Source organism: Pseudarthrobacter sp. NPDC058362 (assembly GCF_042723515.1).
In the GTDB taxonomy this organism is placed as follows: Bacteria; Actinomycetota; Actinomycetes; order Actinomycetales; family Micrococcaceae; genus Arthrobacter.
In genome coordinates this window covers 56,898-171,170 of the sequence record NZ_JBHXIW010000002.1, presented here as the reverse complement: position 1 = coordinate 171,170, position 114,273 = coordinate 56,898, and the positions used below count along the sequence as shown (strand labels likewise).

The 114,273-nt window shown below is 66.7% G+C and carries 104 protein-coding genes and 1 tRNA gene (2 of these 105 running past the window's edge); 47 read left to right on the top strand and 58 right to left on the bottom strand.

The genetic code is table 11. The features are described 5' to 3' along the window. From ACFWIX_RS05370 to ACFWIX_RS05315, 12 genes are all read left to right on the top strand, one after another. On the top strand, positions 1-126 hold the end of the coding sequence (locus tag ACFWIX_RS05370; RefSeq protein ID WP_377215081.1) for an aldolase. It extends 759 nt beyond the left edge of the window; the window shows 126 of its 885 coding nt (coding positions 760-885); the start codon falls outside the window, past its left edge; its stop codon occupies positions 124-126. Positions 127-228: 102 nt separating this feature from the next. Continuing rightward, positions 229-1,515, top strand: a complete 1,287-nt coding sequence (locus ACFWIX_RS05365; RefSeq protein WP_377215080.1) for an ABC transporter substrate-binding protein — start codon at positions 229-231, stop codon at positions 1,513-1,515. Between the two features lie 95 nt (positions 1,516-1,610). Then, a complete protein-coding gene (locus ACFWIX_RS05360) occupies positions 1,611-2,471 on the top strand; it encodes a carbohydrate ABC transporter permease (RefSeq protein WP_377215079.1) in 861 nt (286 codons plus the stop codon). A 4-nt stretch (positions 2,472-2,475) separates the two neighbouring features. Next, entirely contained in the window at positions 2,476-3,291 is an 816-nt protein-coding gene (locus ACFWIX_RS05355) for a carbohydrate ABC transporter permease (RefSeq protein WP_377215078.1), read from the top strand. A gap of 76 nt (positions 3,292-3,367) precedes the next feature. After that, complete coding sequence (locus tag ACFWIX_RS05350; RefSeq protein ID WP_377215077.1) at positions 3,368-4,807, top strand: NAD-dependent succinate-semialdehyde dehydrogenase; 1,440 nt, start codon at positions 3,368-3,370, stop codon at positions 4,805-4,807. After that, positions 4,808-5,551, top strand: coding sequence for a sulfite exporter TauE/SafE family protein (locus ACFWIX_RS05345; protein WP_377215076.1), 744 nt, complete (start codon positions 4,808-4,810; stop codon positions 5,549-5,551). Positions 5,552-5,608: 57 nt separating this feature from the next. Then, positions 5,609-6,868: an AGE family epimerase/isomerase gene (locus ACFWIX_RS05340; protein WP_377215075.1), complete on the top strand. Its 1,260-nt coding sequence runs from the start codon at positions 5,609-5,611 to the stop codon at positions 6,866-6,868. Between the two features lie 50 nt (positions 6,869-6,918). Beyond that, complete coding sequence (locus ACFWIX_RS05335) at positions 6,919-7,101, top strand: hypothetical protein (protein WP_377215074.1); 183 nt, start codon at positions 6,919-6,921, stop codon at positions 7,099-7,101. A 166-nt stretch (positions 7,102-7,267) separates the two neighbouring features. Then, positions 7,268-8,506 carry an MFS transporter gene (locus tag ACFWIX_RS05330; protein ID WP_377215073.1) on the top strand — a complete coding sequence of 413 codons (1,239 nt, stop codon included), beginning with the start codon at positions 7,268-7,270 and terminating at the stop codon, positions 8,504-8,506. Between the two features lie 120 nt (positions 8,507-8,626). Continuing rightward, complete coding sequence (locus ACFWIX_RS05325; protein WP_377215072.1) at positions 8,627-9,346, top strand: hypothetical protein; 720 nt, start codon at positions 8,627-8,629, stop codon at positions 9,344-9,346. Between the two features lie 109 nt (positions 9,347-9,455). After that, positions 9,456-10,004 (top strand): RNA polymerase sigma factor, encoded by a 549-nt coding sequence (locus tag ACFWIX_RS05320; RefSeq protein WP_377215071.1) that lies wholly within the window; start codon positions 9,456-9,458, stop codon positions 10,002-10,004. Next, complete coding sequence (locus ACFWIX_RS05315) at positions 10,001-10,882, top strand: hypothetical protein (protein ID WP_377215070.1); 882 nt, start codon at positions 10,001-10,003, stop codon at positions 10,880-10,882. The genes ACFWIX_RS05320 and ACFWIX_RS05315 overlap by 4 nt, the downstream gene beginning before the upstream one ends. Here the strand turns inward: ACFWIX_RS05315 and ACFWIX_RS05310 are convergent. Then, positions 10,857-11,192, bottom strand: a complete 336-nt coding sequence (locus ACFWIX_RS05310; protein WP_377215069.1) for a cupin domain-containing protein — start codon at positions 11,190-11,192, stop codon at positions 10,857-10,859. The genes ACFWIX_RS05315 and ACFWIX_RS05310 overlap by 26 nt on opposite strands. 149 nt (positions 11,193-11,341) lie before the next feature. Between ACFWIX_RS05310 and ACFWIX_RS05305 the strand changes: the two genes are divergently transcribed. From ACFWIX_RS05305 to ACFWIX_RS05295, 3 genes are all read left to right on the top strand, one after another. Beyond that, the gene (locus tag ACFWIX_RS05305) at positions 11,342-12,751 is read left to right on the top strand and encodes an FAD-binding oxidoreductase (protein ID WP_377215068.1); all 1,410 of its coding nucleotides are present in this window, start codon (positions 11,342-11,344) and stop codon (positions 12,749-12,751) included. 172 nt (positions 12,752-12,923) lie between these two features. Further along, on the top strand, positions 12,924-14,144 hold the full coding sequence (locus tag ACFWIX_RS05300; RefSeq protein WP_377215067.1) for a mechanosensitive ion channel family protein: 1,221 nt from the start codon (positions 12,924-12,926) through the stop codon (positions 14,142-14,144). Between the two features lie 72 nt (positions 14,145-14,216). Further along, positions 14,217-15,530 (top strand): hemolysin family protein, encoded by a 1,314-nt coding sequence (locus ACFWIX_RS05295; protein ID WP_377215066.1) that lies wholly within the window; start codon positions 14,217-14,219, stop codon positions 15,528-15,530. Positions 15,531-15,589: 59 nt separating this feature from the next. Here the strand turns inward: ACFWIX_RS05295 and ACFWIX_RS05290 are convergent, their stop codons facing one another. From ACFWIX_RS05290 to ACFWIX_RS05265, 6 genes are all read right to left on the bottom strand, one after another. After that, complete coding sequence (locus ACFWIX_RS05290) at positions 15,590-16,951, bottom strand: MFS transporter (RefSeq protein WP_377215065.1); 1,362 nt, start codon at positions 16,949-16,951, stop codon at positions 15,590-15,592. 174 nt (positions 16,952-17,125) lie between these two features. Next, positions 17,126-17,380 (bottom strand): hypothetical protein, encoded by a 255-nt coding sequence (locus ACFWIX_RS05285; RefSeq protein WP_377215064.1) that lies wholly within the window; start codon positions 17,378-17,380, stop codon positions 17,126-17,128. A 1-nt stretch (position 17,381) separates the two neighbouring features. Continuing rightward, positions 17,382-19,337, bottom strand: a complete 1,956-nt coding sequence (locus tag ACFWIX_RS05280; RefSeq protein ID WP_377215063.1) for a glycogen debranching N-terminal domain-containing protein — start codon at positions 19,335-19,337, stop codon at positions 17,382-17,384. Beyond that, positions 19,334-20,680 carry a hypothetical protein gene (locus ACFWIX_RS05275; protein WP_377215062.1) on the bottom strand — a complete coding sequence of 449 codons (1,347 nt, stop codon included), beginning with the start codon at positions 20,678-20,680 and terminating at the stop codon, positions 19,334-19,336. Before ACFWIX_RS05275 ends, ACFWIX_RS05280 begins: the two co-directional genes overlap by 4 nt. Further along, complete coding sequence (locus ACFWIX_RS05270; protein WP_377215061.1) at positions 20,677-21,474, bottom strand: sugar phosphate isomerase/epimerase family protein; 798 nt, start codon at positions 21,472-21,474, stop codon at positions 20,677-20,679. Before ACFWIX_RS05270 ends, ACFWIX_RS05275 begins: the two co-directional genes overlap by 4 nt. After that, on the bottom strand, positions 21,471-22,535 hold the full coding sequence (locus tag ACFWIX_RS05265) for a zinc-binding alcohol dehydrogenase (RefSeq protein ID WP_377215060.1): 1,065 nt from the start codon (positions 22,533-22,535) through the stop codon (positions 21,471-21,473). The genes ACFWIX_RS05270 and ACFWIX_RS05265 overlap by 4 nt, the downstream gene beginning before the upstream one ends. 121 nt (positions 22,536-22,656) lie before the next feature. Between ACFWIX_RS05265 and ACFWIX_RS05260 the strand changes: the two genes are divergently transcribed. Continuing rightward, on the top strand, positions 22,657-23,637 hold the full coding sequence (locus tag ACFWIX_RS05260; RefSeq protein ID WP_377215059.1) for a Gfo/Idh/MocA family protein: 981 nt from the start codon (positions 22,657-22,659) through the stop codon (positions 23,635-23,637). Here ACFWIX_RS05260 and ACFWIX_RS05255 read toward each other — a convergent pair. Beyond that, positions 23,634-24,668: a LacI family DNA-binding transcriptional regulator gene (locus ACFWIX_RS05255; protein WP_377215058.1), complete on the bottom strand. Its 1,035-nt coding sequence runs from the start codon at positions 24,666-24,668 to the stop codon at positions 23,634-23,636. The two genes, ACFWIX_RS05260 and ACFWIX_RS05255, sit on opposite strands and share 4 nt — an antisense overlap. 89 nt (positions 24,669-24,757) lie before the next feature. On the opposite strand from ACFWIX_RS05255, the gene ACFWIX_RS05250 reads away from it, so the two are divergent. Then, positions 24,758-25,693: an ROK family protein gene (locus ACFWIX_RS05250; RefSeq protein ID WP_377215057.1), complete on the top strand. Its 936-nt coding sequence runs from the start codon at positions 24,758-24,760 to the stop codon at positions 25,691-25,693. On the opposite strand, the gene ACFWIX_RS05245 is transcribed toward ACFWIX_RS05250, so the two are convergent. Next, entirely contained in the window at positions 25,660-27,435 is a 1,776-nt protein-coding gene (locus ACFWIX_RS05245) for a class I mannose-6-phosphate isomerase (RefSeq protein WP_377215056.1), read from the bottom strand. The genes ACFWIX_RS05250 and ACFWIX_RS05245 overlap by 34 nt on opposite strands. Positions 27,436-27,524: 89 nt before the next feature. On the opposite strand from ACFWIX_RS05245, the gene ACFWIX_RS05240 reads away from it, so the two are divergent. After that, entirely contained in the window at positions 27,525-28,097 is a 573-nt protein-coding gene (locus ACFWIX_RS05240) for an SGNH/GDSL hydrolase family protein (protein WP_377215055.1), read from the top strand. Here ACFWIX_RS05240 and ACFWIX_RS05235 read toward each other — a convergent pair. The 4 genes from ACFWIX_RS05235 to ACFWIX_RS05220 are packed head-to-tail and all read right to left on the bottom strand — an operon-like array spanning position 28,078 to position 32,610. Continuing rightward, positions 28,078-29,247, bottom strand: a complete 1,170-nt coding sequence (locus tag ACFWIX_RS05235) for a hypothetical protein (RefSeq protein ID WP_377215054.1) — start codon at positions 29,245-29,247, stop codon at positions 28,078-28,080. The genes ACFWIX_RS05240 and ACFWIX_RS05235 overlap by 20 nt on opposite strands. 23 nt (positions 29,248-29,270) lie before the next feature. Next, positions 29,271-30,194 (bottom strand): carbohydrate ABC transporter permease, encoded by a 924-nt coding sequence (locus ACFWIX_RS05230; RefSeq protein WP_377215053.1) that lies wholly within the window; start codon positions 30,192-30,194, stop codon positions 29,271-29,273. Then, a complete protein-coding gene (locus tag ACFWIX_RS05225; RefSeq protein WP_377215052.1) occupies positions 30,194-31,195 on the bottom strand; it encodes a carbohydrate ABC transporter permease in 1,002 nt (333 codons plus the stop codon). Before ACFWIX_RS05225 ends, ACFWIX_RS05230 begins: the two co-directional genes overlap by 1 nt. Then, the gene (locus tag ACFWIX_RS05220) at positions 31,192-32,610 is read right to left on the bottom strand and encodes an ABC transporter substrate-binding protein (protein ID WP_377215051.1); all 1,419 of its coding nucleotides are present in this window, start codon (positions 32,608-32,610) and stop codon (positions 31,192-31,194) included. The genes ACFWIX_RS05225 and ACFWIX_RS05220 overlap by 4 nt, the downstream gene beginning before the upstream one ends. A gap of 290 nt (positions 32,611-32,900) precedes the next feature. Between ACFWIX_RS05220 and ACFWIX_RS05215 the strand changes: the two genes are divergently transcribed. Both ACFWIX_RS05215 and ACFWIX_RS05210 read left to right on the top strand, forming a co-directional pair. Further along, positions 32,901-34,049, top strand: coding sequence for an ROK family protein (locus tag ACFWIX_RS05215; protein WP_377215050.1), 1,149 nt, complete (start codon positions 32,901-32,903; stop codon positions 34,047-34,049). Between the two features lie 118 nt (positions 34,050-34,167). Next, entirely contained in the window at positions 34,168-34,497 is a 330-nt protein-coding gene (locus ACFWIX_RS05210; RefSeq protein ID WP_377215049.1) for a DUF6457 domain-containing protein, read from the top strand. Between the two features lie 126 nt (positions 34,498-34,623). On the opposite strand, the gene ACFWIX_RS05205 is transcribed toward ACFWIX_RS05210, so the two are convergent. Then, positions 34,624-36,921 (bottom strand): FdhF/YdeP family oxidoreductase, encoded by a 2,298-nt coding sequence (locus ACFWIX_RS05205; protein WP_377215048.1) that lies wholly within the window; start codon positions 36,919-36,921, stop codon positions 34,624-34,626. A 220-nt stretch (positions 36,922-37,141) separates the two neighbouring features. Here ACFWIX_RS05205 and ACFWIX_RS05200 point away from each other — a divergent pair, with 220 nt between their 5' ends. The 3 genes from ACFWIX_RS05200 to ACFWIX_RS05190 all read left to right on the top strand — a co-directional run bounded on the left by ACFWIX_RS05200 (position 37,142) and on the right by ACFWIX_RS05190 (position 43,836). Further along, positions 37,142-38,803, top strand: a complete 1,662-nt coding sequence (locus ACFWIX_RS05200; protein ID WP_377215047.1) for a RecQ family ATP-dependent DNA helicase — start codon at positions 37,142-37,144, stop codon at positions 38,801-38,803. Between the two features lie 36 nt (positions 38,804-38,839). Beyond that, on the top strand, positions 38,840-40,039 hold the full coding sequence (locus ACFWIX_RS05195) for a TerC family protein (RefSeq protein WP_377215046.1): 1,200 nt from the start codon (positions 38,840-38,842) through the stop codon (positions 40,037-40,039). Between the two features lie 101 nt (positions 40,040-40,140). Continuing rightward, on the top strand, positions 40,141-43,836 hold the full coding sequence (locus ACFWIX_RS05190) for a TM0106 family RecB-like putative nuclease (protein WP_377215045.1): 3,696 nt from the start codon (positions 40,141-40,143) through the stop codon (positions 43,834-43,836). Here ACFWIX_RS05190 and ACFWIX_RS05185 read toward each other — a convergent pair. The 3 genes from ACFWIX_RS05185 to ACFWIX_RS05175 form a co-directional block, all read right to left on the bottom strand. Beyond that, the gene (locus tag ACFWIX_RS05185) at positions 43,823-44,122 is read right to left on the bottom strand and encodes an acylphosphatase (protein ID WP_377215044.1); all 300 of its coding nucleotides are present in this window, start codon (positions 44,120-44,122) and stop codon (positions 43,823-43,825) included. The genes ACFWIX_RS05190 and ACFWIX_RS05185 overlap by 14 nt on opposite strands. Before the next feature lie 45 nt (positions 44,123-44,167). After that, a complete protein-coding gene (locus ACFWIX_RS05180) occupies positions 44,168-45,112 on the bottom strand; it encodes a glycosidase (RefSeq protein ID WP_377215043.1) in 945 nt (314 codons plus the stop codon). A gap of 272 nt (positions 45,113-45,384) precedes the next feature. Next, a complete protein-coding gene (locus ACFWIX_RS05175) occupies positions 45,385-46,425 on the bottom strand; it encodes an adenosine deaminase (protein WP_377215042.1) in 1,041 nt (346 codons plus the stop codon). A 270-nt stretch (positions 46,426-46,695) separates the two neighbouring features. Here ACFWIX_RS05175 and ACFWIX_RS05170 point away from each other — a divergent pair, with 270 nt between their 5' ends. After that, positions 46,696-47,334: a transglycosylase family protein gene (locus ACFWIX_RS05170; RefSeq protein WP_377215041.1), complete on the top strand. Its 639-nt coding sequence runs from the start codon at positions 46,696-46,698 to the stop codon at positions 47,332-47,334. A gap of 194 nt (positions 47,335-47,528) precedes the next feature. Here ACFWIX_RS05170 and ACFWIX_RS05165 read toward each other — a convergent pair whose 3' ends face one another. Next, positions 47,529-48,113: a hypothetical protein gene (locus ACFWIX_RS05165; RefSeq protein ID WP_377215040.1), complete on the bottom strand. Its 585-nt coding sequence runs from the start codon at positions 48,111-48,113 to the stop codon at positions 47,529-47,531. A gap of 152 nt (positions 48,114-48,265) precedes the next feature. On the opposite strand from ACFWIX_RS05165, the gene ACFWIX_RS05160 reads away from it, so the two are divergent. Genes ACFWIX_RS05160 through ACFWIX_RS05150 form a run of 3 tightly spaced genes read left to right on the top strand, consistent with a single transcriptional unit; the run spans position 48,266 to position 51,017 of the window. After that, positions 48,266-49,168, top strand: coding sequence for an MSMEG_6728 family protein (locus tag ACFWIX_RS05160; protein WP_377215039.1), 903 nt, complete (start codon positions 48,266-48,268; stop codon positions 49,166-49,168). A gap of 4 nt (positions 49,169-49,172) precedes the next feature. After that, entirely contained in the window at positions 49,173-50,120 is a 948-nt protein-coding gene (locus tag ACFWIX_RS05155; RefSeq protein ID WP_377215038.1) for a nuclease-related domain-containing protein, read from the top strand. A gap of 36 nt (positions 50,121-50,156) precedes the next feature. Next, the gene (locus ACFWIX_RS05150; protein WP_377215037.1) at positions 50,157-51,017 is read left to right on the top strand and encodes an SDR family oxidoreductase; all 861 of its coding nucleotides are present in this window, start codon (positions 50,157-50,159) and stop codon (positions 51,015-51,017) included. Positions 51,018-51,167: 150 nt separating this feature from the next. Here the strand turns inward: ACFWIX_RS05150 and ACFWIX_RS05145 are convergent, their stop codons facing one another. Further along, complete coding sequence (locus ACFWIX_RS05145) at positions 51,168-51,503, bottom strand: hypothetical protein (RefSeq protein WP_377215036.1); 336 nt, start codon at positions 51,501-51,503, stop codon at positions 51,168-51,170. Between the two features lie 63 nt (positions 51,504-51,566). Here ACFWIX_RS05145 and ACFWIX_RS05140 point away from each other — a divergent pair, with 63 nt between their 5' ends. After that, a complete protein-coding gene (locus ACFWIX_RS05140) occupies positions 51,567-52,364 on the top strand; it encodes a ZIP family metal transporter (protein ID WP_377215035.1) in 798 nt (265 codons plus the stop codon). Positions 52,365-52,382: 18 nt separating this feature from the next. On the opposite strand, the gene ACFWIX_RS05135 is transcribed toward ACFWIX_RS05140, so the two are convergent. Continuing rightward, entirely contained in the window at positions 52,383-54,806 is a 2,424-nt protein-coding gene (locus ACFWIX_RS05135) for a Tex family protein (RefSeq protein WP_377215034.1), read from the bottom strand. Positions 54,807-54,925: 119 nt separating this feature from the next. On the opposite strand from ACFWIX_RS05135, the gene ACFWIX_RS05130 reads away from it, so the two are divergent. Then, positions 54,926-55,243, top strand: a complete 318-nt coding sequence (locus ACFWIX_RS05130; protein WP_377215504.1) for a hypothetical protein — start codon at positions 54,926-54,928, stop codon at positions 55,241-55,243. Positions 55,244-55,261: 18 nt separating this feature from the next. On the opposite strand, the gene ACFWIX_RS05125 is transcribed toward ACFWIX_RS05130, so the two are convergent. From ACFWIX_RS05125 to ACFWIX_RS05115, 3 genes are all read right to left on the bottom strand, one after another. Beyond that, positions 55,262-56,332: an alkene reductase gene (locus ACFWIX_RS05125; RefSeq protein WP_377215033.1), complete on the bottom strand. Its 1,071-nt coding sequence runs from the start codon at positions 56,330-56,332 to the stop codon at positions 55,262-55,264. A gap of 129 nt (positions 56,333-56,461) precedes the next feature. Next, positions 56,462-56,998 carry a hypothetical protein gene (locus ACFWIX_RS05120; RefSeq protein WP_377215032.1) on the bottom strand — a complete coding sequence of 179 codons (537 nt, stop codon included), beginning with the start codon at positions 56,996-56,998 and terminating at the stop codon, positions 56,462-56,464. 398 nt (positions 56,999-57,396) lie between these two features. Further along, the gene (locus tag ACFWIX_RS05115; protein WP_377215031.1) at positions 57,397-58,044 is read right to left on the bottom strand and encodes a DUF6318 family protein; all 648 of its coding nucleotides are present in this window, start codon (positions 58,042-58,044) and stop codon (positions 57,397-57,399) included. A 270-nt stretch (positions 58,045-58,314) separates the two neighbouring features. On the opposite strand from ACFWIX_RS05115, the gene bioB reads away from it, so the two are divergent. The 4 genes from bioB (at position 58,315) to ACFWIX_RS05095 (ending at position 61,141) form a co-directional block, all read left to right on the top strand. After that, positions 58,315-59,334 (top strand): biotin synthase BioB, encoded by a 1,020-nt coding sequence (gene bioB / locus ACFWIX_RS05110; protein WP_377215030.1) that lies wholly within the window; start codon positions 58,315-58,317, stop codon positions 59,332-59,334. A gap of 342 nt (positions 59,335-59,676) precedes the next feature. Beyond that, positions 59,677-60,111 carry a pyridoxamine 5'-phosphate oxidase family protein gene (locus ACFWIX_RS05105; protein ID WP_377215029.1) on the top strand — a complete coding sequence of 145 codons (435 nt, stop codon included), beginning with the start codon at positions 59,677-59,679 and terminating at the stop codon, positions 60,109-60,111. Between the two features lie 19 nt (positions 60,112-60,130). Beyond that, a complete protein-coding gene (locus tag ACFWIX_RS05100) occupies positions 60,131-60,643 on the top strand; it encodes a very short patch repair endonuclease (RefSeq protein WP_377215028.1) in 513 nt (170 codons plus the stop codon). A gap of 75 nt (positions 60,644-60,718) precedes the next feature. Further along, complete coding sequence (locus tag ACFWIX_RS05095) at positions 60,719-61,141, top strand: Hpt domain-containing protein (RefSeq protein WP_377215027.1); 423 nt, start codon at positions 60,719-60,721, stop codon at positions 61,139-61,141. On the opposite strand, the gene ACFWIX_RS05090 is transcribed toward ACFWIX_RS05095, so the two are convergent. From ACFWIX_RS05090 to speB, 7 genes are all read right to left on the bottom strand, one after another. Continuing rightward, positions 61,102-61,971: a response regulator transcription factor gene (locus ACFWIX_RS05090; protein WP_377215026.1), complete on the bottom strand. Its 870-nt coding sequence runs from the start codon at positions 61,969-61,971 to the stop codon at positions 61,102-61,104. The two genes, ACFWIX_RS05095 and ACFWIX_RS05090, sit on opposite strands and share 40 nt — an antisense overlap. A gap of 9 nt (positions 61,972-61,980) precedes the next feature. Continuing rightward, the gene (locus ACFWIX_RS05085) at positions 61,981-63,252 is read right to left on the bottom strand and encodes a restriction endonuclease (protein ID WP_377215025.1); all 1,272 of its coding nucleotides are present in this window, start codon (positions 63,250-63,252) and stop codon (positions 61,981-61,983) included. Then, positions 63,239-65,470 (bottom strand): McrB family protein, encoded by a 2,232-nt coding sequence (locus ACFWIX_RS05080; protein WP_377215024.1) that lies wholly within the window; start codon positions 65,468-65,470, stop codon positions 63,239-63,241. Before ACFWIX_RS05080 ends, ACFWIX_RS05085 begins: the two co-directional genes overlap by 14 nt. Before the next feature lie 66 nt (positions 65,471-65,536). Then, positions 65,537-65,770, bottom strand: a complete 234-nt coding sequence (locus tag ACFWIX_RS05075; protein WP_377215023.1) for a hypothetical protein — start codon at positions 65,768-65,770, stop codon at positions 65,537-65,539. 90 nt (positions 65,771-65,860) lie between these two features. Then, complete coding sequence (locus tag ACFWIX_RS05070; protein ID WP_377215503.1) at positions 65,861-66,277, bottom strand: acyl-CoA thioesterase; 417 nt, start codon at positions 66,275-66,277, stop codon at positions 65,861-65,863. Between the two features lie 233 nt (positions 66,278-66,510). Continuing rightward, a complete protein-coding gene (locus tag ACFWIX_RS05065; protein WP_377215022.1) occupies positions 66,511-68,217 on the bottom strand; it encodes a thiamine pyrophosphate-binding protein in 1,707 nt (568 codons plus the stop codon). A gap of 5 nt (positions 68,218-68,222) precedes the next feature. Continuing rightward, entirely contained in the window at positions 68,223-69,287 is a 1,065-nt protein-coding gene (speB, locus tag ACFWIX_RS05060) for an agmatinase (protein WP_377215021.1), read from the bottom strand. Positions 69,288-69,952: 665 nt separating this feature from the next. Between speB and ACFWIX_RS05055 the strand changes: the two genes are divergently transcribed. Continuing rightward, complete coding sequence (locus tag ACFWIX_RS05055) at positions 69,953-70,375, top strand: DUF559 domain-containing protein (RefSeq protein ID WP_377215020.1); 423 nt, start codon at positions 69,953-69,955, stop codon at positions 70,373-70,375. A gap of 124 nt (positions 70,376-70,499) precedes the next feature. On the opposite strand, the gene ACFWIX_RS05050 is transcribed toward ACFWIX_RS05055, so the two are convergent. Further along, positions 70,500-71,075 carry a helix-turn-helix domain-containing protein gene (locus tag ACFWIX_RS05050; RefSeq protein ID WP_377215019.1) on the bottom strand — a complete coding sequence of 192 codons (576 nt, stop codon included), beginning with the start codon at positions 71,073-71,075 and terminating at the stop codon, positions 70,500-70,502. A 185-nt stretch (positions 71,076-71,260) separates the two neighbouring features. After that, positions 71,261-71,485 (bottom strand): hypothetical protein, encoded by a 225-nt coding sequence (locus tag ACFWIX_RS05045; protein ID WP_377215018.1) that lies wholly within the window; start codon positions 71,483-71,485, stop codon positions 71,261-71,263. Between the two features lie 292 nt (positions 71,486-71,777). Between ACFWIX_RS05045 and ACFWIX_RS05040 the strand changes: the two genes are divergently transcribed. Both ACFWIX_RS05040 and ACFWIX_RS05035 read left to right on the top strand, forming a co-directional pair. Beyond that, positions 71,778-72,914, top strand: a complete 1,137-nt coding sequence (locus ACFWIX_RS05040) for a VIT1/CCC1 transporter family protein (RefSeq protein WP_377215502.1) — start codon at positions 71,778-71,780, stop codon at positions 72,912-72,914. 132 nt (positions 72,915-73,046) lie between these two features. Continuing rightward, positions 73,047-73,946, top strand: coding sequence for a matrixin family metalloprotease (locus tag ACFWIX_RS05035; protein WP_377215017.1), 900 nt, complete (start codon positions 73,047-73,049; stop codon positions 73,944-73,946). Between the two features lie 28 nt (positions 73,947-73,974). Here ACFWIX_RS05035 and ACFWIX_RS05030 read toward each other — a convergent pair whose 3' ends face one another. Both ACFWIX_RS05030 and ACFWIX_RS05025 read right to left on the bottom strand, forming a co-directional pair. Further along, the gene (locus ACFWIX_RS05030) at positions 73,975-75,108 is read right to left on the bottom strand and encodes an LOG family protein (RefSeq protein WP_377215016.1); all 1,134 of its coding nucleotides are present in this window, start codon (positions 75,106-75,108) and stop codon (positions 73,975-73,977) included. Positions 75,109-75,160: 52 nt separating this feature from the next. Continuing rightward, positions 75,161-76,630, bottom strand: coding sequence for a sugar porter family MFS transporter (locus ACFWIX_RS05025; RefSeq protein WP_377215015.1), 1,470 nt, complete (start codon positions 76,628-76,630; stop codon positions 75,161-75,163). 251 nt (positions 76,631-76,881) lie between these two features. On the opposite strand from ACFWIX_RS05025, the gene ACFWIX_RS05020 reads away from it, so the two are divergent. The 3 genes from ACFWIX_RS05020 to ACFWIX_RS05010 are packed head-to-tail and all read left to right on the top strand — an operon-like array spanning position 76,882 to position 79,590. Next, positions 76,882-77,622, top strand: a complete 741-nt coding sequence (locus ACFWIX_RS05020; protein ID WP_377215014.1) for a GntR family transcriptional regulator — start codon at positions 76,882-76,884, stop codon at positions 77,620-77,622. A 17-nt stretch (positions 77,623-77,639) separates the two neighbouring features. After that, complete coding sequence (gene iolB, locus ACFWIX_RS05015) at positions 77,640-78,533, top strand: 5-deoxy-glucuronate isomerase (RefSeq protein WP_377215013.1); 894 nt, start codon at positions 77,640-77,642, stop codon at positions 78,531-78,533. 37 nt (positions 78,534-78,570) lie between these two features. Further along, positions 78,571-79,590 carry a LacI family DNA-binding transcriptional regulator gene (locus tag ACFWIX_RS05010; RefSeq protein ID WP_377215012.1) on the top strand — a complete coding sequence of 340 codons (1,020 nt, stop codon included), beginning with the start codon at positions 78,571-78,573 and terminating at the stop codon, positions 79,588-79,590. Here the strand turns inward: ACFWIX_RS05010 and ACFWIX_RS05005 are convergent. From ACFWIX_RS05005 to ACFWIX_RS04930, 16 genes are all read right to left on the bottom strand, one after another. Next, the gene (locus ACFWIX_RS05005; RefSeq protein ID WP_377215011.1) at positions 79,559-80,602 is read right to left on the bottom strand and encodes a Gfo/Idh/MocA family oxidoreductase; all 1,044 of its coding nucleotides are present in this window, start codon (positions 80,600-80,602) and stop codon (positions 79,559-79,561) included. The genes ACFWIX_RS05010 and ACFWIX_RS05005 overlap by 32 nt on opposite strands. Next, on the bottom strand, positions 80,599-81,678 hold the full coding sequence (locus ACFWIX_RS05000) for a Gfo/Idh/MocA family protein (protein WP_377215010.1): 1,080 nt from the start codon (positions 81,676-81,678) through the stop codon (positions 80,599-80,601). Before ACFWIX_RS05000 ends, ACFWIX_RS05005 begins: the two co-directional genes overlap by 4 nt. Further along, the gene (locus ACFWIX_RS04995; protein WP_377215009.1) at positions 81,678-82,673 is read right to left on the bottom strand and encodes a Gfo/Idh/MocA family oxidoreductase; all 996 of its coding nucleotides are present in this window, start codon (positions 82,671-82,673) and stop codon (positions 81,678-81,680) included. The genes ACFWIX_RS05000 and ACFWIX_RS04995 overlap by 1 nt, the downstream gene beginning before the upstream one ends. 67 nt (positions 82,674-82,740) lie before the next feature. Further along, a complete protein-coding gene (locus ACFWIX_RS04990; protein ID WP_377215008.1) occupies positions 82,741-83,643 on the bottom strand; it encodes an ATP-binding cassette domain-containing protein in 903 nt (300 codons plus the stop codon). A 12-nt stretch (positions 83,644-83,655) separates the two neighbouring features. Beyond that, positions 83,656-84,705: an ABC transporter permease gene (locus ACFWIX_RS04985; RefSeq protein ID WP_377215007.1), complete on the bottom strand. Its 1,050-nt coding sequence runs from the start codon at positions 84,703-84,705 to the stop codon at positions 83,656-83,658. A gap of 55 nt (positions 84,706-84,760) precedes the next feature. Then, a complete protein-coding gene (locus ACFWIX_RS04980; RefSeq protein WP_377215006.1) occupies positions 84,761-85,753 on the bottom strand; it encodes a substrate-binding domain-containing protein in 993 nt (330 codons plus the stop codon). Between the two features lie 224 nt (positions 85,754-85,977). Continuing rightward, positions 85,978-86,853, bottom strand: coding sequence for a sugar phosphate isomerase/epimerase family protein (locus ACFWIX_RS04975; RefSeq protein WP_377215005.1), 876 nt, complete (start codon positions 86,851-86,853; stop codon positions 85,978-85,980). A 37-nt stretch (positions 86,854-86,890) separates the two neighbouring features. Next, on the bottom strand, positions 86,891-87,904 hold the full coding sequence (locus ACFWIX_RS04970) for a Gfo/Idh/MocA family protein (RefSeq protein ID WP_377215004.1): 1,014 nt from the start codon (positions 87,902-87,904) through the stop codon (positions 86,891-86,893). 43 nt (positions 87,905-87,947) lie between these two features. Beyond that, entirely contained in the window at positions 87,948-88,859 is a 912-nt protein-coding gene (locus ACFWIX_RS04965; protein ID WP_377215003.1) for a sugar phosphate isomerase/epimerase family protein, read from the bottom strand. A gap of 20 nt (positions 88,860-88,879) precedes the next feature. Then, a complete protein-coding gene (locus ACFWIX_RS04960) occupies positions 88,880-90,391 on the bottom strand; it encodes a CoA-acylating methylmalonate-semialdehyde dehydrogenase (protein ID WP_377215002.1) in 1,512 nt (503 codons plus the stop codon). Positions 90,392-90,422: 31 nt separating this feature from the next. Further along, positions 90,423-92,372, bottom strand: a complete 1,950-nt coding sequence (gene iolD, locus ACFWIX_RS04955) for a 3D-(3,5/4)-trihydroxycyclohexane-1,2-dione acylhydrolase (decyclizing) (RefSeq protein WP_377215501.1) — start codon at positions 92,370-92,372, stop codon at positions 90,423-90,425. Between the two features lie 38 nt (positions 92,373-92,410). Beyond that, the gene (locus ACFWIX_RS04950; protein ID WP_377215500.1) at positions 92,411-93,334 is read right to left on the bottom strand and encodes a deoxyribose-phosphate aldolase; all 924 of its coding nucleotides are present in this window, start codon (positions 93,332-93,334) and stop codon (positions 92,411-92,413) included. 47 nt (positions 93,335-93,381) lie between these two features. Beyond that, positions 93,382-94,383, bottom strand: coding sequence for a 5-dehydro-2-deoxygluconokinase (iolC, locus tag ACFWIX_RS04945; RefSeq protein ID WP_377215001.1), 1,002 nt, complete (start codon positions 94,381-94,383; stop codon positions 93,382-93,384). A gap of 182 nt (positions 94,384-94,565) precedes the next feature. Continuing rightward, complete coding sequence (locus tag ACFWIX_RS04940) at positions 94,566-94,970, bottom strand: tautomerase family protein (RefSeq protein ID WP_377215499.1); 405 nt, start codon at positions 94,968-94,970, stop codon at positions 94,566-94,568. Between the two features lie 169 nt (positions 94,971-95,139). Continuing rightward, positions 95,140-96,348 carry an alkaline phosphatase family protein gene (locus ACFWIX_RS04935; protein WP_377215000.1) on the bottom strand — a complete coding sequence of 403 codons (1,209 nt, stop codon included), beginning with the start codon at positions 96,346-96,348 and terminating at the stop codon, positions 95,140-95,142. A gap of 83 nt (positions 96,349-96,431) precedes the next feature. Further along, positions 96,432-98,081 carry an alkaline phosphatase D family protein gene (locus tag ACFWIX_RS04930; RefSeq protein ID WP_377214999.1) on the bottom strand — a complete coding sequence of 550 codons (1,650 nt, stop codon included), beginning with the start codon at positions 98,079-98,081 and terminating at the stop codon, positions 96,432-96,434. Between the two features lie 153 nt (positions 98,082-98,234). Between ACFWIX_RS04930 and ACFWIX_RS04925 the strand changes: the two genes are divergently transcribed. Then, complete coding sequence (locus tag ACFWIX_RS04925) at positions 98,235-98,600, top strand: ArsR/SmtB family transcription factor (protein WP_377214998.1); 366 nt, start codon at positions 98,235-98,237, stop codon at positions 98,598-98,600. Beyond that, complete coding sequence (locus tag ACFWIX_RS04920) at positions 98,600-99,073, top strand: SRPBCC family protein (RefSeq protein ID WP_377214997.1); 474 nt, start codon at positions 98,600-98,602, stop codon at positions 99,071-99,073. The genes ACFWIX_RS04925 and ACFWIX_RS04920 overlap by 1 nt, the downstream gene beginning before the upstream one ends. Positions 99,074-99,151: 78 nt before the next feature. Here ACFWIX_RS04920 and sucD read toward each other — a convergent pair whose 3' ends face one another. From sucD to ACFWIX_RS04900, 4 genes are all read right to left on the bottom strand, one after another. Further along, the gene (gene sucD, locus ACFWIX_RS04915) at positions 99,152-100,054 is read right to left on the bottom strand and encodes a succinate--CoA ligase subunit alpha (protein ID WP_377214996.1); all 903 of its coding nucleotides are present in this window, start codon (positions 100,052-100,054) and stop codon (positions 99,152-99,154) included. A gap of 11 nt (positions 100,055-100,065) precedes the next feature. Beyond that, positions 100,066-101,235 (bottom strand): ADP-forming succinate--CoA ligase subunit beta, encoded by a 1,170-nt coding sequence (gene sucC, locus ACFWIX_RS04910; RefSeq protein ID WP_377214995.1) that lies wholly within the window; start codon positions 101,233-101,235, stop codon positions 100,066-100,068. A gap of 244 nt (positions 101,236-101,479) precedes the next feature. After that, positions 101,480-103,966, bottom strand: coding sequence for a DNA helicase PcrA (gene pcrA / locus ACFWIX_RS04905; RefSeq protein WP_377214994.1), 2,487 nt, complete (start codon positions 103,964-103,966; stop codon positions 101,480-101,482). A 51-nt stretch (positions 103,967-104,017) separates the two neighbouring features. Further along, complete coding sequence (locus ACFWIX_RS04900) at positions 104,018-104,848, bottom strand: inositol monophosphatase family protein (RefSeq protein ID WP_377214993.1); 831 nt, start codon at positions 104,846-104,848, stop codon at positions 104,018-104,020. A 32-nt stretch (positions 104,849-104,880) separates the two neighbouring features. On the opposite strand from ACFWIX_RS04900, the gene ACFWIX_RS04895 reads away from it, so the two are divergent. Further along, on the top strand, positions 104,881-105,510 hold the full coding sequence (locus ACFWIX_RS04895; protein WP_377214992.1) for a hypothetical protein: 630 nt from the start codon (positions 104,881-104,883) through the stop codon (positions 105,508-105,510). 54 nt (positions 105,511-105,564) lie between these two features. Here the strand turns inward: ACFWIX_RS04895 and ACFWIX_RS04890 are convergent, their stop codons facing one another. Then, positions 105,565-106,323 (bottom strand): DUF998 domain-containing protein, encoded by a 759-nt coding sequence (locus ACFWIX_RS04890; protein ID WP_377214991.1) that lies wholly within the window; start codon positions 106,321-106,323, stop codon positions 105,565-105,567. Positions 106,324-106,406: 83 nt separating this feature from the next. On the opposite strand from ACFWIX_RS04890, the gene ACFWIX_RS04885 reads away from it, so the two are divergent. From ACFWIX_RS04885 to ACFWIX_RS04875, 3 genes are all read left to right on the top strand, one after another. Further along, positions 106,407-106,479, top strand: a tRNA-Arg gene (locus ACFWIX_RS04885). Position 106,480: 1 nt separating this feature from the next. Beyond that, complete coding sequence (locus tag ACFWIX_RS04880) at positions 106,481-106,951, top strand: DUF6314 family protein (RefSeq protein ID WP_377214990.1); 471 nt, start codon at positions 106,481-106,483, stop codon at positions 106,949-106,951. Beyond that, positions 106,948-107,346, top strand: a complete 399-nt coding sequence (locus ACFWIX_RS04875) for an NUDIX domain-containing protein (RefSeq protein ID WP_377214989.1) — start codon at positions 106,948-106,950, stop codon at positions 107,344-107,346. Before ACFWIX_RS04880 ends, ACFWIX_RS04875 begins: the two co-directional genes overlap by 4 nt. Before the next feature lie 12 nt (positions 107,347-107,358). Here the strand turns inward: ACFWIX_RS04875 and ACFWIX_RS04870 are convergent, their stop codons facing one another. Beyond that, positions 107,359-109,272, bottom strand: coding sequence for an ABC transporter ATP-binding protein (locus tag ACFWIX_RS04870; RefSeq protein ID WP_377214988.1), 1,914 nt, complete (start codon positions 109,270-109,272; stop codon positions 107,359-107,361). Further along, on the bottom strand, positions 109,269-110,912 hold the full coding sequence (gene abc-f, locus ACFWIX_RS04865) for a ribosomal protection-like ABC-F family protein (protein ID WP_377214987.1): 1,644 nt from the start codon (positions 110,910-110,912) through the stop codon (positions 109,269-109,271). The genes ACFWIX_RS04870 and abc-f overlap by 4 nt, the downstream gene beginning before the upstream one ends. A 244-nt stretch (positions 110,913-111,156) precedes the next feature. Here abc-f and ACFWIX_RS04860 point away from each other — a divergent pair, with 244 nt between their 5' ends. Both ACFWIX_RS04860 and ACFWIX_RS04855 read left to right on the top strand, forming a co-directional pair. Further along, entirely contained in the window at positions 111,157-111,918 is a 762-nt protein-coding gene (locus ACFWIX_RS04860; RefSeq protein ID WP_377214986.1) for a hypothetical protein, read from the top strand. Beyond that, a complete protein-coding gene (locus ACFWIX_RS04855; protein ID WP_377214985.1) occupies positions 111,915-112,649 on the top strand; it encodes a hypothetical protein in 735 nt (244 codons plus the stop codon). The genes ACFWIX_RS04860 and ACFWIX_RS04855 overlap by 4 nt, the downstream gene beginning before the upstream one ends. Before the next feature lie 299 nt (positions 112,650-112,948). Here ACFWIX_RS04855 and ACFWIX_RS04850 read toward each other — a convergent pair whose 3' ends face one another. After that, a protein-coding gene (locus ACFWIX_RS04850; RefSeq protein ID WP_377214984.1) for an alpha-mannosidase crosses the window boundary here: on the bottom strand, positions 112,949-114,273 show its end. 1,741 nt of this gene lie beyond the right edge of the window; the window shows 1,325 of its 3,066 coding nt (coding positions 1,742-3,066); the start codon falls outside the window, past its right edge — the gene reads right to left on this strand; the stop codon is at positions 112,949-112,951.

Sequence of the window (114,273 nt, the reverse complement as noted above, 5' to 3'; positions counted from 1 at the left end):
GTCTGGGCCTCCTGCATTGGCGCGCCCGACGTCGTCGAATCCCTGTCAACTGACGCCGTCCGACGGCTCCAGCGCCTCTGTGCGGTAGTCGATGACGTCGTCTCTGCCCAGCGGGCCAACGCATAAGGAGATTCCACCCCGGCGAACCAGCCACCAGTCCGGGCGAGTCCGGGCACCCCAGCAGTCAACCAAACAAGGCACAGCAAAACACTCAACGAGGAGATCATTGTGAGTCAGATTTCACGCCGCCAGGCCATCGCCCTTCTCGGAGCCCTGGGCTTCGGCGCCACCGCGGCAGCCTGCGCCGGCCCCGGCGGGTCCACCACACCGGGCGGGGCAACCGGTCCGGCCGCCCCCTCCGCCGGTGCAGTCACCGGCAAAGTGTCCTTCGCTCACTGGCGCGGTGAGGACAAGGCCGTGTTCGACGAGCTGATCAAGCGGTTTGCCGCGCTGCACGACGGCGTGGAAGTGGCCCAGGATATCTCCACGTCCAACGATTACAACGCCCAAGCCTTGCAGAAACTCCGCGGCGGCTCCATCGGCGACGCCTTTGCCACCTTCCGCGGTGCCCAGTTCAAGAACTTCACCGAAGCCGGGATCTACACGGAACTCAAGGACAGTAAGGCGGTGAAGAACTACCAGGAAAGCCTCCTGTCCGCCGGGAGGTCCGGGGAGAACCAGCTGGGCCTGCCGTACCAGGTGGTTTTCCCGATGCCCATGGCCAACGTCGATTTGTTCGACAAGGCGGGGGCCGACCTTGCCCCGAAGGACTGGGATTCCTTCCTTGCCATGTGTGACAAGCTGGCCGGCGCCGGAGTCATTCCCATCTCCTGGCCGGGCGGGGACGTTGGAAACGGCGGGCAGCTGTTCAACAACATGATCGCCAACAACGCTCCCGTCGATGACATGTGCGCCCAGATCGAGCAGGGGAAGCTGAAAGTCACCGATGACTGGTTCATCAAGATGCTGAACCAGTACAAGGAACTGGTTCCGTACCTGCAGCCCAACGCCACCGGAACCGCTGTCGAACCCGCCCAGAACCTCTTCTCCCAAGGCAAGGCCGCCATGCTGGCCACTGGCTCGTACCACATTGCCGCGGTCCGCGGCCTGGGCGCCAAGTTCCCCATCGAGCTGGTATTCCCCAACACCTCGGACGGCAGCGGCAAATACGAGGGCGTCTACAACGCCACGTTCATCCTGGGCGTCAACTCCGCAAGCAAGAACCAGGCAGCCGCGGCAGCGTGGATCGACTTCCTCTCCGAACCGGAGAACGCCGCCTACTACGCCAACCAGACGGCGCAGCACGTATCCGTGAACAACGTGGAATACACCAACCCGGACCTGAAGCGCCTGAGCCCCTGGCTGGAGAAAAAGACGGCTCTGGCAGCCAGGTTCCAGTTCCAGAACCTGGATGTCCGCAATGCCGTGGAGGCGAGCGCGACGGCGGTCATCTCCGGCACCAGTCCGGAACAGGCAGCCGAAGCCGCTCAAAAGATCGTGGACGAGCGGATATGAGCACGCACACAGGGCTGCCTGCTAAACGGAAGGCATCAGGCAGCCCCCCGGACCCGATTCACGCAGGGAAGAAACGCCGCCGCTCCCCCACTCGGGTGAATCCGGCGCTGTATCTCTTCCCGCTTCCCGCCGTCGCCGTCATTGCCTTCTTCCTGGTGATGCCCACCCTGCAGGCCTTCCAGTACGCCCTTACGGACTGGAACGGCTTCTCGGCCGCCTTCAACTACGTCGGACTGGACAACTTTGTCCGGGCCTTCACCAACGACTCGCTGTTCACGAACGCACTGTCCAACAACCTCAAGTTCGTACTGCTGGTGGTGATTGCCCAGACGGTGTTCTCCCTGATCCTGGCGCTGCTGCTGACGAAGAACTCGCGGGGGAGTGTCCTGCTCCGTGCGTTGTTCTTCTTCCCCACCATTCTGTCCTCGGTATCCGTGGCGTTTATCTGGAAGTTCATCTACGATCCCAACTTCGGCCTGGCCAACACAGTCCTCAGAAGCGTGGGCGTGGACGGCGGTTCCTACCTAGGCAATGACGCCCAGGCACTGTACTGGGTGGCCGTCACCCAGGTGTGGTTCCACGCCGGGCAGATGATGGTGGTCTACATCGCCGGCCTGCAGGCCATCCCGCGGGAGCTCTACGAGGCCGCGGAGATGGACGGCGCCAATAGGTGGCAGCAGTTCACGTCGATCACCTGGCCATTCGTGGCGCCGGCAACGTCCATTGTGGTGGCCTACACCACGGTGCAGTCCTTCAAGGCGTTCGACCTGATCCTGGGTATCGCGGGCAACCCGCCGAAACAGTCCCTGGATATCCTCTCCACCCGTATCTACAGCACCTTCGCCAACTCGGAGTTCGGCTACGCAGCCGCCCAGTCGATCATCTTTATGGCGATGATCGCCCTGGTCACCTGGCTGCAGCGCCGGCTGCTCCGCCTCACCCCGAAGGGGGAATGACAGCATGCTCGCGTCAATAACCCGCCGCGGAATCCTCGCGATCTACGCGGTCATCATCATCATTCCGCTGACCGTGGTGGGGTTCGGCAGCTTCAAGTCCACCCAGGAACTCTTCGCGGGTCCGTTCAGCCTGCCGCAATCACTCTCCCCCGCCAACTACGCGGAAGTGATCGGCGGCCAGGACCTCGGGTCCTCGTTCTGGAACAGCGTCATCGTCACGGCGATCTCAGTGCCGCTCACACTTTTCCTCGCCAGCCTGGCCGGCTACGCCGTCTCCCGGCTCCGCGGCTTCATGTCCTGGGCCATTTTCGGCTTCCTTGTCCTTGGCATGGCCATCCCCGCCCAGGCCAACATGGTTCCGTTGTATGTCCTCTTTGGACGATTGGGGCTCCTGGACAGCCTGGCCGGCCTGGTGCTGGCGAACCTGGTATCCACGCTGCCCATCGCCGTCTTCATCCTGGGCGGGTTCATGCGGACCCTGCCCAAGGAACTCTACGAAGCGTCGTCGATTGACGGCACCGGCCCGTGGCGGACCTACGTGTCCATCGCCCTGCCGCTGTCCGCCCCGTCCATCGCCGCCGCAGCGATCTTCCTGTTCGTCATCCACTGGAACGAACTGCTGTATCCGCTTCTTTTCATCCAGTCCCCCGGCAACCGCACACTGCCGCTGGCACTGCTGAGCTTCCAGGGCGAGTTCCAGACGAACTACCCGCTGCTGTTCGCCGGCGTCATCATGGCCTCCCTGCCGGTGGTGGTGGCCTATGTCTTCCTGCAGCGGTACTTCGTTGCCGGCATCACGGCCGGAGCCAGCAAGGGATGAGCACTGCAACCACGGCGGCCAGCCCAGCCCGCCCCGTCGTACTGGACGCCCCCCAGCCCCATGAAAGGCACCATCCATGAACCTCACATCAGCCCGACACCTCGTGAACGGCACCTGGCACACCGCGGGAACTGTCAAGGACGTGACCGACCCCGGCAATGGCAGCACCGTGGGCGAGGTTGCCTGGGGCGCCGCCGGGGACGCCACCAAAGCGGCCGACGCGGCAGCACAGGCCTTCGGGTCCTGGTCCCGCACCACCGTCCGGCAGCGGGCAGACCTGCTCCGCAATGCAGCTGACCTGCTTGCCGAACGCCGCGACGAACTGGCCCAGACGCTGGCCCTCGAGGCCGGCAAGCGACTCCCCGAAGCCCAGGGCGAGGTGGACTTTTCGGTGGAGTACTTCCGTTGGTTCGCCGAGGAAGTCCGCCGCTCCACAGGTACTGTCAGCCCGCCGGAGCTGCAGGGCCGTCGCCACCTCAGCAGCCGCAAGCCGATCGGTGTGGCGCTTAGCCTTACGCCGTGGAACTTTCCGGTGTCCATCCAGGCGCGCAAGCTTGCCGCCATGCTGGCCGCAGGCTGTACCGTGGTGGGCCGCGTGTCCGAAAAGGCGCCGCTCGCCGCCACCGGGCTGTTCGAGGTCCTGCACGACGCCGGGTTCCCGGCTGGCGTGGTCAACCTGGTCCACGGCCCCTCCCGCGAGATCACCGGTGCCCTGATGTCCCACCCTGCCGTGCGGGCGGTCAGCTTCACCGGATCCACGGGAGTGGGCCGCCAGATCATGGCCTCAGCCTCCGCAAGGGTGGTCCGTCCGCTGCTGGAACTGGGCGGCAATGCGCCCTTCATCGTCTTCGAGGACGCGGACCTGGACGCCGCCGTGGAGGGTGCCGTGCTGGGCCGGCTCCGGAACACGGGTCAGTCCTGCGTGGCGGCCAACCGGTTCCTGGTGCAGGATAGCATCGCCGACGAATTCGCGGCGCGGCTGGGCGCGCGCTTTGATGCGATGAGCATCGGGCACGGCGTTCCGGACGACGGCACGCCCGTCCCGGACCTGGGTCCCATGATCGACGCCGAACGGGTGTCCGCCGTGCAGGCCCTGGTGGACGACGCACTGGAGCGCGGCGCCAGCCGGGTCACAGAGCGGACCTCAGTGCCCGGCCAGGGTGCATTCATGGCACCCACGCTGCTCACGGACGTCCCCGATGATGCCCCCCTGGTGACAGAAGAAGTGTTCGGCCCGGCGGCCGGCGTCGTGACCTTCTCCTCGGAGGAAGAGGCAATCCGAAAGGCCAACGCCACAGAGATGGGCCTGGCCGCGTATGTCTGGAGCAGCAGCCCCAAACGCGGCTGGGAAATTCCCGAGCGCCTCGAGGCGGGCATTGTGGGCGTCAACGATCCCCTGCCGTCCGTTGCGTTCGCCCCCATGGGCGGCGCCAAACAGTCCGGCCTCGGCCGGGAGGGCGCAAGCCTGGGCCTGGAGGAATTCGAGGAGATCCAGTACGTGGCCTGGAGGCCGTAAGTGCTGACCACCGGACTGGTGCTGGGCGCCGTCGTCATGGGTGCCGGGATGCAGCGCGTCACCGGCATGGGCTTCGCGCTGGTGGCCGCGCCCTTCCTGGTCCTGCTCCTGGGGCCGGTAGAGGGAGTGGTACTGGTGAACGTATGCGGCGCCGTGACGGCGGGGGCCATCATCTTCCGGGTGGTGAAGGACATCGACTGGAAGCGGTATCTGCTGCTCGCCGCCTCAGCACTGCTGGGCATCATCCCTGCGGCATTCCTGATCCGACTCATCCCCGCAGCAGTGCTGGAGATCGCCATCGGGGTGATTCTCGCCGTCGGACTGACCGTCCTGCTGGTCCTGAAATCCGCCACCTTGCCGGAGCGCCGGCGCTACCTCTTCACGGCCGGCGGCCTGAGCGGGTTCATGAACACGGCGGCTGGGGTGGGCGGACCGGCGGTCAGCATGTACTCCATCGCCACCCGGTGGCAGCACAAGTCGTTCGCTGCCACCATGCAGCCCTACTTTTTCACCATCGGCGCACTCTCGCTCATCTCCAAGGCGATCACCGCCCCCGAAACGTTCCCCATGCTGCCATGGGGAATGTGGGTGGCCGTTGCGGCGGCCTGCCTGGCCGGGCTGATACTGGGCGACGTCGCCGCAAAGTTCGTTCCTGCCCGCGCCGCACAGCTCCTCCTGATCATCCTGGCCTACCTTGGAGCGGCGGCGACCATTATCCGCGGCGTGCTCGACGCTGCCGGATAGCAACAGCACCACCACCGACACAACCCCTTCGCACCGCACCACAGAGAGGAAACAACAATGACGTGGCTGAACAGTGCCGCCCACGCACGATGGCTCGAGGCGGAAACCGACCGGCTGATCAATTTCGCCGCGGCTTCAAAGGTCCCTACGGGGTTCGGCTGGCTCGACAACTACGGCAAGGTGTTCCCCGACAAGCCGACCCATCTCTGGATTACCGCCCGGATGGTCCACAGTTTCTCCGTCGCCGCCCTCCTGGGACGGCCCGGCGCAGCGACCCTCGTGGACCACGGCATCGCGGCGCTCAACGGGGTGCTCCACGATAAGGAATTCGGCGGCTGGTATGCCGAGGTGGATGAAAGCGGTCCCGTAAACGACACCAAGTCCGGCTACCAGCACTCGTTCGTGCTCCTTGCTGCTGCCAGTGCCGTTGCGGCCGGACGGCCAGGTTCCCGCGAACTGCTCGAGGAAGCGCTCCGGATCGCTGACCTGAAGTTCTGGGACCACGAGGCCAACATGTGTTTCGACTCCTGGAACCGCGACTTCACCGAAACCGAGGCGTACCGCGGCGGCAACGCCAGTATGCACTCGGTGGAGGCGTACCTCATCGTCGCCGACGTAACCGGGGAGAACCGGTGGCTGGAGCGGGCCCTGCACATCGCCGAGGTGCTGATCCACCAGTTCGCGCGGAACAACAACTACCGAGTCTTCGAACACTTCGACCCGGCGTGGAACCCGATGCCGGAGTACAACACCGATGACCGGGCCAGCCAGTTCCGCGCCTACGGCGGAACCCCCGGTCACTGGGTTGAGTGGGCGCGCCTGCTCCTCCACCTCCGCGCCGGGCTCGAAGCCCGCGGCCTGGAGGTCCCCGCGTGGCTGCTCGAGGACGCCCGCGGCCTCTTCGACGCTGCCATCCGTGACGCCTGGCAGCCGGACGGGAACCCCGGCTTCGTCTACACGGTGGATTGGGAAGGCAAGCCGGTGGTCACCACCCGCATCCGCTGGGTGCCCGCCGAGGCAATCGGCGGAGCGGCGGCCCTCTACATCGCCACCGGCGAACAGCAGTACGCGGACTGGTACGAGCGGATCTGGGACCATGCCCGCGACTGGTTCATCGACTACGAGCACGGATCCTGGAAGCAGGAACTCGACGAGAAGGGCAACGTCACCTCCACCGTCTGGTCCGGAAAGGCGGACATCTACCACCTCTGGCACTGCCTGGTGGTCCCGCGCCTTCCGCTGGCGCCCGGACTCGCTCCGGCCGTGGCAGCAGGCCTGCTGGACGCCCGGATCAGCGCCCCCGGCCAGGCCAAGTAACCATGTCCATCAAGGAATCAATTGTCAATAACCCACCGGAAAGGACAGCCATGTCTGCCACCGCCCCCGAAGAAGCCGTCCTGCATGTCTCCGCTGCAGCGGCGGCACCCGTGGACATCCGGCTTCAAGCCGGCCAGCCCGTAACCGTGAGATTGGATGTGGCCGGTACCTGCACGTGCCAGGCGGCAGGCCGGCCCGGTTCCTACACCGACACCGATTTCGGCAAACGGTAAAGCGCAGGCGGACCGGTGTGCGGTGCCCGGAATGGCACGCGTAACACGGCTTAGCGGAGCGTCTGTCATATCCATGACAGACGCCCGGATCCGGTAAATTTAAGGGAGGAATTGTCCGGCCAGCCGAGCCGCGTTCCACCCCTCCCCTTGAATGGATCCCACCCCCATGTCTTCCGCGATTTCCGCGCCGGAACCTGCCCGTTTCCCGTACGCCGCGATGGCTGTCCTGGCCACCATTGCTTTCACTGCCATCACCACCGAACTCCTGCCGTCAGGGCTGCTGCCGCAGATCAGCGACGCACTGGGAGTGTCCGAGGCGGTGGCCGGGTACCTCGCCGCCGCCTATGCCGCGGTCATCGTGGTCACAGTCGTGCCGGCAGCGCGGCTGCTGGCGCGCATCCCGCGGCACGGGCTCCTGGTCGGGCTGGTGCTGACGTTCGCTGCGAGCAACGCCTGGGTGGGCCTGGCCCCGGATTTTACGACGGCGATGATCGCCCGCATGGTGGGCGGCCTGGCGCACGGACTCCTCTGGACCACCATGGCACCATACGTGGCACGGGTAGTGCCGGCGGCGAAGGTGGGCAAGGCGCTGGCGATCGTGTTCAGCGGCAACAGCCTGGGCTTGGCCGTCGGCGCTCCCGCGGGCACTGCGTTGGGCGCGCTCCTTGGATGGCGCGCAGCGTTCCTGGCGATGGCCGGGTTCGGCGTGCTGCTGGCCGTGCTGGCGTTCCTCCTGCTTCCCGGCGTCCACCGGATTGCCGACGCCGCCCGTCCCTCGCTCCGCCTGGCCATCGCGCAGCCAGGGGTCAAGTCCGTCGCGCTGGCGTGGCCGCTGCTGGTCCTGGCCCACTTCGCGCTCTTCACCTACATCGCCCCGTACATCCACGGCGCCCAACTGCCCGACTACGCCATCAGCCTCTCCCTCACGGTCCTCGGCGCGTCCGGACTGGTCGGGATCTGGATTGCGGGCCTCACCGTCGATTCGAGGCCGCGCCGTTCGCTCCTGATGACGACGGCGGCCATCGCCGCTTCCATGCTCCTCTTGCCGTTCGCGGTGGGTAACCTCGTGTTCGCGCTGGTGCTGATGGCCGTCTGGGGCGCCGGCCTGGGCGCGATCGGCATCTACAACCAGTCCGCGATCCTGCGCGCCGGCGGCCACTACAGCGAAGCGGCCAACGGGCTGACGGTGCTGACCATCCAGCTGGGGATCACGCTCGGTGCCCTCTACGGCTCGGCCGCCCTGGTGGCGGGTGGCCCCCTCCTGGTTCCCGCCGCGGCCGCCCTCCCGGTGCTCGGCGCCCTGGCCATCGCACTGGCCGGGAAGAAGCACGCCTACCCGCCCGGGCCGCGCGAGCAGGTCTGGCTGGAGCCGCGGCCCGTAGGGTCCGAAAACGTCAAGGCATGACAACCCCGTCAAATTTTTTCCAAAACCCGTAACCTCGATGACGCAATTTTCGATCCACTAAGTGCGGGGACATCCCGCGAAGTTGAACGCAATCCATAAAATTCGTCAACGGAGGGTCTCATGTCTTACTTCACCTTTTCAGGCAACAAGCTGGTTATGACCGCACTTGCGGCCGGCGCCCTGGCGGTCGGCGGCACGGGGGTCGCGGCCATGGCCGATTCGCACGACGGCCCGGTAGCGCCCATCGAATCGCCCACGCCGGAGCCCACGGACACTGTAACGCCGGAGCCCACCCCCACCGAGACTGAAACAGCATCGCCGGATCCGGAACCGACCGAGACCGAAACGGCCGAGCCTGAGCCCACCGGCGACCCGGAACCCACACCGGAACCCACGGAAACCGACGATTCTGATGCAGACGACCCGGAAACCGATGATCCTGAGGAAGGCCCCGCCGCCACCCCGGTGGGCCCTGACGTCACCGGAGCGGCAGCAGCCGGCCTGTGCAACGCCTTCGAACACGGCGGCCTGAACTCCACCTCCACCGCCTACACCGTCCTGATGCAGGTGGCCGGCGGCGACGAGGCCATCGACGACTACTGCGCCACCATCCCGGCACCGCAGGAGCGAGGCGACGGCAGCATCGATGACGGTTCGGACAACGGCACCACCCCCGGTGAGGGCGACGGCATCGTCCAGCCGCAGAGCGTCGAGCTGCAGAACGAAGGCGCACCTGCCTCCAACGGAGCCAACGGATCCAACGGAGCCAACGGCTCGCCCGGCTCCAGCGGCGGCGCCGGCCACCAGGGCAACAGCGCCAAGCACTCGCACCACGGCTAGGAGTAGCCTGCTTTAAGGAGCGCTAACGCCGTGCCGGGGGCGGACTTTCCCTCCCGGCGCGGCGCCATCCCACCGATGTCCCGCAGGGGTATCTGCCGCAGGGGGGCGGATGCAAGAGATCAGCGATGAGGCACAGGCGCAGCGCCAGTCCGGCGAGGGCGCCTTTTGTGCTGTGTACCGGGAGCTCGCCCCGGCGGTCCTCAGCTACCTGCGCGCCCGGGACGTCGAGGACCCGGAGGCCATGACCCAGGAGGTCTTCCTGGCCCTCTACCCGCAGCTGGACGGGCTCGACGGCGGCGCGCAGGGCGCCAAATCGCTCGCCTTCTCCATCGCCCACGCCCGCTACGTGGATGAGTATCGCCGTCGGGTGAAAACTCCTTTCAGTACCGGGTACGACCCCGATGCCGACCCCCGCCGTGCCGATTCGGCCGAGGACCAGGTGGTGGCCGCCGCCTCCACCGAGAACGTCAAGGAAATCCTCGGCACGCTGCAACCGGACCAGCAGGAAGTCCTGGCGCTGCGGATCGTGGCCGATCTCTCCGTCGAAACCACCGCCGAAATCATGGGCAGGACCACCGGCGCCATCAAGCAGCTCCAGCGCCGTGCCCTCTGCCGCCTCCGGAAACTCCGTCCCTCATTGAAGGAAGACGCATCATGACCAGTGAACAGCACGGGCGGGACCGCCGCCTCGAGGACCAGCTCTACGTGGACGCGCTGCTCGCCGAAGCGGGCTTCGTCGCGGACGACGACGAGCTGCGGGACGCGCTGCTCCGGTTGCGGTCGTTCAGGACTACTGAAGTTCCGGTGCCGTGCGCTGAGCTGGCGGCGCTGATTCAGGGGTCAGGCGCGGGCGGGGCAGGTCCCGCCGGAACAGACGGGCCACTGGCGGAGGTGGTGCCGCTCCCCGGGCGGGCCCGGAAACAGCCACGGAGGAAACGGGCCGTCCTCACCAGCCTGGCTGTGGCGGCGTCGCTGGGCATTGCCGGCGGCGCGGCCGCGGGAAACGAAACCGTCCGGCGCCAGGCAGCTGGCACCATCGACACGATCGTCCGATCCTTCGCCCCGCCGGCCCCGGTCCCGGTCCCGGCCGGCGCAGATCAAGTAACAACAGACCAATCCGGCGCAGATCGATCCGGCATGAATCAATCCGGCCCAGGTCGATCCGGGACAGGTCCGACACCGTGGCCCGAACAGCGGGCGGAAGCACCCGGCCCTGAGTCCGGCGTCGGGACTTCCGCGGCGGAGCCGTCCGGCGCGGAACCCGGGCACCCCGGGACAGCGCCTCGAATCAAGGACCCCGCCGAAGCGCCCGGCCACGCCGGGGCAGGCGCGGCCAAGGCAACCCCTGCGGAACCGGAACCCGCCCCGGCCAGGCTAGTGCCGCCGTCGTCCTCCGTCCAGGAAGGGGACCGGAGGCCTGCGTACGGGACGGCACCGGGGGCACAGGACGGACCCGGTGCGCCACCAGCGGAGGCAGTCCCGGCGGCAACGGAAGAGCCGCAGCCGAGGGTCAGTCGCGGTATTTCGCCACGGTGAACAGGAAGGTCGTGTCCTCCTCGGCGTCCAGGCTGTGCAGGCCCGGCGGAACGATCAGCAGGTCGCCGGGCTTGCCCTGCCAGGACTCTCCCCCGGCGTTGAGCCGGATGCAGCCGCTGAGCACGTAGAGCGTGGCGTCGCCGGGATTCTTGTGCTCACTCAGCCGGGTTCCGGCTTTCATGGCCATCACTGACTGCCGCAGGATCTTTTCGTGGCCGCCGTACACCGTGTCCGCGGCACGGCCGTTGGTGGCGGCGAGCGCCGCGGTGAGCTGCTGACGGGCCAGGGCGGCGATCGATATCTTCTGCATGCGCCCAAGGCTACCCGTGTCTTGACCCTCCCGGGGCGCCGCCAGATACTGAAAGTACTGCCGCCGTCGAGCGCCGTACCCTGGCGCTTCCCCAATCCCTGAAGCCTGCCGGACCAGCGACGATCCGGCCTCTAGTGGCGAGGCCAGCCATGGACCAGACAACACCCTCCGCCGCAGACGGACAGGTCGCCGGGGTACTGAACGATCTGCGGCAACAGCTCGCGGGAACCCTATTGGAACCGGACGACCCCGGTTATGACGAAGCGCGCAGGGTGTGGAATGGCATGCAGGACCTTCGCCCGCGTGCCATCGCCCGCGCCGGCTCCATCGCGGACATTGATCCCGTCCTGGCAGCCGCCCGCGACTCCGGCCTGGTACTGGCTGTGCGGGGCGGCGGACACAACATCGCCGGCCACGGCAGCGTGGAGGGCGGCCTGGTGCTGGATCTGGGCGCGCTGCGCCGCGTCACCGTGGACACCGAAGCGCAACTGGTCACCGCGGAACCCGGTGCCACGCTGGCGGACGTTGACCAGGCGACGGCAGCCCACGGCCTCGCCGTACCTGTAGGGGTGATCAGCCAGACGGGGATCGCCGGACTGACCCTGGGCGGCGGCGTGGGGTGGCTGACCCGCAGCAACGGCCTGACGCTGGACAACCTCCACTCGGCGGACGTGGTCACGGCTACCGGTGACCACCTGCGCGCCGGCGCGGACGAGAACGCGGACCTGTTCTGGGGTCTCCGCGGCGGTGGCGGGAATTTCGGCGTCGTGTCGTCCTTCACCTTCAGGGCGCGGGAACTGCCGGCCCCCGTCCTGGGCGCCAACCTGTTCTACCGCCCGGAGCACTGGAAGGAGGGGCTGCAGCGCTTCGCGGCCTGGTCGACGGCCCTGCCGGAGGACATGAATCCCATAGTCAGCTTCCTTGTTTTTCCTCCGGAGTTCGACATGGGCGCCGCTCCGTGGATGATCATCGGCTGTGCCTGGGCGAACGCGGACCACCGTCCCGGGTTGGAGCTCATCGATAAGCTCCGCGATGCTGCACCGCCTGACCAGGATGAGGTGGGACCCGTGTCCTGGCCGGAATGGCAAAGTGCGATGGACAGCCTCTTTCCCAAGGGCTCTCGTGGCTACTGGAAGAACGTCTCCTTTTCGCGCCTCGACGATGAAGTCATCGACGTGGTGGTTGGCTTCGCTTCCGAGGTCGCCTGGCAGGGCACCGGAATCGACATCCACCTGCTGGGCGGAGCCTTCGCCCGCGTTCCGGAGGAGGCCACGGCCTATCCCAGCCGTGCCTCACGCTACCTGCTGAACATTTACGGGTTCTGGCCGAGCCCCGACGACGATGCGCGCCTGACCGCCTTCGCCCGTGCGGCGCACGGACGGATGCAGCCCTTCGCCGAACAGGGCGAATACCTCAACTTCCTGGGCGGTGAGGAACGCCCGGACGCCGGCGCAGCCCGCCTGACCTACGGGGCGGACAAGTATGAACGGCTGCTCAGCCTCAAGCGGCGGTACGACCCCGGCAATCTATTCACCCGTAACCACAACATCGTGCCGTAGCCGTACGTTCCCGCCCGGTTGCCTCGCTCTGCACCCGGTTGCTGCCCGCCGGGATCCCCGGAATCACGGGGAACTTCCCGGCGCGGGAGTGGCTCCGGCCAGGCCAAGTGGGCGGGAGCGCACGGGGGCCCGAATTTCACCCCCGGCGCGGGCAGTTGATAGTGGTTAAGTAATGCGAGACCTACTCAATCCCGCCATGCCCTTCATCGCCGTGACCGTCGCGGTGGCCGCCGGACTGGTCCTGTCCTGGCTGCTGCGCAAGATCGTCCTGCAGCTCAACCGCAAGCGGCCCGAGCTCCGGACCGCCTCCCGGGTTGCCCGCCAGCCGCTGCGCCTGGCACTGTGCCTGATCGGCGTCCGCGCCGCGCTGGGGCTGACCGCGTCGCACGAAAGCTGGCACGCCGCCGTCGACCATTTCCTGCTCATTGGCCTGATCGCGTCCCTGGCCTGGCTCGCGGTGGCCGTGCTGCTGATCCTCGAGGCGGTGGTGCTGGACCGCTACAGCGTGGACGTGGCAGACAACCGCAGGGCCCGGCGGCTGCGGACGCAGACCATCCTGGCGCGGCGAATCGGTGTGGCCCTGGTGGTGGTCCTCGCCGCTGGCTCCGTGATGCTGACTTTCCCCGCCATCCAGGCACTGGGCGCCGGGCTGCTGGCGTCCGCCGGCGTAATCTCCATTGTGGCCGGCCTCGCCGTGCAGACGTCCCTGGTGAACGTGTTCGCAGGCATGCAGCTGGCCTTTACCGACGCCATCCGGGTGGATGACGTGGTGGTGGTACAGAAGGAATGGGGCCGCATTGAGGAGATCACCCTTACGTACGTGGTGGTGCATATATGGGACGACCGGCGCCTGATCCTGCCCTCCACGTACTTCACCACCACGCCGTTCGAGAACTGGACTCGCCGCCAATCGGCCGTTATGGGCACCGTGGAATTCGACCTCGACTGGCGCGCGCCCGTGGAGGACATGCGCGTCGAACTCCGCCGCGTGCTGGCGGACACCGACCTCTGGGACGAGCGTGTGGGCATCCTGCAGATCACGGATGCCACCGGCGGGTTCGTCCGCGTCCGCATTCTGGTCAGCGCAGCCGACAGCGCCGCCCTGTTCGACCTCCGCTGCCTCATCCGCGAAGCCATGGTCACCTTCCTGCAGCAGGGCCACCCCGAGGCGCTCCCCCATCAGCGCTGGGAAAAGTACGACGGCGGCACCCCCTCCCGCCGCACACTCCCCTTCCAGTGGGACGACTCGGCCCAGGACCCGCGCCGCCCCGACCGGGGCGAGTCCCAGCTCTTCACCGGGTCACTGGAGGCCGTGGAGCGTTCGCGCGCGTTCAGCGGGCCGGGCGAGGACGTGTTCGAGGACCGGGACAAGCACCTGGCGTCCCGCAACTGACCTGCGCCGATACGGCTCCGTGGCGCCACCGGGATCCCCCTCTCCGGCGTGAAGGTTCTGTAGGGTCGTTGCATGGACGGCACTACCCTGGTCAATTTCCTGCTCGTGCTCTTCTTTGTCCTGCTGGGCGGGGTGTTTGCCGGCACGGAGATGGCCCTGGTGTCGCTCCGCGAGAGCCAGGTGCGGCAGATCGAGAAGTCCGGGGACCGGGGCGCCCGCATCGCGGACCTGGCACGGAACCCGAACCGCTTCCTCTCAACCGTCCAGATCGGGGTGACGCTTTCCGGCTTCTTCTCCGCTGCGTACGGTGCCTCCACCATCGCACCGGACGTCGAACCCCTGCTGGAGGGCCTGGGCCTGGGGTCCTCGGCAGAGCCGGTGGCGTTCATTGCCTTGACGCTGCTGGTGGCGTACCTGTCGTTGGTGCTGGGCGAACTGGTTCCCAAGCGCCTGGCCATGCAAAGTGCCGTGGGCTTCACCCGTGTGCTGGCGCCGCCGCTGAACCTCCTGGCCAGGATCATGCGGCCGGTGGTGTGGCTGCTGTCAGTGTCCACCAACACTCTGGTCCGGCTGCTGGGGGGCGACCCGCAGGCCAAACAGGCCAACGTCTCGTCAGAGGAACTGTGGGACATGGTGGCGGAGAACGACCTGCTCGAGGAACCCAGCCGCACCATCCTCACGGACGTCTTCAGCTCGGCGGACCGGACGCTGCAGGAGGTGATGCGCCCGAGGACGGAAGTCTCGTTCATTGAGGGGGCCCGGACCATCGCGGACGCGCGCGCCCTCGTCCAGGACGGGCCGTTCTCCCGTTATCCGGTGATCAGCCGGACCCCCGATGACGTGCTGGGGTTCGTGCACATCCGCGACCTGATGCCGCGGGGCGCTGACCAGGACCGGTCCCTGGTGAAGGACATCGTCCGCGAAATCCTGCCGCTGCCCGGCACCAACCACGTCCTCCCGACGCTGGCCAGGATGCGGCGCACCGGCCACCACATCGCCTTGGTCGTGGACGAATACGGCGGCACGGACGGAATCGTCACCCTCGAGGACCTGATGGAGGAACTGGTGGGCGAAATCTACGACGAGTACGACACCGGAGCCGACCACGAGGACCGCGTGGACATGGCCAACGGTGCCATCGACGTGGACGGCGGACTGATCTTGCAGGAGTTCCAGGCAGCCACGGGCATCGAACTCCCGGACGGGCACTACGAAACCGTTGCGGGGTTCATGATCGACCGGCTGGGCCGGCTGCCGAAGGCCGGCGACCGGGTGGAGGTTCCCGGCTATGTGCTCATGGTGCTGGCCATGGACCGGCTGCGCATCGCCCGGATCCGGGCGACCCCGCTCGCCGGCTCCCCCGGCGAAGCTGCGGAACCCGCGTAGGGTGCACCGCCGTCGTCCGCGGTTCTGCCCTGATGATTGCCCGGCCGGCTGCCCGCCTGCTACTCCGCCCGCGGCCGCCACACCAGGAAGACCGCCAGCGTCCCCGCGCAGAGGACCAGCATGGCCGCCATTATCCGCGCCCAGCTGTCCTGGTGCACGCCGCCCGACGCGAAGACGCCGATCATCACCGTGGCGGTAATCGCCCCGACGTAGCGGCAGGTCTGGTAGATCCCGGCCGCCACTCCGCGCTCCTGCGGCCGGCTGGAGATGAACATGCCCTGGTTCGTCGCGATGCCCAGGACGCCGTACGGCACGCCCATGAGCGCCGTGAGGACCACGACGACGGGGATCACCAGCGTGCCGGTGAGCAGCCACATCAGGGCGGCCGCCAGCGTCAGGAGGACGACGCCGGCAATCAGCACTCGCCGCACGCCGAATCTTCCCATGGCGCGCACCGCCCACGGGGTGGCGACGACGGACATGGCCGCCAGCGGAAGCATCAGCAGGCCCACGACGGCGGGGCTGTACCCGCCGGATTCCTGCAGCAGCTGCGGCAGGCCGAAGAAGACAAAGTAGTAGACGCTGCTGAACACGGCGAAGCCCAGGTAGACCAGCATCAGCGGCCGGTTCCTGCCCAGCAGCCGCAGGTCCAGGAACGGCTTGCCGAACCGCAGCTCCCGCCAAGCGAAGAGCGCGGCGATGACCGTCCCTGCGGCGAGCATCCACCAGCGGAAGTCCGGCGCCACATTCAGGGCGGCCATCATCACCAGCAGCAGCGCCGCGATGAAGGCCGCGATCCCGGGAATGTCCGAGTCCCGCAGGAGCTCGGCCACGCTGCCCCGCTCACGGGATCCGTCGGGCGGCGCGGCCTTTCGGACGATCAGCAGGGCCGCGAGTGCCAGGGGCACGTTGACCAGGAAGAGTGCCTCCCAGCCGACCAGGCCCACCAGCAGCCCGCCCACCACCGGGCCGACCGCGGCCGCGGAGGTGTTCGCCATCTGGATCCTCCCCAGCGGGCGGGCGGCTTCGACGCTGGCCCGGGCGGCGATGGCTCCAACCATCACCACGGCACTGGGATAGGCGGCGGCCGTGCCCAGCGCCATGACGGCCCGGGCCACGCACAGCAGGGCGAAATTAGGGGCGAACGGGGCTAGGGCACAGGTCACCGCGACCAGCCCCATGCCGAGGAGGAACATCCGGCGTGGCCCGAACCGGTCCGCCAGCCGGCCCATGACTGGCTGGCCGGCGGCGGAGGCGAGGTAGAACGCCGTGATGACCCACGTAACCCCGGCGACGTCGAGCCCGAAGTCGGCGCGCAGCACCACCAGGGCCACGGCGATCATGGACGAGTTCAGCGGGTTCAGGGCCGTGCCCAGGCTCAGGCCGGCGATGGCCAGGGCGGTCCGGGGCTTGTTGCTCACGGTAACAGTCTGGCCTACGCGGGGCGCCCGGGCGAGTTGATGACCCGTGCTTTCGACGCGCAGATTGGAATCCGACCCGCATATGCGAAGGCGCACCCCATATATGAGGTGCGCCTTCGAGGACCCGCGTCGCCAACGAATATGCGCATCGAAAACAGCCGCGGCCGGAAGTTACTAAGCCATGCCCGGCTGCTCCCGCACCAGCCCGTACGGCACGGCGGGGTGGGCGCGGACCACGTAGCAACCGTCCCCCACGTCGGTGATCATGATGCCGGTGCCGTAGCGTTCGGCGGCGTCCCCGACAGTCCGGACCGCGTCGGCCAAAGCCTGCTGGAGCTGGGCCTTGTCCCGGACCCGGACCTCTACCATGCCGGCGCTTCGGGACTCCGGCGTCGCCCGCGGCACACCGGCGCGCGGACGGTCATACACGCTACTCACCTCCGGCCCCGCTGCCGGCCAGGCGCTCCGCCGTCAGCCCGGCCGCAGCCGCCCATGCCTGCGGCGAACCGGCGTGATGGTACGTGACCGGGACCGGGAAGTCCGTACGGGAGAACCCGCCGAACAGCTCCGGAAGGGTGTTGCCGAAGTGCGCGGCGGCGTCCCGCATGCCGTTGGCCACTGTGCGGGCCTCGTCGAGGAAACCGTAGGCGGCCATGCCTTCGGCGGCGAGCATGGTGTCGTGCGGCCACACGGACCCGTTGTGGTAGGACATCGGGTGGTAGTAGAACTGGCCCTCGGCGAGGGTGCGGATGCCCCAACCCGTGAAGAAATCCGGCTCGAGCAGGCGGGTGGCCACGGCGCGGGCGTCCGCCGGGTCCAGGATTCCGGCCCACAGCAGGTGGCCCGCGTTGGAGGCCAGCGAATCCACCTGGGTGCCTTCGCCGTCCACCGCGAGCGCGGGGAAATCGTGAACGTCCATCCAGAACGCCTGCCGGAAGCGGGCCTTCAGTTCGTCGGCCAGGACACGGAGGGTCTCCGCCCAGGCCGCGTCGCCCCACTGTTCGGCAGCCACCCGGGCGCATTCGCGCAGCCCCCGCCACGCGTAGCCCTGGACCTCTGCCAGGGCAATGGCACCCTCGGGCTGGCGGCCATCCGCTCCCGCCACGGCGTCGAACGAATCCTTCCAGCCCTGGTGCAGCAGCCCGTTGGGGTCCGGAGTGTAGCGGAGGAAGCCGGTGGCGCGCAGGCCGCCGTCCCCCAGCATCCAGTCCACGGCCGCGCGCGCCGGCGCCTCGAGCTCGCGCAGCAACGCCGGGTCCTTGACCTCGCCCAGTGCCATCAGGAACAGCGGCGTTGAATCCACGGTGCCGTAGTAGCGGCCGTACGGAACGGCGCCCAGCTGGGCCAGCTCGCTGATGCGGACCTCGTGGACCATCTTGCCCGGCTGTTCTACGCGGGACGGATCGTCCACCGTCCCCTGCGTCGCCGCCATGGCCCGGAGCACATCCGCCAGGAGTTCGGGCCGCTCTGCCCGCGTCAGCAGCGTGGACAGGAGCGAATCCCGGCCGAACAGCGTCAGGAACCACGGAAGGCCGGCTGCGGGAATGGTCAGCTCCGGCTTGACCGGGCAGGGCATGAGCAACGAGTCCAGGTCGGTCAGGCACTGCCTGCGGAGCGCGCTCCGGCCAACGTCGGGTGCCACGCTGTTAAGCACGACGCCGGCACTGGCTGCCGCTCCGGCGGCACCTGCGGCTACGGCCGGGTCGAAGGCGGCCGGGTTGGCCGCGGTGGACCGCGCGGCGATGGAGAGGCTCCGGGACTCGCCCGGGCCCACCGGCAGCTCCCAGGAAAGCACCGCGCCCACGAAGCGGTCCGCTGCCGGTTCCCGGCGCACTGACGGCGGGATGCTGGCCGTGACCCGGGTGCCCGCGGCGAAAGTACGCCCATGGTAGGTGTGCCGGTAGTCGAAGGTGAGGGAGCCGTCGTCGCCCACGTCCAGGCTGCTGGCCGCGCCGCTGAGGTCGAAGGTGCGCCCGTCCGTCCGGACCGTGAACTGGTCCGCGAAGTCCGTTCCGGCCCGCAGTACCAGCCGCGCCGTAATGGGTTCACGGCCCAAGTTGCGGATGGAGAGGGTCTCGGTCAGGCCTGCCGCGTCCAATTCCTGGCTGCGGAAGACGAAGAGGTCATGGGTTTGGTTGCGGCGTGCCACGGGGCTGAGTGCCGTGTCGCGGCGGCCCGGGCTGCGGACTGTTCCGACGTCCCAGAAGGTGGAGTCGTCGATTTCCAGGATCCAGCGCGACAGCAGGCGGGTGTCCGCCACGTAGAGGCCTTCGGTTCCCTTTGCCGGTGCGTCGGCGGTGCCGACGCTGCCGTCCGCCGCGCCGCGCATCATGGCGCCGTGGGCCACCAGGACCGATACGGCTGAGGGAGGAGGAACAGCGGTCATGACGGGCTCCCGTGGTAAGTGGTTTCGAGGGCGAGGGCGGCGGTCCAGCTGAAGCTCCGCGTGCCGTGCGCGGCACCGGTCCAGGGGTCCACGTATTCCGGGAAGTCCTGTTCGGCGGCGAGCCGGGCGATATTGTTCCGGAGGAAGGCTGCCTTCTCGCTGTGGCCCTGCTGCTCCAGGGCAACCGAGACCATCCAGCTCATGTTGAACCAGGCCGGGCCGCGCCAGTACAGGGCAGGGTTGTGGTCCTCTGCGGTGGCATCGTAGCTGGGCACCATGAGGGCGTCGTTGCCCATGAAGCGCGGACCGTAGAGGGTCTCGAGCAGGGCGTCCGCGTGCGGCAGGTCTGTCAGCAGCAGCGGGATCAAACCGTTGACCGTGGCTTTGTGGACCATGGTTCCGTCGGTGACGTCGCGGGCGGAGTAGCAGCCGAGATCAGGCACGTAAAGGGCCTCCAGCGCGGCGCTGATCTCCCGGGCACGTTCCAGGTGAGGCCCGGCGGACAGCCCGAGTTCGCCGGCGATTTCCGCCAGCGCCAGTTCCGACACCGCGAGGAGGGTGTTGAAGAGCGGGTCCTCCATCAGGAACGGGTAGTCCGGATCGGCGTCGTCGCAGTTGTGGTCCCGGTAGCGTTCGGCCATCCAGAAGTACTTGCCGTACTCCTTCTGACTGGGGCGCTCGCCGGCATCCGCGTGCTGCAGGTCCGGACGGTTCAGGACGGTCTTGCAGTTGCCGGGGACACGCTTCATCACGGTGTCCCACAGCGGGGAGTTGTCCGTGCCCGATTCCCAGGGGTGGACGATGCATGCCAGTCCGGAACCGCCGCGGTCGCGGCGGGTAGATAGGTATTCGTGCCAGTGCACCAGCTTGGAATAGTTCCGTTCCAGGAAGGAGCGGCGCCTTGATTCGGCGGGGTCCGCCTGGTGGATCTTCCAGACGGCCCAGGCGTGGTTGGGCGGCTGGACCAGGCCGGCGGTTTCCACGTGCCTGGGTGCGCCCGGAATCCGGCTGGACTGCCAGAATGAGGCGCCCGGCGCGTAGTCCTTGTCGCGGTAGGGATCGAAGATGATCTGCGGGAGCCGGCCGTCGTCCCACTGGCCTGCGAAGAGTGCGTCCATTTCCTGGCCGGCGCGGCGCGGCGACATCCGGCTGAGGCCGATCGCGATGAACGCAGAATCCCAGCTCCACTGGTGCGGGTACAGGCCCCCCGCCGGAACGGTGTGGGTCTTGCGCCAATTCGCTTCGAGGATGGCAATGGAGCGGGCGGCGATCTGCGCGGCACCCACCTCAGCCGCTGCACCCGGGTGCATGCCGCCGTCGTCCGTTGTTCCGGGGGTGTTCACAGGTACCTCCCCAGGAGGGCGGGGACGCGCGGGAGAACGTCCGACGCCGGCCCTGACAGCCGCGATTCCAGCGCCACGGTCCCCTGGTAGCCGATCGATTTCAGGGTGGCGCCGAACAGCGCCCAGTCGATGTTGCCGGCGCCCGGCTCGAGCCGGTTGGAGTCGCTGGCCTGGACGTGGCCGATAAACGCGGCGGCGGCCTGGAGCGCGGCGGCCGGGTCGCTTTCCTCGATGTTCATGTGGTAGGTGTCCGGGGCGAGCTTCACGGAGTCCAGCCCGACGAGCTTCAGCAGGCGCACGCCGTCGGCAAGGCGGTTGACCATGTGGTCCTCGTAGCGGTTGAGCGGCTCAAGGTAGATCTCCACACCCTCGGACGAGGCGTGCTCCCCCAGCGCGGTGAAGGCCTCCACCAGGACGGCGGTGTCCTCCTCGTCAGTGCGGGGCGGGACGAACGGCGGGAGGCGCTTGGAGAACATGCCGTAGGACGCGGGCGTCATCACGCCCCGGCCGCCGATTTCCGCCATGACGCTCAGCTGGGATTTGAGCTGGGCGACGGCGTCCTTCCGCAGCTCCGCATCGAACGCGCCGACGAAGTGGGTCATGTCCACGCAGGCGGTGGGCATGACAACCCCGGCCTGGCGTGCGCGGCGCAGTTCCGGCAGGCGCGCCTGGAACTGCAGGTCTCCGGCGGAGCGGAGCTCGATCCCGTCAAAGCCCCAGGCCAGGGCCTGCTCGAATTTCTCTTCCAGGGTGCTGCCCGAAAGGTGCTGCTCCTGAACGGTGATGAGGGTCATGGGAACTCCAATACAACCTGGAGCGCGGACGCTGCGTCCGTATCCAGGAGTTCATAGGCCTTGGCTGCTTCAGCCAGGGGGAAGGTGTGGGTAACGAGCGACGGCGCGTCCACGAGGCCGCGGGCCAGGTAGTCCGCCACGGTCTGCTGCAGCCGGGGGACGGTCCAGCGGGAGCGGAGCCGGTTGGGGACGGAGCCGATCTGTGAGGCCAGGAGCTGGACCCGGTTGTGATGGAACTCTTCGCCGAAGCGAACGCCTGCAGCCTCGCCCTGGTAGAACCCGGCGGCGATGACGGTACCGTCAGCTCCCACGGCGCGGGTTGCCTCGTGCAGCGCCCTGTAGTTGCCGCTCAGCTCGATGGCCACGTCCACGCCCGCCCCTGCGGTGATCCGCCGGATTTCTCCCGCGAGCTGCGGAGTGGGTGCAAGCGCATGGCCGGCACCCCATTCCAGGGCCTTGTTGCGGCGCGCTTCGATGCCGTCCACGGCTATCACATTGGCGCCGTTGAGCACGGCAAAACGGGTGGCCAGCAGGCCAATGACGCCTTGGCCGAAGATGGCCACCGTGGACCCTGGTCCGAGGTCGGCCGCAAGCACAGCACTCAGTGCGATGGCGCCCACCCGGACGAACGCCCCGGCCATCGGGTCCACCCCGGGCGGCAGGACGTGGCCCCGCAGCTGCTCTGCCGCAAGGACACCTTCATCCCGGTGGCCCCAGATGCCCCAGACCACATCGCCGGGCTGGACGGGCGGGTCCGCTTCGGCACCTTCACTTCCGGCGCGCAGGGACGGGGCGACCTCCACCACTTCGCCCACTTCCGAGTAGCCCCACCCGTCCAGTGGATAACCCAGGGACTCCTGGCCAGGCTCGAACAGGCGGGACTTGGGGTCCCACACAGAGGTCAGGTACGGGTTGGTGCCGCGGTAGGCGGTCAGCTCGGTGCCGGCGGAAATGCCGGAATAGATGGTCCGCACGCGGACCTGGCCCGGCTCCAGCGGAACCGGCGGCTGATCGATGATGGCGACGCTGCGGGGCGCCGCAATGCGCAGGAATCGGGACACTGTGTGACGGTCCTTCGAGGTCGGGAAGAGTGGATGCACTCATGTGATGCAATCGACATTAGCACAAGAACTAGCCCACTTGTGTATAGAAATTATGCAAAATCTGCAGTACGTTTTTCACATGACTTCATCCCCTGCGGCAGGACCTCCTGCAGCGAGCTATTCCCCGGTCCGGGTTGGCCTGGTGGGCGCCGGCCAGTGGGCTGCCACCATGCACGCGCCCCTCCACACGGCCGGAGCCGAAACAGAACTGGTGGGCATCTGGTCTGCCGGAGGCCGCAGCTCCGCCGCACTCGCCGCACAGCACGGAGTCCGCGCCTTCGAGTCTTTTGACGAACTGCTGGCGTCCTGCGAGGCTGTCGACTTCGCAGCCCCGCCCACCGTCCAGGCGGAACTTGCCCCGCGCGCCGCCGATGCCGGTTTGGCGCTGCTGCTGGAAAAGCCGCTGGGCGGCTCACTGGAGCAGGCCTCCGCGGTGGCCGAAGCCGTCCGACGCAACCGGACGCCGAACGCCGTCGTTCTTACCAAGCGGTACCACCCGAGGACCCGGTCCTTTCTGGCCGCGGCTGCCGAACTTGGTGAGGAAGCGCCGGTGCTGGGCATCACCGGAACCTACCTGCACGGCGGTTTCCTGGCCGGCGGCTTCCTGAGCACGGGCATGCCCGCGGGCCAGCGCAAGACGACCTGGCGGGACGAGTTCGGCGCGCTCTATGACCTGGGCCCGCACCTGCTGGACCTGATGGAGCTCGCGGCGGGGCCGATCGAGGCGGTCAGCGCCCACGGCAGCCGCGAGTACGTAGCGCTGACGACGTTCCATGCCGGCGGTGCCACCGGGCAGGCTTCCCTGTCCGGGTCCGTGCAGCTGCCGTCGGTCAGGACCAGGCTCAGCGTCTATTCGCCCGCGGGCACCCTGGACTACACCACCGAGGGGATGGACCACGCGGAATGCTGGCCCATCCTGCGCCGGGAATTTGCCGACGCCGTCCGGCTGGGCAGCGCCCCCACCGTGGATGTGGAGCGGGCCATGCAGATCCAGGCCATCGTGGAAGCCGCTGCCGTGTCCGCCCGGGAAGGGCGCCGGGTCACGGTAGAGAAGCCCTAGTAGTTGTGCACGGCATAGTTGTGCACAGCGACCGGAAGCTGGACCACCCGCGGCCCGGGCCCCGCAGCGCCGTCCAGGCGTTCGAAGAGCATCGTGGCGGCCGCCGCTCCCAGCCGCCGCGGGTCGTGGGACATCACCGTCAGTGGAATGCCCAAAAGGTCGGCGAGCTCCACGTCGTCGAAGCTGGCCAGCGCCGGAACGCCGCGAGCGTCCATGCGGCCTTTCTCGCGCCACTCGCAAATGGCACGCAGGGCCCCTACCGTGGTCCGGTTGTTGGCCGAAAAGAAGGCCGTTGGCGGATGGGGGCCTGCCAGTTGCCTGGACACAGCTGCTGCAGCCATCCCCGTATCCCTGACGGCGGCCAGGAGTCCTTCGTCGAAGTTCGCGCCGGCCTTTTCCAGTGCCTGCCGAAACCCCTCATAGCGCCGCTGCGCGGTGGACGTGCCCGCCAGGTCACCGAGAAACCCGATCCGCCGGTGTCCTTGCGCCAGCAGGGCGGCAGTTCCCGCCGCTGCCCCGTTGACGTCATCCACGAGGGCCGCGTCGAAGTCCGCGCCGCTGACCGTCCGCGTGGCCAGGACAATGGGCAGGGCGCCGGCGCCGGGCACGCTTTTGGACTTCTCCTCCCGGGCCGCAGGCACCAGGATGACGCCTTCCAGCTGGCGGTCCGCAAACTCTGCCATCAGCCGTTCTTCCCGGCCGGGATCACCGCCGCTGGTGCCCATGACGATCTGCCGGCCATGCGCGGCCGCAACCTCCTCGATGCCCAGGGCAAACTGTCCGTAGTACGGGTTGGCGAGATTGGTGACCGCCACCCCGATGAGGCCCGTGGGCTTCCGCAGGCGGGTGTTCCGGGCGTTCTGGTTGGGCCGGTAGCCGAGCTGTTCAACCGCTGCACGCACACGCTCCTGAACTTCGGGACGGACGTTGTGTCCACCGGCCATAGTGCGGGATACCGTCATCGGGCTGACGCCGGCCAGCGCCGCCACATCCCTGACGGTGGGGGCGGAGCTGGCCTTGGTGCCGGACATTTTTTCACCCCAAAGATTGCTGATCGACCTACGCCGCGGCCGCTTAGCGCCGGACGTTGTCAACGTTACCAAGAGCCAGGAGACGCCAGGTGAACCAACCGCTCCCTACCCCAGTCCTTGAAATCGGCGGCACGCATGTCACCGCGGCCCTGGTCCACGGACCGGGCGGCACATGGCGGGTGGCGCCGGACAGCATCGTCCGGCGCGGCCTCGATGCGCACGCGCCGGCCGCCGAGCTCCTGGATCGGGTCGCGGAAGCGGCCGCGGCGCTGGGCACCGGCCACAGCGGGACGTGGGGCGTGGCGCTGCCGGGGCCGTTCGATTACGCGGCCGGAGTGGCGCTGTATGAGCACGTGGGAAAGTTCGATGAGCTCAAGGGCGTGGATGTAGGTGCGGAGCTGGCCCGAAGGCTCGGCACGGCCGCCGGCAGCATCAGCTTCCTCAACGACGCCGACGCCTTCGGGATCGGCGAGGTCGCGCTGGGCGCTGCGGGCGGCAGCCGCCGGGCGGCCTGCATCACCCTGGGTACCGGCGTGGGTTCGACTTTCCTGGCGGACGGCGTCCCCGTGAAGAGCGGCAGCGACGTACCGCCGGACGGCAGTTGCTACCTACTGGAGTACAACGGCCTCCCCCTCGAGGAGACCGTCTCCCGGCGCGCGATCCGCCGGGCCTACGCGGCTGCAGCCGCGCCCGGAGAAAGCCACGACGCCGGCACTCCGGACGTGCGGGAAATCGCCGGGGCCGCCCGGGCCGGGGACCCTGTGGCGGCAGCGGTGCTGGACCATGCCTTCGGGGCGGCCGGCGCCGCCGCCGCTCCCTATCTCAAACGTTTCGGGGCAGAGGTGCTGGTGGTGGGCGGGTCCATGACCGGATCCTGGGACCTCGTGGAACCGGCGCTCCGGCGGGGCATCGCCTCGGTGGAGCCGGACCTGGCCCGGCTTCCCCTGCGCAAGGCCGAACGCTCGGAGGAAGCCGGGCTGGTAGGAGCCGCCTACTGGGCGATGGCCGCCGGCAGCGCCGTCTGAGTGCCCCGGACGTAGGCCTTCACGGTGCCCAGCTTCTGGCCCACGCCGCTGCCGTGCGGACGGATCGTGTAGGCACCCACCGACGCCGGGATGATGAACGTTTCGGCGTAGCTGACCACGAAGGGTTCAAACGCGCCGTCCGGGCTCTCGACAACCGCTTCGGACCCTTCCACCAGGTTCAGGACATTGACGGTGCCCTGGGTATGGTGCGGCACCGCGTCGGTGAACCAGTGCCTGCGGACCTCGATGAATTCGAGTTCGTGCAGGCCGGTTCGCTCCTCGCTCCAGCCGTCCCCCGAGCCAATCTGCTCCACCTGGTCCAACAGCTGCTCGCGGGCCCATTCGGTGTCCCGGTCCCACTGGATGTTGCGGCTGGCGTGCTCCACATGGATGGGCCTCGGGCGGCCATCGAGGCCCACCCGGTCCCAGTCCCACATCTTGAAGGTGAAGATGTAGGGCGTCGCGGAGATTTCCAGCACCATCGAATTGGCGCCCGAGCAATGGACAGTGCCGGCCGGAATGGAGAAGTGGTCGTGTTTCTTCGCCGGGAAGGCGTTGACGTATTCCTCCGCCGGGAAGTGCGTGTCGCCGTCGGACGCGTCCTTCAAAGCCTTCACCATGGCAGCCGGGTCGGTGCCCGACTTGAGTCCCAGGTACACCACCGCGTCGTCGTCACAGTCCAGGAGGTAGTAGCTCTCGTCCTGCGTGTAGTGCATGCCGAAGCGGTCCTGGATATAGTCCGTCAGCGGGTGCACCTGCAACGAGAGGTTCCCGCCTTCCATGGTGTCCAGGAAGTCGAAGCGGATGGGGAACTCGGCGCCGAACCGGGCATAGGTCTGCGGGCCGAGGAGCGCCTTGGGCTGGGTGAACACGACGTCGATGGACGGCAGTTCGATGACTGTCCCGCCGACGTCGAGCAGGATGCTGTTCTCCTCCGGCACGCAGTCGAAGCACCAGGCGTAGTTGTCCGCGTCGCTGTCCAGGCCGATGACGTGCTTCATCCACTGCCCGCCCCACACGCCGGGGTCGAAGAACGGCACCACGCGGAACGGCGCGGACGCGGCGGCGGCCATCCCGCGGTGGAACGTTTCGCCGCTGATGAGGACGGCTTCGTCGGTGCTGCGGTTGGTGTCCAAAACGTAGTCGAGCTGGCCGAACAGCTGCCGCTTGTGCCGGTCCGCCACGCGCCATTCCACGAAGAAACTCCGCTTGTACTTGCGCAGGTTGTCCTCGCCGCCGTTGTCGCAGCGCCAGTTCGGGGCACCGGCACGCTGGCGTTGCTGCAGTTCCCAGCGCGCCATGTCAGCCAGCACCAGGGTGCGTTCCGGCAGCGGCACCAGTGCCGCCCCCCAGCCCACCAGGACCACGGGAGCGTCCGACGACGACACGTCCGTCGCGAGCGCGGCAAGCCTTGGGGCGTCGTAGAAGTCGCGCAGGGTGTGGTGGCTCAGGACGCCGAAGACCCTGTCGTCGGTGAGGTTGGCCTCGATCAGGGCGTCGATCTCCTCGATGGGCCGGGCTGCCCGCTCCTCCACGTCGAGAAGGCGGTGGCCCGGGAGTGCCTCGGCGATGCACCGCTTGAGTTCCGGGAGGTCCGTGCCGGGGTAAGTGTCCACCACGATGGTCCGGGTACCCCGGGCGGCAATTTGCCGCCAGGCGTCGGCGCCCGACCAGGCGCGATGGTCTCCGGGAACGGTCACGGTGGGGAACTTGTCGTAGCGCCGGGGAGGATTGTGGCTCATAGTCTTCCGATCGGTTTGCTTGGTTTGATAACGTTACCAGAACTGTCCGGGACCTGCCGGACGGATACAGCAGAAGGGCGGTTGCCGCGATGCGGCTGATGATTTCCTACGGGCATTCGTGGATCGACGGGGACGGGGCGTCCACAGCTGAAGCATGCCTCGCGGCACGGGCCGCCTCCGGCCTGGGGCTGGAGCTGGACAACCGCGGCGTCGGCGGCAGCAGCAGCACCGGGACGGCCGCCCTGGTCCTGGCCGACCCTCCCCCGCCGGCCACCCTCTACCTGCTGATGACGGGACTGAACGACCTGCGCCTGGCCGGGGATTCGGCGTCGGGCCTTGAAGGCTACGCCGCTTCGCTGCGTACCGTCCTTGGCGCGTTCCGGCAGGCAGCCCCGGAGGCTTTGGTGGTGGCCGTGGTCCAGCCACCCCTGCTGGACTTCAGCCTTTATGCACCGCACAACCTCGGCTCCAACGAACTGGTGGACATATACAACGAAGCACTGCGGCAGGCCATGGCCGGAGATCCCCGAGCCGTGCTGGCTGAGGCTCCCGACTGGGACGCAGCCACCATGCTTGACGAGGACACAGTGCATCCGAACGACGCGGGCCATGCCTGCCTGGCCCGCGCCGTCCTCCGCGTGGCTACTGCTGCATGGCAATGACCAGGCCCGCCCAGCTCTGGGGCACCGCGCCGAGGCCGCGCCCGTTCTCCGGGTTCCAGTATTCGGCCCAGCCGCTGGCCACGGCGCCCTTGGCGGTGAGCTCTGCCATGGCCTCGGCTTCCCGCGCCATGCCCTGGCCGAGGAAGGCCCGCTGGAACAGGTAGTTCAGTGGCGGCCAGGCCGGACCACGCCAGTAGGTGTCCGGATCGTAGGCCGGGTGCTCCCGGCCTACGTTCGCCGGTCCGAACGGAGCGCCGAACCTGGCCGGGTCCGCCAGCTGGTCCAGCGCAGCCCGGGCCTTCGCCGGGTCTGCCGTTACCAGGGCGCCCATCACGCCGTCGCTGATGGGAATGTGGACTGACGGTCCGCCGCCCACCACGGCAAGGTCGGACCAAAGCTGTTCCTCCGCGTTCCACAGGTGCGCGTCCATCGCTGCCGCAATGGCGTCCGCCCGGTCCGCCAGCTCCCTGTCGCCGGTCACTGACGCCAGCTCGCGCATGTTGAACGCCGTGTAGGCGTTGAACGCCGCGGGGCACGCCACAAAGCTGGTGGACCAGTTGGCGGCACCGTCCTCGGAGAAGGTGACCTCGGTCATCCGTTCTTTGTTCCACGCGGTGCGGGCCGGGCGGCTGTAGGCCTCTTTGGTCCGGCCGGGGGCACCCCAGTCGTCCCAGCGCGGCGAGTGGTCGTTGCCCGCTTCCCAGGGATGGACCACGTAAATGAGGCCCTCGGGGGTGCGGCGGTTGTCCCACAGCCAGTCGAGCCCGGCCTTCGCCCTGGCCAGCGTTTCCGGAGCCAAGGCGATGCCGGCGTCCGCCAGCAGTTTGATCGTATGGCCAAACATGGGCGGCTGGGTGAGGGAGGACGTCCGGGTGAGGGGGCCCAGCCAGGTGTCCGGGCCTTCTCCGCCATACCGCATGTGCGGGACCATCCCGTTGTCCAGCTGCCCGGCCAGGACAGCATCGAGTTCCTTGACGGCGCGGGCATCCCCCAGCTTCGCCCAGATGATGGCGTGGAAGCAGGAGTCCCACAGCCACAGATGCGGATAGGTGCCGGGGTTCGGCACCGAGTAGCCGTGCTCCGGCCGCCAGTGCGCCTCGAGAAGGTTCCGCACCTCTTCGGTGAGCGCCGCCGTCGTGCTTTCCTGCATGTTTTCCTGTGCGTGCTTGCCCGTCACCCCTTCTCAGCTCCCGCTGTCAGGCCCTCGGTGAGAAGTCGTTCGGCGGCGAAGAAGATAATGATGATCGGCAGCGTGAGGATCACAGAACCGGCCATCAGGACCGTGGCAGGCACCTCAATACTGCCAGCCAGCTGGGACAGGCCCAGTGAGACCGTCCAGTTGGGGCGCGAGTTCACCAGGAACAGCAACGCGAACAGGAATTCGTTCCACGCGATCATGAAGACGAACAGGCCGTTGCTTACGATGGCCGGCATGGCCAGCGGCAGGCTGATCCTCCGCAGCACGCCCAGGCGGCTGCAGCCGTCCAGCGCGGCGGCTTCCTCAAGGCTGGTGGGGATGGTGTCGAAGTAGTTCCGCAGCATATAGATGGTCACCGGAATCACCTGCGCCACGTACACAATCAGCAGCGCCACCAGCTGGCCGCGGAGGCCGATTCTGGTGAAAAAGGTGAATAGGGGGATGGCCAGCAGGATGCTGGGGAACAGGTAGACCGCCAGGAACAGGCCGCTCACCTGGCGGCGGCCGAAGAAGTTCAGCCGGCTGATGGCGTAGGACCCCGGGATAGCTACCAACAGCGAGATCAGCACGGTCCCCAGCGCCACGATCGCACTGTTGCCCATGAACTTCAGGAAGCCATGACCGCCGTCCTCCTGCGTGGCCATGATGGACGTGTAGGCGCTCCAGTTCAGTTCCTGGAATGGAATCACCAGGGAGCCGGGGTCGCTCAAGAGCGATTCCAGCGGCCGGATGGACAGGATGAACATGTAATAGAACGGGAAGAGGGTCGCCAGCAGCAGGCCGACAATGACCACCCACCGCAGGACCCCGAATATCTTGGTCTCCACAACGTCGCGGGACACCCCGGAGCCCTCCGGCCTCCTGGAGGAAGTGCGCCTGGTCTCAACGGGTACCGCCATCAGGAGACCTCCTCTTTCCTGGTGAAGAACTTGATGTAGATGCCGACGAACAGGCCCAGGATCAGTGCCAGGACCAGCGCCTGCGCGGAGGCCGCACCGATGTCGCCGCGGGCCGTCAGGAAGTTGTAGACCGTCACGGCCACCACTTCCGTGCCGGCGCCGCCGCCGGTCAGCAGATAGATGTCATCGAAGCTGTTGAATGTCCAGATGAAGCGCAGCACGGACAGCATCGCAATGGTGGGCAGCAGCTGGGGAAGGATGATGTAGAAGAACCGCTGGATGGGCGTGGCGCCGTCCACGCGGGCGGCTTCCTCCAGGCTGTCCGGCACCGCGTGCAGGCGGGCGGTCAGGAAGAGGAAGGCAAAGGGGAACGAACGCCAGGCCTCGAAGAGGATGACCGCGATAAGGGCCGTCGGCACCTCGATTTGCAGGCCCAGGAAGCTTACTTCCCGGACGCGCTCGCTCAGGAAGGGAATGGACTCCTCCCAGCCGAACAGCCGTTTGCCCCAGTAGTTAACCACGCCGAACTGCGGGTCAAGCATGGTGGTCCAGGTAAACGTGACGGCCACGATGGGTGCAACATAGGGCAGCAGCATGGAGGCCCGGACCAGCGTCCTGCCCTTGAAGGGTTTGCGCAGCGCAAGCGAGGCGATCAGGCCGAGCAGGATGGCGCCGGTGGTGCCCAGGACGGAGTACGCCAGGGTAGTGCCCAGCGCCTGGAAGAAAGAGCCCGAAAAGACCTGGTCGAAGTTGGCCACCGTGTACGGGCCAAAGAGTCCCACCGAGCGGATGTTCAGGATCCGGACCTTCTGGAAGGCCAGCAGGATGGTCCAGAGAATCGGCAGGACCACCATGACCAGAACCAGGACAAGGGTGGGCGAGAGCAGCGTCAGGCCGGCCCGCTGTTCCTCCCTGGCCATGGGGGAACGCCGGGGCCGGCGCCCCGGCAGGGCGGCGGCTGATGCCGCCTGCCCTGCCGGAGCGTCCTTGTTCAGTTTCACTTCAATGAACCCTGGATGGAGCGGAGGGTCTCGGCGGCCTGCTTGGCTGCCTTCTCGGCATCGACGCCGCCGGAGGTGACGTCGCTGACGGCCTTGGCGACCGGGAGTTCACCCAGTGCCGCGCCCACCAAGTCGCCCTGGCCCTGGGTGATGCCCCAGCGCTTCAGCTCGTCCGGGCCCTTCTGGAGGATGGAGAGCACGTCCTCGGAGTAGAACTTGCCCAGCGGTTCCTTGCGGTCAACGCCGGCAGGCATGTCCTTCCACTTATCCGCGTACTCGGTGCCGTTGTCGGCGTTGCCGGCACGGACCGGGAGCCGGCCTTCAGGAGCGATGGACAGCCAGTCCGCGTAGCCCGTGCTCATGAAGTACTCCACGAACTTCTGGGCGGATTCAGTGGCTGAACCCTCCGTGATGGTCCAGGAGACTACCTCACCGAACTGGGCCGGCTGATCGCCATCCGGGCCCTGGATGCCGGTGACTACGCCGGTGTTTTTGGCCAGGAAGGCGGGGTCAGCCTTGCACTCGGGGCAGGTGGGCATGGCATCGTCGCGGAGGCCGGCCATTTCATCGAGGATGAAGGTGGACCAGATGGCCATGGCTGCCTTGCCGGAGAAGTAGGACGCACGGACGGTATCTACGTCCTGCGCACCCGGAACGGAGTAGTTCTTGAGCATGTCGCGATAGAACTCCAGGGCCTTCACGCATTCGGGGCTGTCGAAGGTAATGTCGCCCTGGTCATTGACCATTTCGCAGCCATTGCCCTGGGCGATGTGCTCGAAGGTCTGCTGGGTGAAGGCTTCACCCGGCTTGTTGGCGGCCACCAGGCCGGCCAGCTCCGGTGAATCCAGTTTCTCGGCCGCGGCCTTGATGTCGTCGTAGGTCTTCGGCGCCGTGATGCCAGCCTTGTCGAAGAGGTCCTTGCGGTAGTACAGCAGCTGCTGCCAGGACGAGTCCGGCACGCTCAGCTGCTCATCGCCGTCGCGCGTCAACTCCAGGGCACGCTTGGTGAAGGTATCCTCACCGAGGTTTTCCACCACCGTTTTGTTGGCCGCAGGGTCAACCAGGTCGTTTGCTGCGAGCGTGCGGACCTGGGCCAGCGAGATGGAACCGATAACGTCCGGAAGGTCACCGGCCGCCGCGGAGGAGGTGAGGACCTGGTTGAACTGGTCCTCCGGAACGCCGACGAGTTCGACCTCAACGCCGGTTTCCTCGGTGAACTTGGCGATAATTTCCTTGGTCTTGGCCACACGGTCCGGGAGGGTGTCCGCGGTCCACACGGTAATGGCCTCAGCGTTGCCGCCGTCGGTGGAACCGCCGTCGGAATCACCGCCCTGCGTGCAGCCTGCAAGCAGTGCCACCGTCAACGACGCTGCGGCAAGCACGGCCAGTTTTGATCGGCCTCTGGTTATGGTCACTTGGATGCTCCTGTCTACGGCGGCACCGGCACCGGTGCCGCGGGATTCGCGCCTCAGCTTCCGCTCCTTCCGTCCGGACCGCGCCGGCCGGATTGGAATGACAGTTACTGGATAATTCCGGCAGTGAGCGCAGTCACAATCGGAACTTGTGCCTAAAGGCTATCCAAATGTTGCCTAGGTGTCTAGCATTAGCTGCAGAATGATTTAGCTTGTAGCCTATTGACTTCTGCGCTCCAGGGCGTTTGAACCCCTAAAATAGCAGGAATGTTTTGTGACAAAAGGAGCCACAAATGTACGTGGGACCCGGCGACGTCCTGCACCTGATCCGCTCCGGCCGTGCGCGGACCCGCGGTGACATCCAGGAAGAGACCGGCATGTCCCGCATGACGGTAGCCCAGCGGGTGGATGCGCTCCTTCGCGCCGAGCTGATCCGGGAAGCGGGCTCGGCCCGACCCTCCGGCGGCCGCCGGCCCACCGACCTCGCCTTCAACCTGCAGCACTCCTGCACTCTTTCGGCTTCCGTGGAAACGCGTTCCAGCCGGGTGGCATTGTGTGACCTTGGCGGTGAAATCCTGGTGGACGAACACCTGGACATTGCCGTCCAGGAGGGCCCGGAGAAGGTGCTGAACGCCATCACGGCCGCCGGGCAGCGCCTGTTAAAGCGCGCCAAGGTGCCCATGGCGAAGATTTCCGGCGTGGGTTTGTCCATCCCCGGTCCTGTGGACCCCCACACGCTTCGGCCCAGCCAGCCTCCCATCCTGCCGGGATGGGACGCCTACCCCATCGTGGAATTCATCCAGGAATCGTTCCCGGTTCCGGTCCTCGTGGAGAACGACGCCGATGCCATGGCTGTCGGTGAGTACAGCGCCGGGTTTGCCGGGGTCAGTTCGCTCTGCCTGGTCAAGGCATCCACCGGCATCGGCACCGGGCTGGTCATTGACGGCCGCGTGTACCAGGGCGTGGACGGCGGCGCCGGGGACATCGGCCACGTCCGGCACCCTGCGTTTGCCGGGCTGGTGTGCCAGTGCGGTTCTCTCGGTTGCCTGGCGGCGGGAGCCAGCGGCGGGGCCGTTGCCCGCCAGATGACCGATCTTGGCATTCCCGCTGAGTCGGGCCGCGACGTGCGGAAGCACCTGCTGGCGGGAAACGTGGACACCATGCGCCTGACCCACGAGGCCGGCCAGCGGCTGGGCGAGGTCATGGCCACCGTGGTGTGCCTTCTGAACCCCGCCGTTCTGCTGATCGCCGGGGACCTCGCCTCGTCGTCGCTGATCGGCGGGATCCGCGAAACGCTCTATCCCATGTCACTGCCCCGCGCCACGCGCCACCTGGACGTGCGGCTGGCGTCCCTCGGCGAGGACGCAGCCATCCGCGGCATGTCGTCTCTGCTGGTGAACGAGGTCTTCTCGCCGGCGGCAGTCAACGCCAGGCTCGGCTGAGGTTTACGACGGTTTTCCTTCGGGGCGTCCGGTGACTTCTGTGCCGAAGCCTTGTAGTGTCGGCGTCAGTACGGCGGGCCCCAACACGGTCCGGACCCAGGCGTTGAAGGAGCGAAACATGGCTGTCAGTGAGCACGAAGCCCAGGTACTTGACCAGTGGAGCAACCGGCTGGCCCAGGCACTGCAGATCCTGGACCTCAAGGTGGACCAGGAACTGCTCCTCGACCTGGCCCGTGAGTCAGCGGATTCGGTGATCCACGCTGCAGCACCCGTCACCACGTTCCTGGTCGGGTATGCGGCCGGCCTCGAGGCAGGCACCGGCAGTGCAGGCTCGAAAGACGCGTCCGCGGCCTCCGTGGAAAAAGCCGCGCGCGTCGCCTTCCAACTCTGCAGCGACGGTGCCGACGGCGGCCCCGCCAGCCGCGGCTGGGCGGACACAGCTCAGTAAGTTAGTGCAAGACCGGCCCGCAACCGCACGAACGTTGGTTGCCGGGGCCGGCCATGCCGGCCATGGCCGGTTATGATGACGGGGATCCGGCTACGAGCCGGATCCCCGCACCACGCGGCGGAAGTGTCAGCCGACCGGTTCCAGTTTTACGATCACGGCCTTGGACGCCGGCGTCTGGCTTCCCTCGGCCACACTTTCCAGCGGCACCAGGACGTTGGCCTCCGGGTAGTAGGCGGCGGCACATCCGCGCGCGGACGGGTAAGAGACCACCCGGTAGTTCCGCAGGACGCGCTCCACGTTGTCCGGATAAACGCCGCGCACATCCACATGATCGCCGTCCGCGATGCCCAGCTCGGTCAGGTCCTCCGGGTTGACGAACACGACTTCGCGGCCCTTCTTGATGCCCCGGTACCGGTCGTTGTGGCCGTAGATGGTGGTGTTGAACTGGTCGTGCGAGCGCATGCTCTGCAGGATCAGCGTCCCCTCCGGCCGCTGCACGTGCTCCAGTTCGTTGACCGTCAGGATGGCCTTGCCGGTGGGGGTGTGGAACGTCCGCGAATCCCGGGGCCCGTTTGGCAGGATGAAGCCGCCGTCCTGCCGGATCTTGCGGTTGTAGTCTTCACAGCCGTTGACCACGTGGGAGATGTGCTCGCGGATGAGGTCGTAGTCCTTTTCGAAGCCCGCCCAGTCGGCGGTGGTCCGGCCGCCAACGGTGGCTTCTGCCATCCGGCAGACGATCGCGACCTCGGACAGCAGGCCGGGGGCTACAGGTTCCACGGTGCCGTGGGAGGCGTGCACCGCGCACACGGTGTCCTCTACGGAGACGAACTGCGGGCCGGTCTCCTGCCGGTCGATCTCGGACCTGCCCAGCGTGGGCAGGATCAGGGCCTCGGTGCCCGTCACCGTGTGCGACCGGTTGAGCTTGGTGGAGATCTGGACGGACAATTCAGTTTTTTCCATGGCTGCCTCGGCCGCAGTGGTGTCCGAGATAGCCCCCACGAAGTTGCCTCCGAGGGCGATGAAGGCCTTGATGCTGCCATCAGCCATCCGGCGCACGGTTTCAACCGCGTCGTAGCCGTGGGTGCGGGGCGGTTCGAAATTGAATTCCTTGCCCAGGGCATCCATAAACGCCGGCGGCATCTGTTCCCAGATACCCATGGTGCGGTCGCCCTGGACATTGCTGTGGCCGCGGATGGGCGATGCGCCGGCCCCGGGCTTGCCGATATTGCCGCGCAGGAGCAGCAGGTTGATGATCTCCTTGATGGTGGCGACACCCTTCTTCTGCTGGGTGACGCCCATGGCCCACGTAATGATCACCTTGTCGGCGGCAAGATAGCGCGCGGCAAGTTCGTCGATCTCTTCGGCGCGGAGCCCGGTAGCCTCAAGGACCGCTGCGTCGTCCAGGTTGGCCAGATGCGCGCGCAGTTCCTCGAGGCCTTCGCAGTGTTCTTCCAGGAATGCGTGGTCCAGCACGGTGCCCGGGTTGGCGGCCTCGGCGTCCAGCACCCGCTTGGAGACGGCCTGCAGCAGCGCCATGTCCCCGCCGATCCGGATCTGCAGAAACTGGTCGGCCAGGTCCGTACCGCGCCCGATGATTCCCTTGACCTTCTGGGGGTTCTTGTAGCGCATCAGCCCGGCTTCCGGCAGCGGGTTCACGGCCACGATGCTGCAGCCGGCCTCCTTGGCTTCCTCCAGGGCGGTCAGCATCCGCGGGTGGTTGGTTCCCGGGTTCTGTCCCATGATGATGATGAGGTCGGCCTTGCCGAAGTCATCGTAGGACACGGTGGCCTTGCCGATGCCGATGGTCTGGCCCATGGCCCACCCGGAGGATTCGTGGCACATGTTGGAGCAGTCCGGCAGGTTGTTGGTCCCGTAGGCGCGGATGAAGAGCTGGTACAGGAACGCGGCCTCGTTGGACGTGCGGCCGCTGGTGTAGAAGGCGGCCTCGTCCGGGCTGGGAAGTGACTTCAGTTTGTCCGCCACGATGCGGAACGCTTCGTCCCAGCTGACGGGACGGTAGTGGTCCTCCCCTGCCTTCCGGTACACGGGTTCCGTGAGCCGGCCCTGCATGCCCAGCCAGTATTCGGACCGTTTCCGCAGTTCGCTGACGGGGTGTTCTGCCCAAAAATCGCTGCCGATAACCACCGGGGTGGCTTCCCAAGTGACGGCCTTGGCGCCGTTCTCACAGAACTCGAAGGTCTTGCGGTGCCCGGGGTCCGGCCACGCGCAGCTCATGCAGTCAAAGCCGTCCTTCTGGTTCAGCGCCAGGAGCGTCTTCCCCGCCCTGCCCACGCCCATATGCTTCAGAGCCGGCTGCATGGAGTGGTAGACACCGGGAACGCCGGCAGCCCAGGTTTTGGGATGCCCGCTGACTTCCAGCTCGGACTCGTCGGCTTCTTCGACCTTCGGGTTTTCACGCGTCACGCGACATGCTCCTTGGTTTGGGCCTGGCCCGGATACCGCGGCACTTGCCGGCGGACCAGATTCATCCAGACTTGTTCAGGGCGTCCTGTAAGTCAAGGAAGGCCCAGGGCGGGTTTGTCCACATAAAGGATTTTCATTGCGGTGCCGAGCCACGGCCCGCGTACGCTGGAGTCCGCGGCTGAAGCAGGCGGCCGCTGGAGCCACCGTGCGGAGAAACCAGATGCCGGACCACCAAAACCTCAGCGCCCTCGCGGCGTCAGCATTCAGCCTACCGTCCCTGCGCGAGGGCCAACTCGCCGGCATGGCGGCCCTGGCGGCGGGCCGCGACGTCCTCGCCGTCATGCCCACCGCCTACGGCAAGTCGGCCATCTACCAGGTGGCTGCCCTGTACCTGCACCGGGGCGGCAGCGGCGCCAAGGGCGGTCCCGCCGTCGTGGTTTCACCCCTGATCGCCCTGCAGGAGGACCAGGTGGACGGACTGCTCGAGGATCTCGGGCCGGACGCCGCTGTTGCCATCAACTCTTCCCACGGCGAGCCGGAGGTGGAAGCGGCATGGCGGGCCATGGAATCCGGAAAGGCGACGTTCCTTTTCCTGGCCCCGGAACAACTGGCCAAGGCCGCCACGGTGGATCGCATCGCCGCACTCGGCATTTCGCTGTTCGTTGTGGACGAGGCCCACTGTGTCTCGTCCTGGGGCCACGACTTCCGTCCCGACTACCTCAGCCTGGGTGAGGTGCGCAGGCAGTTGGGGAATCCTCCTGTGGCAGCCCTGACAGCCACGGCCTCACCGCCGGTGCGCGACGAAATCGTGGAACGGCTGGGCATGGCGGACCCGCTCATCCTGGTTCATGGGTTCGACCGGCCCAACATCAGCCTGGACGTGGTCCGCCACCACGAAGACAGGGCAAAGCGCCAGGCGGTCCTCAGCCAAGTGGCGGCGCTGGCAGGCGAAGGGCACGGCCTCCTGTACGCAGCAACACGTAAGGACACTGAAATTTACGCCGAGAGCCTTGCGGCTGACGGGCTGAGCGCCGAGGCCTATCACGCAGGCCGCCCGGCACGGGAGCGCGAACGGATCCACGATGACTTCATGGCCGGCCGGCTGGACGTGGTGGTAGCAACCACTGCCTTTGGCATGGGGATCGACAAGCCGGACGTGCGCTTCGTGGTGCATGCCGACATTCCGGAATCGTTGGACGCCTATTATCAGGAGATCGGCAGGTCGGGGCGGGACGGCGAACCGGCGGCAGCAATCCTGCACTACCGCTCGGAGGATCTGGGGCTGCGCAAGTTCTTCACCACCCGTACGCCGGACCCGGAAGCGCTGCTTGCAGTGCTGAAGGCGCTGAAGTCAGCGGGCGGGCCTGCGCCCCGAACCGCACTGGCGGAACGAACCAGCCTGTCGGCTCGGCGGATCACCGGACTGGTCAACCAGCTCGAGGAAGCCGGCGCCGTGGAAACGGATAAGCGCGGTGTCCGCCTGAGCTCAACGGAGAAGCTGCCCGATGTGGTGCGCACCGCCGTCGAACGGTCCGAAGCGAGGCAGACCATTGAGCAATCGCGCCTGGCCATGATGCGCGCCTACGCCGAAACCAATGGCTGCCGTCGGCAGTTCCTGCTCGGGTATTTTGGCGAGGACCTGCCGAAACCCTGCGGGAACTGTGACAACTGCAGGGGATCGGCAGCCGGGTTAACCGGGGCGGTGGATCTGGCAGCCGCCGAGGCGTTTCCGCTGCAGTCCTCCGTGGTGCACAAGGAATGGGGCCCGGGCCTTGTGATGCGGCATGAGGACGATGTAATCACTGTGCTCTTCGAACAGGAGGGCTACAAGACGCTTTCCAGCTCCGCTGTCATCGAGCACGAACTTCTCAAGCCTGCTTAGGTACGCTGGTGAGTACTCCAATGAAAGGTCCGCCGCGTGGAAGTACCCGCTTATGTATGGACGCTGACTGTCATCGGAATCGTGGCGCTGCTGGCGTTCGATTTCTTCTTCCACGTGCGAAAGGCCCACACGCCGTCGCTGAAGGAGGCGGCCATCTGGTCGTCCCTCTATGTGGGCATCGCGGTGCTTTTCGGTCTTGGGGTGCTGCTCTTCGGCGGCACCACGATGGGCGCTGAATACTTCGCCGGGTACATCACGGAGAAGGCCCTGTCCGTGGACAACCTTTTCGTGTTCCTCATCATCATTTCCAGCTTCCGCGTGCCCCGGGCCGACCAGCAAAAGGTGCTGCTGTTCGGCATCGTCTTTTCGCTGATCGCCCGGACGGCCTTCATCTTCCTGGGTGCTGCCCTGATCAACAGCTTCGCGTGGGTGTTCTATATCTTTGGCCTGATCCTGCTGATCACCGCCGGGAACCTCCTCCGCCCCAACGACCACGACGACGATGCCGAAGGCCTCGTGGTGCGGCTGGCGAAGAAGTTCCTGCCGGCGTCACAGCACTACGACGGCGACAAACTGTTCACCGTGGAAAACGGCAAACGCGTACTCACCCCGATGCTCCTGGTCATGGTCGCGATCGGCGGCACCGACATCCTGTTTGCGCTCGACTCGATTCCGGCCATCTTCGGCCTCACCCAAAACGTGTTCATCGTCTTCACGGCCACGGCGTTCTCGCTGATGGGGCTGCGCCAACTGTTCTTCCTGATCGACGGCCTGCTGGACCGGCTCATCTTCCTCTCCTACGGCCTGGCGGCCATCCTGGGGTTCATCGGCGTCAAACTGATCCTGCATGCACTGCATGAAAACACGCTGCCGTTCATCAACGGCGGCCAGCACGTGGACGTCGTTGAGGTCAGCACCGGCGTATCCCTGACGACGATCCTCGGCGTACTGCTGGTCACCGTCTTGGCATCGATCTTTAGCCCGAAGGGCAAAGCCAAGAACGCCGTCTCCAACGCCCGCCGGCACGCCACGGATTACTTGGACCTCAACTACGAGACGGACATGGTGGAGCGGGACAAGATTTTTGCGCGCATGGTCCGGGAGGAAGAGCAGATCCGCAACCTGCCCGAAAAGTACAAGCGGCTTATCCGCAACGAGACAGAATTCATGGACCTGCTGCGCCGCGCACGGGTTGAGCACGACAAGGCCCAAGTGCGCGCCGCCAACGGCGGATAGCGGCGGCCCCCGGCGGGGACCACTTTGTCAGTGCCGGTTGCTAGGTTTGGTTCAGGGCCAGCGAAACCGTCCGCCGGCCCGGCTGTCAATGGGGAGGCCCAGTGTTTCTGCTCGAATCTGCCGGCAGCGGCAGCCCGGGGTCACCGCCGGATCTGGTGTTTTCCGCCAGCGACCTGGTGGCGGCCAGCGAATGCGAATACCGGACGCTGCGCATCCTGGATGAAAAGCTGGGCCGTGCGCCGAAGGTCGACTTCCCGGCCGACGAGATGCAGGAGCGCGCCGGCCGCCTGGGTGAGCGGCATGAACAGGAGGTCCTGGCCAGCCTGACTGCCAAATACGGTGGTTGGGACGCATCCCGGGGTACCGGCGTCTACTCGCTGGAGCGGGGGCCCAATACACGCGGGGACCTCCAGACTAGGCACGCTGAAACGGAACTCGCGCTGCGGTCCGGGGCCGACGTGGTCTTCCAGGCAACGTTCTTCGACGGTGAGTTCCTGGGGTATGCCGACTTTCTGGTCAATGAGGCCGCGGGGTCCGGGACGCCGGGGCGTTATGAAGTCTGGGACACCAAGCTGGCGCGGCACGCCAAAGTGGGCGCGCTGCTGCAGTTGGCCGCATACGGTGACCAGCTCATCGGCATGGGTCTGGACCCCTCCCCCGTCGTCACACTGGTGCTGGGCACCCGCGTAGGCGACGACTGGCTGCGCAGCACACACTCACTTCCGGATCTGCTTCCGGTGTTCCGCGAACGACGGCGGCGCTTCCGCCAGCTGACGGCCGGCCACCGGGAGAGCCCGGGGCCCGTGCAATGGCAACAGCCCGGTGTGGTCCACTGCGGCCGCTGCGACTATTGCGCGGAACAGGTCCAGGCGCACCGCGATCTGCTCATGGTGGCGGGGATGTCGGTGGTGCAGCGCCGGAAGCTGCACGCAGCAAGCATCACCACCATTGATGAACTGGCCGCGATGCCGGCTGCCGGCGTTCAGGGATCCGTCGCCCGGCTGCGGGCCCAGGCCCGCATGCAGTTGGGTTTGGATCCAGCGGCCGGATCGCGCACCTTCACCAAGGCCGGCCAGGAGCACACAGTTTCGTACACAGTGCTGCCCGGGAACAGCATCGATTCCCTGCCTGCCCCGAGCCCGGGCGACATCTTCTTCGACTTCGAAGGCGATCCGCTGTGGCAGGATCCGGCAACGGGACTGTGGGGCATCGAGTACCTGTTCGGTGTGGTCGAAGCCCCCGCGCCGTGGGCTGAGCAAGGCGCCGGCCGCGCCACTGAACCGGTCTTCCGGCCGTTCTGGGCCCACTCCCGCTCCGGTGAGCGCGGCGCGTTTCTCGCTTTCCTCGACTACGTGGAAGAGCGGCGGGCGGCCTACCCGGACATGCACGTCTACCACTACGCGCCGTATGAGAAGACAGCCCTGCGGAACCTCTCCCTGGTCCATCAGGCCGGCGAGGACACCGTGGACCAGTGGCTGCGGGACGGCCTGCTGGTGGACCTCTACGCGACGGTCCGCCATTCGCTGCGGATCTCCGAGGCTTCGTATTCCATCAAGAAGCTCGAGCCGCTCTACATGGGCGACAACCTCCGTTCGGGCGAGGTAAAGGACGCCGGTGCTTCCGTAGTGGCCTACGCGGCCTACTGCGCGGCACGGGACTCCGGGCGGCAGGAGGAGGCCGGGAGGATCCTCGCTTCCATCGCGGACTACAACCGGTACGACTGCCTGTCGACGCTGAGGCTGCGTGACTGGCTGCTGGAGGTGGGCAGGGCGGCGGCAGGCCAGGCCGGACCCGAGGTCCCGGCGGGAGCTTTCAAGGGTCGAGCGGGCGGCTTCCCGAAGGAACCTGGTTGGTCTGAGTCGGAACCGGGCCACGGCCCCGCAGACGGTGCCGTGGACGGCCGCCCCAGCGAATCCAGCGGGGAATCCCGGCTGCGCCAGTACCTGTCCGGGCTCCCGGATGACCGCCCCTGGACCAACGATGAGCGTGCCATCGCCATGGTGGCCGCGGCCACGGGCTACCATCGGAGGGAGCGCAAGCAGTTCTGGTGGCAGCACTTCGACCGCGTCGAAGCGCCGCTGGAAAACTGGTCGGATCAGCGGAACGTCTTCGTTGTGTCGTCCGCGGACGTGGAGCAGGACTGGGCCTTGGCGAAACCTCGTGACCGGATGCGCACCAGGGTAGTGCGGCTCCGGGGCAGCATGACCGAGGGATCCGATTTCCGTGCCGGTTCCACGTGGTGCAGGCTGTACGACGCTCCCCCGCCCCCGGGCATGGCCGCACCGGATGCTGCCGCCGACGCCCGGGCCTACGCCTTCGGCACCCGGATCAGCGGCCTGGCACCGGTGCCGGACGATCCCGCGCAGGTCATGGTCACGGTGGTAGAGCGTGAGACTGCCAAGGTTGCGGCGTACCCGGACTTTCCCGTGGCGCTGACGGAGGACCAGCCCATCCGAACCCCCAGCATTGAAGCAGCCCTCGCCGAGATCGCGGACAGCGTGGCCACAGCCGTGCCGGACTTGCCCGCCCAGCCTGGCCTGGACATCATGCGCAAACTGCCGCCTCGGTTCCACACGCTCACGGCCCCGGTCCCCGTGCGGAACGGTCCGGACGGCACGGCCGACTACTCCACGGCCATCGCAGAGTCGCTGCTGGACCTGGACCGGTCGTACCTGGCCGTCCAGGGTCCGCCCGGTACCGGCAAGACCTTTGTGGGAGCGCATGTCATCGGCAGGCTCGTGGCCGAGGGATGGAAAATCGGCGTAGTGGGCCAGTCCCACAACGTGGTGGAAAACCTGCTCTGCCGGGCCATCGATACCGGCGGCGTCAGCCCCGCCGTCGTTGGCAAGAAACTGGCGGAGCGACGCGAGGTGCCGTGGAAACATACCCGGGAAGGCGACGTGGCAGCGCTTCTCGAGGCCCCCGGCGGATGCCTCGTGGGCGGAACTGCGTGGGTCATGACCGGCAAGGAGGTTCCCGCAGGTTCCCTGGACCTGCTGGTCATTGACGAAGCAGGGCAGTTCTCCCTGGCCAATACCCTGGCGGTGTCCGGGTCTGCCCGGCGCCTGCTGCTGCTGGGCGATCCCCAGCAGCTGCCGCAGGTCACGCAGGGAGCCCACCCTGAACCGGTGGACGAATCAGCACTGGGCTGGCTGGCCGCCGGGCATGCCACGCTGCCTCCCCGGCTGGGTTACTTCCTGGCCGGTTCATGGCGGATGCATCCCGAGCTCTGCGTCAAAGTGTCGCGGCTGAGCTACGACGGCCGGCTGCAGTCCGCCCCCGCGGCGTCCCTCCGGTCGCTGGAGGGACCACCGGCTGGGGTGGAAACCGTCTTCGTGGACCATGCGGGAAACGCCACCTCGTCCTCCGAGGAGGCCGCGGAAGTGGTCCGTCAGGTCCAGCGCCACCTTGGCCTGAAGTGGGTAGCTGGCTCCGAAGCGGAACCCCGCCCACTGGAGCAGCAGGACGTCCTGGTGGTGGCCGCCTACAACGCCCAGGTGCACTTGGTCCGAAAAGCCTTGTCCGACGCCGGGCTGCCGGAGGTACGTGTGGGGACTGTGGACAAATTCCAGGGACAGGAAGCACCGGTGGTGATCGTGTCCATGGCGTGTTCGGCGGTGTCGGAAGCGCCGCGCGGGGCCGAGTTCCTCCTGAACAGGAACCGGATCAACGTGGCGGTGTCACGCGGCCAGTGGCGTGCCGTGATCGTCCGCGCTCCAGAACTGACCAGCTACATGCCGCACAAACCGGCGGCTTTGGAAGAACTGGGCGCGTTCCTGGGACTCAGCGGGCGCTGAACTCCCCGAACGTCCCCTCTGCCGCGGTAAATGACGGGTCGACCCGTTCCACCCGTCCGGGCGCGTGGCTGGAACGCAGCCAGTCGAGCAGGCTGGAAACCTGCTCTTCCGGACCTTCCGCCACCACGGCGACCGAACCATCGGTGAGGTTCTCCACCACGCCGGTCAGACCCAGCTCTTCGGCTTTGCCCATGGTCCGGAACCGGAATCCAACACCCTGGACCACGCCGTAAACCCGCGCGCTCAACCGCACCGCGCTGTCTGTCGGACCGCTGTGCCTGCCCATGGTGCTCCCCTCCGGCTCCGGCCCCCCGGCTGCCCGGGTGACCCGCTAGTTGATGGTGATGTCGCGGGTGCTGTGGTTGTAGCGGATGGTCACGTTGCCGCCGCTGTGGTGCAGTTCGTGGTTGGCGCCGTCGAATGCGCCAAACGCGCCATAGTTCTCGTCCCAGGACCGGTTAAGCGCGATCTTGAACGTGTAGTACCCGGCGGGCAGGTCGACGCTCTTCTTCCAGAGCTGTTCCAGGAAGTCGAATTCCATCTGCGCTTCGTCGTACTGCGGGGCCCAGTTTTCCGGGGCCCCCAGGATCGTGTTGAAGTCGCCGGCCACGGCTACAGCCTCGGGCTGCGGAAGGGTTTCGACGTCGGGACCCTCAAGCGGCTCAGCAGCCGCACCCGCAGCGGCTGCTTCGGCCGGCGTTGCCTTGCCCTTGCGCACCGCCTTCACCACGGGCTCGACGGCGTCCTCGATTGCCTTCGCAGCCTTGCCCACCGCGTCGGCGGCCTTCTTCGCCGGGGTCCGCTTGGCCGGCTTCTTAGCGGCACCCTTGTCAGCGGCCTTCGCCGTGTCCGCACCTGCCGCCGCGGCAGGTGCGGCGATTGGGGCGAAGCTGCGGACGAACCCTGCGGGAGCCTCGGGAACGGGAGTTCCGGCCGGAACCGGGGTGCCGGCGTCGAGCGCGGTGGCAAAGGAAACCGCGTCCGGGAAGGCGACCGTGGCCCGCATCCCGTCCTCAGTGATGGTCCAACCGGAGCGGCCCTTGACCAGCCAGCCGGCCTTGACCAGCTTGGCCGTAGCAGCGGTAAGGGTCTTGTGGCCGCGGGGAATGCCACCGCTGAGGAGCTCCGCCTCGTGCTCGTTGAACGGCACCCGGGCAGTGGCTTCGGCCAGGACCTGTCCGGCGTTCAGCGCATCGCCTGACCACACACCCTCGGTCAGGACATCCAGCACCGTCTTGAGTCGAAGGAAGGTGTTTTCTGCGGTGGACTTGGCCATGATTCCCCTTTTATAAGCGATCGGTCTTAGGCATCTTGCCAACTGCCGGTTAATTCGCGCGACTTGAAATGGTTAACTCTGCGTGTCATGACCGTCTATGAAGCGGGCAACGCAACAAGTGAGGCGGAGATATCGGTAGGGCTGACTGCACAACCCGCAGACATGGGTGCCGCCCTGCACTCTCCAGACACGCCTGCGGGAAACAGTTTAGCGGCACCCGGCACCGGTTGTTGCGTAGGACACAGGACAAGGCGGCGGTGTTACACCGTTCCCTATAAACCGTTCAGCTCGTCCAGCAGCTGGGCCTTCCGCTCCTCGCTGGCGAAGGACGAGTGGACGGAATTGGCGGCAAGCCGTGCCCGGTCAAAGTCGGAGAGTTCGAAAACAGCCTGGAGCTGGGCGAAGTTGTCGTCCACATAGCCGCCGAAATATGCAGGATCGTCCGAGTTGACTGAGACGTTCAGGCCTGCAGCGAGCATGGCCGGCAACGGGTGGTCCGCGAGGGTGTCCACGGTGCGGAGCCGGACGTTGGACAGCGGGCAAACCGTCAGCGGCGTCCGGGCATCGACCAGGCGTTCCACCAGGCCGGGATCCTCCATGCAGCGGATGCCGTGGTCGATCCTCTCCACGCCCAGCACGTCCAGCGCCTCGATAATGTACGACGGCGGACCCTCCTCCCCCGCGTGTGCCGTCAGCCGCAGGCCTGCTTCACGCGCCCGCGCAAAGACCCGCTCGAATTTGGCCGGCGGGTTACCCACTTCTGCCGAGTCCAGGCCCACTGCACCGATGGGGGCTCCCATGGCCAGCAGGGCTTCCAGGACTTCCAGCGCGGAGTCCTCCGGCAGGTCCCTCAGAAAAGCAGCGATCAGGATGGTGGAGATTCCGTAGTCCTCCATGGAGGTGGCCAGGACTGAGGCCACGCCGTTGACGCAGGTCTCCAACGGAATGCCGCGGGAGACGTGCGCCTGCGGGTCCATCATGATCTCCGCATGCCGGACACCGGCCAGGGCAGCCCGTTCCAGGTACGCACGGGTCATGTCCGCGAAGTCCTGCTCTGTCTGCAGCACGGCCATGTTGGCGTAGTAGAGGTCAAGGAAGGACTGGAGGTCCGTGAACTCATACCGCCGGCGCAACTCATCCAAGCCGGAATAGGGCAGGTCGATGCCGTTGCGCCCGGCCAGGGCAAAGATCAGCTCCGGTTCAAGGGTGCCCTCGATGTGCAGGTGGAGTTCGGCCACGGGGAGCAGTTTGGCGGGGGCGGCCGCCTGGTCCGGGAGCTCTGACACGACCGGGCCGTCCACAATGTTTTCCATCCGGTCAGGATAGTGCGCGACGGCCGATCGCGCCTCGTCCAGCCAGCCACCAGCTTCCGTTCAGGTTTGATCTCGATTTGATAACGGCCACGTCATGTCCTAGCGTGAAATGCATGCCCGCACGGCGGGCGCACGAATGCCCGGCGCTGCCTCCACCCAACTGCCCAGCGGCAGCAGCCGAAGTTGACCTCTATTCGTCAGGGGCGGGCAGTGGCGCGATGATCTTCGGGGACGGAGCCAGCGCTGGTGGCCTTCAGGAGCATCACCATCATGAAAAACACCACTTTCCGTACTGCCGCGCGCCGCGGAATGGCTGTAGCAGCCGTCTCCGCGGCCGGCCTGGCACTCTCCGCCACGGCGGCCAACGCCACCACCAGCACGTCAACTTGGGATGCCCTGGCCGAATGCGAAAGCGGAGGCAACTGGTCGATCGACACCGGCAACGGCTTCAGCGGCGGCCTGCAGTTCACCGACTCCACCTGGTCCGCCTTCGGCGGCACCGGCTCGGCATCCGATGCCACCCGTGAAGAGCAGATTGCCGTCGCCGAGCAGGTCCAGGCGTCGCAGGGCTGGGGGGCCTGGCCGTCCTGCTCCGCCCAGCTGGGCCTGAGCGGCGACGCGACGGGCACGGTCCAGGCGGCACCGGTTGAAGCCGCTCCCGTCCAGTCAGCCCCGGTTGAGAGCGTGCCGGTACAGAACGCCCCGGTGGGCACCCCTGGCGCCGCGCACGCAGCCGAGGTGGCACTGAGTGGCGAGACCCACACCCTCGCCGCCGGCGAAACGCTGAGCATCGTGGCTGAAAAGCTGGGCATCGAAGGCGGCTGGCAGCACTTGGCCGACGCGAACGCGGACACCATTGCTGACCCGGACCTCGTCTTCGAAGGCCAGGTCCTGCAGCTCCCCGCATAATTCAGCACCCGCGGCTGCGCCAGCAGTTGCACCGCCCGCCCAGGGCGACCCAATATCGGGCCGGCGATAGACAAATTCCGTTGGCCACAAAGCACGGCGCCGGCACCCCCACACGGAGGTGCCGGCGTCGTGCTTTAAGTCTCGGCGATCCGAAGCGGGACGGTGGGCTGCGAACGGCGGGGTCAGTCAGCGCGTCAGCTGGACGCCGGCAGCTCCCGGACGATGCGCACCTTCCACGCAGCGTCGTCGCTGGTGTCCAGCAGGGCCACCGTGCCATGCGCCAGGTTGAGCGCGACGCGCTTGACGGCGAGCAGTTCGAGGTAGAGCTGCTCGTTCATCCGACTGGGAGTGTCGATCATGTACTTCACGGCGTCCCGCACCTTGCGGTAGTTGGCACTGCGCTCGCGGTGCATGTGCAGCTCGAGCGCCGAGCGCTGGCGGATCCTGGGCTCGTGTCGGTTGATGAGGGTGACCGCCACATGCACGCCGACCACCAGGGCCAGCGAAACGCCGTAGATCCACCAGCCACTCGAGAGCAGGAAGAGCGGCAGGTTGCCGATGGCGATGATCGCCACGACCACGCGGAGCGCAGCGATCCTGCGCACGGTCCGGGCGACGGCGGCCACGCCGTCGCGGAACCGGTGCTGCTCGTGGAGCGCGGCGGCGGGGTCCAGGGTGAACTCGTCAAGGACCAGGATGCCGTTGGCCTCCGGGGCGAGCATCTGGCCGTAGCGGGGCAACAGGGCTTTTTCAGGGGAGACTTGGGATGAAATAGTCATGGGTAGCTTCCAAAACGCTGGGGTGGTTGCGGAGATCTTAGTGCACCCGAATGGCCACTGTATGCAGGCGTCCATTATTCGGACACCCCCGGGCCGGTGTGGGCGGCGGCACTGCAATTGGAACATCGGCCTGTTGCCGTCAGACTGAATGGATGCAAACCTTCCTCCCGTACCCTGATTTCCGGCAAAGCGCCGCCGCCCTGGACACCGCCCGGCTCGGAAAGCAGCGCGTTGAGGCCCTTCAGGTCTTGCGCGCCCTGGTCATTCCGGAATACGGCTGGCAGACTCACCCGGCCGTGCGGATGTGGATGGGACACGTGCCGGCGCTCACAATGTACGGGCTGGCCATGGTTGACGAGTGGGAACAGCGCGGACATCCGGACAACACCCGCGCCAACATCACCGAGTTCGCGCCGCAGGCCGGCCACCCGGACTACGCTTCGAAAATCCCGCTGCCGCCCTGGTTGGGCGACCCTGATTTCCACCTGAGCCACCGCTCGCGACTGCTGCGCAAGGAACCTGCGTTCTACGGCTCCGTTTTTACCGATGCCTCACCCGACCTGGACTACGTCTGGCCAGAACCGCGGCACGAGTTCCTGCCGCAGGAGCCGGAAGGCGAGATCCTCTGGATTCTTCGTTCCCCGCACGACGACGTCGACCCGGCCACGCTGGACACGGTCGCCTTGCCGTTCGTGAACCGCAGCGCTGCTGCCGCGGCTGAGGAGTATTCCCCCGTTTACATCGAGGACGGCTCGCGCCGGCCCTCGAAACAACCCAAGAAGGCCGCGCCCAAGCCCAAGCTGAAGAAGCCCACACGCAAGCGGCAGGCGCAGGAGGACGCGTTCGCCACCCTTCCGGGCAAGACGCCGGTGGCTGTGCCGTTCGAAAACGGCGCGAAGTTCGCCGTGGGCCAGGTGGTGGGACGGCCCATCACCCTGGAGGACGGCCGGTTCGGACGGAACTTCACCGTCACCGAGATCATCGACCGCTCGGCCTTCACCTACCCGGCGTTGCTGCAGGACCCGCGGGTGTTCTTCCCGGTGGAGGCGCCGTAATAGCATGGACCCGGCCCGCCGCGACGGGCGCGATCTAAATATTGGGGGACACATGGGGGCAGGCGACCGCGCTGCAGAACAGGCCCGGCGGGCATCGGAGCGTGCGGCGAGGCTGCGCCGCGAGCTGGAACAAGCGGAAAGGGCAGAGCGCGCATGGGCTGCAGGAGCTGCCGGAGAAGCTCGCGTAGCTGAAATCCTGGACTCGCTCCGGCCCGACGGCTGGTATGCCCTGCACGATGTGCACTGGCCGGGGCGGCCGAAAGCCAACCTTGACCACGTCCTGGTTGGGCCCGGCGGGATCATCGTCATCGACGCGAAGAACTGGGCAGGAGACGTTGCAGTCCGCAACGGTGTGCTCCGGCAGAACGGCTACTCGCGGGAGCGATCAGCTGCCGGTGCGCTTGAGCAATGTGCTGTCATAGCAGCGGTCCTGGAACCGCAGCACCGACGGCTGGTCCAGGGCTGGCTGTGCATGGTGGGCCAACCTACAATGCCTCGGACAACCACGTCGGGGGTGGAGGTGCTGGGACTGGACTCGCTGGGCAGTGCGTTGCGTTCCCTGCCCACGGTTCTGGACCCGGCCACGGTAAGTCTCATAAGCCAGTACCTGGCCAACCTTTTGACCGGGGCATCGAGCCCGGCCCTGATGACCACGCAGCGGTTTCCGGCGTCCCGCAGGGACTTCCTGCCGACGTCCGGTCCCGCGGCGGCCTTGGCGCAGCGCAGGAGACAGATGACCCGCGACCCCGCCGACGATCCACAAACACGCTCCCGCCCGGGTTCACGGCGCAGGCGCAGCCGTAAACGGGACATCGGCTGCTTCGGGGCGTTGTTCCGCCTCGCATTGTTCATCTTCGTCCTGGGCGTCTTCCTCACCTTCCTGCCGCAACATGAAAGCCGCACGCCGGGCGTCCCGACGCAGGCACCGACGCTCACCCAGCCCGCCCCGTAGTTCCTGGCTGACCGCGGAGTTGGCAGACTTGCAGGCATGACAATCCTCCTAGCCGGCTGCGGCGACCTGGGCACCGAGGCAGGGCTGCGGTTCGCCGCGGCCGGACACCGCGTTGTCGGGTGGCGGCGCAGCCCCGCGAAACTGCCGCCAGCCATCGAAGGCGTGGCGGCTGACTTGAGTGCCGCCGATCTGCCGCCTGTCCCGGCGGATACCACCGCCGTCGTTATAGCCGTGGCCGCTGATTCCCCCACCGAGGCGGCCTACCGGGCGGCTTACCTGGGCGCCGTGAACCACGTGCTGGATGCCCTGGTGCGTGACCGCATCACGCCGAAGCGGGTTTTGTTCGTCTCGTCGACCGCGGTTTATGGTGATGCGGACGGCGGCTGGGTGGACGAGAGCACCATGCCTAACCCCGGTGGGTTTTCGGGCAGGATCCTAGTGGAGGCGGAAGACCTATTGCGGTCCCGGCTGGCCGGCACCGGGACGGCGGCGGTGTCTTTGCGGCTGGGCGGCATCTACGGCCCGGGGCGCACCCGGCTCATCGACCAGGTGAAGACCGGATCCGCCGTCATCCCCCGGGATGCCCGCTACACGAACCGGATCCACCGGGACGACGCCGCTGCCGCGATCGTACAGTTGTGCACCATGCCGCAGGACCCCGCGCCGGTCTATGTGGGGGTGGATGACGATCCTGCAGACCTGGGTTCCGTGCTGCGGTTCCTGGCCGGCGAACTTGGACTCGCCGAGCCGCCCGTGGGCGATGCCGGGCCCGCCCGCGGCGGCAACAAGCGCTGCCGGAATAGCCTGCTGCGGAGCGCCGGCGCGGACTTCGTGTTTCCCACCTTCCGTGAGGGCTACCGGAGTGTTTTGGCGGGGCACGGCACGAGGCACCTGTAGCGCCGTCGCACTGCCTGGGGTGTCACCATGCGCAACGGCATCCCGTGGTTTACCCCGCCGGGCCACGTCGACCCCCGGCGAGCTCCTCAGAGGAACCGGTATTTCAACCCGCCGCCGTTGCCCAAATCCGCGTGGGCCTTAGCTGGGCAGCTACTGGTCAGCTGCCGCTTCGTCCTGCCAACCGATGCCTTCACGGAAAGTGGCCACCAAGGTTCCTACTCCTGCCTGCAGGGAATTGGACGGATCAACGTAGAGGGCCCCCGCCGTGGCGCGGCTGTGCCCGAGAAGCTGCTCGGCTTCGAGTTTGGCCTCGGGAACTGTCGCACCGATGATGCCGGTCCGGGCAGGCAGTTCGGGTGCATGGACGTGTTCGGCGCGGGTTTCCGACAACGGGATGGTCGTGCCGGAGTTGATCTCATCATGGGGGAACTCGAACTCATCGGCACCGACAGGGGCAGGGATTGTGTATTCCAGGAAATAGGTCATACGCCCACCATTGCAGAAAAACCAGCACTGCCGAAAGCCGGGCCCCGCTCCTATACTTGCGGCATGTTGATGTCGCTATGGTTCGGCGTCATTGCATCCAGCTCCCTATTGCTGGGTGCCCTCATCGGTGTGCGTTTCGAGCTTCCCAAGCGTCTGTTGGCCATGCTCCTGGCTTTCGCCGCCGGTGCGCTGATTACGGCCTTGGCGTTCGAGCTTTTCCACGACGCCTACGAACGGGGCGGCATCATCCGGGCCGCCGTAGGCCTGCTCCTGGGTGCCGCGGTGTTCACCGCGCTCAGCGCCTTCCTTGACCGGTGGGCCCAGCCGGGGCCCCTGGAAGAAGCAGTCCCAGCGGACGAGGTGCGTGGAAGCGCGAAGCTGGACACTGGCGCCGCGGTGCAGGAGAAGCCGGCAACCGCAGCCTCCACGCGGGGCGCCGCCGGGCTTGCATTGCTGGCAGCCGTAACCCTCGACGGAGTTCCGGAGAACATCGCGCTCGGTGTCTCCTTGGGCGAAGGAACGGGCGGGCTGGCGCTGCTGGCGGCCATTTTCGTTTCGAACCTTCCCGAGGCGTTAGTCGGCTCGGCATCGATGCGCAGCCAGGGCCGCTCAGCCAGAAGCATTATCGGGCTCTGGGTGGCGTGCGGCGTCCTGCTTGTGGCAGCCGTTGTTATTGGTGCTGGCCCCTTGAGTGGAACAGACCCCGAAGCAATCTCACTGCCGTTGGCGTTTGCCGCCGGCGCCGTCATCGCATCGCTCGCCGACACCCTGATGCCCGAAGCCTACGAACATGGAGGTCCGGCAGTAGCGCTCAGCACCGCTGCCGGCTTCGTCCTCGCGTTCGTGCTGTCCCTGGCCTGACACATTGCCCCAACGGCGCTACTTACCGAGACCCGCCCTGCGCAGCGCCTCGGCCATAGCAGTGTTGGCCGGGCTTGCTGCCTGAACTGCTTTGCCTGCCGCTTTTCCTGGACGCTTGATCGGAGTCTTTGCATGACTCGCAGCGGGGCTTTCCCCGGAATCCTGCCGTCCCTGCTGCGGGCCCGGGGAGTTCCCACGCTGCCGGGAGGAACTGCCGCCTGCCGAGGGTTCATCGTCGAGCCTCAAGGTCAGCGAGATCCGCTTCCGGTCAGGATCAGCTTCCAGAACTTTGACGCGGACAACCTGGCCGGACTTGACCACTTCGCGGGGGTCGGCGACGAACCGGTTGGCCAGTGCCGAAACGTGTACCAGCCCGTCCTGGTGCACCCCGACGTCCACGAAGGCGCCGAAAGCCGCCACGTTGGTCACCGTTCCTTCGAGCACCATTCCCGGCTTGAGGTCCGAGATCTTTTCGATGCCTTCGGAGAACGTTGCCGCAGCAAAGGCCGGCCGTGGATCGCGCCCTGGCTTGTCGAGTTCCGCCTGGATGTCCCGGACGGTAGGCAGCCCAAACATGTTGTCCACGAATGCGGCAGGATCCAGCGATGCGGCAGGGGCTGAGCCGGCAGCTGCCCGGATCCGCCGCGCCACAGCGTATGCCTCGGGGTGCACACTGGAAGCGTCAAGGGGCTCGGCTCCCCCGGTGATGCGCAGGAAGCCGGCACACTGTTCAAAGGCCTTCGCGCCGAGCCGGGGCACCTTCTTTAGATCTGCACGTCTAGCGAAAGGGCCGTGCTCGTTGCGGTAGGCCACGATGTTCTCGCTGAGGAGAGGCCCGACGCCGGCCACCCGGCTCAGCAGCGCCGGCGACGCGGTGTTCACGTCAACGCCAACGGCATTCACGCAGTCCTCGACCACCGCATCGAGGCTGCGGTCCAGCTTCGCGGCCGTGACGTCGTGCTGGTACTGGCCCACGCCAATGGATTTCGGATCGATCTTGACCAGCTCGGCCAGCGGATCCTGGAGGCGGCGGGCAATCGATACGGCGCCGCGCAAAGACACATCCATTCCGGGAAGTTCCGCGGCAGCGAGCGCCGAGGCCGAGTAGACGGAGGCTCCGGCTTCGGACACGACGAGCTTTTGGGGTTTCCGGTCCACGTCCGGCAGCAGCTTGATGAGTTCGACGGCCAGCTTGTCCGTTTCGCGGGAGGCGGTTCCGTTGCCGATGGCGATCAGTTCCACCTTGTGCTGCCGGGCAAGCCGGGACAGCGTTGCGAGCGCCTCATCCCACTTCCTGGCAGGTGCATGCGGGTAAACAGTATCTGTGGCCACCACCTTTCCAGTTCCGTCCACGACGGCGACCTTCACGCCCGTGCGCAGGCCCGGATCCAGACCCAGGGTTGCACGGTTGCCGGCCGGGGCCGCGAGCAGAACGTCGCGAAGGTTCGCGGCGAAAACGCGGACGGCCTCGTCTTCGGCAGCAGCAAACATCCGGCCGCGCAGGTCAGCAGTAAGGCGGGCGAGGACGCGGGACCGCCAGGCCAGCTGTGCGGTCTGCATCAGCCAGGCGTCGGCTGGCCGGCCGCGGTCGGTGACCCCAAGGAACCTGGCCACCGCTGACTCGTAGCGGGTGCGGGCGGCGGCCAGGACGCCGTCGTCCGCGGGATCTGCTTCGGCGAGGTCGAGGTCGAGGACCCCATCCTTTTCACCACGCAGCAGTGCCAGCACGCGGTGTGAAGGCATGGCGCCGGGAGCCTGGGCGAACTCGAAGTAGTCGGCGAATTTTTGGCCTTCAGATTCCTTGCCCTTCTTCACCCGGGAGACGATCCTCCCCTGAGTCCACAGCCGTTCGCGGAGCGTTTCTGCAAGATCTGCGTCCTGGGCGGCGCGCTCCACGAGGATGGAACGGGCGCCGGCCAGGGCCGCCGCGGCATCCGCGATGGAGTGCTCCGGGCTGCGGTACTTGGCTGCCTCGCGCTCGGGGTTCAAGTCCGGATGCTTGACCAAGGCGTCTGCGAGCGGTTCGAGCCCCGCTTCGCGCGCGGCCTGTGCCTTGGTCCGGCGCTTGGACTTGAATGGCAGGTAGATGTCCTCCAGCCGGGACTTGGTGTCCGCGGCGAGGACCGCCTTCTTGAGCTCGGGGGTCAGCTGTCCCTGCGCGTCAATCACCTCGAGTACAGTACGACGGCGGTCCGCCAACTCTCTGAGGTAGCGGAGGCGTTCGTCGAGCTCGCGGAGCTGACCGTCGTCCAAGGTCCCGGTCGCTTCCTTGCGGTAGCGGGCGATGAACGGGACGGTCGAGCCGCCGTCGAGCAACTCGACCGCCGCTTTGACCTGCCACGGCTTGACGCCGAGCTCACCGGCAAGTTGGGCGTGGAGTTCCCAGTCAGGGCGGGCTGTTGGCGGCGAGGCGGGGGCGGGGGCTTGCGGCAGTTGGGTCACCCGAACATTTTGCCGTATGCATCTTGCCTGCTCCACTGGGGCTTCGGCTCTCCCACCGCCCTGCGCTGTTCCGCTGCGGCAGCAAAAGTGCTGTGATGGAACTGCCGCCACCGGCTCCGCTGCTCGAGGAAGAGGCACCCATGAGGGAACTGCTGGTCGTTTTTCAGGAGGGATTCGAGGACGCCAACATCACTTTGACGGTCAATGGCAAGCAGGCGCGGCGGGATCTCGGGGTCTCAACGAACCCCATCCTGGGCATCGCCGCGGAGGTCTCCGTGGAGCTCCCGGCTAAAGGCGCTCAGGTGGGGGTGGAAGTCACCAACCGGGGACTGAAGGCCATCAAGAAAGTCACCGGCAAGCCACGGAGCGTCCTCGTTTCCGTCGAGGACGGAAAGCTCGTGATGAGGGAAGGGACCGGCCGGGAAGCGTTTCTTTAGGACTTCCCGGCTGCCAGCTCAGCCTTGGTAAGCCGGGTAATCCGTGTAGCCCACGGCACCCGATGCGTAGAAAGTGGCAGCATCAGGCTCATTCAGCGGGAGGCTCTCCTTCCAACGGCGGGCGAGGTCCGGGTTGGCGAGGGCCGGCCTGCCTACCACCACGGCATCCGCGTGTCCGGCGGAAACCAGCCCTGCGGCTTCGTCTCGTGAGGTGACTACGCCGAAACCGGTGTTCACCAGGAAGGTGCCGCCGAAGCGCGCGCGGAGGCCCTGCACCAGCTCATCTGCCGGTTCGTGATGCAGAACGCTGAGGTAGGCGATGTTCAGCGGAGCGATGCTGTCCACTAGCACTTCGTAGGTGGCGCGGACGTCTTCGCGGTCCGTCTCGGCGATCCCTTGGACGTTGTGCTCCGGCGAGATGCGGATCCCTACCCGGTTGGCGCCCAATGCTGCAACGACAGCGTTGACCGTTTCTATGACGAACCTGGCCCTATTTTCCGGGGATCCGCCGTAGCTGTCGGTCCGGACGTTCGAGTTGGGCGCAAGGAATTCATGCAGGAGGTAGCCGTTGGCGGAGTGCAGCTCCACGCCGTCGAACCCTGCCTCAACAGCGTTAAGCGAGGCGGCGACGATTTCCTGGATGAGCACCGGAAGCTCGTCCGTGGTGAGCGCGTGCGGCACCGGGTACGGCTGCTTGCCTGAGGGTGTGCGGACTTCACCCTCGATGGCCACGGGGCTGGGGGCGACGACGTCCCGGCCGGCTGTCAGCTCCGGATGCGAGACCCTGCCGCCGTGCATGATCTGGGCGAACATGCGTCCGCCCTCCGCGTGCACGGCATCCGTGACCTTCTTCCAGCCGGCGATCTGTTCTTCGGTAGCGATCCCGGGCTGTCCGGCGTAGGAGCGGCCGCCGATGGTTGGGTAGATTCCTTCGCTGACGATCAGGCCCAGCGAAGCACGCTGGCGATAGTGCTCGGCGACAAGCGGCCCCGGAACGCCTTCTTCACCGGCACGGAGCCGGGTGAGCGGAGCCATCACGAGCCGGTTGGGAAGTTCGAGTTCGCCTAGGGTCAGAGGGGAAAACAGCATGCGCGGTTCCTTTCAGGGGCAGAAGCGGTACTGCCAGTGCCAACCCCATGCATCGGGGCGCTATTCCGGATGGGACGGGGGTCACACGTTCGGGCGGGGGCCAGAACAAGTACCAGGCGCCGCCGGCTCCTACGAACCGGGACAGCCCTGTCCGTTCGGATTCACGTTGCAGTCGTCTGCGTAGTTGCGCGTGATGGAACGCCAAACACTGATCGTTTCCGGGGCGGCGCTGAACTGGCCTTCCCCAGGAATTGGCAGCGGAGGCCCGTCGTTGACCGAGTATGTCCCCCGGAAGCTGCTGGTCAGGACAACCTCAAAGTCACCCGTAGCTCCGTAGGCATGGCTGGTCCTCGTTTTCTCGCCCCAGCGATCCTGCGGCAGCGGTCCGCCCATGGACGGTTGCGGCCCGAAGACCGTACCGTCGCCGTAATTCCATGTGTACTGCACCGGCGTGGCCACGACATGAACCTTCTGGCCGAACATGGTGATGTCGAACTGCTGCTCTTTGGCATCAGCGTAGAAGTTGGTTTCCGCTCCCCGGAGCGTGTGCGGGCTTGGCTGCGCAACGACGGCACCCGCGTCTACGGGAAGATTTTCGAATCGTTTCTGGATGGCCGCGGCGATCCGTGGAAGAACATCTTCCGGGTTTGGGTCGTAAAGGCACATTGGACCCGAGTGGCGAGCCCAGACTGCGCCCGGAACCCCACGGGGCTTCGACAGCCAAACCACGGGAATTCCGTCCTCGCCGTTGGGGCCGTTGGTACATTTCAGTTGACTGCGGAGGCACACCGAGTCAAAATCCCCGGCGCCCAAATGGCACTGCAACTCATACTTGTAGTCGTTGGGGTCCGTTGAAGCCTGATTCTTGGGGATCCGTACTACGGCCCCAGTCTTGGGATCCAAGCCCCAGCCCACACTTCCAACCTCCACACCAGTGTCGACGAATCCGACTGCTTCGTCGGTTTTCGCAGTGGCAGCGGCAATGGGGAGGGACACCATTAGAACTTGCACGAAGACCAGACAAAGGACGGGAGCGGACATCCGGCGAATGAGGCTGCCCATGGCTATCGTATTAGACCTAGTTCAGTCACCGTCCATCCATCACGGCCGAATGTGGCCACTACCTGACTTCCGACGTTAATTGCTTTGGTGGGGTCCTGCGTTAGGGTTCCATCAGGATTATGAATACTTATCTCATCTTGGATTACCTGAACGGTTGCCTGCCACGGCTCATTTTCTAGCGCTCGTCCCGTCACGGCTGGCGTCTTGACCCGACCTCCCGATATCCACTTATCGTCTTTCCAAGCGTTACTGACGTTCTTGACAAGACCGTTACAAAAGGCGCAATCGGGGCCGGACACCCCTTTCAAAAGTTCGACGTCTCCAGTCTCATACGCATAACTGAGGACGGCAAACCAATACTTGGTAAACGCCTCCAGCCCCTCTTTTGTCTCAGTCTTCGCCACCGCCGGGAGGACAGGTAAGGGTACGTTTTGGGCCGGTCCCTTTGCGCTGGCCGGCTTGTAGGCGGGAATTGCCGTTGCAGTAGCCGTCGGCGAAGCGGAAAGGCTTGTTGTCGCAGACTGCGTCGTATCAGGGCTGGCTGCCGGCTCCGGTGCTGCCCCGGCGCAGCCCCCGAGCAGTAGCGCCGCTCCCGCAACCACTGCGATACGGCCTAAGAATGCAGGTTTAGAGATGACGTGCGATGCCATGGACCGCTACTCCCCCAATGTCGTGTGATGACGCTCTCCGGACGTTGCTCCAAGGGTAGCCCAGCACACAAATCGACGACGATAGTTATCCACAGCTACCCCGCACGGGTTTACCATCCCTGCGGCGCCGAAAAAAGTCACACCCGCCTGGCAACCACTCCCACAAACCCGCCCCCGTCCCCTTGTGGCCGTTCCACAAAAACAGCCAGCCTGCCCCGAACTACGGTCAAGGAGAGAGACCCACCCGCACGGACCAGCCAAGGAAACTCAATGACGATGCCCCTCCAGCAACGCACCCATCCGATCCTCGAAACAGCCCGGCAGCAGGTGCTCGAAAACGGCGACGGCCTTAACGAAGGGCAGCTCGTCGAGATCCTCGGTCTTCCGGATGAAGCGCTCCCGGCCGCCCTCCAACTCGCCCATGAAGTACGCCTGAAGCATTGCGGCGAGGATGTCGAAGTCGAGGGCATCATCTCGATCAAAACCGGGGGCTGCCCCGAAGACTGCCACTTCTGCAGCCAGTCCGGCGTGTTCGACAGTCCGGTACGGGGCGTCTGGCTGGACATCCCCGAACTCGTCAAAGCCGCCAAGGAAACCGCCTCCACCGGAGCCACCGAGTTCTGTATCGTCGCCGCTGTCCGCGGACCGGACATCAAGCTGATGAACCAGATCAAGTTCGCCATCGACCGCATCAACGAGGAAGTGGACATCAACATCGCATGCTCCCTGGGCATGCTCACCCAGCGCCAGGTGGACCAGCTCAGGGAATGGGGCGTGCACCGCTACAACCACAACCTCGAAACGGCACGCAGCTACTTCCCCAAAGTCGTCACCACCCACACCTACGAGGAACGCCTGGACACCTGCAACATGGTCAAGGACGCCGGCATGGAGCTCTGCTGCGGAGCCCTGATTGGCATGGGCGAAACACTCGAGCAGCGGGCCGAACTCGCCGCCCAGCTCGCAGCCCTCGAACCCCACGAAGTCCCGCTCAACTTCCTCAATCCCCGCCCCGGCACTCCGCTGGAGAACCAGGAGATCATGGACGGCAAGGACGCCCTGCGCGCCATCGCTGCCTTCCGCCTCGCCATGCCGCGCACTGTCCTGCGCTATGCCGGCGGCCGTGAACTCACCCTCGGCGACCTCGGCACCCGCGAAGGTCTCCTCGGCGGCATCAACGCGGTCATCGTCGGCAACTACCTCACCACCTTGGGTCGCCCCGCAAACGCCGATCTCAATCTCCTCGTGGACCTCAACATGCCCATCAAGGAGCTCCAGAAGACTCTATGAAGCACTCCACAACCAGCCCCACAGCGCGCTATTGCGGGCACTGTGGCGGGGAATTGCAGGGGCAAGCGTACGACGGCGGCGCCCTCCCGCCGTCGTACGCCCGCCATGGCGGAACGCGGCAAGGAAACGCGACACCGGCAGGTACCCACCACGAGTGCGCGAGGCGCCTCGAGATGGAACCTCCGCGCTACTGTTCTGAATGCTGCCGACGCCTGAAAGTCCAAGTCTCACCGCTCGGCTGGCATGCGGAATGCAGCCGGCACGGCGCCACCGGCGCTTGACGGACGAAAGAAGGGACTTCCGGCACTGTCGCGCTTCTACCGCACGTAGAAGAATGGTTCCATGATGTTCACGCATGCAGACGCAAACCCCGTACTGGAACTCAGCGACGAGCAGTCCTGGAAGCTGCTGGAAGGCACAAAGCACGGTCGGCTGGTGGTCTCCGTGGCAGGCGAACCTGACATCTTCCCCGTCAACTACCTCGTCTCCAACCGCAAGCTGTACCTCCGCACCGCGCCGGGAAACAAGCTCGCCCAGCTGACCATCAACGCGAAGGTGCTCTTCGAAACGGACGGGATCCTCTCCGAAGAGGCCTGGTCCGTCGTCCTTCGGGGTACGGCCCGGGTGCTGACCAATTCGAGCGAACTGGCCGCCGTGGAGGAACTGGGCCTGAAGACCTGGGTGCCCACCCTCAAGGACTTCTACGTGGAAATCGAGCCGAGCTCCATCAGCGGACGTCATTTCGTTTTCGGCGAGCAGCCCGAACGGGAAATCTGAACCCTCCTAGACTTGAAGCATGGCGGATAAGCTCACCCCTGAGCAGCGCAGCTGGAACATGTCCCGGATCCGGGGCAAGGACACCAAACCGGAACTGCTGGTGCGGCGACTGCTCCACGCCAAGGGCTACCGTTACCGCCTCCATGGCCGGTCCGGGAGCAGCCGCCTGCCCGGCAACCCCGATCTGGTCTTCGCCGCACGTCGCAAGGTCGTCTTCGTCAACGGCTGTTTCTGGCACTTCCACGATTGCCGGGTCGGCCTGCACGCGCCGAAAGCGAACGCCGCATTCTGGGAGGAGAAGCGCACCCGCACGCGCGAGCGCGACGCCCGCCAGCGCAGCGAACTCGAGGCCGCGGGATGGGAGGTCCTGACGGTGTGGGAGTGCCAGTTGAAGGACAGACCGGCGCTGGAGGACCAACTCATACAGTTCCTGGACCGCCAACTCAACATCAGCCCGCAATTCCCATCAAGAAACCCACAATTCTCTGCCCGCCCGGCGCCGGAACCCGGGATCGGCCCTACCCTGAAGTGAAGCGGATAGCCTCCGCTGACCGTTTTGTTCCCCGGCTGGTCTCGCCGCAGGACACCCGGAGCCGAAAGGACCGTCGTGGGCGCAGCTGATGATGCTTCCAGGCCTTTGGTGGACCAGTCCGTACTGGACCGGTTGCGCGAGGAACTGGAAGATGACGAAGGATACTGCAGGATGTTCGTGGCCGACTTCGTCCAATGCCTCCCCCAACGCATAGGCCGGCTCCGGCTTGCCTTGACCACTGGCGACCTGGACGGTTCAGTGGATGCGGTCCTGAGCCTAAAGACCTCGAGCCAGATGGTGGGCGCCGAGCGGCTCGCCGGACTAGCCTACGAACTGGAAGGCGAGATCCGCGGAGGAGCCCGCGAATCCGACGTCGCCGTTGTCCTGCCCAGGCTCGCCGCCGCATACCTCCGGCCTATCAGCCAGTGCAGCCGGCAGACGACGCACCGGCTCCAGGCTCAGTGCTCGACAGGCGGCCCGCCTGGGGCCAGGCGGTAACCCACGCCGCGGACCGTCTGCAACCAGCGGGGGCGCTGCACCGAATCGCCCAGCTTCTTCCGGAGGTTCCCCATATGGACCTCCACCGAGCGTTCATCTGCCTCGCTGATATAGCTTCCGACGTCGTAGTCCTCCTCGCGGAGACGCCGCACCAGATCTGCTTTGGTGCGGACAGTCCGGCCGGCTTCCAGGATGGCGTGGAGGAGTTCGAATTCGGTGCGGGTCAGGTGCATCTCTTCCCCGTCAACGGTCACCGTGCGGGAGGCATAGCTCAGTTCGAGGCCGTTGTGGCTGTAATACCGGTCGCCGTTCTCGGCGCTGGGGGCAGTGACCGTTACGCCGGCGGTTGCCGCGGCAGTTCCGGCGGTCGGGGCTCCGGCGTTCGCGGCGCCGGAGGTGGAATGTCCGACGGCGGCGGCCTCCCCGGCGGGCGCGGCACCGGCCGGGACGGGTGTGGCAGCGCGGGGTCGGCGCATCATCGCGGCCACGCGCGCCCGCAGTTCCCGCGGACGGAAGGGCTTGGTGAGGTAGTCGTCCGCGCCGGATTCCAGCCCGATCAGGGTGTCCAGCTCTTCGGCCCGGGCGGTGAGCATCACGATGTAGGCATCGGAGAACTCGCGGATCTGGCGGGCAACCTCGAACCCGTCGATATCCGGCAGCCCGAGGTCCAGGGTGATGACGTCGGGGTTCAGCCTGCGGGCAGCGGCCACGCCTTCGTAGCCGGATGCCGCGACAGTCACCTCGAACCCGGCCTGGGTCAGCACCGTCCGGACCAGTTCCCGGATGTCCTGGTCGTCCTCAATGACAAGTCCCACTCGTGCGTCACCCATAGCGTCCCCTCACAAGCCAACGTCAGCAGTATAACTGTCACCTGCCCCGCTGTTCCGTGCTTGCCGCACCACTTCTCCCCAAGATTGTTGCGCCAGTTCGGCGATGGCTGCCAAGATTTCCGCCGGTGGCCGGGACAGATCCAGCGGAAACTCCACGACGTCGATGTCTGTGTTGAGGATCCGGCGCAGCTTGACCTCCCCCGCACCGGCGTAGACGAGCCAGGCGGTGGGCACCGCGAGCGCCGTGCAGTGTGCCAGCATCTGGTAGTGGTCGGCGGTCAGGGAGGCGCCCATGTCCGTGGCTGCCTTGTACTTGGCGTTGTATGCGACCACCGGCTGGCCGCCCAGCAGGTGCACCGCGTCCGGCCGCACTGACAACCGGTCCGCGTCCCGAACGGCTTCGCTGAGCAGCGCGTTGTACTTGAGCCGCAGCTCCCCCGGAAACGCGGCCATCGCCTGGCGGAGCGCGGCACCGACGAAGTCCTGGAATACCTCTGCCATGTCCACCACGAAAGACGCGGTCTGTTGTTTTCCTTCTCCCGATTCTGCGGAGGAATTTCGCAGGATCAGTTCGGCCAGCCGGAGAACCGCGTGGTACCGCAGGTTCATTCGGGTGGGTTTCCACGGCGGCAGCGGGGCGCCGGCTGGAAGGCGGGTAACGGCGTCGAGCTTTCCCTTGAGCTGGCGCAGCCGGCTCAGCACCTCCGGACGGACCCGCGGCACCTGGCTCATCCGTTCCAACGCCGCACGGAGGATGCGGTTCTCCGCGATGTCCTCGGTGAACTCGTCGTAGGACACTTCCAGGGGCACCAACATCCCCGGGCGGCGGGAGATCTGGTCCGAAATCCGGATCCGTCCCTTCACGGTCCGGAGAGATTCGTCCACCGTGAGGTATCCCTGCAGCACGCCGCGGCCCAGTGCCCGTTCGGCCAGCTGGGCCAGCGATTCAGCCAGTGCGCTCCACAACTCGCGGTCCTCCACCGCTGCCACGGTGTCTGGTCGGAAGCCCTGGTCCTCGGCATAGCTGAGGAGGAACAAGAGCCGGCTCAGCCCGAGCCGGTCCTTGGGCCGGACGTCCAGCTGGACCGTGGGGGTGCGGACCGAGCCCACCTTGCCTACCGGTTCGATCCGGTAGAGCCCCATCCCCATGGGCGACGCCTTGGCCAGGCCGCTGGCGTTCAAGAACGAGGCGCTGGCGGGGTCCAGCCGCTCCACGATGCCGCGGGAAAGTTCATCCAGCACCAGGTGGCGGACGGATCCGCCGGATTTAACCGGTTGCAAGGCGCCCCAACAGCTGTTCCAGCCCGAAGCGCTCCTCCAGCTGCGCCCGGGTGAGCTGTCCGTGATAGTGCTCCTCAAGCAGCGGCATGAGCTCGTACTTCCAGATCCGGCGCAGCCCGGCCGGGGTCTGGGCCGCCGGCTTCATGAAGTAGGACGGGCCGATCATCAGGTCCCGGTCCCACTCGTCGATGGCCGCGTTGAGGGCGTCCAGCAGCAAGGCGGGCGTGAGGTCCAGCTTCCGTGCCTGGAGGAAGCGCAGCAGCGATCCCTTGACCGGCTCCGTCTGGGGGTGCAGCTCGATGAAAGAAAAGCGCCGGCGGATGGCGGCGTCCATCATGGCGATGGACCGGTCTGCGGTGTTCATGGTGCCGATGATGTAGAGATTGTCCGGCAGCGTGAACGGCTCGTTCGGGCTGTACTGCAGGTAGATCCGGTCGTCCCGGTACTCCAGCAGGAAGTACAGCTCGCCGAACACCTTGGCCAGGTTGGCGCGGTTCATCTCGTCGATGATCAGGAAGTACGGTTTGTTCTCATTCCCCGGCTTGGCGGCTTCCTCAGCCAGGCGGCGCAGCGGTCCTGCCACGAGTTTGAAGGAGACCTGGCCTTCGTCGGTCTTGTCGGGGCGGTAGCCCTCGAAGAAGTCCTCGTAGGCGTAGGACGGGTGGAACTGCACCAACTTGACCCGTTCGTCCGTGGAGTCGTTGGCCAGTTCCGCGGCAAGGTGCTTTGCCAAGTATGTCTTTCCAGTGCCCGGCGGACCGTACAGGACCAGTTGCCGGTTCTCCTCCAGCAGCTCCGCGATCTCCTGGAGCGGTTCGAGTTCCATGTGCAGCGATTCGGCGAACTCCGGAGTCAACGGCCGGAAGCCCTCCTGCACCACGGGGATGAGGCCGGTGCTTGCGGCGTCCTCATCCGGTTCCGTTTCGGCTTCAGCCGGCACCAGGGCCTGCAGCGCCTGGACCACCCGCGTCACGTCCACCACGATCCCCGGGGTGGCCAGCTGCCGCTGCACATGGCGGGGCAGGTCAGTGGTGGTGTGCCCTTCATCGAACCAGCGCACCTTCCGGCGCAGGCGGCGGTTGTCATCGTTGTGCTCCGGCTCGCCGAGCACCACGCCCAGCCGCACGACGCCCGAGTGCTGGTACAGCGCCAGATCGCCCGGCTTCATCACCGTCAGGAAAGCGAAGACGGCCGTCTTGGTGTCCTCGCGCTCCACGTAGCCAAGATGTTTGTAGTCTTCGTCGACGGCGTGTTGCACCACCCCGGCCGTCACGCCCGGGTCAAGCAGGCGGAGATGTTCGACGTCGAGGGTGACCTTCTCCTCGCCCTGCCAGGCCGTGAGCAGTTCAGTGTTGTCGCTGTGCGTGCGCAGCAGCCACGCCCGGCGTCCGGGGTCCCCCACCTTGCGCCACTGGCTGACCAGCTGCCGGGAGTACCAGTCGATGCGCTGGCCCGCCTGCTCATCGAGGTGCCGGCGGATGCGGTGGATGTCCGCGGTGATGTCTTCCTCGGCGTCGCCCTTGGCACCACCCACCAGCGAGGCGAAGGCGTCCCGGATCTCCTGGCGCTCCACGTCCGCCACTACGGGCTCGAAGTAGCTGGGCCAGGTAAGGAACTCGATGCTGCGGCGGATCGCCGGCTGGTCGTCCGGCGTAGCCGCGGCCAGCCGGTGGAAGGCCAGAGGGTCCTGCAGCGCCGCGGTGATTGCATGCGTGGGCTGCTGGTCCACGTGCTGCACGAAGCGGCACAGCCACTTCAGGTGGTCCCAGATGGTCCAGTTGAACTCTGCCGTCCGGTCCCGGATGACACCGTGGTCCGTCATGCCCTGGTACAGCTCCTCGGGCAGCTCCAGCGGCGGCTCAAGCCAGGACGCAGCCTCTGCAACGCGGGCGCGCTTGACCTTCAGTGACTTCACTTCGTGCGCCAGCGGCAGCGACTGCAGGAAGAGCAGCTCAACGGCGAGCTGCTTGGCCTCACGCGAGGCGCCTTCAAGGTTGTGCCGGAGGTTGGTCATCATGGGAGCCTTGGGGTCCGGAGTGCCCCGCTCCAGCCGTTCCAGCAGTTCCCCGGCGGCGTCCGCAGTCCAGGTCAGGGTCCGGCCATCCAGCGCGGATGGTTTGCCCAGCATTCCCGGGCCCAGCACAAACCATGCTGCGTCCTCAATCTCGCGTGAGATACCTGGGGCACGTGTCATGGCAGCAGTTGAGGCGGGGGTCATACTTCAAATTTACAGGGTGAAACTGAACGGCTGCTCACAACGGGTGCCGGTACCCGGCAGGGAGCCTCAGACCCGGGGAGCGGGCCGCTTGCGCCCCAGGACGAAGTAGCCCATCGGGCCCACGAAGTTAATGAACGAGGCAGCCCGCCACGCAGCCTTGGGCCCGTTGATCAGTTCTGCGGGCCGGCGCGAGATGTCCCGCTGGGCCGCGAGCAGCAGCGAAACCTGCGCTATCCCCACCAGGATGAAGCCGGCGCGCGCCGAAGGTGACATCTCTTTCCAAGTCTTCTTCCGTGCCATCTCCGTGCTCCTTCATTCTCAGGTTATGGGCGCTTTCGGCTGATGCCTATTGTCCGACACTACGTGGTCCCCGCACAGTGCCGTCCGGCCCTAATGCACGAACGGCGCCAGCCGTTCTTTTTGCTCCGGCGTGAGCCGCTGGACCCGGCCCGTGGTTTCATCCACGAACGCCAGGTGGCTGCTTGCCTTGACACATTCCTGCCCCGTGGCGGGATCCTTGATGACGTAGTGGATGTCGAAGCTGGCCCCCTTCACGGCGCCGATCCAGACCTCCACCAAGGCGGGAATGTTGCGGTAGTCCAAAGTGCGTACGTAGCGGATCTTATGGTCCACCACCAGTGCCATGGTGCCCTCCGGCACGTCATTGAACAGTGAGACGTGCGGTTCCACTCCGGGGAGCCCGGCGCCACGGGGCGGCCCGAAGGCACCGATGCGTGCCTCCTCCAGCATGCGGACGATCTGCACGTTGTTGATGTGGCCGTAGGCGTCCATGTCCCCCCACCGCATGGGAACCAGGACCTCGATCCGCCGGGGGTCGGATCCCGCGGGGTCCTCCGTGCCTGCCTGCACGTCCTCCCCTGCCTCCGCTTCACTGGCGGAGGGCCGGTAGCCCATCTCCTCCAGAGGCCCGCCCTGTTTCACGCTGCTGCCGTTCTCCATGACCAGAATCGTATCGGCATTGCAGGACGCAAAAGACCCCGGCTCCTTGTGGGAGCCGGGGTCCGCGGTGATGCTGCAGGTTAGTCGCCCAGGTGGGTGGGGGCGAACATCTTCAGGAGCGTTTCAACCACGACGACGTTGGGTCCGTCTGCGGCGAATCCCGCCTTCAGGGCGTCCCCGACGTCCTCCGGCGCCACCCGGGTTGCCGGGACGCCGAACGATTCAGCAAGCTTGACGAAGTCCGGGCGCGCCAGTTCGGTGGCCGTGGCCTTCCCGAACGCGCCCACCATGTACTCGCGCAGGATGCCGTAGCCGCCGTCGTCCACGATCAGCCACGTGACCGGGACGTTGTGCTGCCTGGCCGTTGCGAGCTCGGAAATGGAGTACATGGACGAGCCGTCGCCGGACACTGCCAGCACGCGGCCGGGCTTTCCCACGGTTTCCAGGCCCACAGCGGCACCGATCGCCGCCGGGAAGCCGTAACCAAGCCCGCCGGCGCCTTGGGCGGAGTGGAACTCCCCCTCACGGGCATCCCAGCAGCTCCAGCCCCAGTACGCGGCGATGGTCATGTCCCAGAACGTCTGCATGTCCGCCGGAACGGCCTCGCGGATGTCCGCCATAAACTTCAGTTCCTTGGCCAGGTCCTGCCCTTCCAGTCGGGCGCGGACCTTGGCCAGCGAGTCCTTGACCAGCTGTTCCGGGGAAGTGCCGTGCCAGTCCGGCTGGGCGTGGCGGTCCCGCTGCAGCGCTTCATCGAGGGCACCGTCCAGGGCAGCCAGTGCCTGCCCGGCATCCGCCCGAATGCCCAGGCCCGGCCGGTTGGATTCGAGGACGCGCGGCTCGGCGTCGATCTGGATGATGCGGCCCCGGGGTTCGAACGTGAAGTAGTTGGAGGTGACCTCGCCCAGGGAAGAACCGATCACCACAAGGACGTCGGCGTCTTCCAGCAGCTCCGTCATGTAGCGGTCCTCCATCCAGGACTGCAGCGACAGCTCGTGGTTCCAGGGAAAGGCCCCGTTTCCCCCGGGTGTGCAAATGACTGGGGCACGGAGCTTTTCCGCGATGGACAGCAGGGACTTTTCGGCCCGCCCCCGGCGCGTACCTCCGCCGGCGATGATTGCCGGGCGCTTGGCCGCGGCGAGCCATTTCACGGCCTCGCGAACCAGTTCCACGCGCGGCGGGTTGTCCGCGGCTTCTGCGAGCGCGTCTTCCACTGGCGGGACCATGATGGGGTCAAGCAGCACGTTCTGCGGGATTTCGATCCACACCGGGCCCTGAGGGGACGAGATGGCTTCCGTCCAGGCGTCCTGGATGGCGGATGGTATGCCGGAGGCATGCTGTATCAGCCGCTGGCTCTTGGTGACGTTGGCGGCGGAAGCCTTCTGGTCATCCAACTGGTGGAGCATGCCCTTGCGCCGGGCGCCGAGTCCCTCGAGCGGGATCTGGCTTGCCACCACCACCATGGGCACGCCGGTGGCGTAGGCCTCCTGCAGCCCGGCCAGTGAGGTCAGCGCACCGGGCCCGGTGGAGAGGAACAGCACGCCTACTTCACCGGTGGCGCGGGAGTAGCCGTCGGCGGCGAAGGCTGAGTTGTTTTCAACACGCGACGAGACGAACTGCAGATTGCCGCGGCCCATGGCATCGAACAGGCCGAGTGCGTGCTGGCCGGGAATGCCGAAGACGGTCTTGGCACCGAGCGCTTCAAGGGTTTCGACGACGAGGTCCCCGCCGTTGCGGGCATCGGTACCCCTGGTGGGGGCTGCTGTGCCGGGATCGAAATCGATCATGGTGGCTACTCCTTCATTCCAGCGGCGAAACCGGCAGGCTGCCGGACTTCCCGGCCGAGGGCCTGGGCGGCATACCCGGTGGCCGCGCCGAAGCGGTTGCCTTCAACCGCATTGTCTGCCATGAGGGTGACCAGTTCATAGGCCACGTGGCTGGCTGCCACACCGGTGATTTCTGCATGGTCGTAAGCCGGGGCCACTTCAACGACGTCGGCACCCACCAGGTTCATCCCGCGGAAGCCGCGGATGATTTCCAGCAGCTCGCGGCTGGTGATGCCGCCGGCTTCCGGGGTTCCGGTACCGGGCGCGTGGGCAGGGTCCAGGACGTCGATGTCCACGGAGATGTACAGCGGACGGTTGCCGATCCGGTCCCGGACCTTGGCCACGGTTTCCAGGACGCCCTGGTAGTAGACATCCGCGGAGGTGACGATGCCGAAGCCGAAGCGGTGGTCGTCGTCGAGATCCTTCTTGCCGTACAGGGGGCCGCGGGTACCGATGTGGCTGATCGCCTCCGTGTCCAGGATGCCTTCCTCCACGGCGCGGCGGAACGGCGTGCCGTGGGTGTATTCGGCCCCGAAGTAGGTGTCCCACGTGTCCAGGTGGGCGTCAAAATGCAGCATGGCGATCGGTCCGCCGGCGCGCTCGGCGGCGGCGCGGAGCAGCGGGAGGGCAATGGTGTGGTCGCCGCCCAGGGTGACGAGTTTGCTGCCACCGGCCGTCAGGTCCCGGGCGTTCTGCTGGATGGTCTCGATGGCCTCGTTGATGTTGAACGGGTTGACGGCCATGTCCCCCGCGTCTGCTACCTGGACGTTCTCGAACGGGCTGACATCCCAAGCCGGGTTGTAGGGGCGCAGCAGGCGGCTGGACTCCCGGATGTGGTTGGCGCCGAAACGGGCGCCGGGCCGGTAGGAAACGCCGGAGTCGAACGGCACACCCACCACGGTGATGTCCGCCTTGGGCACCTGGTCCAGGCGCGGCAGCCGGGCGTAGGTGGCGGCACCGGCGTACCGGGGAATCCGTGATGAATCAATGGGGCCAAGGTTGCCGTTGGTTTCGATGCGGAGCTCTTCCACTGAAGGCCTCTCTGCGAAGTGGGTGGTGTGACTGCCATCATACACCTCTGTTTCCCACTAGGCATCACCTGTTTACCCAGGGATGCAGCCTCCCTTGCTGCCCGGTTTGTGCCACGAGTGACCGACGTGACTGTGGCGCGGGCGCCGAACCTGCGGGCAGAACTCTTCCTCAACCGGACCAAACCGGGCGGGAACGCACGGCTGGCTTATCCACATAGTCTCCGATGGGCATTTCCCTGGAACGCCCATCGGTCTGGGATGGTGGGATGCAGGCACTCGAATATCTCCGCCAAAACGGCGGTGCGGTCCGGACTGGACAACTGCTGGGGGCCGGATTCTCACGGCGGGCCATCAGGGAGCTGATGGATCAGGGCGCCCAGCAACCCAAGCGTGGCGTGTTCTTGTTGCCTGGCTGTGATCCAGGCGTCGCCACGGCCATTGTGCAGAACGGGCGGCTCACGTGCGCCAGCGCCGCCGCGCATTATGGCCTGTGGCTTCGACACCCGTCGCCACGGCATCATCTCGCGTGCAATCACGGCCATGGGCACGGCTTCATCCGGCACCGGTCGGTACACTTTCCAGGCCATCCCCTGCTGCCATTGGCGGCGGTGGAGGACGTGGCCCTGCATGCCATGGGGTGTCTCCCACCCCCATCGTCAACGGCCTTGGCAACCTCAGCCATCCGGCTGCATGGCGTGCCCGTGGAACTATTGAAGGACCAGCTGCGTGGTGACCGCTCCCGGCCTGTCCTGCGAGCGCTGCGGGAATTGGACATGCGGGCGGAATCCATTGTGGAAGTGGACGCCCAGCATCTCTTCCGCGCCAACGGCATCAGCTACGACGCTCAGGTATTCCTGCCGGGCATCGGCCGGGTCGACTTCCTACTGCAGGGCTTCCTCATCGTGGAGATTGACGGGTTTGAATTCCACTCAAAACGCGCCGACATGCGACGGGACAGGATGCGGAACAATGCCTCCGCGGTCAACGGGTTCGCTGTTCTCCGGTACATGCCCGAACATATTTGGTTCCAGCCGGACCAGGTCCTGGCCGACATCCGGGCGGTGCTCGGGTCGAGGGAGGCCGGGTGAGTGCGCTCCCGCCCAGTTTGTCGGCCTGCCGCCTCCAGGATGCGGCGACGGTTCACCGCCGGCCGGGAGCACCCCGGCAGATAACGGGGACAAACCGGGCGGGAACGTCCGCCGCGGAAGGGGATTACCGGCTGGCGGCGGGCACCAGAACCCAGAGCACCTCGACGGGCTGGTCCGTGGGGTTGACCCAGGTGTGGGGCTCGCGCCCCGGAAAGGTGACGGTGTCGCCGGCGCTGAGGTCGAATTCCTCGCTGGTCAGGATGAGCCGAAACTTGCCTTTGATCACGTGCAGCACATCGACGTCGCAGTCCACTGCGTACAGCTCGGACTCACCACGGCCGTGCGGTTCGATCACGGCCTGGATGATCTGCACCCGCCGTTCGGACCGGGCCGTCAGCAACCGTTCCACGATCCCGTGGCCGCCCAGGGAAATACGCGGTCCGTCATTGCGCTTAGTGAGGTGGGTTTCCGGAGCGGCGAACAGTTCGCCGATGGAGATTGACAGCACCTGGCACAGCGTCACCAGCGAGGCCACCGACGGCGACGTCAAGTCGCGCTCCACCCGGCTCAGGAACCCCTTGGTCAGCCCCGTGGCGTCCGCAACCTGTTCAATCGTGAGCCGTTGCGACTGCCGGGCGGCGCGGATCCGGGAGCCGATGGCCACCGGAATATTGCTCGGCTCAACTGGCAGTGCCTTCATGTACGAACCTTTCATCGCAGGCTCACCGGCCCGCTCTGGAGCAATACTAATGGGCTGCCCCGGCTATGACGCGATCATGGCGGATCCCCGCCGCGCCGGCAGATTCATGGCGCACGACGGCGGCACCTCCTTCCGCATTCAGCGCAAGGAGGTGCCGCCGTCGTCCGTTGTATTCGGCTTCGCGTCTATTCGGCTTCGCGCACTCCGTCATCATCGAGCGGGACCACCCGGTCCTCGGCATCGACCACGACAGGCGGTGTCTGGACCACTGGCTCTTCCTCGTCCAGGAACTCGTCCTCCGTGTCCCACTCGTCCTGGTCGACCGGCGCGTCTTCGGCGTAGTCGTACGCCGGATCCGCTTCTACGGCGTCCAGGTGCGGCATGTCCGGGTGCTGTCCGGTGGTGCTCATCTTCCTACCTCCGATGGTTCGCCTGACGTGCTCTTTCAGTGGGGCGCGGATGCGCCACACGTTCATCTCAACACCGGGCCGCAAGCGGGTCAAGAGCGGCCGGTACAGGCAGCCGAAGTGCCGCGGAATTAAGGTTTACCGAAACCGCCAACGCTGGTTTACCGGCCAGAAATCCCCGGAAATCCGCAGTAAGCTAGCACTGCAACGGGGCCGAAACCATGCCCTTTCCAGTTCAGGAGCTCCCGTGTCCACCCCCTCAGAACCGTTCCGTCCGGCAGAGCCGGACCATTCCCTGGACACAGGATCCCGGCGCGCCGGAAGCACCGGCACGGAGCCCAAAGGCATCCGGCAGCCCTCCGCCGCGGACATCCGGCGCTGGCGCCAGTACCTGGCGGACGAACGCGCCGAGGCTGCCGTGTACCGCGACCTGGCGCAGAACCGGCAGGGCGAAGAACGGGCCATCCTGCTGGCGCTGGCGGAGGCCGAGGGCCGGCACGAGGCCCACTGGCTGGCTCTGCTGGGGCCGCACGCAGGAAAACCCCGCCGGGCCTCGGTTCGCAGCCGGCTGCTGGGCTTCCTGGCCCGTAATTTCGGTTCGGTGTTTGTCCTGGCCCTGGCGCAGCGCGCCGAAGCCCGCTCACCGTATGCCAAGGACCCCAATGCCACGGACGCCATGGCGGCAGACGAGCAGATCCACGAGGAAGTAGTCCGGGGCCTGGCCACGCGCGGCCGGAACCGCCTGGCCGGCACCTTCCGCGCCGCAGTCTTCGGCGCAAATGACGGCCTGGTCAGCAACCTGTCCCTGGTGATGGGCATGGCCGCGTCGGGCGTCGCCAGCAGCGTGGTCCTGCTCAGCGGCATCGCGGGTTTGCTGGCTGGTGCCATGTCCATGGGTGCCGGCGAGTTCATCTCGGTCCGGTCCCAGCGGGAACTTCTGGCAGCCACCCGGCCCACGCAGGTGACCCTGGCAGCTGCCCCCAAGCTGGACCTGGAACACAACGAACTGCTGCTGGTGTACCTGGCCCGCGGGATGACCCAGGAGGCGGCACAGCACCGCGTGGCCGAACGCATGGGCCTGCTCTCCTGCGACTGCGACCCCAGCCTGTCCCTCCAGCCGGACCTTCCCCACGCCGGCGACGAGCACGAGGCCGTCGGCACCGCATGGGGTGCGGCGCTGTCCAGTTTCTGCTTCTTCGCATCCGGCGCCATCGTCCCCGTCCTGCCGTTCCTGTTCGGAATGACCGGGGTGGCCGCGCTGGTGACGGCCGGCGTGCTGGTGGGTATCGCCCTTCTGGCCACCGGTGGTGCGGTGGGCCTGCTCTCCGGCACCTCGCCGTTGACCCGCGGCCTGCGCCAACTGGGCATCGGCTTGGGCGCAGCATTGGTCACCTACCTGCTGGGCCTGGCCTTCGGCACAGTTGTCGGATAATCGGCGGTTCCCGGTTAACCTGCCGCAGCTTAACAGTTTCCACAGGTGGCGCCCCTCCCATAGGCGTGCAGGCCCGGCAATGGTAGCTTGGCCGTGGCTGCCCCGAGTGGCTGACCCACTGGAGGTGCTGTGATGGAGACCCGGCCGCCGCGGCATGCCGATGCCAATGCTCGCAGGCGCAGTTCCGCCGCTGCGGTGCGCCTGCTCCTGGCTGGTTTCCTGTGCGCGGCCGCCGTTTTTGGCGGTGCAGCGGCCCTGGATGATCCCCGCATCCGCGACCTGCTGGACATCAGGATTGGTCCTTCGGGAATGGCCGTGGGGGTGGCCGGGAACGACGGCGCGCAGCCCGCGACCGCCGCACCGGCAACGCCCCCGCCGGGCTTCGAGGAGGCGGACGCACCGCTCTCCACCCCGGTCCGGCCGGCCGCCGCCAGCGATTCCTACCGTTTCCTGGCGGTCAACACCGACGGCAGTCCCGTGGGCTATTCCCCCTGCCGTCCCCTGCATTACGTCATCAACACCGCGCTGGCGCCCGACGGCGCAGAGCACCTCGTCCCGGACGCGATCGGCACCATATCGGCCGCCACCGGCATCAGGTTTGTCTACGACGGCACCACCACCGAACAGCCCTCACCCCAGCGCAAGCCCTTCCAGCCGGAGGCCTACGGCGAGCGCTGGGCGCCCCTCCTGATTGCCTGGACCACGCCGGAAACCTCCCCGCAGCTGAAGGGCAAGGTCATCGGAACCGGCGGCAGCACGCATTTCGGGTACGACGGCGGGCCGAAGACTTTCGTGACCGGCGGCCTGGACCTGGACGCCCCGCAGATCGCCAACGAGCTGCGGCACCCCGATGGGCCGATGTATGCCACGGCGGTCATCCTCCACGAGCTGAGCCACGTCATGGGCCTTGACCATGTGGACGACCACACCCAGCTGATGTACCCGGAGATCGGCCTGCCGGAAGGGCTCTCCACCGGCGACCTCAACGGACTGTACGAACTCAGCAAGGTCCCCTGCCGCAAAGACCTCTAGTCTTCCGGCCGGTCAGCCGATGGACCGGTCAGCCGTGCAGGACCTCTACGGCTTCCTCCACGGTGTCCACCAGGAAGATGCTGTCCGCCATCGCCCGCCCCTCGGCCAGGCTGCGGAGCATGGGCCATGCCGGGTAGCGGTTTTCCCAGTGTTCCCTGCCCACCAAAACCATGGGCGTGACCTTCTCGCGGGCGCCATAGTAGTTTTCGCAGGCGTCCTGGAAGATTTCCTGGACGGTCCCGGCGGCACCCGGCAGGAAGACGATCCCGCCCCGGCACAGCTCCAGGAGGATGGCCTCCCGGATGGCGTTGGCGAAGTACTTCGCGAGGTGTGTGGCGAAGTAGTTTGGCGGTTCGTGCCCGTAGAACCAGGTGGGGATCCCCAGCGACGGGGTGCCGTCCGGATGGCGCTCGACGACGGCAGCCGCCGCGCGCGCCCACGCGGACACCGAGGGACGGAACCCCGGGACGGCGGCGAGGGTGTCCAGCGCTGCCTGGACATCGCCGTCGGACGCTTTGCTGAGGTAGGCACCCAGGTTGGCCGCCTCCATGGCGCCCGGCCCGCCGCCGGTGGCTACCAGGCTCCCCGACTGTGCCAGAAGCCGGCCCAGCCGGGCCGCCTGGGCGAAGTCCCTGCTGCCGCGCTGCGCCGCGTGCCCGCCCATCACGCCCACTATCTGGAGCCCGGACCATGCGCCGGTTCCGGTCAGTTCGTCGAGGGCGTCGCCGATGGCGTGGTCGTGGAGGGCCGAGGCGAGCGTGGCGTCGACCCGGTGTCGCTGGCCTGGCCGGATGCTCCACTGATAGATGCGGGCGTCCGGCAGGTCCTCATAGGGGGCGTCCGCGAGGCCTGCGTACAGTTCCTGCGGAGTGTAGAGCGCTGCACGGTAGGGGTTGAACGGCACGCCGTCCAGGCGCGGGAAGATCAGGGCGCCGCGGCGGCGCAGGGCGTCCTCCATCCCGTCGTCGAACGTGCAGCCCAGGAAGATGGCGCCCTCCACCTGGAGCCGTTCGAGGTCCGCCGACCGGCCGCGGAGGTCCAGCGATTGTGCATGCCAGCCGTGCAGGTCCGTGGACCCGGCTGCCACCAGCCGGTCGAAGCTGGCGAGGTCCTCCACCTCGAGGTTATGCGGGTGGGGGCCGAGGTTCCCTGAGAGATTCATGGGCGCCGCCTTCTGCTGGTCATTTTCCCAGCGTAGGCCACCTGCCCAAGTGTTAGTTGGTGGCCTGGACGGTGATCGGGGCGGGAGCCGCAGCCTGCGCGTCGCCGCGGAAGTGCGCCTCCAGTTCTTCCAGTGAGCGTCCCTTGGTTTCGGGCACGAACCGGGCGACGAACGCCAGGGAGGCGAGGTTCACCAGGACGAACAGTCCGAAGGTGCCGGTCGAGCCGAGCGCTTCCACCACGATCGGGAACAGGAAGGAGATGGCGGCGTTGACGGTCCACAGCGCGAAGACTGCGATACCCATGGCGAAGCCGCGGATGGCCAGCGGGAACATCTCGGACAGCAGCAGCCAGACGCAGGTGCCGATAAAGCACTGCACGAAGGCGACGAACAGCATCATGGCCGCCAGGATGGTGTAGCTGGCCAGGTCCGACTGCGGCAGCAGGAACACCACGGCCAGCAGCGCCTGCGAACCCACGACGCCGGAGAATCCGATGATCAGCATCCGGCGCCGTCCCACGAAGCCCAGCAGCCAGATGCCCAGGATGGTCATGAGCACAGAGGTAACGCCGACGCCGATGGTCGCCACCAGCGATGCGCTCGCTCCCAGCCCGCTCTTTTCGAGGATGGTGGGGGCGTAGTAATTCACCGTGTTGATGCCGGTGGCCTGCTGGACCGCGGCCAGTCCGATACCGATCCACAGCAGCCGTCGCATCCACGGATTGGTCCGCAGGTCCCGCCACGCGTGGCCGCGTTCACCCTTGGCCGTCCGGGCCGCGCGGGCGATTTCCTCGTACTCGGCCGCTGCTTCCCGGGGGCTGCGGCTGAGGTCCAGGACGCGGCGGCTGTCTTCCAGCCGGCCGCGGATGGCATACCAGCGGGGGGACTCGGGAAGGAGGAGCATGCCGGTGAGCAGTGCCACTGCAGGAACAGAGGCGATGCCCAGCATGGCGCGCCACACCTCGGGGTCCTGGATCAAGGCGTCGAGCAGGGCGTTCATGGCGAACGCGAGCATCTGGCCGGTGACGATCATGAGTTCGTTGATGGTCACCATGCGGCCGCGCAGGTGGGCCGGTGCCATTTCCGCGAGGTACAGCGGGCAGGTCACTGCCGCCGCACCCACGCCCAGGCCCAGCAGGATCCGCGCCCCGATCATGAACGTGACGGTGGGGGCGATGGCACAGCCGATGGCGCCAAGGAGGAAGAGCAGCGCGCAGACCAGCAGGGATCCGCGGCGGCCCAGCCGGTCCGCGAGGCGTCCGCCCGTCAGTGCACCGAGGGCGGCGCCGGGGAAGAGCAGGGCGCTCACGACGCCGGCCTCTTCCACCGGGGTCATGTTGAGGGAGTCGTTCATAGAGAGCAGGGCGCCGGAGATCACGCCGGTGTCGTAACCGAAGAGCAGGCCGCCGAGCGTGGAGATGGCCGTGAGGCGGCCCAGGTAGCCTCGGCGCCCCGTCCCATGCGCAGCCGTGCCCCGGATTGTCGTCCCCGGCGTGGTGGAGTCTGATTTTTGCAACAGCATCGTTGCCTCTCAAATTCTCTCGGGACCGGAACCCGGCCGTTGATGTGATGTCCGCCACCCACATTAGAGCGCTCTAACGCCTGACGTCAAAATAAAGTCCTAATGTCAGCACATTTGCGCCCTTGACCAGCGCCGTCATCCTGCTACGATCAAGTACGAAAGTATGTCCTATCAAGAGAACATATGATGGCAAAGCAGCCAGGCGCCCGACCGGGTCCAGCTGGAGCCGCAACCTAGAACAGGAAAAGAACGTGGCGAACAACCTGGGTCTCAGCATCGACCGCTCCTCCCCCGTACCCCTTTACCACCAGGTGGTGCAGGGAATCGAAGCGGCCATCTACAGCGGCGTACTCGAGCCGGGCAGCAGGCTGGACAACGAAATCGACCTCGCAGCCCAGCTGAACCTCTCCCGGCCCACCATGCGCAAGGCCATGGACGAGTTGGTCCGGTCCGGGCTGCTGGTCCGCAAGCGCGGGGTAGGCACGCAGGTGGTTTCCAGCCAGGTCCGCCGTCCCCTGGAACTGTCCAGCCTCTTCGACGATCTCACCAACAACGGCAAGAAACCCACCACCGAGGTCCTCAGCTTCGCGCACGTGGAAGCTGACGAACCCACGTTGGCCACCCTCCAGCTGCCTGCCGGCTCCAAGGTCTACCACTTCACCCGGCTCCGCAAAGTGGGCGGCAAGCCGCTGGCGCTGATGGAGAACTGGGTGCGCGATGACATCGCAGCGATGGACGAAGCCATGCTCGCGGCCGAAGGCCTGTACGCGATCCTCCGGCGCGGCGGCGTCAACTTCCGTCTGGCCAACCAGCGGATCGGTGCCATGATCGCCAATGACTACCAGGCGCCCCTCCTGGACGCGGCTCCCGGGTCCGCCCTGGTCACCATGGAGCGCACGGCCGTGGACGATACCGGCCGCCGTGTGGAAACCGGGCACCATGTCTACCGGGCGGACTCCTACAGCTTTGAAATGACACTCGTACAGCGCTAATCCAAGGAGCCAACTCCATGACCAACTGGGTCTATCCCCTCGGCACCGCCACCGACGGAACATGGGACGTTTCCATCGGCACCTCCGACTCCGCCCTCGCGGTGGAGGGGTGGGCACACACGGGACTGAAGATGGCCACCCTTGCCGCCGGCGCCGCCGTCGTACTCCCCGCCGCCGCTGAGGAACGCATCGTGGTGCCGCTCAACGGCGCCTTCACCGTCACCGTGGACGGCACGGACTACGCCCTCGGCGGACGCCCCTCAGTCTTCGCCGGCCCCAGCGACGTCCTGTACTCCGGCACCGGGCGCGAGGTCACCATCAGCTCTCCCGACGGCGGCCGCGTCGCCGTCGCCACGGCGCCCGCCGGGGTCTCGTACCCCACCCGCCTGGTCACCGCTGCCGAAACACCGGTGGAGCTCCGCGGGGCGGGGAACTGCTCCCGCCAAGTGCACAATTTCGGCACTCCCGCCGCACTGGAAGCCGACCGCTTCATCGTCTGCGAGGTCCTGACCCCGGCCGGCAACTGGTCGTCCTACCCGCCTCACAAGCACGACGAGGAAAAGGACGGCGAGACCCAGCTTGAGGAGATCTACTACTTCGAGACGCAGGTGGCCGCCGGGTCCGGCGCTCCGGCTGACGCGGATGCCATCGGCTACCAGCGCGTCTACGCCTCGGACGAGCGGCCCATCGATGTGTCCGCGGAGGTCCGCACGGGCGATGTCGTCCTGGTTCCTTACGGCTGGCACGGCCCTGCGATGGCTGCTCCCGGCTACGACATGTACTACCTCAACGTGATGGCCGGGCCGGGACCGGTGCGCGAATGGCTGATCAGCGACGACCCGCACCATGGCTGGGTCCGGCAGGGCTGGGAGGCCCAGGACATCGACCCCCGGCTGCCGTTTGGATCCTGAGGCCGGCCGCGGCCTGCAACTGGCATAGTTGGCTTCCGTGAACAGTTCCCCGCGCACCGTCACCATGGAGGATGTGGCACGGCGGGCCGGCGTCAGCCGCGCGCTTGTGTCCCTGGTCATGCGGGATTCGCCCAAGGTTTCGCCGGCCAAGCGTGCGGCGGTGCTGGAGAGCGCCGCCGCCCTGGGTTACTCCCCCAACCGGCTCGCCAGCCGCCTGGCCAGCCACCGCACCCGCACGCTGGGCGTGCTCATCATCGACATGCACAACCCGGTGTTCGCCGACACCTACGACGGCATCACCGAGGGCATTGCCGGCAGCGGCAACCAGCTACTCGTGGCCGTGGGCGCGGCCGATTCCCGCACCGAACTCGAGGCGGTCCGCTCCTTCGTGGACCTTCGCGTCGACGGCGTGATCCTGGCCGGCTACACCGGCACCGCCGAGGAGCTGGCGTCCGCGCTGCGCGGCACACCCGCCGTCGTCATCACCCGGGAAATAGCGGCCGACGGCGTCGATTCCGTTTTGACGGACGACTTCCGTTCCGGTGTGCTCGCCGTGGAGCACCTCCACGCTGCGGCGCACCGGCGGATTGCCCACGTGGACATCCCCTCGCGGCTTCCGTACACGGCCCGCCGCGCCGGGTACCTGCACGCGATGGCCGGGTTCGGGCTCGAGCCGCTGCTGGTGCACAGCGACATGACCGAGCGGGGCGGCCGGGCCGTGATGGAGCAGTTCCTGGCGTCCGGCGCGCCCCTGCCCACGGCCCTTTTTGCACATAATGACGTCACCGCAATCGGCATCATGGAGGCGCTGGCGGGGCACGGCCTGCGCGTGCCGGAGGACATGGCCATCGTGGGGTGCGACAACATCACGATTGCGGCCTCGCCGCTGATCGGGTTGACCTCCATCGACCAGCACGCCGCGGAGCTGGGCAGGCTCGCCGCGAAGGTCATGCTGGACCGGCTGGAAGGGGCCGGCAGACGGGAGGCGCCCCCCGTCGTCGAAAAGCTCGAACCCGTGCTGAAGGTCAGGAGCTCAACAGCCCCGCCCCGGACCTGACCGCCACCGGGACGCCCGTGGCAAGGGATTCCTGGGCCGCGTCGGCTACGCGGGAGGCAGCCACAGCGTCCTCGGGGGTGCACGGGTTTTCCCGCAGTCCGAGCACCAGTTCAACAAACGCATGCAGTTCCGACCGGTAGGCCTGGTCGAAGCGCTCGGCGAAGGTCTGGTGCGGGGTACCGCCAGGAAAACTGACGCCCGCTTCCGCCGACCGCAGCGCGGCCTTCTCATCCAGTCCCACCATCAGCGAGCCCGCCGAGCCCTGGATCTCCAGCCGTACGTCGTGCCCCGCCCCGTTGTAGCGGCTTGCCGACACGCTGCCCACCGTGCCGTCGTCGAACGCCACCACGGCGAGCGCGGTATCCACATCCCCCACCGCGCCGATGGCGGGGTCCCCGTTGTTGGAGCCGGTAGCGTAAACGGAGACGATCTCGCGGCCGGTCAGCCAGCGGAGGATGTCGAAATCGTGTACCGAGCAGTCGCGGAACAGCCCGCCGGAGGTTGCGATGAACTCGACGGGCGGCGGCGCCATGTCGCAGGTGACTGCCCGGAGCGAGTGGATCCAGCCCAGTTCCCCGGACTGGAAGGCGCGGCGGGCTTCGAGGTAGCCGGCATCGAAACGGCGCTGGTGGCCGATCTGCACCACGCCGTTCCGGGCGCGGATGTAGTCCAGGACAGGCAGGGCATCCTCCACGTTCATGGCCACCGGCTTCTCGCAGAACACCGGGATCCCGGCGTCCACGCCGGCACGGATCAGGTCCGGATGCGTCGCCGTCCCGGTGGCGATCACCAGGCCGTCGATGCCGGATCCGATCAGCTCCTCCACGGTGGGCAGGAACTCCGCCCCCAGCCCGGCGGCCACGGAGCGGGCGTGCTCCTGCGCCACGTCGGTCAGCCGGAGCCGGACATTGATGCCAGCCGGGTTCAGGTCGGTGTTCAGGGCCGTGATGTTGTTGGCGTGCATGACGCCGATGCGTCCTACGCCGACCAGTCCGAGGACTACGTCTTTCATGCTTGTTCCTCCGTTGCAGGGGTGGTTGGTGGGGCCGCCTCGCCGGGGAAGGCAATGGCTAGCTGGCGGCGGATTTCGTCCGCGACGGCGAGGGTGCGGACGGAAGCTTCGAGGGGCCTTTCAGAGACTTCGGTCCGCCCAGCCGCGATGGCCCGGGCGACGGCAGCGGCCTCATAGTGGAGGCCTTCCAAGTGCCCCGCAGCCGGTTCCTCGTAGCGGAGTGTGGTTCCGTCCGGGAACCGCACCTCGAAGCCGCCCGGCATGTTGAAGGGCCCGTCGATCACCAGGGTGGCTTCCGTCCCCACGATGGTCGCCACGGTGGGGGTGAAGTTGTGCAGGTGGGTGTTGGCCACCGCCTGGGCCCCGTCCGGAAACTGCATCACGGCGGACAGCTGGGCGTTGACGCCTGATTCGTGCGGCTGCCCTACCGCGTGCAGGACGCCGGGCGCGCCCAGGATTTCGGTAATCAGCGCCAGCGGGTAGGTGCCCAGGTCAAGAAGCGGACCACCAGCCAGGTCAGGGTCGAAGATGCGGTGGCTGCGGTCAAAGTGCTCGCCGTATTCGGCCAGGACTGTTGTGACGGTTCCCAGCGTTCCCGCGCTGAGGATCTGGCGGATCACGTCGAACTTGGGCAGGAAGAACGTCCATATCGCCTCGGCGGCAAGAATACCTGCCGTCCGGCCCTGCCGCGCGATGTCCCGGGCCTGGTCTGCGTTGATGGCCAGGGGCTTTTCCACCAGGACGTGTTTCCCGGCAGCGATGGCCAGCAGCGCGGCCTGGTGGTGGAAGTTATGGGGCGTGCAGACGTACACAATATCGACATCCGGCGCAGCCGCCAGTTCCTCGTAACTGCCATAGGCGGCCGGGACCCCGTACCGTTCCGCGAAGTCCTTCGAGCGGTCCAGTGAGCGGGAGCCGACGGCGGCAATCACCTGCCGCGTGGACGCCTGCAAGGACTCAGTGAACTTCCCGGCGATCCAACCCGGTCCCATAATCCCCCATCGCAGCGGGGGCGCATCGCGGGAGTCCGGAATACGGGAGGCTGGCAGGGAGCCGGGATGGGTTGCGCCCGCCATCAGTAGACCACCTTGGTGAAGGCGCCGTCGCTGTGCAGTGAACGGGTCATGGCCTGAGCCAGCTGGGCTGCCCGAAGGCCGTCGGCGCCGGTGGCCAGTGGAGCCGGCTCACCCTCTTGGAGCGCGGTGATCCAGGCCTGCAGCTGCAGCCGGTAGGCGTCGGCGAACCGGGGCCGCCAGTCCGCCGGGATCCCGCGGCCCATCTGCCCGGCCTCGCGGGTAACCAGCGCCGCCGGTTCGGGCAGCCGGGTCGTGCCCAGTTCGGAGACCACCTCGCATCCGGTGGTGTAGCCATACCGGGCGTTGAGGAACAGTTCGAGTGTTGCCAGCGTGCCGTCAGCGGTGCGGAGCAGCATGAAGGCCGGGTCTGACAGGCCGTCCGCGCTGTTCCGGGACCTCCGCCCGGCCTGCCAGGACACCTCCGTGATGGGCGAGCCCAGCAGCCACGGGATGATGTCCAGCTCGTGGATCGCGGAGTTGGTGATGGCGGACTCGGCAGTGGTGCCCGGCCCTGCGGCAGCGGTCCTGCTGGTGCAGTGCACCATCAGCGGCTCGCCCTGGGCGCGGGATGCCACAGCCGTCCGCAATGCCACGTACCCGGGGTCGAAGCGCCGCATGAACCCGAGGGACAGCAGCGAGGCGCCGGTGGCCGCGATGATGTCCGCGTCGGCGGCCACCACCTCGATGCTTTCCAGCAGCGTGGGCGCCAGCGGTTTTTCGCACAGCACCGGCGTCATGGCCTCGAAACACTCCAGCACAAGGCCGGCGTGCGTCGAGTCGTGCGACGCGACCACGACGGCGTCCACCTCGCTGGAGTGGATCAGCTCGCTGGGGTCGGTGGTAACCCGGGCGGAAGGCGGCGCCGCCGCCTGGGCCCGGCCGGCGTCGAGATCCGCCACATAGGTGACCTCCGCGCCGTGGACGCTGGTGGAAAGATTCCTGATGTGGTCCGCGCCCATGACTCCGGCGCCAATGACGCCAACCCGGATCGGCATGCTCGTTTCCTGTCTGATGGATTTTTTCGTGGCGGGCGTCAGTTGGCCCCGCGGGGCCAAACGGGCGTCAGCGGGTATCGCTGACCTCCGCCACTTCGGCCTGAACTTCCTTGAGGGCCTCGCTGTGCCCGCCGAGCTGCTCGAGTTCATGGGCAAGTTCGGCAAGTTCGGCGCCGCCGGCCATTTGGGCCGTGAGCTCGTCCAGGGTGATGTCCTTCTTGTCGTAGTAGCCGATGGACTTACCGCGCTTGAGCAACAGGAACCGGTCCCCCACGGGGAAGGCGTGGTGCGGATTGTGGGTGATAAAGATGACCCCAAGGCCGCGGTCGCGCGCCTGCAGGATGTACCGCAGAACCACGCCCGATTGCTTCACGCCGAGGGCCGCCGTCGGCTCATCCAGGATCAGGACCTTGGCGCCGAAGTACACCGCGCGGGCGATCGCCACACACTGCCGCTCACCGCCGGACAGCTGGCCGATGGGCTGCTCCACGTCGCGGAGGTCGATGCCCATGTCCGCGAGTTCCTTCTTGGTGATGTCCTTCATCTTCTGGACATCAAGGCTCTTGAACGGGCCGAACCCGGTGGTCAGCTCGGAGCCCAGGAAGAAGTTCCGCCAGATGGGCATCAGTGGGACTACCGCAAGGTCCTGGTAGACCGTGGCAATACCGACATCGAGTGCGTCGCGGGGGGAACCGAACTTCCGCTCCTCACCCATGATGTTCAGCGTGCCTTCATCGTGCTGGTGCAGGCCGGCGATGATCTTGATCAGCGTGGACTTGCCGGCGCCGTTGTCGCCCAGGACGCAGGTCACGCGGCCATTGTCCACCGCCATCGTGACATCCCGCAGGGCCACGATGTTGCCGTAGTGCTTGCCAACGTTGTTAAGGGAAAGCAGGTGCACCGGCGTGTGCGTGAGCGGATCTTTTTCGCCCCTGAGCAGGGTCTGCTGGTCAATTTGTTTGGCGTTCATTGGTCCGTTCCTTTACTTAAGCTCTGCGCGGCGCTTGACGATCAGGTTCACGATGGTGGCCAGCAGCAGCATCAGGCCAAGGAAGAACTTGAACCAGTCCGGGTTCCACTGCGCGTACACAATGCCCTTGTTGGCCATGCCGAAGATGAAGGCACCGATCGCACCACCGACGGCTGAACCGTAGCCACCGGTCAGGAGGCAGCCGCCGATGACCGCGGCAATGATGTAGAGGAACTCATTGCCCACGCCTTCACCGGACTGCACCGCGTCGAAGGCGAAAAGGTTGTGCATGCCCAGGATCCAGCCACAGAAGCCCACGGCCATGAACAGTCCGATTTTGGTGGCCTTCACTGGAACACCCACGGCGCGGGCCGCGTTCGCGTCACCGCCCACCGCGAAGATCCAGTTGCCAACCTTCGTGCGCAGCAGCACCCACGACGCCAGTGCAACGAGGGCGATCCAGATGAAGACGGTGTTGTTGACATCCACGCCCCCGATGTTTACCGAGGAAGCAAAAATGGCGCGCGCGGCCTGGTAGCCGTCCATGTCGGATATGGACGGGGAGGATACCCCTCCGCCGATCATGCGGGTCAGGCCCAGGTTCAGGCCGGTCAGCATCAGGAACGTTGCGAGCGTGACGATAAAACTGGGCAGCTTCGTCTTCATCAGAATCCAGCCGTTGATATACCCGATGCCGAGCGAGACCATGAGGGCCAGGATCACGCCCACCCAGACGTTCATGCTGAAATACCAGCTGAACATCGACGCGGTGAGGGCGGAACTGATGACTGCAACGCCGGTGGAGAGGTCGAACTCGCCGCCGATCATCAGCAGGGACACGCCCACCGCCATGATTCCGATGGTGGAACTGCCGTACAGCACGGTAGCGAAGGCATTTGGCTGGATGAATGTCTGCGACACCGAGGCGAAGAAGACGAAGAGGACGATCGCACCCACCAGGGCGCCAACTTCCGGGCGGCCGAGCAGCTTCTGCAGAGGGCTTCGTTTTGCAACACGCTCATCTGCCACAGCTGGTTTTGTAATCGTTGGGGTCATGGTCATGATGGTTCTCCTTGCTTCCGGGGACCGGCGTCGGCCGGCCCCCGGCTGGCGGGTGTTAGCGGACGCCTTCCTTGGCGAACTCGAGAACGTCGGCGGCCGCGGCCTGGTCGACGATGGAGGGGCCGGTCAGTACGGGCTGCCCGCCGCCGATCCTGAACCCACCGCGCTTGGCCTGCCACAGGGCGTCGATTGATCCGTAGCCCTGCAGCCACGGCTGCTGGTCAACCGTGAAGATGACATCTCCGTCAGCAATCTTCTGCGCGAGCTCGGGGTTCATGTCGAACGAGGCGACCTTGGCCTTGCTGCCGGCGCCAGTCACGGCCTTCAGGATGGTCAAGGTGTACGGCGCGCCCAGGCCAATGATGACGTCGGCGTCAGCCGTAGCCTGCAGCTTGGCGGTAACGGTTGAGGAAACCTGGGCCATGTCAGTTCCGGGGACATACAGGATCTCCGTTCCGGCCACCTTTTCCTTGACGCCTGCGCACCGGGCTTCCAGGCCGACGTGCCCCTGCTCCTGGATCACGCAGATGGGGTGTTTCAGGCCCAGTTCGCTGAGCTTCGTTCCAACTGCGGCACCAGCGAGCTTTTCGTTGGATCCGAAGTGGGTGAAAGCGCCCAGTTGGGCAGAGACCGATTCGCCCGCATTGAGGCTGACGACGGGAATACCGGCGTCCGCGGCTTTCTTGAGGGAATCCTTCAGGGCATCGGGCTTGGCCAGCGTCACGGCGATCCCGTCAACCTTCTGGTCAATAGCCTGCTGGATAAGCTGCGCCTGGCGTCCGCCTTCGGGATCCGAGGTGTAGAGCAGTTCCACGTTGTCCTTTGCAGCGGCCTCCTCGGCCCCCTTGCGGACGATGTCCCAAAAGGTATCTCCGGGAGCAGCATGGGTGATCAGGGCGACCTTCATGCGGTCGGTGGCGGCCACCTGGCCACCCCCGGAACCGCCAGCCGGCTCGGTCCGGCCGCCGGTGCTGGAGCAGGCGCTGAGCGCCATCATCGGCACGACGGCCGCCACCAGGGCCGCCTTCCGCCAGGAAAACTTCTTCACGATACATCTCCTTTGATCCGGGCTGACCCGGCGCCTCATTACGCCGGTTTCGTTCTTGCCTTCCCAATGATCATGGTGATCCAATTCACTAATGTCAAGACTTTGTTCTGACATTAGGATGTTATGACGTTCTGACGGGCTGAATGGCGGCAGGACGACGACCAAACAACGACGACGGGGCCCCAGCCAATGGCTTGGGGCCCCGTCAACGCGGTGTCTTTATGCTACTTGGTCACCTTCTGGACGTACTGCTTCATCGTCTCCAGCTGGTAGCGGGAGACTTCCTGGGCGTTCTCGTCCTCCGCGAAGACGCTGGAGACCATGACGGTGTCCTCGCGGTCCAGGAAGCCGATCTCCTGGAGTCCGCCAAAGAACTCGTCCCAGTTGACGTCGCCGTCGCCGATCTTGAGGTGCTGGTGCACCCGCACGGGGTTCCCGGGCGGGTTGGTGATGTAGCGCAGGCCGTGAGAGGCGTGGTGGTTCATGGTGTCGGCCACGTGAACCAGGCGCAGCTTGTCCCCCGCAGCCCGCATGATGTCCAGCGGGTCATTCTGCATGTGGAAGCTGTGCGAGGCCACATACACCATGCCCACGTTCTTTGAATTCAGGCCGCGGATCACGCGGATGGCAGCCAGCCCCTCCTCCACGAAGTCATCAGGGTGCGGATCGATCAGCAGGTCGATCCCTTCCCGTTCGATGATGGGCAGCAACTCCTCCATGGAGCGGTAGAACGCGCGTTCAGACTCCTCGGCCTTTTCCGGCCGGCCACTGAACTCGGTATTCATTGTCTTCACGCCCAGGTCCACGGTGATCTGGATAGCGCGTTTCCAGTAGCGGACGGCGGCCTCGCGGGCATCCTCGTCCGGCCCGGACCAGCGCAGCACCGGCAGCACCGAGGCGATTTCGATCCCCGCGTCCCGGCATGCCTTGTTCAGCTTGCCCACCAGTTCGTCATCCGCCTTGGGGTGGTTGTAGAACGGGATGAAGTCCGCGTGCGGGGTCATCTGCATGTACTTGTAGCCCAGGTCCGCCACTACCTTCGGGAACTCCAGGAGGCTGTGCGAGTGGTGGAACGGCGTGGGGTCAAGGGCGATTTTCACGTAAACACTCCATGAGGGATCAGGGCCGCTGGCTCGGTCAGTTGTAAAGGTCCGGCTTGGCTGCCAGCTTCACGGCTACCTTTTCGCCGTTCTTCTGGGCTTCGACGCCGGCCTCGCAGCACGCGGCGGTGGCGTACCCGTCCCAGGCGGAGGGGCCGCCTATGTCGCCCCTAAGTGCCGCGTCCACCCATGACTGGATTTCGACGTCGTACGCCGCGCCGAAACGCTCTTCGAACCCGGGCGTGACCTTGCCGCCCCAGTGGCCGTCGCTGCGGGTGTAAGGGCCCTTGTCGCCGCCGATGTTGACGATGCCGTCCTCGAAGGAGGCCTGCGTGGCCACCTCGTAGCCAAACTTGGCGTTGACGAAGATTTCGACGTCGGCCAGGACACCGGATTCGGTTTCCAGCAGGACGTGCTGGGGGTCGTGCTGGCCGTTCGGCGCGTTCCGGGTGGGCTTGCCCAGGCGGACCTGGACACTGGTGATTTCCTCGCCGGTGAAGTACCGGACAGCGTCGAACTCGTGGACAACTGAGTCGTTGATGAGCATCTCGTTGGTGAAGCCCTCGGGCGTGGTGGGGTTGCGGTGCTGGTGGTGCAGCATCAGCAGCTCGCCCAGTTCGTTGTCCCGGATGATCCGGCCCAGGGCCGCGTATTCGGCATCGAACCGGCGCATGAAGCCCACCTGGATGCGCTTGCGGCCGAGCTCCACCTCGGCCTGGACGATCTTCCACGAGGATTCGGCGTCCGGGGTCAGCGGCTTCTCGCAGAGGATGGGGATGTCCTTGGCGATGGCCTTGAGCAGGATGTCCTCGTGCAGGAAGCCCGGGGTGGCGATCAGGACCGCGTTGACGTCGCCGTTGTTGAGCGCCTCCTCGGCATCGGCCAGGGCCACCGCACCCGGGATGCCTTCGATGGCGGCCTGAGCGCGGGCCAGGTCAACGTCCACGACGGCGGCCACCTCGGCGCCATGGATGCGCGTGTTCAGGCGCTGGATGTGGTCGGCGCCCATGCGGCCGGCACCGATGACGGCCACGCGGAGGGTTTCAGTCATTGTTCTGTCCTTTTGGTGTGTATGGGTGGGTGTCAGCGGGCCGTCAGGCGACGGCGGTGCGGGAGCCGCAGGACAGCAGATAGTTGCGGGTCCGCTTGGCGATGGGCATGGGTACGTCGAAGGCTACCGGGTACATGTCCTGTTCCACGATGCCGAACATGGGCCGGTCCAGCGCCTCGACGGCTTCGATGACGGCGCGCAGGTCCGGCAGGCCGTTCGGCGGTTCGGTCATGACGCCGGCCAGGTTGGCTGCAGCCCAGGTCATGTTTTCCTCGTTGACCTTCTTGAGGATCTCCGGGTTGATCTGCTTCAGGTGCAGGTAGCCGATCCGGTCCGGGTAGTTCTTGATCAGGTCCAGGCTGGACGCGCCGCAGTATTCGGCGTGGCCGGTGTCCAGGCAGAGGTTCAGGTACGTCGGGTCCGTGGCGCCGAGGAGGGTTTCGATGTCCTCCTGCGCGCCGACGTGGGAGTCAGCGTGCGAGTGGAACTGCTGCTGCAGGCCGAAGTCCTCGAGCAGGGTCTTGCCCAGGCGGTTGTGGCCGGCGAACAGGTCATCCCAGGCCTTTTCGCTCAGGGTGCCGCTTTCCACTGCCTCGCCGGTAACGTCGTCACGCCACATGGCGGGGATAACCACAATGTGTTCGCCGCCCATGGCTGCCGTCAGTTCAGCCACCTTCCGGGCGGGCTCCCAAGCGGTTTCCCACTGGTCCAGCCCGCGGTGGAAGGCGGTGAAGACGGTGCCGGCAGTCACCTTGAGGTCGCGCTGCTTGAGTTCCTCGGCGAGGCGGGCGGGGTCGTTGGGAAGGTAACCGTACGGGCCCAGTTCAATCCACTTGTAACCGGACTCGGCCACTTCATCCAGGAAGCGCTCCCACGGGGTCTGCTTGGGATCGTCCGCGAACCAGACACCCCAGGAGTCCGGCGCGGTGCCGATGATCAGTTTGTTCTCAGTCATGACAGCGTTGCCTCTCGGGGTCAGTTGGAGGGGAAGTTGTAGGAGGCGCCGGAGGCGTGGTGGGTTTCGGGCCAGCGTGAGGTGATGACCTTGCCGCGGGTGTAGAAGCTGACGCCTTCGGGACCGTAGATGTGCTTGTCGCCGAAGAGCGAGGCCTTCCAGCCGCCGAAGGAGTGGTGCGCCACGGGGACGGGCAGGGGCACGTTGATGCCGATCATGCCGACGGTGACGGAGCGCTGGAACTTCCGGGCGGCGGCGCCGGAGGAGGTGAAGATGGCTGTGCCGTTGCCATAGGGGTTGGCGTTGATGAGCCGGATGCCGTCTTCGAGGGTGTCCACCCGTACCACCACCAGGACGGGTCCGAAGATCTCTTCCTGGTAGGCAGTCATTTCGGTCTTGACATGGTCGATGACGGTGGGGCCCACCCAGAAGCCGTCTTCGTGGCCGGGAACCACCAGGTCGCGGCCGTCCACCACCATGGCAGCGCCTGCTGCCTCTGCCTCGCTCACGATCCGGACGATGCGCTCCTTGGAGGCCGGGGTGATAACCGGGCCCATTTCAGCATCGGGTGCGGTGCCGTTGTTGACCTTCACGGCCAGGGCGCGTTCTTCGACCTTCTTGACCAGCAGGTCAGCGGCTTCACCGACGGCGACGGCGACGGAGATGGCCATGCAGCGTTCGCCGGCGGAGCCGAACGCGGCGGCGGCGAGGTGGTCGGCGGCGTTGTCCAGGTCGGCGTCGGGCAGGATGATGGCGTGGTTCTTCGCCCCGCCGAGGGCCTGGACGCGCTTGCCATGCTTGGTCGCGGTCTCGTGGACGTACTGGGCGATCGGGGTGGAGCCAACAAAGCTGATGCCGTCCACGTCCGGGTGGGTCAGCAGCCCGTCGACGGTTTCCTTGTCGCCGTGCAGGACCTGGAACACACCGTCCGGCAGGCCGGCATCCTTCCAGAGCTTGGCCAGCAGCAGCGAGGCCGAGGGGTCCCGCTCGGAGGGCTTAAGGATGAAGGCATTGCCGGTGGCGATCGCCATGGGCGCCATCCAGAGCGGCACCATCACGGGGAAGTTGAACGGGGTGATGCCCGCCACCACGCCGAGGGGCTCGCGGAAGGAGAACACGTCGATGCCGGTGGACACCTGGTCCGAGTAGTCACCCTTGAGCAGCGTCGGGATGCCGCACGCGTATTCGATGACCTCCAGGCCGCGGCCGATTTCGCCCTTGGCGTCGGAAATCACCTTGCCGTGCTCGGCGGTGACCAGCTGCGCGAGTTCTTCAACATGCGCGGCGACGAGTTCGCGGAACTTGAACAGGACGGCGGTGCGCTTGGCCAGGGACACATCGCCCCAGGAGTCCGCGGCGGTGCGGGCGGCGGCGACGGCGGTGTCCAGGTCCGCGCGGTTGGCCAGCCGGAGCTGGGCGGAGACCTTGCCGGTGGCCGGGTTATAGACGGGGGTGGTGCGGTCACCTTCGCCGGCGGTTTCGGCGCCGTTGATGAAGTGGTTGATGACGGTTTCGGTGGTGGTGGCAGTCATGGGACTCTTCCTTGAGTAGTAAAAAGTGTGCTTAGCCGAGCAGCTTGCGCTGGCGTGATTTATGGTCGACGTAGGTGTGGAAGGCCTGCTTCGTGGAGTCCAGCTCGGAGACTTCGGAAACCGGCACGTCCCACCAGGACTCGGAGGACGGGGCGTCCAGCAGCGGGTCGGATTCGACGTGGATCAGGATCGGACCACCCCGTTCGGGTGCCGCCTTGGCGTCGCGGATGGCCTGCTCGAGCTCGGCGATGGCCTTCTCCCCCGGTTCGATCCGGATGACCTTCACGCCCAGGGACTCGGCGTTCAGGGCCAGGTCCACGGGCAGGGTTTCGCCTTCGTCGAAGCTGTGCTGTTCCTCGTTCAGCGCCCGGTACTGGGTGCCGAACCGCTGGGAACCGAGCATCTCGGAGAGCGAGCCGATGGAAGCATAGCCGTGGTTCTGGATCAGGACGACGATCAGTTTGATGCGTTCGGCGACGGCGGTGACGAGTTCGGTGTGCATCATCAGGTAGGAGCCGTCACCGACCATCACGACGACGTCGCGCGGCTCTGCGCGTTCCCCGCCTCCCGCCGTCGTGCCTGCCGCTTCGGCCAGCGCCGCCCGCTTGACGCCGAGGCCGCCGGGGATTTCGTAGCCCATGCAGGAGTACGCGTATTCCACGTGGTAGCCGAACGGGTCGCGGACGCGCCACATCTTGTGCAGGTCACCGGGGAGCGATCCGGCGGCGCAGATGACGACGTCGCGGGCGTCCATGGCGCGGGAGGTAGCACCGATGATCTCGTTCTGCGCCGGCAGCGGCGTGTGGCGCGTATCGAAAGCTTCGTCCACGGTAGCGTCCCAGCGCTGCTTCTCTGCCGCGACTTTCTGCTCCAGGTCCGCACCCACCCGGTACCCGCCCAGGGCGGCGTTGAGCTTGACCAGCGTCTTGCGGGCGTCTGCGACGATCGGCAGCGTGGTGCCGTGCTTGTACGCGTCGATCGGGGCCACGTTGATGTTGATGAACTTCACGTCCGGGTTCTGGAACGCGGTCCGCGAAGCGGTGGTGAAGTCCTCGTAGCGCGTGCCGATCCCGATGATCAGGTCCGCCTCTGCAGCAATGGCGTTCGCCGCCGTCGTGCCCGTGGAACCGATGGCGCCGAGGGAGAACTTGTGGTCCCACGGCAGCACCCCGACGCCTGCCTGCGTGTTGCCCACCGGGATGCCGGTCAGTTCCACGAGCTTGGCGAGTTCGTCATTGGCGTAGGCGTAGAGGACGCCGCCGCCGGCGATGATCAGTGGCCGCTTGGCGGCACGGATAGCTGCGGCGGCGCGGGCGATATCGGCGTCGTCCGCATCCGGGCGGCGGATCCGCCACTCCCGCTCGGCCAGGAACTCGACCGGAACGTCGAAGGCCTCGGCCTGGACGTCCTGCGGCAGCGAAATGGTCACCGCGCCGGTTTCCGCCGGGTCGGTGAGCACGCGCAGGCCGTGGTGGAATGCGGAGAACAGCTGCTCGGGGCGGGAGACGCGGTCGAAGAACTTGGACAGCGGGCGGAACGCGTCGTTGACGGTGAGGTCGTACGCGTAGGGCTGTTCTAGCTGCTGCAGCACCGGGTCCGCGGCGCGGGTGGCGAAGGTGTCCGAGGGCAGTAGCAGCACCGGCAGGCGGTTGGTCGTGGCCAGGGCGGCACCGGTCAGCAGGTTCGAAGAACCCGGCCCGATCGAGGTGCTGATCGCGAAGGTCTGCCGCCGGCGGGTGTGCCGGGCATACCCAACGGCCTGGTGCACCTGGGCCTGCTCGTTGCGGCCCTGGTAGTACGGCATGATCGCCGGATCCAGCTGCTGGTACTGCTTCAGCGCCTGGCCTACGCCGGCCACGTTGCCGTGCCCGAAGATGCCGAACGTGCCCGGAATCAGCCGTTCGCGGTACTCAACACCGCCCACTGTATCGACGGTGTACTGCTTGGAGAGGTATTCGACGACGGCCTGGGCCACCGTCATGCGGCGGGTGGCGGTTCCTGATGTTGTTCCCATGGCGGCTACTCCGATGCTTCCGGGGCGGTGGCTGGTGCGGTGTGGTGAAGGAGGGACGCAGCCGTGGCGACGGCGCCGGCAACGTCCCCGTCCGAGGGGTACAGCAGAGTGCGGCCCACGGTCAGGCCCTGCACACCGGGCAAGGCCAGGGCAGCCTGCCAGGTGGCGAACACCTCGTCCTGCGGGCCCGCCGGGTCCCCGCCCAGGAGCACGGTGGGCATGGTGGTGGCCGCCATGACGCGGTCCATACCGGCCACCACAGGAAGCTTCATCCAGGTGTAGGCGCTGGTGGACCCGAGCCCTTCGGCAATGGCGATCGACTTGATGACGGCATCGGTGGACAGGTCGTTCCGGACGCGGCCGTTTTCACGGACCGACAGGAACGGCTCCACCATGGCGATCAGCTTCCGCTCCGCGAGGGAATCGATCGCCTTCGCAGTGGCCTCCAGGGTCACCACGGTGTCGGGATCGCCCAGGCAGATCCGGGTGAGCATCTTGCCGCCGTCCGCGCCGAGCGCTTCCAGGGCGGCGGCGGTGTGGCCGGTGAACCGGTCGTCGAATTCATTGACCAGGCCGGAGAGTCCGCCGCGGTTCATCGATCCGAAGACCAGCTTGTCGTCCAGGGCGCCGAGGAGCAGCAGGTCATCCATGATGTCCGGGGACGCCAGGATGCCGTCCACGGCCGGGTTGGCCAGGGCGATCTGCAGGCGGTCCAGAAGCTGGCGGCGGTCCGCCATGGCCACCGGATCATTGCCGACGGCAAGCGCACCGCGGGCCGGGTGGTCTGCGGCCACAATGAAGTTCTGCCGGCCCGACTTCACGCCGGGGTGGCGGCGGCGGGCCTTCGCCGCGCGGGCCACGGCTTCCGGATCCTCCAGGCGGATGGTGCTCAGGTGCTCGTAGCGGCGGGGATCATCGTCCACGTCCACGCCGAAGGATCCTGCGCCAGCCGTGCGTCCGCTGGAAATATTGATGGTCACAGTGCTGCTCCTTCGGTGACAAGCTGCGGAACGGGCCGGCCCCGTTCGGCCAGCAGCGAGGTGACCTCTGCCGGCGTCGGCATCGCGTCTGCGCAGGAGAGGCGCGAGGCAACGATCGCCCCCGCGGCGTTGGCATAATCCAGGACCTGGGCCAGCGGCCAGCCGGACAGCAACCCGTGGCAGAAGGCGCCCCCGAAGGAGTCACCGGCACCCAGCCCGTTCACGGTTTCCACCGGTACCGGCGCAGAGACCACGCGTTCCGTGCGGGTTTTGGCCATGACGCCTTCAGCGCCAAGCTTGACGACGGCGATCTCCACTCCCGCGGCCAGCAGGCGGTCTGCCTGCTCGTCCGGAGTTCCCTCGCCGACGGCGACGGCGCATTCCTTGTCGTTGCCGATCGCGACGGTCACGTGCGGCAGGATTTTTGCCACCTGGGCGCGGGCTTCTTCTTCCGAAGCCCAGAACATGGGCCGGTAATCCAGGTCGAGGACCGTGAACTGGCCGATGCGCAGCTTGTCCCGGTCCCGCGCCTCGTGCGCCTTGATGTGCGCTTCGCGGCTGGGCTCCTGGCACAGGCCGGTGACGGTGGACCAGAAGATCCCGGCGTTTCGGATGGCGTCCAGGTCCAGCTCTTCGGCCTTGATCTGGAGGTCGGGGGCCGTGGGAAAGCGGCCGTAGAAGTAGAGCGGGAACTCGTCCGTTGCCGGTTTGATCGCGCAGAAGGTGACGGCGGTCGGGTATTCGCGCACTGCGATCACAAAGGAGTCGTCCACGTTGAATTTGCGCAGTTCCCGGTGGAGGTACTTGCCGAACGCGTCATCCCCGGTCCGGGTGATGACGCCGGCGCGCCGGCCGTGCCGGGCAGCGGCCACTGCCACGTTGGACGGGGAACCGCCGAGGTATTTCCCGAAGGACGTGACATCCTCCAGGTCCACCCCAATGTCGTTCGGGTAGATATCAACGCTGATGCGCCCGATCGTAAGAAGCTCGTGGGTCACGGTGATCGTGGACCTTTCTGGTGTGGAACCCTGGACCTTTCGGACAGGAACTCCGGCTCTGGCTGCGGTGGCGTGGGCCACACGCACTACTTTGCCGTAGATCGGTTGTCCTGTCAAAGGTTTGTACTGACATACTTACAACAAACTTTTAAGACGCCGCCCGCTTCTCGCGGGAGGTTCGATCACTTTCGGGGAACAGCCAGTTCCCCCGTGACGTACTGGGCGCGGCCAAAGCCGAAGGACCAGTCGCCTGCAGTGTTTTCCACATAGCCAATGAAGACGTCCTCACCCGCCACGCCCGCTCCTGCAAGCTTTTCGGCCATTGCGGCAAACAGGCGCTGCTTCGCCTCCTGCGAGCGCCCGCCCTGAGTAAAGATCTGGATCATGACCACCCCGCGCGTCCGCTCGAAACCCAAGCCGGCATCCTGGGCAAAGATCTGGCCCCCCGGATGCTCGGTAAGGATGTGGAAGTAGTCCCGCTCCGGAATTCCGTACTCAGCCAGGATCGCGTCATGGATACCCCGGCTCAGCAGCCGCAGTTCCTCCGGGCTGCGTCCTTCGTTTACGTCAATGCGCACCAGCGGCATGCGTACCTCCTTGTTAGTTTGTCCTGTCATACTAACAATATGCCAATCGCCCCCACAAGCCCCTCTGCCGTCCCTTAAAAAGCAACGCGGCGTCACGCCCGGCCCAATCCAGAGGGATTACTGGGCCGGGGGTGACCCCGCGTTGCTCTTGGGGAGCCGGAAACTGGCGTTACAGGTTGAGAGCCGAAGTCCGGGCCGAACCGTCATAACCGCCCGCAGGCGGCTTGAGTCCATAAATCCTGCCGAGGGTCGGCGCCACATCCACCGTCCGGGCGGGTTCCGAAGACGTTGCCCCTGCTACCACCAGCGGACTGCCGCCTGAGATGAAGAAGGGAATAGGTTCCGTGGCCGGATGTCCGTGGTTGCCCGGGATCGGGTTGGACGCCACATACGGGTCCGCGAAGCGCCAGCCGGCCCGGCAATAGGCCACCAGGTCCCCCGCCTCGGGCCCCAGCCGCAGGTTTGCCGGTGCACTCACGGACAGAACCCCAGGGTGGGCCGCCACCAGTTCCCGGACGGCAGCCACGCCGGCGGCGCGTTCCGCTTCCGGCCCGGTCCAGTAGAGCAGGTCCGCCCCGCCGTTTTGCGCTATCACCATATTGGCCTGGAGTTCAGGGCGGGACTGCAGGATCAGGTTGACGGAAACAACATTGGTGGGGATGGACCAGTCCATCGAGTGGTCGGCCAGTACCGCCACGACACTGGACTCCCATTTGCCGGCATCCTTGAGGTGCGCCACGAAACGCCCCACCTGCAGGTCCGTCGCAGCCAGGGCGGCCTCGCGGGCGGCGCGCAGCAAGGTGCCCGAAAGGTCCGAGTGCCCAACCCTGTCAATATCCCCCAGGTTGGCGAAAACCACGTCGGGGTCCGGCCCGCCGACCATGGCCAGCAGGGCGTCCATGGTCGCTGCATCAGGGGCATGCCCCGTGACCGGCAGCAGCGGCTGCGGCTCCCAGCGGTATGTAGCGCGTTCCCCAAAGATCCCGAACAGGTATTCCTTGCTCAGCACCGAACCGGTGGTGAGCCCGCGTTCCCGCAGCCGCTCCAGCAGGGTTGGAAAACGCAGGTCCGCAGGCCGGTCCAGGTCACGGACCACACCCTCGGCACGGTCAAACACCGAGTTGGCCGGAACGCCCGACCGGTCCGGCCGCACACCGGTCATCATCATGACGTGGTTCGGGATCGTTTCCATCACCGGCAGCGAGCGCGCGGCAGGGAAATTCGTCCCGGCGCCCCGGAGCGCCGCAAGGTTTGGCGTCAGCGCCGGCGTGATTTCGTCCGGCCGGCAGCCGTCCACCACCAGCACGTAGCTGCGGGTGCGGCCGGCCGTGCGGGTTTCCGGTGCAGCCCAGGCGGCACCATGCGCAGAGGAAAGCACGACGGCGGCACCCCCTGCCGCGGCTAGCTTCAGGAATTGCCGGCGCCCCGCCGTCGTGCTCGCATGGGTTGCCTTTCCACCTATCACAGCGCACCGCCCGCGGGAACTGCCTTGCCGGTGCCGGCACCCACGTTGAAGGATCTCGACAGTGCTGCAGCGGATCCCGCCGACGTCCGGTCAGCGAGAACGTACCAGTCCATGCGGACCCCTGCGGGGGTGACGTCCAGGACGGAGTAGCCGTGGGAATCGAAATCGAGGTACTTCACGTGCGGGTTTGCCCCCCTGATGGCCGCTTCGACGCTGAGCGATCCCGTGCGCGGCGGAACGTCGAGGATGTCGTCCAGATTGTCACTGGTGACGGAAGTGCACACCAGCTCGGCGGCCACGGAATCCCCGGTGGCCGGGTAGGTTGCCGGGTCGGCCGGGATGTCGCATGCCCAGCCGGAGTGGATATCTCCGGTAAGGAAAACGGTGTCCTTGACTGCGTTGTCCCGCAGGTGCCGCACCACCCTGCTGCGGTCCGCCTCATAGCCGTCCCACTGGTCCACGTTGTAGGGGACGCCGTCAAGGGTGGTGCCGCCCATCAGCTTTTGGACGCCCGCGAGCTCAGCGGTGCTCAGCGTGGACGGGACCTTGACGGGCGTGATCATGACCGGGTTGCCCACGAGCTTCCACTGCGGGCCGGTGGAGGTGAGATTGCCGAGCAGCCACTCCATCTGCGCGGTCCCCGTAATGGTACGCGCGGTGCTGTCCACCGCGGGGTCCAGGCCGTTGGATGCCTGCAGGTCCCGGTACGAGCGCAGGTCCAGCATGGAGAGGCTGGCCAGGGAGCCGAAGTCCAGCCGGCGGTAGAGCTGTCCGCCAGGCTCGTAGCGTACCGGCATCCACTCGGCGTATGCCTGCTTGGCAGCGGCCACCCGGTCCCGCCAGGCACCCTCCGCACCCTCGGCGTGGTTTTCGGCTCCGTCCTTCCACGCGTCGTTGGCGGACTCGTGATCGTCCCAGGTAACGATGAAGGGCGCAGCAGCATGGACTGCCTGGAGGTCGGGATCAGTCTTGTACTGGGCGTGGCGGCGGCGGTAGTCCTGCAGCACGGTCATTTCCCGGGCAGGATCGTGGGGCCGTACCACCACGTCGCGTGCCTGGTACTCGCCGGGCGCGTATTCGTACAGGTAGTCGCCCAGGTGCAGGACAGCGTCCAGGTCCGTGCGCGCCGCCAGGTGCCGATAGGACGAGAAGTAGCCGGCCTGCCAGTTGGCGCAGGACACCACTCCAAACTTCAGCCGGTCAACTGAAGCTCCGGCGGCGGGGGCTGTCCGGGTCCTGCCAACCGCCGATACCGCCTGGCCCAGCTTGAAGCGGTACCAGTAGGTGGTGGCTGGCGACAACCGGTCCGCGACGGCCTTGACCGTGTGGTCCCGCCCGGGACCGGTGGGCGAGGAACCCCTGGAAACGATCCGACGGAAGCTGCTGTCCGCTGCCACTTCCCAGGCCACTGTTAGGTCCGGCCCGCGGCCGCTGCCCGGCGTCGCATCCACCGTCGGGGTGACGCGGGTCCACAACAGCACGCTCCCGGGCAGCGGATCCCCGGAGGCAACGCCGTGGGAAAAGGCCGTTCCATCCCCTCCCTCCAAGGCACGGGCGGGGGATCCGGCGGCTGCCGCACCGGCAGCTCCGGCGGCGACCACAACACCGGCAGAGCGCAGAACTTGACGACGAGTAAAGTTGTTCATCAATCCAGTATCCGGACGGCCCGAGGTGGGAACCGCCCATTTCGACTGCTGTTCGCTGGCCGTTCACCAAGTGTTCCTCCGGGCCTTCCCTCCCAGCGGCGGCGGGGATACACTTAGACAACCCCTAGGTTGATAAACAAGTTGGTTGAATACATGACCCGTACGCACCCCGGGCAGAATGGGCTCGATGAAGCGTTTCTGGCCCTTGCGGATCCCGTGAGGCGAAGCATCATCGCCCGGCTGAGCCGGGGCCCGGCCACCGTAAATGAACTGGCGGAACCTTTCGAAATTTCCAAACAGGCAGTTTCGAAGCACATCCAGGTCCTCGAACAGGCGCAACTGGTCACCCGCACCCGGGAGGCCCAGCGCAGGCCCGTCCACCTGAACCCCGCACGGCTGGAAGCACTCACCGCCTGGATCGACCAGTACCGGTTGGTCCGCGAGGAGCAGTTCCGCGGCCTCGATGCCGTGCTTCAGTCCGGCGCCCGACATGGCGGCGCCAAGGAAAAGGAAATCTGATGAGCAATCCCTTAAAGCTCACCGTCCCGGAAGGCCAGCCCTTCATCGACTACGAGCGCGAGTTCGACTTCCCGGTCGCGGACGTGTTCCGGGCCCATAAAGAACCGGACCTGATTGTGCAGTGGCTTGGTCCGCGGGGCTACACAATGGACGTCGACCACTACGATTTCCGGACCGGCGGCAGCTACCGCTACCTGCACACCGGACCCGAGGGTGTGCCTTATGAGTTCAAGGGCATCTTCCACACCGTCCGCGAGAATGACTTCGCCATCCAGACCTTTGAGTTCGGCGGCTACCCTGACGTGGTCAGCCTGGAGTTCATGACATTCGAGGACCTCGGCGACGGCCGGACACGGCTGCGCGGACATTCTGTTTACCCCACGCTGGAGGCACGGGACGGAATGGTGCAGTCCGGCATGGAGCGCGGCATGAGTGAGGGCTACGAGCGCCTGGACGAACTGCTGACGTCATAAACAGCAACGCGGGGCCACCCCCGGCCGATCCCGAGGGATTTTCGGCCGGATGTGACCCCGCGTCGGAGGTTCGGGCTGCTAGAGCGCTGCGTAAACCTCGCGCAGGAGCTTGGCGGTCTCGGACGGCGTCTTGCCGACCTTCACGCCGGCGGCCTCGAGGGCTTCTTTCTTGGCCTGGGCGGTACCGGCAGAACCGGACACGATGGCGCCTGCGTGGCCCATCGTCTTGCCTTCCGGAGCGGTGAAGCCTGCCACGTAGCCGACAACCGGCTTGGTGACGTTGGCCTTGATGAAGTCCGCGGCACGCTCTTCGGCGTCACCGCCGATTTCGCCGATCATGACGATCGCCTTCGTCTCCGGGTCAGCCTCGAACGCAGCCAAGGCGTCGATATGTGTGGTGCCGATGATGGGGTCGCCGCCGATGCCGATGGCGGTGGAGAAGCCAAGGTCGCGCAGTTCGTACATCATCTGGTAGGTCAGGGTGCCGGACTTGGAAACCAGTCCGATGGGTCCCTTGCCCGTGATGTTGGCCGGGGTGATGCCCACCAACGCCTCGCCCGGGGTGATGATGCCGGGGCAGTTCGGGCCGATGATGCGGGTGACCTGGTTGCCCTCGGCGTCGACCTTGGACTGTGCCAGCGCCCAGAACTCAGCGGAGTCCTGGACCGGAACGCCTTCGGTGATGACGACGACCAGGCCAATGCCGGCCTCGATGGCTTCGACAACGGCAGCCTTGGTGAATGCCGGCGGTACGAAGACGATGGAGACGTCGGCGCCGGTTTCGGCCATGGCTTCCTTGACGGTGCCGTAAACGGTGATTTCGTTGTCGCCGTGGAGGACGGTGGTGCCGGCCTTACGGGCGTTGACGCCGCCCACAATGTTGGTTCCGGCCTTCAGCATCAGGGCGGTGTGCTTGGTGCCTTCGCCGCCGGTGATGCCCTGGACGATGACCTTGGAGTCCTTGTTCAGATAAATAGACATGGTGCGTCCCTTTACTTAGCTGCGTTGGCGAGCTCGGCGGCCTTGTCGGCGCCCTCGTCCATGGTGGCGGCCAGCGTAACCAGCGGGTGGTTGGCCTCGTTCAGGATGCGGCGGCCTTCCTCGACGTTGTTTCCGTCAAGGCGGACGACCAGCGGCTTGTTCGCGGTATGTCCGAGCTCGGCCAGTGCGCCGACGATGCCCTTGGCGACGGCGTCGCAGGCGGTGATGCCGCCGAAGACGTTGACGAACACGGACTTGACCTGCTCGTCACCGAGGATAACGTCCAAGCCGGCAGCCATGACCTCGGCGGATGCTCCGCCGCCGATGTCCAGGAAGTTGGCGGGCTTGACGTTGCCGTGGTTCTCGCCTGCGTAGGCAACGACATCCAGGGTGGACATGACCAGGCCGGCGCCGTTGCCGATAATGCCTACTTCGCCGTCCAGCTTGACGTAGTTCAGGTCCTGCGCCTTGGCCTTGGCCTCGAGCGGGTCGGCGGCGTCCTTGTCCTCAAGGAGCGCGTGCTTGGCGTGGCGGAACTCGGCGTTCTCGTCGAGGGAGACCTTGCCGTCCAGCGCAACGATCTCGCCGGCGCCGGTCTTGACCAGCGGGTTGACCTCCACGAGGGTGGCGTCTTCCTTCTTGAAAACGTCCCAGAGCTTGAGGATGACGTCGGCCACCTTGCCGCGCAGTTCCTCGGCGAAGCCTGCTGCTGCGACGATTTCGTCAGCTTTGGCCTGGTCGATGCCCACGGCGGGATCGATGGCGATCTTTGCCAGCGCTTCAGGACGCTCGACGGCGAGCTGCTCGATTTCCATCCCGCCCTCAACCGAGCACATGGCCAGGTAGTTGCGGTTGGCCCGGTCCAGGAGGACCGAGAAGTAGTATTCCTCGGCGATGTCCGCACCCTGGGCGATCATCACCTTTTTGACGGTGTGGCCCTTGATGTCCATGCCCAGGATATTGGTGGAGTGCTCAAGTGCCTCGTCGGCGGACTTTGCAACCTTGACGCCGCCGGCCTTGCCGCGGCCGCCTACCTTGACCTGTGCCTTAACGACAGTAACGCCGCCGATCTTCTCGGCAGCTGCCTTTGCTTCTTCTGGGGTGTACGCCACGATGCCGGCAAGCACGGGTACACCGTGCGCCTCGAACATATCGCGCGCCTGGTATTCAAACAGGTCCACGGTTTAGTGTCCTTCTACGTCGAAGTAGTTTCTATACAGTCGGACACCATCGCTGACGATGACCGGGCTGCGGAATGCATGCGCCGGAGGCCTGTTGGAAACGAGCCACGCGGCGTATTGCTCCATGGGGAACTCTAGTCCTTTATGGGGACCGGCCCGTCCCAGAGTACCCCTTATGTGAGTAAGGACACTATTCTATGAGCGGTAGAAAAACCGCGTATTTCCGCGGTTTTTGACCGCTTTCTCAGGCGTCGAGCTTGGTCAGCGGGGCGTAGCGCAACAGAAGCCGTTTTTCGCCGACGCTGAACTTAACCTTCGCCACCGTCTTGTCACCGGAGCCCTCCACCGCGAGCACGGTACCGTTCCCGAAGCTGTTGTGGTTGACCTTGTCGCCCACGCTGACGGCCACGATTTCCTTCTGCGGCTGGACCCGGGTTCGGGCCACAACGGCAGGGACGTCGGCATTGAATCCGGCGGACGAATCGGCGGCAACCCCCCTGGCGCTGCCTGCACCCCAGAACGAGCCGCTGTACCGGCCCGACCCGATGGAGCCGCTGTTGCCCCAGGCCGGCTGCCGTGATGTTCCCTCGCGCTTCCAGTCGAGGAGCTCGGCCGGGATTTCCTCCAAGAACTGGCTGGCAGGGTTGTACTGGCTCTGACCCCACAGGCTGCGCACCTCCGAGCGGGTGACGTAGAGCCGCTTGCGGGCACGGGTCAGCCCCACGTAGGCCAGGCGACGCTCTTCGGCAAGTTCCTTCGGGTCCGTTGCCGAGCGCTGGTGCGGGAACAGCCCGTGCTCCATGCCGGTGAGGAACACGACCGGAAATTCCAGGCCCTTGGCGGTATGCAGGGTCATCAGCGTCACCACGCCCAGCCGCTTGGCTTCTGCCACGGCGGCGTCGATGTCCGCGCCGGGGGCGTCGGGGATCTGGTCGGCATCCGCCACGAGAGACACCTGCTCCAGGAACGCCGCCAGGGACCCGTCGGGGTTGTCACGTTCGTATTCGCGGACGACGGCGACCAGCTCCGCCAGGTTTTCGACGCGCGACTCATCCTGTGGATCTGTACTGGAACGCAAGGCGGCCAGGTAGCCGGTCTGTTCCAGCACGGCCTCCAGCGCGGCAGCAGCTCCGGAGCCTTCGGCTACCTCGGCGAGGTCATCGAGCAACTTCACGAACCCCAGCACGGCGTTCACGGACCGGGTGGCCATACCGGGGGCTTGGTCCGCGCGGCGCGCCGCCGCCATGAAGGAGGTCCGCTCACGTTCGGCAAGGGCCGCTACTGCGCCCTCGGCGCGGTCACCGATGCCACGCTTTGGTTCGTTGAGCACACGCCGGAGGTTGACGTCGTCGTCCGGGTTAACCAGCACGCGCAGGTAGGCGAGGGCGTCCTTGATCTCCTTGCGCTCGTAGAAGCGCGTGCCGCCCACTACCTTGTACGGCAGGCCGACGCGGACCAGCACATCCTCGATGGAGCGGGACTGGGCGTTGGTGCGGTAGAAGATGGCGACGTCGCCGGGCCGCAGGTTGTCCTCGTCTTGGAGCCGGTCGATTTCCTTGGCGATGAACTGTGCTTCGTCGTGCTCGTTCTCGCCGACATAGCCGACGATCTTGTGCCCCTCGCCCTCGGCCGTCCACAGCCGCTTTTCCGGCCGGTTGGGGTTGCGGGAGATGACAGAGTTCGCGGCGCTGAGGATGTTCTGCGTGGAGCGGTAGTTCTGCTCCAGCTTGATGGTGCGGGCCTCCGGGTAGTCCTTCTCGAACTCCACGATGTTGCGGATGTCCGCGCCGCGGAACGCGTAGATGGACTGGTCCGAGTCGCCCACCACGGTCAGCTCCGATGCCCCGGGGCCCTCCCCCACGATTTCGCGGACCAGGGCGTACTGGGCGTGGTTGGTGTCCTGGTATTCGTCCACAAGCACGTGCCGGAACCGGCGGCGGTAGGACTCGGCGAGCGCCGGGAAGGCGCGGAACATGTACACGGTCTCGGCGATAAGGTCGTCGAAGTCCATGGCGTTGGCTTGGCGCAGCCGCTGGGTGTAGCCCTTGTAGACCTCGGCCACGGCCTGCTCGAACGGATCGTTGTAGTTGGCGGCGGACGCGTAGGAGTCCGCGTCAATGAGTTCGTTCTTGAGCGCTGAAATCTTGTGCTGGATGGCCTTGGGGGCGAACCGCTTCGGATCCAGGTCCAGGGCCTTGGCCACCTGGATGACCAGGCGGAGGGAATCCGCGGCATCGTAGATGGAGAAGTTGGACTTCAGCCCCACGTTGGCAGCTTCCTGGCGCAGGATCCGCACGCAGGAGGAGTGGAACGTCGAGATCCACATGATTTTCGCGCGCCCGCCCACCAGGGCCTCGATGCGCTCGCGCATCTCAGCGGCCGCTTTATTGGTGAAGGTAATGGCCAGGACTTCGCCGTGGTGGGCGCGGCCGGTCGCGATCAGGTAGGCGATCCGGTTACTGAGGACGCGGGTCTTGCCGGATCCGGCGCCGGCCACGATCAGGAGCGCGGAACCGGCATGTTTGACCGCTTCCTCCTGCTGCGGATTCAGGCCCTCCAGGAGCTGCGCGGCGTCCGGCCGCGGGGATCGATGGTGCGGCGACCCATGGTGCTCCGACCCGCCGGGTCCTGCCGCCGTGGCCACCCCTTCGGTGCTTGCTGCAGCGCGGGCAGCCGCTGCGGGAGCGGCCTTAAACGGTCCGTCAGAGTACGGGTCAAACAACATATCCATGGTGCCTACAAGTCTAGGCGTTGGGAACGACAGCCGGCCCCGGCCTGTGGATTACTGCACCGAAGCGGACTCCAGGGCGGCACGCAGGCCGCGCACCGCCGTCGTTCCACCTGCCATGAACCACTCCAGGCCGTTCACCGTGACGGTGTCCACCGCGCCTCCGGCCGCCCGCACGATGGCCTTGCCCGGCAGCCAGTCCCATTCCGGGCAGCTGTGCTGGAACCAGCACCCCAGCTGCCCGTCCGCAACGCGGCCCAGGTCACAGGAGCCGGAACCCAGCATCCGGAGCGCCGCAGCAGATGTTGCCGCTGAATGCCATGGCATGGCGCACAGCGGGTCCATCAGCCAGGTGGGGTGAATGTAGGTGGCCGCGCCAAGGTCCGCGAGGGGTGCGGCGTTGCGTTCTCCCCCGTTGTCGCGGAAGGCGGTGATCTTCTCCCCGTTGAGGGAAGAAGGGTGCCCCTGGCCGCCCAGCCACAGCTTGTCTTCCTCCGGCTGGTAGATGGCACCGAGCAGCACGTCGGAGGTGTCCTTGAGGGCAATTGCGGAACACCAGTAGGTGGCTCCGTGCAGGAAGTTGTACGTGCCGTCCACCGGATCGATCACCCAGGTGCGGCCGCTGGTCCCGGCCACCGAGGCGCCCTCTTCGCCGACGATGCCATCATCCGGCCGGCAACGCTGCAGCTGCTCCAGCACATAGGCCTCGGCGGCGTGGTCCGCCGCGGTCACAACATCCGACACGGAGGTCTTCTGCTGCGACTGCAGGCCCGCCATCCGCATCAGGAGCGCCAGCTGTCCGGCCTCGCGGACCAGAGCCGCGGCCAGCTGGTAGTCGTCCAGGGAAGGGTCAAGTTGAACAGCGCTGTGCCTGCCAATGGTCATGGCTTCAGTTTATGGGGCGCGATAATGGTGCCATGGCAAAAACCCCTGCCCAGCGCATCAAGAAGCACGGCTCCAAGGCAGCTGTTCCACAGCACCACCTGCCCCCGGTGATCAATCCCACCACGGCCCGCACGCCGGAGAAGGCGCAGAACAACAGCAACCTGATCCTGATCGCCGGGGTGGTGGCCAGCCTGTTCCTGTTCTGGTACCTGCACCTGCTCACCTTGAACCAGCTCACGGATCTGTCCGGCGGACTGGCCATGCCCGATTCGCAGGTGGGTGGCTTCGACCCGGCCTACATCTCGCAGCTGCAGAGTGCCATGGACGGCGACGCCCGTGGCCAGCTCAACTACGTCCACAAGACCGCAGGCACGCTTTTCCCGCTGATCTTCGGCTTCACGTGGCTGCTCCTGATCGGCACCAGCGTGACCCGCAAGGCCCTGCGCTGGGCGCTGTGGGCGGTTCCGCTGCTGTTCGTGGTGGCCCGGCTCTGGGGCAATGCCGCCATCGACGCGATGATGGCCTCGGCGGCGCCGGACGCCGGCCAGGTGGCTTTGGCCTCAGGCCTGACGGTTGCCGGCTGGGTGCTGCTGGTGCTGAGCCTCCTGGCCGGGGGCGTGGCAGCAGTGCTGAGCAGGAGTACGAAGAAGGCAATCCGCTGACCGGACCCACCATCGAGTGCTCCGTAATGGTCTTTTGAGCAGCCTGAACGACCTTTAGGCAGCAATCGATGCGGCCCGGAGTTCCTTCCGGTGGCGGTACACCCGGCGGGCGATGACCAGGCCCGCCGTGGCCATGCCCACGGTCACGGGGTAGCCCATCAGCCGTTCCAGCGTGCCCGGCTCAGGGACCGCCATTCCGGTGAGCCCGCCGGTGGCCAGCGCGGCCAGGGACACGGCACCGCAGGCCAGGATGAACCAGGCCATGGGCGTCTTGCGCAGCCACAGAAGCCCCAGGACCACCAGGGCCGCAGCACCCGCAAGGAAGTACATGACCGCGCCCGCCAGGTGCCAGCCGGATCCCGCATCCTCCGGGACCAGGCCGACGATCACCGTTCCCGCCCCTGCCAGTCCGGTCAGCAGCCGGACCCACAGCGCCGCCAGCCACGGCTTCCGGGTGCCGGGACGGACGCGAAGGTCTGACCGCGCAGCCACGCACAGCAGGGCCGAGCTGAGCAGGAGGGCGCCCACCACCATGCCCAGGCCCTGGACCACGAACGAGGCGTTCATCAGCCAGTTGAGCGGCGAGCAGACCTCGCGCCCGTCGAAGATCCCGCAGTGCAGCGCACCCAGGTCGCTGATGTAGCCCGTCCTCAGGTCGTAGGGTCCGGGCCCTGCCCAGGCGCCGATCGCCGCCGCTTCGGCCGCGAAGTACTGGAGCACGCTCAGCACGGCCCAGCCGCCGATGTATTGGCGGGTTGATGCAGTATCGGGAATCAGTACCACCGCGGAGGCGGCCTGCGGGGCTGGACTCATGCCTTGAGCGTAGTACGTGCCCGTACCTTGTATGCTTGTATCCGTGTCCGCCCGGACCGGCCCCGCCGATCCTTCGGACGCCCGCCCTCGTAGCTCAGTGGATAGAGCACGGCTCTCCTAAAGCCGGTGTCGTTGGTTCGATTCCAATCGAGGGCACTTGAACCTTCCCTCCCCGGAGTTTGACCTCCGCGCCTACCTGCTGGGCCCCGGCGATCCCGGACCCGGTACATGGAGCGTGGACCGGGACCTGCTGGACCGGTCGCTGGGCACCCGCGGAACCTTCTCCGGCGTCGTCCGTTTTGTTTCCACGGCCGACGGCGGCCTCTCCCTGCGCGAGGAAGGCACCGTGCGCTGGCCTTCTTTCGTAGGGCCCGCCTTCCGCGAGTATCTTCTGCGCCCGGCCGGGCGCCCGGACGCACTGGACGTGTTCTTTCCGGACGGCCGCCCCTTCCACCGGATGAGCTTCTCCGCGGAGGCCAATCTGGACCGTCACTGGTGCGATCCCGATACATACCGTGTGACGTATATCTTCGGGGGCGGCTACAGCTTCGGCTACCACTGGGATGTGACGGGTCCGCGGAAGGACCTGCTGCTCACATCCCGCCTCACCCGAACGAAAGACGCGTGAAGGATCGGATCGTTGTCTCCGCCGTCTGCGTCTTCGACGATGCCGGCCGGCTGCTGACCGTCCGCAAACGCGGGACCGGGATGTTCATGCACCCCGGCGGCAAGCCTGAAGCCGGGGAGTCGGCAGCCCAAGCCGCGGCGCGGGAGCTGGCAGAGGAGGTGGGGATCATCGTGGACCCTGCAGCTTTGGACCTGATGGGCGTGTGGATCGCGGACGCCGCCAACGAGGCCGCAACGGACATCGAGGCTACGGTCTTCAGGGCCCCGGGAACCTGGACGGCCCACCCGTCGGCCGAGATCGAGGAGATCCGCTGGCTGGACCCGGCAGCCCCGCCCACACAGGATCTGGCGCCGCTGCTCACGGACCATATCCTGCCCGGGCTCAGTAAACCGTAGGCCGCCCGTCCCCTACAGCTCCGGCACCGCTTCCTCCGCCACTGCGGCGGCTTCGGCGAACTGCGTCCGGTACAGCTCCGCGTAGCGTCCGTCCGCGGCGAGGAGTTCGGTGTGCGTGCCCTGCTCTACGATCCTGCCGTCTTCCACCACCAGGATGGCGTCGGCTGCCCGCACCGTGGACAGCCGGTGGGCAATCACCAGCGCCGTCCGTCCTTCCAGCGCAGCACCGAGGGCGGCCTGCACGGCGGCCTCGTTCGTGGAGTCCAGGGCTGCCGTTGCCTCGTCCAGGATGACCACCCGCGGCTGGGCCACCAGCAGCCGGGCAATCGTGAGCCGCTGCCGCTCGCCGCCGGAGAGCCGGTAGCCGCGCTCCCCCACCACGGTTTCCAGCCCGTCCGGCAGGGACCGGATCATGGATTCCAGGCGGGCCTGCCGGATGGCCTCCCACATGTCGGCCTCGGTGGCGTCCGGCCGGGCGAGGCGCAGGTTGGAGGCGATGGTTTCGTGGAACAGGTGCCCGTCCTGGGTCACCATACCCAGGGTGTCGCGCAGGGAATCGAAGGTAGTGTCCCGGAGGTCCAGGCCCGTTCCCGGCACGGACCCGCCCAGGCGCACGGCCCCCGAATCCACGTCGTAGAGGCGGGCGAGCAGCTGCGCGATGGTGGACTTGCCCGCCCCGGAGGAACCCACGAGGGCGACGGTCTGGCCTGGTTCCACCCGGAAGCTGATGCCGTGCAGCACTTCCTCGCCGCCGCGGGTATCCAGGGTGGATACTTCCTCGAGGGAGGCCAGCGAGACCTTGTCCGCGGAGGGGTAGGCGAACCGGACGTCGTCGAACTCCACGGAGACGGGTCCGGCGGGGACCGCCACGGCGTCCGGCTTCTGCTGGATCAGCGGCCTGAGGTCCAGGATTTCGAAGACCCGTTCAAAGCTGACCAGGGCGCTCATGATTTCCACCCGGGCGTTGGACAGCGCGGTGAGCGGGGCATACAGGCGGGTCAGCAGGAGCGCGAGGACCACCACGTCGCCAGCCGCCAGCTGGCCAGTGATCGCATACCAGCCGCCCAGCCCATACACCAGGGCCAGGGCCAGCGCAGACACCAGGGTCAGGGCGGTGACGAACGTGAACTGCAGCATCGCGGTGCGGACGCCGATGTCGCGGACCCGGCCGGCCCGCACCGCGAACTCGCGGGATTCGTCCGCTGGCCGGCCAAACAGCTTGACCAGGGTGGCGCCGGGGGCGGAGAACCGTTCGGTCATCTGGGTGCCCATGGTGGCGTTGTGCTCGGCGGCCTCGCGGCGCAGGTCCGCCAGCCGGGACCCCATCCGGCGCGCCGGAACAAGGAACACGGGCAGCAGGACCATGGCCAGCACGGTCACCTGCCAGGACGTTCCCAGCATGACCACCAGGGTGAGGACCAGTGCCACCACATTGCTCACCACGCCGGAGAGCGTGCCGGCAAACGCCGACTGGGCGCCGATGACGTCGTTGTTCAGGCGGCTGACCAGCGCCCCGGTGCGGGTTCGCGTGAAGAACGCGATGGGCATCTTCTGGACGTGGTCGAACACCCGGGTCCGCAGGTCCACGATGACGCCCTCGCCGATGGTGGAGGACAGCCAGCGGCTCACCAGGCCCAGCCCGGCCTCGGCGACGGCCACGACGGCGATCAGCACGGCCAGGCGGACCACCTCGCCGGCCGGGGCCTTGGCCACGATTGCGTCCACCACCTGTCCGGCGAGCACCGGGGTGGCCACGGCGAGAAACGCCATGACCACGGAGAGGGCGACGAAGGCGAGCAGCTTGCCGCGGTGCGGCCGGGCGAAACCGAGGACGCGCTTGAGTGTTGCCTTCGAGAACGGCCGGGAGCGGCTCTTCGCGGTGCTGATGTTGTAAAGCGAATGCCAGGCGACGCGGTCCATGCTCATTGCTGCTGCTCCGTTACTTGTCCGTTGTCCACTGCCCAACGTACATCCAGGCGGACGTTCTCCAGCAGGCGGCGGTCGTGCGTCACCAGCAGGAGCGCGCCATCATAGCTTTCCAGCGCCTCCTCGAGCTGTTCGATGGCGGGCAGGTCAAGGTGGTTGGTGGGTTCGTCCAGGACCAGCACGTTGACCCCGCGGGCCTGCAGCAAGGCCAGTGCGGCCCGGGTCCGCTCGCCGGGCGAGAGCGAGTCCACCGCCCGTTCCGTGTGGTCCGCCTTGAGTCCGAATTTGGCCAGCAGTGTGCGGACTTCCGCGGGTGTCAGGTCCACCAGGACATTTCCGACGGCGTCCGCAAGCCTTTCGTCGCCGGCCAACAGGTTTCGTGCCTGGTCGATTTCGCCGATGGCCACCGACGCTCCCATGGCTGCGCTGCCCGAATCGGGTGCAGTCGCGCCCAGGAGCAGCCGGAGCAGGGTGGACTTGCCGGCCCCATTGGGACCGGTGATGCCGATCCGGTCGCCAGCATTCAACTGCAGGTTGACCGGGCCCAGGGTGAAGCCGCCCTGCCGCACCACGGCATCGCGGAGTGTTGCCACCACGGAGCTGGACCGGGGCGCCTGGCCGATGGAGAACTGAAGCTGCCATTCCTTGCGGGGCTCTTCCACCGCGTCGAGGCGGGCGATGCGGGACTCCATCTGCCGGACCTTCTGGGCCTGCTTCTCCGAGGACTCGGTGCTGGCGGCCCGGCGGATTTTATCGTTGTCCGGGTTTTTCTTCATCGCGTTCCGGACGCCCTGGGAGCTCCATTCGCGCTGGGTCCTGGCACGCGAGACCAGGTCCGCCTTGGTGGCGGCGAACTCCTCATATTTTTCGCGTGCGTGCCGACGCGCCACGGCGCGCTCTTCGAGGAAGGCGTCGTAGCCGCCGTCGTAAACTCCCACGGCATTCTGGGCGAGGTCCAACTCCACCACGGTGGTGACGCAGCGGGCCAGGAATTCACGGTCGTGGCTAACCAACACCACGCCTCCGCGGAGTCCCTTGACGAAGTCCTCCAGTTTGGCCAGCCCCGCCAGGTCAAGATCGTTGGTGGGCTCGTCGAGCAGCACCACGTCGAACCGGCTGAGCAGGAGTGCCGCGAGCGCCACACGCGCGGCCTGCCCGCCCGAAAGCCCCGTCATCTCTGCATCGGCGCCGGTGTCAAGGCCAAGGTCCGCCAGGACGGCGGGTATCCGCTCCTCCAGGTCGGCGGCGCCGGAGGCCATCCAGCGGTCAAACGCGCGGGAGTAATCATCGTCTGCGCCCGGTGCCCCGCTGCCCAGCGCCTCGGCGGTGGTTTCCATCTCCACCGTGGCCTGCGCGCAGCCGGTGCGCCGGGCGATGTAGCCGGTCACTGTCTCGCCCGCGGTCCGTTCGTGTTCCTGCGGAAGCCAGCCCACGAAGGCATCCGAGGGCGCCAGGCTGACGGTTCCAGCCTGGGGCTGGTCCACACCCGCGAGGATGCGCAGCAGGGTTGATTTCCCGGCGCCGTTGGCGCCCACCACACCCACGACGTCCCCGGGCGCAACCGTCAGGGAAAGGTTCGAAAACAGCTGCCGGTGGTCATGCCCGCCGGAGATGTCCTTGGCTACGAGCGTCGCTGTCATGGGTCTGTTCCTTCATTGATGTCGTCCGGCCGGGTCCGCGGGACAGTGCCGGGCAAGGGGTGCTCGCAGCGGGGAGCGGACGTCCGGGCCGCAGACGTGAAAGAGCCCGCTGGTCCGGACTTGGGGGGTGTACGGACCAACGGGCTCAGCAATTAAGAATAGTCGAAACACCCGTGGGGGTAAAATCGTCGAAGCCGTGACGCGGTAAAATCATTGCACCCACCAGTCGTCCAGGAAGCCCTCCATGCCCGTACCCGCCAAGGCCTTCCAGCGCTGGCTGCAGGGCATTGCCCCCGATACGAGCACGGCGGACATCTGCCGGGTTTCCGGGATCAAACGGACCACCCTCGCCCAGCAGCTGGTGCGCGGCAAGGTGGCGGAGACAACCGTCGTGGCCATCAGTCGCGCCTATGGCCTGAATCCCGTGGCGGCGCTGGCCGGGTTTGACGCCTACCGCAGCCTGGCCGGGCCGCCGCAGCCGCCGACGCACGGTGAGCTGGTCAGCCAGGTCTCCACTCCTGACCTCCTTCGCGCCGTGCTGGCCCGCACCGCAGAGACCACGGCGGAGAACACCGCGCAGGCCGCCGGCCCGCACGGCTCGGCGGGACCACCGTCGCTCACGCCCGCCCCGCACGCCACCTCGGTGCGGAACTGGGTGGATGCCATTGACGACGGCGAATTACGGCACCGCGTGTCCGCCGCCACGGGCGTCGCGCCCCAGAACTTTTCCGCCCAGCTCACCGCGAACCGGCTGTCGCCGGAACTGGCCGTTGCCACGTCCCTGGCAGCGGGGGTGGGACCGGCCGGCGGGCTGGTGGCGACCGGCCTGGTAACGGAGGCCGAGGCGGGCTGGCCGCCGGATGCCCGACAGGCGGCCGTGGACGCGATGTCCGACGGCGACCTCACCGCCCTCGCCGGGGAACGGCTGCAGGCACTCGGCAAGGTCCTGCGCCGGCAGGAGCATGACACCGCGCAGACGGAACAGATATGGGAGAACCTGGGATGATCGAATTCATTCAGTGGGCAACACTGGCCACGTGCGGCATGGTCGCCGCCGCACGCGTGCCCAGCGCGCTCCGCGGGCAGAACCGTTCGCTGTTCTATATCTTCTTCCTGATGACGCTGGCCACCCTGCTGAGCATCCATGACCCGTACGTAGCCATCGACCAGGCCCTCGGCGGCATGAACTACAGCAACCTGCTGCTGCGCTTCATCATCTTCGCGGCCATCTACTTCGTGGGAATCCGGGTGACCCGGGGCTTCGGGGCCCAGGATGCCTACCGGTTGATTACCGGGCGCGTGGGCATGCTGGTCCTCCTGGCGGTTTCGCTGGTGCTGGTGGCGGTGTTCCTCCTGATGGACACGGCGGGATCCTCCGCCGGAATGGTGGCGCAGGCCCACAAGGATCAACGCAACGCCGTGCTGGTGGAGTATTACGGCGCTGCCGGCCGGGCGTACCCCGCCTACGTATCCCTGGTGCTGTTGCCTGCCATGGTGCGCGCCGTCCGCAGCCGCCTGCCCGTCCTGGTCCGGGTCGCTGCCTTCCTGCTGGGCACCGGAGGGGTAGCCATCGCCCTGACCCTGCTGTTCCCGGTGGTGCCGCCGGAACTCAGCCAGCTCAAATACCTGGTGAACTACACCGCGGTGCTTTGCTACGTGGTGGGGCTCGCTTTGATCTGGGTGGCGAAGGTCCTGAACACGCGCCAAGCCGTGGCCAGGAAATCTACTGAAAAGTAACCCCAAGTACTTTCACAAAATCATTAGAATGTGATTCAATCATGAATGTGTGAAAGCGGGGCAAATGGCGTCTTGCGAACGGGGAGAAATTCTTGGACGCCGGGGTGGCCCCGCATGCTTTCGCACAATTGGGGGGATGAGTGGTGGCGGCCGTTGGGGACCGCCCCCACTCAGCCTTTTTTAACGGCAGGATTCACGGCCTCCCCCGAATCCGAGGCTTGTTCGCAGATCCGGACCTTGACGGCACGTACCTGCGAACAAGCCTCTGTTCTCAGGCGGATCCTCTTTCTTGGCTGCGGTTACCGCGCAAAGCGCAGCGTCACCAGCTGGAACGGCCGCACCGTCAGGTCCGCCGCCACCGCTCCGCCGGCGATACTCCCCAGTGCGCCGGCACCTTCCAGCACCTCCATGCCGGGCACCGCGATGTCCCGCTCCAGCAGGTCCACCGTCCGGACTCCCTTGGCCGGGAAGTTTGCCGTGACCGTGCCCCGGGCGCGTCCGCCCAACGATTCGTAGAGCCGGACGATGACGTCCCCTGACCCGTCCTCGGCCAGCTTGACCGCTTCAACCACCAGCGCCGGGCTGGAGACGGCCACAAGCGGTTCCACGGGCGCCGCACCCCGCACCAGCCGTCGCGCCAGGTTGGTGCGGTAGCCCTCCTGGACCGCATCGGCGATGCCGGCCCCCGGCCGGATGGTGACGGTGAGCTCATGCTGTCCGCGGTCGGCCCCCGGGTCCGGGAACTTGGGAGCACGCAGCAGCGAGAGGCGCACGTTGGTGGTGGTGCCGCCGTCGTGCTCCCTGATGGCCCTGGTGACGTCGTGGCCGTACGTGGAAGCATTTGAAATGGCCACGCCGTAGCCCGGCTCGCCCACGTGGATCCAGCGGTGGGCGCAGATTTCGAACTTCGCTGCTTCCCACGAGGTATTGGTGTGCGTGGGGCGCAGGACGTGGCCGAACTGCGTTTCCGCAGCCGACCGGTCCGCCCGGACGTCCAGCGGGAAGCCGAGTTTGAGCAATTTTTCCCGTTCGTGCCAGTCGACCGAAGTGGTGATGGCCAGGGAGGGACTGCCCGGTGCCAGCGTGATCAGCTGGGTGATGGCCGATGCTCCCACGGTCCGGACCACCCGCACGGATGACCCGTCCTCCGCCACGCTGACGGACTCTGCGGCGACCAGCGCCGTGACGTTGCGGCGGTAGAACGCGTCGATGTCCCAGGCGTCCCATTCGTTGGGGGTATCCCGGTGCAGTTCCAGCAGGTTGCCGCGCTCCCGCGGCGCGATGGCTTCGCGGCCGCTGGCGTAGTCCGTCAGGGACACCAGCAGGCCGTCGGCATCGATCACGGCCCGGATCACGCCATTGTCCAGGACATAGCCGCCCAGCTGGGGGGCGGCGGCCGCGCTGACCGTGGCCGCTGCTGCCGCCGTGGCAGGCACCGCGGCGCCCAGCGCGGCAACGCCGTCGCGGGCATGCGGGGCCGCGTTCAGCAGGAATGTAGTGTTGCCGGGCCCCAGCATCGCAGCCACGGCTTGGCCAATCAGGGCCTCGAGGTCCGCGGCGATGGCCTGGTAGTTGCGTTCGGCGTCACGGTGCACCCAGGCGATGGAGCTGCCCGGCAGGATGT

Coding starts and splice junctions, on each gene's coding strand:
- ACFWIX_RS05155 (WP_377215038.1), top strand. CDS start 49,173: ATGGACCCGGCCCGCCGCGACGGGCGCGATCTAAATATTGGGGGACAC.
- ACFWIX_RS05035 (WP_377215017.1), top strand. CDS start 73,047: ATGGAGACCCGGCCGCCGCGGCATGCCGATGCCAATGCTCGCAGGCGC.
- ACFWIX_RS05140 (WP_377215035.1), top strand. CDS start 51,567: ATGTTGATGTCGCTATGGTTCGGCGTCATTGCATCCAGCTCCCTATTG.
- ACFWIX_RS05270 (WP_377215061.1), bottom strand. CDS start 21,474: ATGACCCTCATCACCGTTCAGGAGCAGCACCTTTCGGGCAGCACCCTG.
- bioB (WP_377215030.1), top strand. CDS start 58,315: ATGACGATGCCCCTCCAGCAACGCACCCATCCGATCCTCGAAACAGCC.
- ACFWIX_RS05005 (WP_377215011.1), bottom strand. CDS start 80,602: ATGAAAGACGTAGTCCTCGGACTGGTCGGCGTAGGACGCATCGGCGTC.
- ACFWIX_RS05355 (WP_377215078.1), top strand. CDS start 2,476: ATGCTCGCGTCAATAACCCGCCGCGGAATCCTCGCGATCTACGCGGTC.
- pcrA (WP_377214994.1), bottom strand. CDS start 103,966: ATGGATATGTTGTTTGACCCGTACTCTGACGGACCGTTTAAGGCCGCT.
- ACFWIX_RS05100 (WP_377215028.1), top strand. CDS start 60,131: ATGGCGGATAAGCTCACCCCTGAGCAGCGCAGCTGGAACATGTCCCGG.
- ACFWIX_RS05000 (WP_377215010.1), bottom strand. CDS start 81,678: ATGGCGGGCGCAACCCATCCCGGCTCCCTGCCAGCCTCCCGTATTCCG.
- ACFWIX_RS05065 (WP_377215022.1), bottom strand. CDS start 68,217: ATGATCGATTTCGATCCCGGCACAGCAGCCCCCACCAGGGGTACCGAT.
- ACFWIX_RS04860 (WP_377214986.1), top strand. CDS start 111,157: ATGCCCGTACCCGCCAAGGCCTTCCAGCGCTGGCTGCAGGGCATTGCC.
- ACFWIX_RS05315 (WP_377215070.1), top strand. CDS start 10,001: ATGACCAGTGAACAGCACGGGCGGGACCGCCGCCTCGAGGACCAGCTC.
- ACFWIX_RS05145 (WP_377215036.1), bottom strand. CDS start 51,503: ATGACCTATTTCCTGGAATACACAATCCCTGCCCCTGTCGGTGCCGAT.
- ACFWIX_RS04920 (WP_377214997.1), top strand. CDS start 98,600: ATGAGCAATCCCTTAAAGCTCACCGTCCCGGAAGGCCAGCCCTTCATC.
- ACFWIX_RS05330 (WP_377215073.1), top strand. CDS start 7,268: ATGTCTTCCGCGATTTCCGCGCCGGAACCTGCCCGTTTCCCGTACGCC.
- ACFWIX_RS05165 (WP_377215040.1), bottom strand. CDS start 48,113: ATGACTATTTCATCCCAAGTCTCCCCTGAAAAAGCCCTGTTGCCCCGC.
- ACFWIX_RS05325 (WP_377215072.1), top strand. CDS start 8,627: ATGTCTTACTTCACCTTTTCAGGCAACAAGCTGGTTATGACCGCACTT.
- ACFWIX_RS04890 (WP_377214991.1), bottom strand. CDS start 106,323: ATGAGTCCAGCCCCGCAGGCCGCCTCCGCGGTGGTACTGATTCCCGAT.
- ACFWIX_RS05170 (WP_377215041.1), top strand. CDS start 46,696: ATGAAAAACACCACTTTCCGTACTGCCGCGCGCCGCGGAATGGCTGTA.
- ACFWIX_RS04965 (WP_377215003.1), bottom strand. CDS start 88,859: ATGACTGAGAACAAACTGATCATCGGCACCGCGCCGGACTCCTGGGGT.
- ACFWIX_RS05090 (WP_377215026.1), bottom strand. CDS start 61,971: ATGGGTGACGCACGAGTGGGACTTGTCATTGAGGACGACCAGGACATC.
- ACFWIX_RS05150 (WP_377215037.1), top strand. CDS start 50,157: ATGACAATCCTCCTAGCCGGCTGCGGCGACCTGGGCACCGAGGCAGGG.
- ACFWIX_RS04985 (WP_377215007.1), bottom strand. CDS start 84,705: ATGACCATGACCCCAACGATTACAAAACCAGCTGTGGCAGATGAGCGT.
- ACFWIX_RS05185 (WP_377215044.1), bottom strand. CDS start 44,122: ATGGGCAGGCACAGCGGTCCGACAGACAGCGCGGTGCGGTTGAGCGCG.
- ACFWIX_RS05260 (WP_377215059.1), top strand. CDS start 22,657: ATGACTTCATCCCCTGCGGCAGGACCTCCTGCAGCGAGCTATTCCCCG.
- ACFWIX_RS04930 (WP_377214999.1), bottom strand. CDS start 98,081: ATGAACAACTTTACTCGTCGTCAAGTTCTGCGCTCTGCCGGTGTTGTG.
- ACFWIX_RS05210 (WP_377215049.1), top strand. CDS start 34,168: ATGGCTGTCAGTGAGCACGAAGCCCAGGTACTTGACCAGTGGAGCAAC.
- ACFWIX_RS05025 (WP_377215015.1), bottom strand. CDS start 76,630: ATGCTGTTGCAAAAATCAGACTCCACCACGCCGGGGACGACAATCCGG.
- ACFWIX_RS05305 (WP_377215068.1), top strand. CDS start 11,342: ATGGACCAGACAACACCCTCCGCCGCAGACGGACAGGTCGCCGGGGTA.
- ACFWIX_RS05175 (WP_377215042.1), bottom strand. CDS start 46,425: ATGGAAAACATTGTGGACGGCCCGGTCGTGTCAGAGCTCCCGGACCAG.
- ACFWIX_RS04900 (WP_377214993.1), bottom strand. CDS start 104,848: ATGACCATTGGCAGGCACAGCGCTGTTCAACTTGACCCTTCCCTGGAC.
- ACFWIX_RS05280 (WP_377215063.1), bottom strand. CDS start 19,337: ATGACCGCTGTTCCTCCTCCCTCAGCCGTATCGGTCCTGGTGGCCCAC.
- ACFWIX_RS04940 (WP_377215499.1), bottom strand. CDS start 94,970: ATGCCGCTGGTGCGCATTGACGTAAACGAAGGACGCAGCCCGGAGGAA.
- iolB (WP_377215013.1), top strand. CDS start 77,640: ATGACCAACTGGGTCTATCCCCTCGGCACCGCCACCGACGGAACATGG.
- ACFWIX_RS05320 (WP_377215071.1), top strand. CDS start 9,456: ATGCAAGAGATCAGCGATGAGGCACAGGCGCAGCGCCAGTCCGGCGAG.
- ACFWIX_RS05030 (WP_377215016.1), bottom strand. CDS start 75,108: ATGAATCTCTCAGGGAACCTCGGCCCCCACCCGCATAACCTCGAGGTG.
- ACFWIX_RS05340 (WP_377215075.1), top strand. CDS start 5,609: ATGACGTGGCTGAACAGTGCCGCCCACGCACGATGGCTCGAGGCGGAA.
- ACFWIX_RS05230 (WP_377215053.1), bottom strand. CDS start 30,194: ATGGCGGTACCCGTTGAGACCAGGCGCACTTCCTCCAGGAGGCCGGAG.
- ACFWIX_RS05350 (WP_377215077.1), top strand. CDS start 3,368: ATGAACCTCACATCAGCCCGACACCTCGTGAACGGCACCTGGCACACC.
- ACFWIX_RS05070 (WP_377215503.1), bottom strand. CDS start 66,277: ATGCGGTGGGGGGACATGGACGCCTACGGCCACATCAACAACGTGCAG.
- ACFWIX_RS05160 (WP_377215039.1), top strand. CDS start 48,266: ATGCAAACCTTCCTCCCGTACCCTGATTTCCGGCAAAGCGCCGCCGCC.
- ACFWIX_RS05050 (WP_377215019.1), bottom strand. CDS start 71,075: ATGAAGGCACTGCCAGTTGAGCCGAGCAATATTCCGGTGGCCATCGGC.
- ACFWIX_RS05295 (WP_377215066.1), top strand. CDS start 14,217: ATGGACGGCACTACCCTGGTCAATTTCCTGCTCGTGCTCTTCTTTGTC.
- ACFWIX_RS05335 (WP_377215074.1), top strand. CDS start 6,919: ATGTCTGCCACCGCCCCCGAAGAAGCCGTCCTGCATGTCTCCGCTGCA.
- ACFWIX_RS05240 (WP_377215055.1), top strand. CDS start 27,525: ATGCGGCTGATGATTTCCTACGGGCATTCGTGGATCGACGGGGACGGG.
- ACFWIX_RS04925 (WP_377214998.1), top strand. CDS start 98,235: ATGACCCGTACGCACCCCGGGCAGAATGGGCTCGATGAAGCGTTTCTG.
- ACFWIX_RS05255 (WP_377215058.1), bottom strand. CDS start 24,668: ATGTCCGGCACCAAGGCCAGCTCCGCCCCCACCGTCAGGGATGTGGCG.
- ACFWIX_RS05125 (WP_377215033.1), bottom strand. CDS start 56,332: ATGCTGTTTTCCCCTCTGACCCTAGGCGAACTCGAACTTCCCAACCGG.
- ACFWIX_RS05045 (WP_377215018.1), bottom strand. CDS start 71,485: ATGAGCACCACCGGACAGCACCCGGACATGCCGCACCTGGACGCCGTA.
- ACFWIX_RS05105 (WP_377215029.1), top strand. CDS start 59,677: ATGATGTTCACGCATGCAGACGCAAACCCCGTACTGGAACTCAGCGAC.
- ACFWIX_RS05180 (WP_377215043.1), bottom strand. CDS start 45,112: ATGGCCAAGTCCACCGCAGAAAACACCTTCCTTCGACTCAAGACGGTG.
- ACFWIX_RS05115 (WP_377215031.1), bottom strand. CDS start 58,044: ATGGCATCGCACGTCATCTCTAAACCTGCATTCTTAGGCCGTATCGCA.
- ACFWIX_RS04870 (WP_377214988.1), bottom strand. CDS start 109,272: ATGAGCATGGACCGCGTCGCCTGGCATTCGCTTTACAACATCAGCACC.
- ACFWIX_RS04970 (WP_377215004.1), bottom strand. CDS start 87,904: ATGACTGAAACCCTCCGCGTGGCCGTCATCGGTGCCGGCCGCATGGGC.
- sucD (WP_377214996.1), bottom strand. CDS start 100,054: ATGTCTATTTATCTGAACAAGGACTCCAAGGTCATCGTCCAGGGCATC.
- ACFWIX_RS05120 (WP_377215032.1), bottom strand. CDS start 56,998: ATGTGCCTTTACGACCCAAACCCGGAAGATGTTCTTCCACGGATCGCC.
- ACFWIX_RS05075 (WP_377215023.1), bottom strand. CDS start 65,770: ATGGCACGGAAGAAGACTTGGAAAGAGATGTCACCTTCGGCGCGCGCC.
- ACFWIX_RS05310 (WP_377215069.1), bottom strand. CDS start 11,192: ATGCAGAAGATATCGATCGCCGCCCTGGCCCGTCAGCAGCTCACCGCG.
- ACFWIX_RS05235 (WP_377215054.1), bottom strand. CDS start 29,247: ATGCAGGAAAGCACGACGGCGGCGCTCACCGAAGAGGTGCGGAACCTT.
- ACFWIX_RS05080 (WP_377215024.1), bottom strand. CDS start 65,470: ATGACCCCCGCCTCAACTGCTGCCATGACACGTGCCCCAGGTATCTCA.
- ACFWIX_RS04960 (WP_377215002.1), bottom strand. CDS start 90,391: ATGACTGCCACCACCACCGAAACCGTCATCAACCACTTCATCAACGGC.
- ACFWIX_RS04990 (WP_377215008.1), bottom strand. CDS start 83,643: ATGAACGCCAAACAAATTGACCAGCAGACCCTGCTCAGGGGCGAAAAA.
- ACFWIX_RS05300 (WP_377215067.1), top strand. CDS start 12,924: ATGCGAGACCTACTCAATCCCGCCATGCCCTTCATCGCCGTGACCGTC.
- ACFWIX_RS05245 (WP_377215056.1), bottom strand. CDS start 27,435: ATGAGCCACAATCCTCCCCGGCGCTACGACAAGTTCCCCACCGTGACC.
- iolD (WP_377215501.1), bottom strand. CDS start 92,372: ATGACGGTGGCCCAGGCCGTCGTCGAATACCTCTCCAAGCAGTACACC.
- abc-f (WP_377214987.1), bottom strand. CDS start 110,912: ATGACAGCGACGCTCGTAGCCAAGGACATCTCCGGCGGGCATGACCAC.
- ACFWIX_RS04855 (WP_377214985.1), top strand. CDS start 111,915: ATGATCGAATTCATTCAGTGGGCAACACTGGCCACGTGCGGCATGGTC.
- ACFWIX_RS05215 (WP_377215050.1), top strand. CDS start 32,901: ATGTACGTGGGACCCGGCGACGTCCTGCACCTGATCCGCTCCGGCCGT.
- ACFWIX_RS04995 (WP_377215009.1), bottom strand. CDS start 82,673: ATGCCGATCCGGGTTGGCGTCATTGGCGCCGGAGTCATGGGCGCGGAC.
- ACFWIX_RS04895 (WP_377214992.1), top strand. CDS start 104,881: ATGGCAAAAACCCCTGCCCAGCGCATCAAGAAGCACGGCTCCAAGGCA.
- ACFWIX_RS05200 (WP_377215047.1), top strand. CDS start 37,142: ATGCCGGACCACCAAAACCTCAGCGCCCTCGCGGCGTCAGCATTCAGC.